Raw genomic sequence first — 113,024 nt, forward strand, 5'->3', positions numbered from 1 at the left:
GCGTTCAAGCGAGGAGCTTGCCGCCGATTACGCCAATACGGCCAAAGAGACTGGCTTGAGTGCCGCCAGCAAGGGCGACGTCGACAGGGCCTTTGCCGGCGAAGGCCTTGAGACGCTGGAAGCGGAGGTCGTCTTCCCGTTCCTTGCCCACGCGCCGATGGAGCCGCTTGACGCGGTGTTCATAAAGGCACCGGACGGCAGCCTCGACGTCTATACCGGGGCGCAATTTCCCGGCATGGACAAGACGGTGGCTGCAAAGGCCGTCGGTCTCGATCCCTCCAAGGTCAGGATCAGTACCCAGATCACGGGGGGCAGTTTCGGGCGCCGTGCCCAGTTCGGCTCGCCCTATATGCAGGAGGCGGCCGCCGTCTTTGCGGCAACCGACCAATCTCGCCCAGTCAAGCATATGTGGACGCGCGAGGACGATATCCACGGCGGTTATTACCGGCCGATGTATCTCCACAGGATGCGCGGTGCGATCGACAAGAACGGCCAGATTGTGGCCTGGGATCAGACGATCGTCGGCCAGTCGATCATGGGCAAGGCCGACCTCGACGAGACTTCCGTCGAGGGTGCGTCCAATCTCCCCTACAACGTGGCAAACCTGCGGGTGATGTCGCACAACATGAAGCTCGCCGTGCCGCCGCTCTGGTGGCGATCGGTCGGCCATACCCATACAGGCTTTGCGGTCGAGACGTTCCTCGATGAGCTTCTCCAGAAGGTCGGCAAGGATCCGGTCGAAGGACGCCTCGCGCTGTTGACGGAAGATCCGCGCTATGCGGGGGTCTTGAGGAGGGCGGCCGAGATCGCCAAATGGGGCGCGAAGCCTGCAGAAGGGCGGCAGCGTGGCGTTGCCGTCGTCAAGAGCTTCGGAACCTATGTCGGCCAGGTCGTCGAGATCTCGGTCGGCAGCGACGGCGCTCCGCGTGTGCACAAGGTCTGGTGTGCGGTCGATTGCGGTGTTGCAATCAATCCCAATGTCGTCAAGGCACAGATGGAGGGCGGCATCGGCTATGGTCTCGGGGCCGTCCTCTTTGACGCTGTGACACTTGGAAAGGGCGGGGCCATCGTGCAGTCGAACTTCCACGACTATCGCTCGATCAGAATCAACGAGATGCCGGATGTGGAGGTTGCGGTGATCACGTCCGCTGCAGCTCCGACGGGCGTCGGAGAGCCGGGGGTTCCGCCTGTCGGTCCGGCCGTGGCCAATGCCTGGCGGCGCCTGACCGGCAACCCGGTGCGGAGCCTGCCGATCGTCAGTGCTGCGACGAGCTGAGGGAGATCACGGTGAAAAGCAGATTGGCTCTTGCCTGCATTGCAGGCGGCATTTCGCTCCTGGCAGCCCTGCCGGCATCCTTCATGGCACTCGCGCAAGCGGCCTCGAGCGCGGACAGGACATCCTTGAAGCCGGCTGCGTCCTTCTTATCGATTGCCGATGCGAAGGCGCGATCGATGGCTTTGTTCGAGGAAGCGGGCAAGGTCATCGAGCATCCGCGCTGTGTCAACTGCCACCCGGCGACGGACCGGCCGCTGCAGAGGATGAGCATGCAGCCGCATGGGCCGCCGGTCACGCGCGGCGAGGGCGGTATGGGTGTTCCCGGCATGATGTGCAACACATGTCACGGCGCCGAAAACGCAACCGTCGTCGGGCAGTCGCCGACGTTGCGGAGCATACCCGGCAATGCGGCCTGGCATCTGGCGCCGATCGAAATGGCCTGGGTCGGCAAATCTCTCGGCGAAATCTGTCAGCAGTTGAAGGACCCGGAGCGCAACGGCGGCAAGGACCTGAATGAGATCGCCGAGCACATGGCCCATGACGGCCTCGTCGGATGGGGCTGGAACCCAGGCGAGGGCCGCGAGCCCGTGCCGGGCACGCAGGCCGAGTTCGGCGAGCTTATCAAAGCCTGGGTGGAAACCGGCGCGGCTTGCCCCGTTGAATAAAGAGGCCCACCGTGGCATCAAATCATCATTTTTCAGCGCGATGTGGCGCTGTTTGCGGCGATTTTGCTCTGGACTATAACCGCCGGATTCGTCAGTTTTTCGGCCAGCAGGTGCCGAAGGACCAGACATTGCCTTCCGGATCGCAGCAGATGAATTCGCGGCTGCCATAGTGGCGATCGGTTGATTCCTCCAGAATCTCGGCGCCGGCTATTTTTGCCCGTGCATAGGCCGCATCGGCATCATCGAACAACCAGTGGCCATGCCTCTATCTCCCGAACTGCTGGGGCGGCGATCATGTCGGAGGCACGTCAACATGGGCCGCACATTCAACGCACAGGCAGGCGCGGTTCCTCGCGGAATGATTGACGCTTCTTTGTGGCACGCGTATCCTTTAGGTCGGCTCTCCATCGGGCACCTTGTGAAAGCCGGCAACCGGACGGTATGCAAAGCATGTCGGTTGGCGTTTTTGCGTGCGCATTCGTGCAGTGAAAGGTGCTCAATTGAACCTCGTCGATCTCGTCCTGACCGATCGCAAAGTGGTCGGGAAGCCATCCGTCACAGAAGTTCATCCGTTGGACATGCGTCTGCCCCAGCAGGAGCCGGGAAATATGACGCCGCTGCAAACATTTGGCCGGGAGGTGGCATCATGAACATATCGAGGCGCGCGCTTTGCGGAACAGCCGTTCTGGCTGCGACAAGTCTCCTGAGCTTCCATGCATTGGCCAAACCGTCCGCGCCGAAGATCCGGGTCGGCATCTTGAAGTTCGGGACAGTGAATTGGGAACTCGACACCATTAAGCACCACAAGTTTGACGCGGCCAACGGGATCGACGTGGAGATCGTCTACTTCGCGGGGGAAGACGCCAGCAATGTCGCCATGTTGGCGGGCGATCTCGACATCATCGTTTCCGATTGGCTGTGGGTGTCGCGCCAGCGTTCGCAGGGTGCGGATCTGACGCTCGCACCTTACTCGACCGCGGTTGGCGCCATCATGGTCAAGGAGGATGCGCCCATTCGTGCCATTCCCGATCTCGCCGGAAAGAAAATCGGCGTGACCGGTGGGTCGCTCGACAAGAGCTGGCTCCTGATCCAGGGCCTGGCCCGGCGTGATCACAAGATGGACCTGACCAGAGAAAGCGAGATCGTTTTCGGCGCACCGCCCCTGCTGTCGGAAAAGGCCGTTTCCGGCGAACTCGATGCTGTGCTGAATTTCTGGCATTTCTGTGCCCGGCTGGAGGCAAATGGTTTCCGCCGTCTCGTGGGTGCCGACGATGCCGCCAAGGCGCTCGGGGCATCGGGGCCGGTTTCGGCGCTCGGCTATGTTTTCCATGACAAATGGGCAAACGAAAACCCGGACGTCGCCATGAGCTTCCTGCGGGCAAGTGGCGGGGCCAAGAAGCTCCTGGCACAGTCCGACGCAGAATGGCAGCGGCTGGCGCCGATCGTGCGAGCCGAAGGCAGGGAACTCGAGGTGCTTCGCGATCGCTTCCGCGAAGGCATTCCGAACAGGCCGCTCGCAGAGGAGGAGAAAGATGCCGCCAAGCTATACGGAATCCTGGCCGAACTGGGTGGGGAGAAGCTTGTCGGTGAGGCGCGCCAGATGGCTCCGGGAACGTTCTGGGCCTTAAAGACATGACAGCAGGACGCGGACGGGAAAAAGCGGCTGTTGAGGGCCGACGAGCGACTGCCATTTCTCGTGGTCTTCTGCCGGCGGCAACGGCTTTGGCATCCCTTCTCGGACTATGCCTGCTCTGGAACCTCGCGGCGGGAATCTGGCCGAGCCGGGCGTTTCCGCCGCCGATCGACGTCTGGCGTGTGCTGGTCAAGGAGGCGGCAAGCGGCGATCTCGCCTATCATCTCGCCATGACGCTGTCGCGGGTCGCCGCCGCCTATGTTGTTGCGATGCTGGTCGGATCGGTCATCGGCGTCTTGCTCGGCGTGCACCGGCGAGCGGATTCTTTCTTCAATCCGTGGCTTGTTCTTTTTCTCAATCTGCCGGCACTGGTCGTCATCGTTCTCGCCTACATCTGGTTCGGCCTGACGGAAGCGGCGGCGATCAGCGCAGTGGCGATCAACAAGATACCCAATGTTGTCGTCACCATGCGCGAGGGCGCGCGGGCGCTCGATCCGCGTTACGCCGAAATGGCAAAAGTCTATCGCCTCAGCCCGCTCGACAGGATCCGCCATATTCTGATGCCGCAGCTGCAGCCTTATTTTGCAGCCGCATCGCGATCCGGTATTGCGCTGATCTGGAAGATCGTGCTCGTTGTCGAGTTGCTAGGCCGTTCAAATGGGGTGGGCTTCCAGATCTATCTTCACTTCCAGATATTCGATGTCGCCGCCATCCTTGCCTATTCGCTGGCTTTCGTTGCCATTATGCTATTGATCGAACTCCTCCTGGTGCAGCCATTTGAACGACATGCAACACGTTGGCGCCGCCGCCCCGCTTAAGGTCGACATTGCAGAGAAGACGTTCCGGTCGGCTGAGGGCGTGACTATTGATGCCCTGCGCGGACTTTCATTCGAGGTGCGGCAGGGGGAATTTGCCTGTTTGTTCGGGCCGTCCGGCTGCGGCAAAACCACGACCTTGCGCATTCTGCTGGGGCTCGATCAGGCGTTTTACGGCAGCTACCAGTTGCCCAAGGGCGGCTCCAATCGCATCGCTGCGGTATTCCAGGAGCCCGTGCTTTTGCCTTGGCGAACGGTGGAGCAGAATGTCCGCCTTGCGTTGTCTCCAGGCACGCGGGACATCGACTTGGACGGGCTGTTCGACATTCTGGGCTTGTCCTCAATGCGGTCGCTCTATCCTTCAGAACTTTCGCTCGGCCTTGCGCGTCGCGCTGCCCTCGCGCGTGCCTTTGCCACAGAACCTGCGATCCTTTTGTTGGACGAGCCTTTCGCCTCGCTCGACGAACGGACGGCTGACAAATTGCGGCGTCTTCTGATGACGGTGTGGTCGGCGAGGCCCACCACTGCCCTGATGGTGACGCATAATCTGCGGGAAGCGCTTCTGTTGGCAGATCGTGTTATCGTGCTGTCACCGCGGCCGGCCCATGTGCGAGGCATCTTCGATGTTGAGATCTCGCGTCAAGCCCGCCACGTCCGGGCGGTGGATGATCTGGTGTCGGATTTCCGGACGAAGTTTCCGGACGCCGGCTGACTTTGCAGCCCCGCCAGTTTAGCTCTTATCAGGCCGATTGCAGTCACGGTGGGGCGGCCCCGTATGCACTGTCAGAACCAGTGGACATCTGCCGCCGCCTGAGCGCGCCTTGGTTCCGTGGTTGCAGACTTCGCCTGCGCATTCTGCGAGAATACCGCGCCCGCTTGCAGGCATAGCCGTGGTTCACGATCGCGTCTACGAGTGCCGTGGATGAATTCCGCGGCTCGTAGGACGGTGCGGCATCGCAATAAATACCTGGTGATGGTTGCACCGTCTGCAATAGAGAATATTGCAGAGCAACATTTCCTCTATCGCTCTGTACTGCCCAATTTATTTATTATTGCCTACGTCATTTGAAAGGCTTATCGTATTTGTTGGTTTCCGGCTTCAAGGCTTTGCCGAATGGGAGCGGCAGAGTCTCGTAGGTACGAGGACGGGCAACAATAGTGCCTACTGCCCGCCTGGCGAACTGTGACACGCTGACGGAAGCGAACGTCCCATCATAGACAACAAGTTGAGCGCTTGGGTCGGCCTTGTGGTCTCCTGAGGTCGGGTAATCGGCGACGTGATGTATGTCCATGCGCCGTTCCCCATAGGGTTTATGCTCTCGACATCAACGGCGGCAAGGAAAACGTCATGCCGGCGTTCGGCGAAAAACAAGAACGTCTACCGCAACCTCGACGACATCTACGTCTATCTGCGCGCGCGGGCCTTCGGCGACGCGCCACGCGGTTGTCCGCCCAAGAAGGCTGACAAGCCTCAAGCGGCGAAAGACCACGAGGCCAACTGTATCGGTGGATGACATGGCGCGCGCGGCAACCAATACGATGAGGAATGAGCGTTAGAAGGGGATAAAAAGATGAAAACCCGCGCCGCCATTGCCGTTCAGGCTGGAAAACCGTTGAAAATCATGGAGGTCGATCTCGAAGGCCCGCGGGCCGGCGAGGTTCTGGTCGAGGTCAAGGCGACCGGCATCTGCCACACGGACGATTTCACGCTGTCTGGCGCCGATCCGGAGGGCCTGTTTCCGGCAATCCTCGGCCATGAGGGTGCCGGCATCGTCGTCGATGTCGGACCGGGCGTCACTTCGGTCAAGAAGGGCGACCACGTCATTCCGCTCTATACGCCGGAATGCCGTGAATGCCCGTCCTGCCTGTCGCGCAAGACCAATCTCTGCACGGCGATCCGCGCCACCCAGGGCCAGGGCCTGATGCCGGACGGCACGTCGCGCTTTTCGATCGGCAAGGACAAGATCCATCACTACATGGGCTGCTCGACCTTTGCCAATTACACGGTGCTGCCCGAGATCGCCGTTGCCAAGGTCAATGCGGACGCCCCCTTCGACAAGATCTGCTACATCGGCTGCGGCGTCACCACCGGCATCGGCGCCGTCATCAACACCGCCAAGGTGGAGATCGGCGCAACGGCGATCGTCTTCGGCCTCGGCGGCATCGGCCTCAACGTCATCCAGGGCCTGAAGCTTGCCGGCGCCGACATGATCATCGGTGTCGACATCAACAATGACCGCAAGGTGTGGGGCGAAAAGTTTGGCATGACGCATTTCGTCAATCCGAAGGAGGTCGGCGACGACATCGTGCCCTATCTCGTCAACATGACGAAGCGCGGCGCCGACCAGATCGGCGGTGCCGACTACACCTTCGACTGCACCGGCAACACCAAGGTGATGCGCCAGGCGCTGGAAGCCAGCCATCGCGGCTGGGGCAAGTCGGTCGTCATCGGGGTGGCCGGTGCCGGCCAGGAAATCTCCACCCGCCCGTTCCAGCTGGTCACCGGCCGTAGCTGGATGGGCACCGCCTTTGGCGGCGCGCGTGGCCGCACCGACGTGCCGAAGATCGTCGACTGGTACATGGAAGGCAAGATTGAGATCGATCCGATGATCACCCATACGATGCCGCTCGAAGACATCAACAAGGGCTTCGAACTCATGCATTCCGGTCAAAGCATCAGGAGCGTTGTCATCTACTAAACGGGTCCGGCGGGCGTTCGGACGAAAGCCGAAGTGGGCCAATATCCGGAGAGCCGGACGGGCTTCGGCGCAACAGGGGAGGAACATGCGATGGAAAGTGCAGTTCATATTCATCCGGCAGTCGACGATGGTTTAAAACCCGCCAACCCCGGCTTTTCCGGTGGCACGCTTGTTTGTGCCTGCACGGACCGGCCGGTCAAGGTAAGGATCGAGGGGCAGGTCGCCCACAACCACGTTTGCGGCTGCACCAAATGCTGGAAGCCCAGAGGTACTTCTTTCTCCATTGTCGCGGTCGTCCCGCATGACAAGGTGACTGTGCTGGAGAACGGCGACAAGTTGCAGGTGGTCGATCCGAGTGCACTGATCCAACGTCACGCCTGCAAGCAATGCGGCGTGCACATGTATGGACCGGTCGAGCGGGAGCATGCGTTCCAGGGGCTGGACTTCGTTCACCCCGAGCGTTTCCAGGAACCAGGCTGGGCTCCACCGGAATTTGCAGCCTTTGTTTCCTCCATTATCGAGTCGGGCGTCGATCCCAGTCGAATGGACGACATACGGGCCCGCTTGCGGGAGCTTGGATTGGAGCCATATGACTGCCTATCGCCAGCACTGATGGACTATGTCGCCACCTGGGTCGCAAAGAAATCCGGTGCTATTGCGGGTTGATGGAGCAGACGGAGTTGATGAAATCTGTCAGCGTTCTGGACAAGGACGCTGACCTTCTCCTTCGGGCCCACTTAAGACGACATCACCATGGGCGTGTTTCATGCGGAGCTGGCCTATTGCGGCATGGTCGTCGCGCCGTCTTTGATCTCGCGCGGCTGGCCAGCGAACAAGATCGATTGGATATCGCAAGGGCGCGTGACGAATGGGTGGCGAAGGCGCAAGTGGGACAGCCCAAAGCTTCTCGCCAACGCCCGGTCACGGATTGGCTGAACACTTTCAGGGGTAATGATCTCGAACGGAACAACACGCTGCAGGTAGGACTGTAGCGGTTCTCCAAGGAGGAGATCATTGTTGTCTCGACCGGCGATGCGGAATTTTTTTCCGCTTCTTCTCCAGGAGCTTCGCGGAGCGCGCGCAGGAGGAATTCCATATTGTGGGGCGGCTCGATCGAAACCGATGAGGCACGGCATAGGGTTCGGGCGGACATACTGTGAACGTCTCATCGGCATCGCGAGGCGAGCATGCTTGTCAGTCTTGGTTTCGTGCCGCTTGCCTCACCGGCGACCGGCTGATTGTCGCGCGCCGCCGATCTGAGTGGGTGCCCGGTTTGGATCAGGCTGCTTTCATGCTAAAATACAAGACGTTGGGGGCGATGTTAAATGGGAGGAAGAAACATGCCCACTCAAGTTCCAAGGGATTTCCGCCGTGTGATCATTGCCGCGTCGGTAGGAAACGTCATCGAATGGTATGACTTCTATATCTTCGGAAGCTTGGCCGCGGTTCTTTCGGTGAAGTTCTTTGAGCAATCCCATCCAGTCGCAGCGCTGCTGAGTACGATTGCGCTGTTCACCGCAGGATTCCTTATCCGTCCACTGGGGGCGTTCCTTTTCGGCTGGATGGGTGACCGGGTCGGCCGCAAATACACGTTTCTCATTACGCTCAGCGGCATGGGGTTAGGCACCGGTGCTATCGGCCTGATGCCGACCTACGCGTCGATCGGGCTGACCGCTGCGTTCCTTCTCTTCGGCCTGCGGATGATCCAAGGCTTGTGCTTGGGCGGTGAGTATGGCGGCGCCATCACCTATGTCGCCGAGCATGTCCCCGACGAACGCCGTGGTTATTACACCGGGTGGCTTCAGACCTCTCCGACGCTCGGAATCGTTGTATCGCTGGCCGTGATCATCGCGACGCGCACCTATTTCGGCAACGAGGTCTTCGACGAATGGGCGTGGCGCATTCCGTTTTTGGTCTCCTTCCTGCTGGTAGCCATTGCAATCTACATCCGGCTTCAGCTTCAGGAGACACCGATCTTCGAGGAGATCAAGGCTAAGGGGCAGATGACCCGAAATCCATGGAAGGAAGCCTTCCTCAGCTCCAACATCCAATATGTCGGGATCGCCACCATCGTGCTGATCGGGCAGGGAGTGGTCTGGTATAGCGGTCAGTTCTGGGCATTGTACTTCCTGCAGCAGGTTTCCAAGGTAGACTCGTTGACCTCGTCCTATATCGTGGGAGCTTCGCTGCTCCTTGCAACGCCGAGTTTGATCTTTTTTGGATGGCTGTCAGACATTATCGGCCGCAAGCCAGTGATCCTGGGAGGCATGTTGCTCGCCGCGATAACGTATTATCCGCTGTACTTGTGGCTGGGATCAGTCACGCAGCCTGGCAACATCAATTATCCAATCGCGATCTTCATCATCTTCATCCTGGTTTGCTACGTCGGGATGGTATATGGCCCGGTTGGTGCGTTCCTTGCTGAATACTTCCCCGGCAGGATCCGGTACACGTCAGTGTCGGTGCCATATCACATTGGCAATGGTTGGGGTGGCGGATTGGTGCCGTTCATCACCTCGGCGGCGTTCGCGGCCACTGGCAGCATTGGTTACGCGCTGATCTACCCGATCGCGGTTCCTGCCGTATGCTTCCTGCTCGCCCTTTTCTTGATGCCTGAGACCCGCAACATAAGCATCTGGAACCCGATTGAGCCTAAAGCCGAACTGTAACAAGGCCACATCGTGCGGGCCGCAAGGCCCGGCACATTGTTGTCGCACTGCAGTCCGCGTCTTTTCGGATGCGGTGGCCTTCGACGAGGGCAGGCACAATGCCCGTCCTCGTCGGCGATCCGGAGCAGGTCAGAAAAGATCAGATGCCTGTGCCGGTCCGCTGGCGCCATATTTTGGAGAGTCTCCTTAAAGAACCGCTTCGTGCGGACGCCATATTCTCCGCGACCTGTTCCTCACCCCTCCTGCACCTGGCAGGTCATGGCTCAGGGCTTCGTGCTCGCTTGTTGGCTCCGGAACGCCGCCTCTCCAGCGTCCGACACCTCGACCCATTTCTTGTCGGGTATTGCGTTTGCAACGTAGCTGTCATGCCAGTTCCACCACTTGTACGTCGGGGTTTGAGGATAGCCTTCGGGCGAGTCCTCCCAGACCTCCTGCCGGCCCAATGGCGTGATGTCTAGGTAGTTCCAAGTGCCTCCCATTTGCTCGTCGCCGCGATTATTGACGAAGTAGGTGCGGAATACGCGGTCGCCGTCACGGTAGAACACGTTCGTGCCATGCCACTCGTCCACGCCGAAGTCGGCGTCGAAGCTGTCGGTGAGAGTGAACCACGGCATCTCCCAGCCCATCCGCGCCTTCAGGCGCGCGATGTCGGACTGAGGCGCACGCGAGGCGAAGACGAGGGTGGTGTCACGCGCGTTCAGGTGCGCGACATGGGCGACTTGGTCGGCCACCATGGAGCAGCCCCGGCACGCGTGGTCGGGCCAGCCGAACACGCCCGGCTCGAAGAAGGCGCGGTAGACGATCAACTGTCGCCGACCATCGAACAGCTCGAGCAGGCTTGCCTTACCCTCAGGTCCCTCGAACGCATACGCTGTCTCCACGGCCATCCGCGGCATTCGCCGGCGCTCGGCGGCCAGAGCGTCACGGGCGCGTGTCAGTGCCTTTTCTTTCACAAGCAGCTGCTGGCGGGCCGCCTCCCAGGCCTGGGGCGACACGACCGGTGGAGTGTGCATGCCAGGCTGTCTGCCTTTCCGACCATTTTCAGTTGATCTCGTCATGGCTTCAAATCTCCTGATTTGGGCGAATTTCCGCGCCTGCATTGCTGACGTTCGGTTCGCTCGTGGTGTCCGTGAGATAGTTTGGCACCGGAAAGCGAACAGGGGGAGTAACAAGTGTGGCGCTATTCCGACGGCATCGCTGACGAAGCCGCAGTGCGCACATTCGAAGCGGAAACCTCCGGGGTCTGAACCGCGCGGGCGTTGTGCAGCGATGCTCCGGCTATCGTGATGGGGTCGAGCGGGCCGCTTTCCCGCAAAGGGATGTGACGGCGATCTTCACTGACATTCTTCGAACGTCGGCGCGTATCAAGCCGCAGAATGAACCCCACCTCTTCTTGGGCAAGGATGTGCGATCCTTACAACGGGCATAGCTTCTTAACGACTGAGGAGCCAGAGCATCACGGACAGCAAAATGCTGAAGAGCAGGCCGGTGGTAATTGGGATATAGATAGAGAAATTCTCGCGCTCGATGAGAAAGTCGCCCGGCAGCCTCCCCAAGCCGATGCGTGCAAGCCACGGCCAGAGAATACCGACCGCGACGACAACAAGCCCAACTATGATGAGGATTCTAGACACGGCACACGATGCTATACGACTTCGGTCGAGTAGATGATAACCGAATTTCGATATAGGTAACACTCTTACGTGGCGGTCACGCCCAGGACGAGCCCCTGAATATGTTCCAGTCGTTCTTCCAACGCAGCCGGCGATAAGAGATAAGCGAAGGGGGCATCAAGCGCGTCGATCTGGAAGGACCGGGAACTGGGACGGCAAAGGAACTCCTGGTGCCGGCTTGCTGCTCGGCGATGCCAAGGATGGCGATCGTCAAGGAGAGCATTCAGCCGTTTGCTGTATTGGGGTAGGTCACCGTTTCTAACGACCAATCAGGTCAGGGCGGCAGCTACGACAGCTGCCGCTTTTCCGCTTTCCCCGCCATCCGCATCAATGTCGCCAAACGTCTTGCCCTTTCCAGGCAGGCCGGCTGCTGGTCACCAAATCGCTCCGCGTTAATTTCCATGATCAGCGACGTATCCGGAAGGAACGTGAGCTCGCTGAAAATACCCTCCCAAGGAATGTCACCCCAGCCGATCGGCAAGTGGAGATCGCCGATGCCGAGGGCCGTTGCCTCGGCCGGATGGTAAAAGCGCGTCATGGAGTAGGGAAGGCCAAAGCTGTCATGGACATGCAGATGACCGGTAACCGGCGCCATTGCGCGCAATTCTTCGAGAAAATCGAGATTGCGGTAGGTCGATTCGATATAGGCATGCGAGAAGTCGATCAGCGCAACAACGTTGTCCGATCCGATAGCCCTGACAGTCGCGGCCACTTCGCTCGGCGTCTGGCGGTATTGGCCGCTTTCTGTGGTGAAGATGTTTTCAAGTGCGATGCGTACGCCGTAGCCCTTCGCGATATCGCCCATCTCGGCCAGTGCCTCGCGCTCCATTCGGTCAAGATCGGCGCCATTTTCGCCATCGGCAAGCTGTCCGGCACCTGAATGATGGACGAGTATGCCTGCACCAAGCCGGTTGCAGAGTTCGAGCATCGACCGCACGACCTTCTTTTGCAGCTGCAAATGCTCGCGGTCCATGAAGTTGGAGAGGATCTGGCCGTGCAGCGACAATTTCTTGAAAGGATGCTGGCGAACGATGTCGGCGACGCGGCGCGTGCGATCCTCGATGATGCGGCCGCCGCTGATGATCTCCTCGGCATAGATGCCGATTTCGCAGGCGTCGGCCCCCGTTTCGGCGATTTCCCGCAGCGAAGTGTCAAGCGCACTGAGGTCGCCCTTGCCGGTCCGGTTGCAAAACCCGACGGCGGAAATGATGTCGTTCATGCGGGTGTTCCTCCTGGGAACTCTCAAAAATCAGTGAACAATCGCCAGCGTCGAGGTGGCGGCCGCCGGATGCGGGGAGCTGGAATTGATCTTCATATCTATCCGGCGACCGCTATCGCGCTCGAAGACATGCAGTTGGGACGAGGGTAACTCCAGGCCTACTCGATCGCCTGGACGCACGCTCACGTGTTCGCTGATGACGGCTGCAAATGGCTCGCCATCGATCTCGGCATGGGCGACCCGACCGGAGCCAAGTTCCTCGACGAAGTCTATTGTCGCTCGCACGCCGCTGCCGTCCAGTGAAACGGCACATTGCTCCGGTCGAATACCGATCGTGACATCTCTTCCGCGCAAGCCGGCCGCAAGCGCAGGGTCGATGGGGACCTGCACGCCGCCGAAACGCACCGACGCAGTCTCGACCTCGACGCGTGTATTGAAGAGGTTCATCGCGGGAGAGCCGATGAAGGATGCGACGAATATGCTTGCCGGCCGATGATAGATGTCGAGCGGCTGACCGACCTGCTCGACATGCCCCTTATTCATTACCACGAGCTTGTCGGCAAGCGTCATCGCCTCGATCTGATCATGGGTGACGAAGACGGATGTTGCTGAAAGACGTTGGTGCAGTTTGCGGATTTCCGCCCGCATGGTCACCCGCAGCTTGGCGTCGAGATTCGACAGTGGCTCGTCGAAGAGAAACACCTGCGGCTCACGAATAATGGCGCGCGCCATCGCTACGCGCTGACGCTGGCCGCCGGACAATGCTGCTGGTTTGCGCGCAAGATACTCGGAAAGCCCGACGATCTTCGCCGTCTCCTCGATACGCGTTTCGCGCTCGGCCTTTGACACACCGGCTACCTTCAGCGCGTAACCGATATTTTGGGCCACGGTCATATGCGGATAAAGCGCATAGTTCTGGAACACCATGGCGCATCCGCGCTCGCGCGGCTCGAGCCTGTTGACGACGCGACCGTTGATTGCGATTTCGCCGGCGGTAATCTCCTCGAGTCCAGCGATCATGCGTAGAAGCGTCGACTTTCCGCAGCCAGAGGGACCGAGAATGACGACAAATTCGCCCGAGGCAAAAGACAGGTCGACGCCGTGCAGCGTCTGGGTCTTTCCATAGGATTTGCGCACGGCGCGGATATCGATGTCAGCCATATTTGAACCTCGTTTCTTAAAATCGCCAGGTCACTTTTCGGTGGCGACCAGGCCACGGACGAACCAGCGTTGCAGCACCGCAACGACGACGAGCGGCGGCGCCATGATGATGAGTGAACCTGCCAGCGTGACATTCCAGTCGGGCAAACTGTTTTCCGAAGGGAGCAGCGCGCTCAGCGACATCATGGTCGTCTTGTAGGCCGGGTCTGTGATCATCAGCAGCGGCCAAAGATATTGGTTCCAGCCGTAGACGAACATGATCGTGGTGAGCGCTAACATGTTGGTGCGCGAAAGAGGTATCAGCATGTCGACGAAAAAGCGCACTGGTCCGGAACCGTCCATGCGGGCGGCTTCGGCGAGCTCATTTGGCAGCGTCATGAAGAATTGCCGGTAGAGGAATGTGCCTGTTGCGGTGGCAATCAGCGGCAGGGTGAGGCCCGCATAGGAATTCAGCAGGTTCCATTCGACCGATACCTCGATGCCGGTCAGTGCCGAAATCAGTAATCGAAATGGCTGGAAAAGATCGGCGGCCACGGCATAGGTCGGCACCACGCGAACTTCGAGCGGTAGCATCAGCGTGATGAACACGATCCAGAAGAAAAAATGCTTGAGTGGCGTGCGGAAGAACACGATGGCGAAGGCCGTGCAGGCCGAAAGGGCCACTTTGCCGACGGTGACGAGACAGGCCATGATGAAGCTGTTGATCATGGCCGAGCCGAGATTGGCGCGCGACCAGGCAGCGGAGGCGTTTTCGAGGAAGCGGTCCTGGGGAAGGAAATGGAACGGCACGCTGTTGATCTGTAGCAGCGTTTGACTGGCACCGGCCAGAATGACGAGAAAGGGGCCAATCAGCAGGATAAAGCCCAAGACCATCAGCAGATAGGTCAGTGCATCGGCGATCGGCGTGCGCTGGATCATGGCGGGCTCACTTATAGTGCACACGCTTCTCGATGAAGCGAAATTGGATGAACGTGAAGAGCATGATCAGGCCGATCAGGACGATGCTCTGCGCGGAAGCGCCAGAGTAGTTGAGCCCCTTGAACGCTTCGTCCACGATGCGAAAAACCATCACCTCGGTGCCGTGATTTGGTCCGCCGCCAGTCGTGCTGTGTACGATACCGAAGGTGTCCGAACCGACAAACCCCTCCGTCATCATGATGACGAGCAGAAAGAACAGCGTCGGCGCCAGCAGCGGAACTTGGATATCGATCGCGCGACGGAGAGGTCCGGCGCCGTCCATCGCGGCGGCTTCCGTCAGAGAGCGCGGCACGGATTGCAGGCCGGCCAACAGGAAGATGAACGTGTAACCGGTCCATTTCCAGGCAAAGATGACGATGACGAGGATGAGAGCGTGGGCACCGTATTTTGCCGGGTTCCAGAAATCAGGGAACGCGGCATTGACCGAGGCCATCAGCCCGCGTTCTGGCGACAGAATGAACCGGAAGGCCATGCCGGCTGCCGGTCCGGCGATTGCATATGGAAGGATATAGAGGAACCGGAATAGCCCAGAACCGGGCAGCCGCCGATCCACTGCAATCGCCAGCACGAGACCGACCAGGATAGTGAAGCAAGTTCCGCAAAGGGCGAAGATGAGGCTGACGGCGACGGAATTCCAATAGAATGGATCGGCGAACACCTCGTCAAAATTCGTCAGTCCGACAAATTCCGCTACCCCGCCAAAGGGAGGCTCAAGTGTGAAAGCCCACTTCATCACCGCGATTGCCGGCCAGTAGAAGAAGAGAAGGATCAGAAGAATCTGCGGCAGGGCGAAAAGAATTGGCAGCCACCAGCTTTTGAAAACGGCCCGCTTTTCCATGGATCAATCAAACCAAAAGTACTTCAGGGACAAGAGCCTGCCATATGCGACCGGCAGGCTCTTGCTGACGAGAAACTCAGTTCAGCTTCTGACCGGCATAGGTTTTTTCAAATCGGCGCAGCACGGCGTTGCTTCGATCGGCGGCCTGGTCGAGTTCAGCCTGCACGTCGGCATTCTGCATGAAAATCGCCTCCAGCGCCGTAGAGACCTCCTTGCGGACCTGGGTGAAACCACCGAGGCGGATACCGCGGGTATTCTGCGAGGTCGGCGTGTAGGTCAGGCTGGCGATCGCGAGCTCGCGGCCCTTGTAAGGAGCCTTGTCGTAGAAGCCATTGGCCTTCATGGCTTCAAAGCCGGTCTTGGTGACCGGAATGTAGCCAGTGACCGTCGACCACCATTGCGCCATTTCCGGCGTGGCGAGGAAGTTCAGGAAAGCGGATGCGCCCTTGTACTCGGCTTCCGGACGGCCGGCCATGACCCATAGCGAGGCGCCGCCGACCAGCGAGTTCTGTCGTTGCGTGCCTTTCCAGACCGGCAGCATCGCAACCTCCCACTTGACGCCTTCCGGCAGCGTCTTGCCAATCGTGCCATGGTCAGCGATCGAGGTCTGAATCATCTGGCATGTCTGCGAGGTGAACGCGGGGACGATGTCCATGCCGAGCTGTTTCGTTTTGACGACGAACAGCTTCTCGTCGACCATTTTCTTGAAGAATTTCACATGGTCGACGAATTTGGTCTTGTTGAAGACCAGTTCGGCGTCCAGCCCCTGGTAGCCGTTGCCCTTTGTTGCGATCGGCTGGTTGTGGATGGCGGAAAATTGCTCCATCATCTGCCATGTATCGAAGTTAAAGCCGAGCGGGCAATCGAAACCCGCCGCCTTCAGCTTGCGAGCGGCTTCCTCGACCTCTTCCCAGGTTTCCGGCTTGAAGTCGATGCCGGCCTTCTGGAAAGCGTCGACATTGTAATAGAACATGGCGGTTGAAGAGTTGAACGGGAAGGAGTTCAACTCCCCACCAGCTGTCGCGTAGTAATTGGCGATGCCGCTGAAATAGTTGGTCCAGTCGATCGTGTAGCCGTTGTCGGCCATCAGTTTCTTGGCCGGTACGAACGCTCCGGAGAGCATCATGTCGAGCGTTCCGGCGTCGTAGATCTGGGTGATCGCCGGCTGCTTCTTGGCACGATAGGCGGCAATCGTGTTCTGAAGCGTCGTGTCATAGCTGTTCTGCGAAGTGCAGACGATTTCATAGTCAGCCTGCATGTCGTTAAACTTTTTGCAGGCGTCTTGCACGCGCTCCCCGAGATCGCCCGACAGGCCGTACCAGAATTCGAATTTGGTCTTCTCTGCATGGGCCGGACCAGCACCAAATGCGGTGGCGGCCAGGAGGGACGCCAGAGCTGATTGAAGAACAGTGAGTCTCATCGTAAATGCTCCTTGCACGGATAAAGATGACCGCTGGCGCCTTAGGTGGCCATGGTTCGTTCGCTGCTTCAGCTAGCAGTCCAATGTGACAGTCAGCGTTAACTTCCGTGAAATTTAAATGACGAAGTCTGCAATTCCGTTCACCGCGCCGAGAGCTGTTTATAAGTGTGCGCGACCGAGGAATTTCAGGCCGAAAGCCGCTTGCGGCTTGCTGGCCCGGACAATCGCACCATGATGAATGGACGTGGTACAGGCGCTCGCAGATGTGATGCAAAATCGTCCTCGTTGGCAAGTGACCACCAGATGTTCCGGCTACCTGCCGCTGGTTGCTGGCCGATGGGTTCGGCACCCTCACGAAACTGCCGTCCTTCCAGGCAGTCTTGGAACGTGCTCGGAAGGACCGTCCGCTCTCGGCGACAGGCAGGATGCGGCCACCCACGTGAAATGCTTGGAGCTCTTAATTGACGGGCACAATGGCGGCCACAGCATAGCGGCAACCGGTTGCGCCGACTTCCTTGGAGGTGGCGTCGCACCGGCTTGTTTGCCCGAGGGCATGGGTGCGCAGAACACAGTCGAAGTCGAGGCAGGCGCTACGGAGCCATATCGGACTAAAGTCTGATATGGCGTTAGCGTCACAGTTTGGCCCGATTCCCCCGAATTTTTAGGAAGCGCTTTGATACTTCGATCCGCCTCATCGGGAACGGAATAATAGCAGCAGGCTGCAGGAGTGCAGCCGGGCGTTGCTTCGGCGACGAGGGGCCTACGAGACTGAGGGGGATCCATGTTTCATGCACGCGATCGGCAACTGGATGGTCTTCGGACTTTTGCCATTTCAATGGTGCTGTACGACCATTTCTTGGCAGCCGAAGGATCAGTTTTGGGCCATCTGGGCGTCCGACTGTTCTTTGTACTTAGCGGCTTCTTGATAACGCGGCTTCTCTTAGAAGCGCGCTCGGCAATCCAATATGAGCCAGGCAATGCGCTGAAATCGTTCTATCTTCGCCGCGCACTTCGGATATTTCCCCCGTACTTCGCAGTCCTAGGCTTCGTCTGGCTTGTCGACCTTGAAGGCGCTCGGGGCAGCCTCAAATGGCACGCGCTCTATCTCTCAAATTTCTGGTATGCCCTTCGTGATGAATGGACGCCGTGGGTGTTGTGCCACACTTGGAGCCTAAGCATCGAGGAGCAGTTTTACATCGCTTGGCCGCTGGTCATCCTGTTCGCGCCGCGCCGGTTGATCGTACCGATTTGCATCGCCGTCATCACATTTTCGCTGGGATATCGTTTCTACTGGCCACTGACAGGCACACCGTCTCTCGCGCGTGACCTTCTTCCTCCAGCGTCGATGGATGCGCTCGTCGCAGGCGCGTTCCTTGCAGTCCATCGAAGCAGAACCGATGTCTGGCCACAATGGATACGGCTTAGCTGGGTTCCCTTAACTGTCGTCGCCGTCATTTTCCTCTGGCTGAAATCAGCCGCCATGCCGCCGGCGCTTGAATGGCTGGCATGGATCGGTCGCGAGCTTACTCCCCTCGTACCATTCGTATTGCTGGTTGGATGTTGTTCGTCAGGCCTGCGAGGCGCCTTCGGCCGCCTGTTGGAGCTCTCGCCGATTGTCGCCATCGGGCGCATAAGCTACGGCGTTTATCTTTTCCATCCAATTGTCCTTTCGCTGATCGTCAAGGCTCAACCCTGGATTCCGGTGAATGTCTCAGAACAGGGTCCTTCACGCTTTGTGATTGGAACAACAGCCACCTTGATGGTCGCTTCAATCTCTTGGCTGGCTTTCGAAAGACCGCTCAACCAGCTCAAACGCTACTTTCCCTACGTCCGCTCCGGAAGCTTCGCCTACCTTCCGTCGTCTATCAAGCAAAGTGAGGCCGGGGGACGGGAATATGATGCTTCAGCCTATCGCCGCAGCTATGCCAATCGCGGCATTTCCGATGAACATGCGAGCTGAACGATGTCTGTTCCATTGATCTCTGTTGTGCTGCCTGTCTATAACGGCGAACCTTACGTTGCTGCAGCGCTGGAGAGCATTCTGCGCCAGGACTATGGGCGCTTTGAAGTGATTGCACTTGACGACGGCTCGACCGATCGGTCGTTGAGTATTCTCCAACGGTATCGAAAAGTCGACGATCGCGTGCGCATCGTTTCGCGGGAGAACCGCGGGCTCGTTGCGACCTTGAATGAGGGCATCGCCTTGGCGAGGGGCGACCTGATCGCCAGGATGGATGCAGACGACATTTCCTATCCGTCCCGCTTTTCACGCCAGGTGGCACTTTTTGCCCAGCAGCCCCAGCTCGCCATGAGTGGAACGGGCATCGATCAGCTTCTCGGTAATCGCGTGGTGCGCGGCAAGCCAAATCCGATCTATCAGTCCGGGGATTGGCACATACTGTCGCTGTTCTTTACGATCTTCTTGCACTCGACCGTGATGTTTAACCGAAGGGTCGTTCCCGAAGACATGCTGGTATATGACGCCGGTTATGTGCATGCGGAGGATTTCGATCTTTTCAGGCGAATCGCACGAGAGTTTCCCGCGGCAATGATCGATGATAGCCTGGTCGCCTATCGTATTCACTCCGACAGTGTCACGAGCAGACATAAGCACCAAATGCGTCGAATCCATCTGAAGATCGTTGCAGAGAACCTCGAGCGGCAATCTCTTAACGATGACCCCGACGCTCTTCATGACATCGGCGCAGACGTCACACTGGACACGGTACGCCGTGTGGCAGATTGCATTCTCACGCTGGAAAGAAAAATTGCCAAGCAAGGTGCGCCGGCGTCCTCCAGCTATGCGGACGGAGCCTTGTGTTTCTTCTATTTCCTCTATCAGCTCATTGCCGATGAGCAGCGTCCCGAACTAACCCACGAGTTTCTCACGCGAACCGGAAAGTGGCAGGTCATTCGACGGCGGGAGCGATATGGACTTCGCTCCGCCGTTCATGCCCCGTGGTTGTGCCGCTTTTCAGATGGGGCCACCCGGCGAGCGGATGCGCTGGCGCGTTACTGCCAGTCGGTGCCGGTCAAAATGGTCCCGCCGCTTCAGGGGCTCGCATAGTGGCGGGGGGTGCTGCCGCGCTTGCACCTCCTGTCACCTTCGTACGACGGGAGCTGTCAGAGGTAAACCCGATCGACCAGATAACTCGCCTGCTGAGGTCACAACCGCCATGCTAGAATTCATTATGTCGAGCTTTCGGCTATTGCGTCAGGCTCTGGGCAAAAAGATCGGCCTCATTGCGGTTGTCGTCGTTCTTGGGCTCAGCAGCGCTGTCCTTGAAGGCACTGGCATTGGCCTTATTATTCCCATGCTCGGCATCATTGCCGGCGAGAAGGATCCCTCAGGAATGGCCGGGTTCTCAGCCGTCTTCCAGCAAGTGGGCGCCGGCCTGGATGACCGCGCAAGGCTGATCGCGATCGCTGCCGCCATCCTTGGATTGATCACCCTGAAGAATGTGCTGGCGTTCGCCAACGCCGTGCTTGCCAATTTCATCTACGGCAAAGCCGGCCATGCGATCCGCAGCTCTCTTGCGGGGCAGCTTTTGACGATCGGGTACCCGTTTTTTCTCCAGCAAAGCCCTGGGCGGCTGCTCAATATCATCTCCAACGAATCCTGGCGGGCTTCGGATGCGATACAAACTATGCTCGCTTCGATCGTGTCCGCCTCGGCCGTCGTCATTTTGCTCGCCTTTCTCCTGCTTCTTTCATGGCAGATGACGCTGTGTGTCGCATTGGGGCTTGTTCTGATCCAGGCCATTCATGCGATCTTGTCGGCCAGTCTGAAAGCCCCGAGCCGCAATGTCACTTCGTTCAACGGTGAGCTCGCCGCCAGGATGCTTCATCTCGTACATGCCGGACGGCTGATTCGTGCATTCGGACAGGAGCAGCGAGAAAAAGCAGTCTTTGGTTTCGCTTCAGATGCCGTACGAAAAGCGGGTTTCGTCCTCCAATCCCGCCAGGCTGCACTGCCGCCGCTGACCGAGACGCTTCATTCGGGTCTGTTTCTAGCAGTCGTCGTCGGCGCCTGGCTTTGGGGAGTGAGTTTTCCGATTATCGTGGCTTTCGTGGTCCTACTCTATCGGCTGCAGCCACACGTCCGTTCACTGCAAATGGCATGGAGCCAAGTGCAGAGCTGGAGCGGCTCTTTGGAAGAGGTCAGATGGCTTCTGGATTCGTCAGACAAGCCGCCGCCGCCTGCAGGCGACGGCCAGCTTCATGCGCCTGTTCAGCGGATCAAGTTTGATCGCGTGACTTTCAAATATCCGGGGTCTGGCTCGCGACCCGTCGTGCTGCGCGCCGCGACTTTCGAAATTCGCCAAGGTCGTTCGACGGCCATTATCGGACGGTCGGGTGCTGGAAAAACGACAATCGTCAATCTTCTGTGTCGATTTGTGGAGCCCGATGAAGGAGACATTCTGGCCGATGGCACCCCTCTTAATCAAATCGATCCCGTCCTGTGGCGAAGGCAAATTGCGCTCGCCAGCCAGGACCTTGAGCTGATCGACGGCACTATTCTCCAGAATATTACCTATGGTCACAACGCCTCGTTGGCCGAGGCGGAGAGCGCAGCCAAGCTTGCCGAGGCGCATGAGTTCATCGAGAAGCTTCCTGACGGATATGAGACGATCGTCGGCTATAGGGGAGCCAGCCTTTCGGCTGGTCAACGGCAGCGGATCGCCCTGGCAAGGGCCCTCGTGCGCGATCCGGAAATCCTCATCCTGGACGAGGCCACGAACGCCATGGACGGATTGTCTGAAGCAGCGATCGTGGAGACCTTGAAATCAAGAGCTGGTCGTCGTGCGACGATCGTCATCAGCCATCACCGCAGCACGATCTCATTTTGCGACGACGTCGTGATCCTTGATGGCGGCCGCGTCAGGAACCAGTCCCCGTTTGCCGAAATCGCGACTTTAAGCATGGACCAACTCTACGAGCACGCAACGCTCTCTTCCTAAGGGCAGGAAGGCTTCGGCCCTTGATTGCGCATGATTGTCAGTCGTTTTCGCTTTGCCTTCGCCGCAGGCATGGTCCTTTCCGATATCGATGCGTCCTGTCCGAGTCGCTTAACGCGTTGAACGATGATCTGCTCCAGCGCCAGTCGAACGCAGCGAGCCACCGCCCGGTCAGCTGTGACGCGCCGCCGCCTGCTCCGCTCATCCGAAGTTGTTATCCCGCTAACATTTTCAGTTGACCCCTTTAGCCTACGCGCTAGCTGACGGTTGAGGGCATCAAAGTGAAGAAGATGGCAATGCCCTTCGAAGGATCATTCTTGACGTGCGAACAATGGCTCGGGCGTCAAGCTCGTCCTCAAGGAGACTGCCGCCCTTCGCGACGATAATGGAAAGAACGCCAACGTGCCGCCGGACGGGCAAGGCTTCAAGAGGAGCAGCTATTAGCGGAGATCAACATGCCACAGCTTGAAAGAATTCCCCATGTCGTGCCCCACGACGAACATGTCGTCACTGCAAGAGAAGCTCTTGAGGGGCTCTATCTGAAGCTTGAGCAGGAAGCTGAAGTGCGTCTGATCGCGGCCGCGCTTCGAGCGGGCTGGTCTGCCGAAGAGGCGTTGGATGCCATCGACCAGTTGCGCCAGGAAGACATGCATTCGATGCATTAACGAGACCTCGCACGTGCACGCACCCGACAAGTCGGTCGCGCAAGGCGCCCGCGCTGTGGTTTGCCGCAGCGGGTCGTCTATCTGGTTTTCGGACTGCTGCTCACATTCACGGTGAACGTGCCTATGAACGAGACGTTAGTCGCGACTGCCGTTCCCCATGACATCGAGACCGCGGGAAATATCTGGCGGACCTATTCGGAGCGATGGCAGTTTTTAAACCAGGTGAGAGAATAGCCTTGGCCCTTGCGGCCCTTGGGGTGGCAAGGTTGTGACCGGAGTACCAGGCCTGAATGACCGCATAGAGTTGACGGCGAACGTCACCGTCGGGAGAGGAGGGCGTGCGCCGCTGCCGTGGTATTGTCTTGTTCAGTCCTCCGTCGGTCCTGCGCGCGTCAGCATTTCTGGGGTGAAACCCGTCAAACCAATAGCCGTTGAAAGTCTGGCTTAACCCTGCATTCCGTCTGCACGGGACGTTTATTGCGGTTCGGTAGACTTATGGGCGGTTGGCGCTGGTTGCCAAAATCTCGAGGGGAGGCGAGATTTGCAAACTCATAACTCGGGAGGCAGCCTGTGCAGGAACATCTGGTCGGACGCAGAGGAAGAAAAGAGCCGCCAGTGAAGCGAGCAATACGGTCCAGCGATTTGCTTTGGCATGCACGCCTCGCTTCGGCCGCAGGCGATGCTGGCGTACGAGGCGCCGTTCGAGCCAAAACGCTTCTTCCTGGGGTGCCCGTCTTCCTTTATCTATAGTACCTTCAGGTTCTCGGCGGACGATTTGCCCGACCGGCGATCCTGGACGATCTCGTAGCTGATCTTCTGGCCTTCGCTCAAGTTGGTAAGACCCGACCGCTGGACGGCGGAAATATGAACGAACGTGTCGGTTGAGCCATCATCGGGCTGGATAAAGCCAAAGCCCTTGGTTTGGTTGAAGAACTTCACTGTCCCCGTCGGCATTTTCCGATCCTCATCTTTGGAAACTCATTCAAATACATTGGAAGAACGCTCATGCGATGACAAGTGGCAACTTCAGTCCTCCGGTTGTCGAAGTCCCTTTCTGCTGAGATCGCCTGCCGGTACCAACGACCTACTCGTATCGCCGGCGGCGGCAGACCTCCACCAAAAACCCCGGCTGCATCAGACATCGTCGGGACTAGGTGCGGCCATCTGCCAACTCGCTGCGGCTAGCCCGGACTACCTCATGTTGGTGAGTCGACACATAGCCGTTATAAAGGATCGTGGCATGGTTGGCTCGATACGAATCGGAGTTCTGCATGAGCATAGAAAGCCGTCGGGTGGCTGTCACAAAAGCATTTGGGCGCGCGCGCAGGCTCGGTCTCGAAATTGATGCCGATCCAGCCTTTCATGCCTTGATCGAATGCTGGGTCACGGGTGAATTGACCATGCCACAAGCTCGCGAGCGGTATCTCGCAGTGCTGAAAGAGCGGGAACAGTCCCGTCGCAAGCGAGGACTATCTGTCCGTCCGGATCCCGCGGTGCCCGAAGAAGAGGCAAAGCCCTCGACGGGAGAAGTGGGAGCTAGGGACGAACCAAGTCTGCAGAGCGTGCGAAAACGACGCCGGACGCGAAAGCCCGAATGACTGCCTTTCGTGAACTCCGGCCGATGACTTTATAAAGGCCGTGGTGGTTGGCGCTGGAGGTGCTTGTTGCGAAGATACGCTGTGGCGGCGCCTTGAAAGGGGCGGCCCGCGTCACCATGTCATTGTTACGCTTTCAGCCTTTCGGCTTCCTGATCTCGCCGGCTCGGCCGGCTGCTTGGCTATCCGAGAACTGCGAACGTCCCGAATTCCGCCCTGGCGGAAGATAATTGCGCTGAACGCTATTGCCTCGCGCATCCACGTTTTAGGATACCTTTATGATAGACACGACCCGCCACACGGCGGAAAGCCTGTTCCGGCGCGCAGCGCCAGAAGGTTCGAATGCTGCCAAGCTAGAGGCCATACGCGCCAGGCAGATCCTCAGAATGAAAGAACGCAGGCCCGTTGAAAGGCAGCAGCGGCTCGAAAATCGCACAAGGAGCGCCAACCTCTTGACGTTATTTGCCCGTAAGGAGCCCACGCATGGCGCCGTTTGACTACAGTGCTGCTGCAGGACTTTATCCCTGCAAGACAGTAAGGAGAACGAGCCACCTTCGATACAAAAGGTTTGATTCAGCCGCTGAAGCACTCCGCTTTGCGATAGAGGACATGCCTGCCTCGATGCTTCGCGGTTCCGTTCTGGAAGTTGAGGAAGCCCGCTTCGATGGTCAGCAGATGCAGACGTTTTACGAAGCCGATGCATATCCTCTGCCCAGGCGAAAGAACTGAAGCGCGTATGATGCCCTCAACCTGGCTGGCGCGACTGGTCTCGTCCTATTCTATCAAAAGTAGTATCACCTTTAGGTGCCAAAACAAGAAGTTGACGTGACGATCAAAGCGTCTATACTCGCACCATCGATACTTTGTTTGCCGATATTTGTTTTTGCTGCGCCTCGCGCTTCGTGACGAACTTCCCTCTCTCAAAAGTCGAAAACTCGCTGTGCATCGCTCAGCGGTGAACAATGTTGCTAAAGAAAGGGTTCGTTATGACGACCGGCACGGTTAAATGGTTCAATTCCACCAAAGGTTTCGGCTTCATCCAGCCTGATGATGGCAGCGCCGATGTGTTCGTTCATATTTCGGCTGTCGAACGTGCAGGGATGAATTCGATCGTCGAGGGCCAGAAGCTCGGTTTCGAGCTCGAGCGCGACAGCAAGTCGGGCAAGATGTCTGCCAGCCAGCTCAGGGCCGCCTGAGCTTTAGCCGCCGATGACCGCGGATGTACCGGTACGGCGGCACGAAGCTTCAAGGGGCCAGGCTCGTGTCTGGCCTCTTTCCGTACTGAGGCTCCTTCAGGAGCGCACGATACCAGCGCGCCACCGGCCTTCATTGGGTGCGCATTCATTCCACCCATGCTACCTTACGAGATCCAAAGGAATATCTGTTGAGACGTCCCACCGACAACGGCTTTGCCGAGCGCCGCGATGCTGCGGCTGAGGCCAAACGAGAGCTTCTGGCAAAGTTTGCCTCCGCCCCGAAATCGGCTGATCCCGCCATGCAGGAGCGACTTGCCGCGCGTGATGCGGTGACCCAGGCCCGTGAGCTCCGTCGTGCCGAACGGGAAGCATTGAAGGCGGCACAGAACCGGCGAATTCTTGCCGACGCGGCGGCCGAGGAAAAGGCAGAAGCCGAATCTCGTCAGGCAGAAATTGCCGATCAGGTTTCACGCGCCGCGGCCGCCGAAGCCGCACGCAAGGCCGAACGCGATCGCCGTTATGCCGCACGCAAGGCTCGTCAAGCCTGACGCGCAAACCACTGCGTTAATGGGCGCAAACGGGTTATGCGCGCACAGATGGTGCAAGATGCGCGAACAGGAACTGCTTTTGATGAATGCAAATGTCTATACACCTGCCTCACTTGCTGAAGACAATGTCGCAGCTTGGTTGAAGACCCTGGCGAAATACCGTCAGCCGCGGGTTCGTCGCAGCGCCTTCGAGCTGATTGTCACCGTCATCCCGTTCGCAGGGTGCTGGGCTGTCGCCTATTTTTCCCTCGCTTACGGATTCTGGTACGGGCTGGCCGCAGTCATTCCGGCTGCAGCCTTCCTGCTGCGCCTGTTTATGATCCAGCACGATTGCGGCCATGGCTCGTTCTTCGCCCGTCGCGGCATCGACGATTGGACAGGGCGTGTCATTGGCGTGCTTACGCTGACCCCTTACGATTATTGGCGCCGTGCGCACGCCGCCCATCATGCATCGGCTGGCAATCTGGACGAGCGGGGTGTTGGCGACATCACGACCCTGACGGTTGCAGAATACCGTGCCCTTTCGCCCATGAGACGGCTCGGCTATCGCCTCTACCGGCACCCACTCGTGATGTTCGGCATCGGCCCGGCCTGGCTCTTCCTCTTCAAGCAGCGCCTGCCAATCGGAATGATGAACTCCGGAGCGCTTCCCTGGGTATCGACAATGGGCACAAACCTTGCCGTCGCCACACTCGGAGGCTTGATGATGTGGATTGTGGGGGTCTGGCCGTTCCTGCTGATCCACCTGCCGATCGTGCTGGTGTCGGGTGCGGCCGGCATATGGCTCTTCTACGTCCAGCATCAGTTCGAGGATACGCACTGGTCAACGGGCGACGACTGGCGGTTTCCGGAAGCTGCCCTTCACGGTGCGTCCCATTACGACTTGCCGCTGGTGCTGCGATGGATGACCGGCAACATCGGCATCCACCACATCCATCACCTGTCGAGCCGCATACCCTATTACCGGCTGCCCGAAGTGCTGCGCGACTATCCGCAACTTGCTGGAATCGGGCGCATTACACTTTGGCAAAGCCTGCAATGCGTCGGGCTTGTGCTATGGGATGATCGACGCCAGAAACTCGTTTCATTTCGTGACGCCGCGACAGCGGCGGCTTAATCCCGACACGCGGGAATCGGGCTCGGTTCCCGGTGGAGCGGCCGCGGCTGTCTTCTAAAACCAGCATGACCGCGAAGACGAGACTATGATTGAGCATACTGACCGAGATTCCACTCCGTATCGGGACAGGCGAGCTTAGATGCTCGATGAAACCGGTCCGTGGAGCACCACGCGATTGCGACCGGCCTGTTTCGCAAGGTAAAGCGCCGCATCGGCCTGACGCTGAAGCTGCTCGGGCGATGCCGCCTCTGCGGCTGGAGCCTGTACCGCCACTCCAATGCTCAGGGTGACGTAACGGGAGACGCGCGATCCAGGATTGGCAAAGGTGCCGGCTTCGACGCTCTTGCGAATTTCTTCAGCCACAGCGATGGCTCCGCGCGCGTCCACCCCTGGAAGCAGAACAAGGAACTCTTCGCCGCCGTAGCGCGCCACATGATCCCGATCGCGCCTCACGCAGTCCTGGATAATATCGGCAACCTCGACGAGACAGCGATCGCCCTCGGCATGGCCGAGACGATCATTCAGGTTCTTGAACTCATCGATATCGCACATCAGCATGGCTGCGCCTGCAGGGCATTTGGTGCCGCCGCCCCAGAGGCGATCGAGTGTTTCCATCATCCAGCGCCGGTTTGCGATCCCGGTTAGGGGATCGGTTCTTGCGAGATGCTCAAGTTTGCCATTTGCGTCGGCCAGTTCGGCGACACGGCTGCGGTCTCGAAGCTCAAGAAGGAAAGTCTTCTGGGCAAGAATCGTCATGGTCCGTCTGGCAACGACCGTTGCAATGATACCACTGGCAAAAAACAGCGTCGCAGCCACGGCGCTCCCGATTTCAAGGCCCGGGTTCAGCAACTGAAAAACGAGATAAAGGCCGAGCGCCAAAACGGCGATCGTCACCGTCCAAGCCAATGGTATGCCAAAGATGATGATGGCTGTAATCGCCACGAACAGCATGATGTTCAAGTGCCGCTCGTAGAACTCGCCACCCGCGCTCACGCCCACCAATGCGATCGACAAGAGAATGAGGAACATGCCGGCAATCAGCGAGAACCCTTGGAGCCAGGGCGCGCGCGGCCTTTGCCAAACAACGGCGATGGCCATAGCGACTGCCGGGAGGATGCTGCTCGGCGGGAGCATCGGCAGGGTGACGGCTCTTGGAAGCATCAACATGTTGAGCGACAGCGTCAGCACATCCAACAAAGCTACCCATATCATCCAGGCGCGAACGATCTTGGCCGTTCGCGACCAGGAGCGCTCCCGAAACAGGCGACGAAGCTCGCCTTTGAGACGGATGTCACGTGTACGGCGTGTGAGAAGCCGTTCAACTTCCGCCATGGCAGCTGGGTCCTGCACGTGAAGCGGCACCTGTTTGGACGTATTCAACGAACCGATGGGAACTGCATTCTCCTGGACATCCATTTGCACCCAACTAGCGGAATATCTGCCGCAGGCAAGCATGGCAGGGCGCCCTGAAAATGGATTGCCATGATCGCAACCATTTTCGTGTTCAGCCGCAAATTCGTGCAATCAATGCCGCTGTACACCCGACAACTTTGCAGTTCGTGTCGACCCCGGTCGTCGAGATCGGGACTGATCACGCGTCGGATGCCGGGCGACAGAGCCAGATTTCCCTCTCTCACTGAAAGTTGAAGGGACGCAGGTAGTCGAGGGTCATTCTCGGACCAAGCTGTGTTACAGTCCTTTGCGTGAATAACGCAGTGATTGGTTGACGATGTTTACGACGCTTGCGGTTCTCATCAGCCTCTCCGGTCTCGCCTCGACAGTGGCGCAAGCTTCGGAAGGCGAGGTCGATGTCGAGCTTGTCCTTGCTGTCGATACCTCACGGTCCATGGATTATGAGGAAGTTCGCATCCAGCGTGAGGGCTATATCGAAGCGCTCAAGCACAAGGAATTCATCGACGCGGTGAAGGGCGGTCTCACCGGCCGCATCGTCATCAGCTATTTTGAATGGGCAGGCTATGTTGTGCCCGATTCCGTGATCGAGTGGCAGGTAATCGAGACGCAGCAGGATGCGATCGATTTCGCCGATAAGCTGGAAGCGCGACCGATCAGCACGCAGCGTCGTACATCGATCTCCGCTGCGATAGCCCAAGGCGCCACAATGATAGTCTCCAGCCCCTATGACGGCATGAGGAAGGTGATCGATGTTTCCGGGGACGGGCCAAACAATTCCGGCGATCCGGTCATGTCCACCCGGGACAAGGCGTTAAGGGCAGGCATCGTCATCAACGGTCTCGCAATTATGCTGAGACCTGCCGAGGCTTCGAGCGGGCTCGACAAATATTATGCGGATTGCGTAGTCGGCGGCCCCGGATCCTTCGTGCTGCCAGTTCGCAAGATCGAGGATTTCGCCGTTGCTGTGCGCCGTAAGCTAGTCATGGAGATCAGTGGCCTTACCCCGTCGGCGGTGATGCAAAAAATTGCCGGCGACATATCGGCTACCGACTGCATGATTGGCGAGAAGCAGTGGCAGGACCTGTTCAACCGCTGAGTTTCACTGTCCTCCCATCCCGTTTCCGTTCGGTACTTGCAATTGCGTCTCTCAGTCCGCTGGCTCTACCGGGCGACCGGTTCTTCGTTCGGCGACAAAGAGCCCGTGACGGCGGTGCTCACCAAAAATGCGCTTTCGGCAACTTGCTGAACGCCGGATATTTATTGAACGAACGCCCGTCGCTGACGCTCCATTATCTATCGCGCAGCCCCCATGCCTTCTATCACCAGCTTCACGCCGAACGCCCCTACGACGGCCCCTGTTGCTCGGTCGATCCATTGCTTGGAATGCAGGTAAACGGAACGCGGCTTTCTGAACGAGAAAGCGAAAGCGACAATCGCGTACCAGACGAATTCGTTGCAGAAGAGCAAAGGCGGCAGGACGATCAGCATCCAAAAGGGTGGGGACGCCGGAAGCATCGCCGCAAACATCCATGCATAAAAGATTGCGGTTTTCGGATTCGCGAGCTGTACCAAAAGCGCTCGGACAAAGGCTCTCCGCGATGAGCCTTGATGTGTCGGCATGTCGTTGGCGATCTGGACAGGGTCAGCGGCGCCGCGCCAGATCTTGATCCCAATCCACAACAGATAGGCGCCGCCTGCGACGTGGAGCGAGAAATCCAACACGTGGAAGTGGCGTTCAGATAGCGTCAGCCACGTTCTTAAGTCCACGCATAAGTGAGCTGTCAGAGGCCACTCCTCAGGGAGTGGACTGGCCAGGGTGTTTCGCTCGCCCCTTATAACGGGCCATCACCAAACGAACCTGATTGAAGTGGAGCTGGTCCACAAGGACCTAACTAGCGATGATCTCGACAGGTTGAGGACCTGGAAAGCCACAGCTGCTGTATATGTCGGACAGGGCCGGATGTCGCAATCCTTACCGAAGCGGTACATCGCAGATCCGCTACTACGAGGTTCTGCCTGACGACACGTTCTACAGCGCAACCGTTGGACTCGACGACGAAGGTTGATGACGTCGCCGCGAAGCTGATCGAAGCTTCGTGGGCCATCTGGACTGCGCGGCCTAAACGCTCCGTCATCAGCAATTCGACTGCGAGGTCCACAGGCTGGTGCGCTTGAACGCAGGACCGGCTGCTCCAGTTAACGTGGAAAGACCACATCACGGAGACCGCCCATGCCGCCTCGCAAACGAACCGACACCGCGCCCTTGGTTGCCAAAGGTGCCAAGATCGGCGAGCCCGTCCCCAAGGCGATTGTCGACACCAACACCGCCGCGCTAGGCATTCCGCCTCAGCCGGACTATGATCCTCGCGAAGAAATCAGCGCCCTGCGCAAGCAGATGGAGGCGTTGCGGCAGCAGATTTCCGACGCCGCGCAATCCGTAAAGGGTGGCGCAAGACAAGCCGCACGTCAGACTGAAGCAACGGTTAAGCTCTATCCTGTTTCATCACTCCTGGCCGCCGCTGCGGTCGCCGGTGCGTTTGCCTTTGCGATCGCCGGTCTTCGATCATCGACGCCTCGTTCACGCTACGACCGGGCTCTCGACGAAGTACGCGATCTTTACGACCGTATCCGCGACCGTCTTTAGTCACATTTAGGGATTGCCTGTTGATCGATTCTTCCTCACGCTGCGTCATGCAAGCGAGAGGACACGCATGCTCGAAGTCATTATACGCCGCAGCCTGGACATCGTTGACCGGACAGAACGCTTGGTCGAAAAGGCGAGAAGGCTGATCGGAAGTGGAAGTCTCGACGACGTCGAGGTATATCGAATTCACACGGAGATCGAGCGCCTTACGGACCTCGTCTTCATCATGGACGACGCAGCGCGGTTGCTCCGCCGGACGTTCGAGCAACGTCCAGAGATGGCTCGTGCGTATCCGGCTCACGTGACCCTGCAGTAGAACCGCCACGCCTCCGATAGGACGCACGCTGCTGTGCTCATTCTGGCGCCTCTGGTGCCGGCAAGCCGCCTCCCGGAAAAGTGGCTCCCCGACAGTGCTTCCGCGGCACCGGAAAAGTCCGGTCCGGTGGGGTCGCTACCTCCTTGATGGCTGCCATTCTTCACTATCTGCCGACACAAAGAGGGTCGCAGGCGCGAGGTTTCACGTACCATACCACCGGAGAGGAACAAACCTTCCAATTGATGGTTCATGAGATGCGGCAGGCCGCCATGCCGCATACTGAAACCGAAACACGAACATCTTGGCGAAGCCGCCGACGCGGAGAAAACACGGTTGCGGCCCAGCTGTATTCGATGATGGATCATGACCGAAGATTGCATCCGACGTCTCTAACAAGGCTGTTTCAGTCGCGTCCGACGTTCATGGTGCTTCCAAGGCCGGGTGGTCGAGGAGGTGGACAAATCTTAGGGTGAGCAAGGGGAACCGCGATCCCAATAAGAAGCGTGGCCAACCGCAATTACCCTGCTGAAATGGAATTACCTATGCTCAGTCGTCCGCACATTAAGCTGTCGAGCGTCGCCACCCTCCTTGTCGTGGTGGGCGGTGTACTCGTCGCACTGAAGGGCACGCATGGAGACACGCCAGACGGATCAGTGGAGACTGAGCTCGAGGCTGGTCGAGGAAGGGACGCAAGCGTCCCCGAGGCGATACCCGTGAAGGGCCTGCGCGATGTCTTTTGGCGGGTGGTTCACGAAGTCATCGATGATCGTGTGACACTCATAGCAGCCGGAGTGACGTTCTACCTCTTGTTGGGTCTGTTCCCCTCGCTGTCGGCACTCGTCGCGCTTTACGGGCTGATTGCAGATCCGGCCACCATGGCTGGCCACCTCCGGGAACTGTCAGGACTGCTTCCGCCGGGCGCGTTCGATCTCATCGCCGATCGCATCAAGAGCCTCGCCGAAAGCCGCGATTCGACGCTTGGCATTACGTTCTTCGTTGGCCTTGCCATCGCCCTGTGGAGCACGCATAGCGGGACGCTGGCGATCTTCGATGCGATGAACGTGGCCTATGAAGAAAAGGAAAAGCGGGGACTGGTCAAGCTTAACCTCGTAGGGCTGTGCTTCACTTTCGGCGCGATGCTCTCTGCCGCCACAATAATAGGACTGGTCGCTGTCATGCCTGTGGTGCTTTCCTATCTTTGGCTCGACCTATTCAAGGAGCACATGGCCCTGCTTCTGAGGTGGCCGTTGTTGCTTTTGATCGCAGCCGCTGCGACCACCGCCGTATACCGCTTCGGTCCGAGCCGCGAGCCCGCCAAGCTCCGATGGATGACGTGGGGTGCCTTTCTCGTGACCTTTTCATGGTTTGCGATGTCGGTCGGATTTTCGTTCTATCTCAACCACTTCGCCAACTACGACGCGACCTACGGCACCCTCGGTGCGCTGATCGGTTTCCTGGTCTGGATTTGGCTGTCGATCGTCATCCTGATCGTGGGAGGCGAGCTGAATGCCGAGCTGGAACACCAGACGGCGAAGGACACTACCACGGGGGCACCATTGCCGATGGGATCACGCGGAGCCTATGTGGCGGACACTCTCGGCGAGACCGCAGACCGGCTGCGCTGACCAGCAGGGACGCCTTCGCAGCCAGTTTGGCACGATCGAAAGCTTCGAGACCCGCTGCCACCTTCCGGTCAGTTTTCCTGCAGACCCGGTCCAGGAGCTGGCGAGATGCGCAGGAGACCAGCGCGCGTCCAAACGATGGTTATGCGAGCCTGCCCAAAATATTGGCAAAGGCAACCCAAGCAGTCCTCCCCAGTCGCGTATCAGCTTCATCTGCCCCCGTGCGCATGCAGTGACGATTTTGGCGTTGTTTCCTCTGGAAGGAGGATACGATGACCAGCCTCTGGATCGCAAATCAGCTCGGCTTCTTTCGCGAACATTTGTCGGCGATGAAGAGCTGATCTCGCAAAGCTCTCCGAGGGCCACAGGGCGTCACTACCGCCAGCGATCAGAACTATATTAGCCCGGCTTTGTTCGACGGGAATGGTGGCAGCCGGAATCGATTTGGCGAAGCGTTGAAGACAGTGCTCGAACAAGCTTCGATAGGAAACCAGCCCGTTCGCGTATTCCTTTGTCCATGAAGGATCGGTGGGTACGAAGGGCAGGGGCTCGCTCTTCCATGTCCACGATGAGCGCTCCGGCCAGGCGATGCCGTCACGGCCCGGTCCGATGTTTCCCCAGACAACGGACGTTGGGCTCATGGCAAAGACTGCGTCGACGCGCTCATCGCGAGTAGCGACAAGCAGAGCAGCTTCCGCACCTTTTGATGTTCCGGCTATGGCGATCAGCTTGCAGCCGCGTTTCTCAAGTTCGTCGATTGCCTGGACGAACGTCTCCAGCGGGACTTCACAGATTCCTGGGGCTTGGCCCTCGCCGCCGAACCAGCGCAGGGCAAGCGACGTGACGCCGATGCTGGCGAAGAGCGAAGCACGTGGAACATCGACACGCCCGCTCGATCCGGCGAGAACAAGGATTCCCCATTCTGTCCGCCGGTCAGGCTCAAGCAATATTCCCTGGACGTTTCCGGATAGATCGATCTGGATACAGCTCGCCATTGAACAGCCTTGATATGTGCATCTTTGTTTTTGGCAGAGGCCAACATGCGTTTCCCAAACGCTACCGGCCATCTGAATGGTTGCTCGAAGCAGTGTAAGAATCGGAAACACTTTGTGACTAAGTTACTCCGAATGCTACGTTTTTCTATCTTGTCGTCCTAACGGTCCTGACGGATATTAGCGAGCGATAAGAGGTAGCCACCATGATCAGAATGATTAATGACCCGGCAGAGCTGGCGGGCGAGGACATCACAGGCAAGTATATACTGCGAAAGTTGAACTACCACTGGTTCGCCTACGGCAAGGCCGCCATCGTCACCGCGTGCAAGGGGACCATTCTGCACCTCGACCGTGAAGAGACTGTTTATTCGGAACGCTGGGGTCGCCGCGCCTATACCGGCACTGGCAAACGTTATCCAGGCGGCGTGTGTCCTATCTCGGCAGTCGCCTGCGTCTGTGACACGCCAGACGATGTCAACGCTGTTATCCAGCTGGACGTTGAAGCGCAGGACGAATTCTACCAGCTGATCGCCAAGACTGAAGCCAGGGTTCATGATCTAGCCGCTTCCTCACAAAATAGCTTCTTTCTAGCGGCTGCCGAATAAGGCGGGGGCGTGCTCCTCGGCAATCGCTGGAGCGCTATCGGCACAGTCGTTGGTGCCAGGTCTCTAGTTCGCCTATTCGTTAAGGGTCTGGTCGTCTGCGCCCAGCGAAGAAGGCTCTGGCTGCCACATTCTACGACGTTGCGTCCGTCTATTGGTATCCCCACGGTGACACGCAGACCGTCCAGGCCTTCGATGGCCTCGACATTTGTACGCGTCCGGTGAAGCGTTATCGCCGTCTTTGACGGTGCCGGGTTCACCACTGTCGGCCAGGACCGCTAGGCCGTTGCGACCGACAGAGCGAACAATCGCCGCTATTTCGTCAGCCTGGTGTCTTGATTGTTGATATGGACGGCCACGTCGGCACCTTCCTGGGCGAGCAAAATCGCTATCGCCCTGCTCAAGCCACGGCTTCCACCTGTCACCAACGCTCGCTTTCCAACGAAGCGACGCGACATCTTTCGCGCCTTGAGTTCTCAAATGTCAAACTGGTAGCTTGCCGGTTCGAACCGATAGCCCTCGGTGCGCTTCTCATGTCGGGCGAAATGAGAAACTGACCCCGCATTGCCTCAAGCAAAATGTTACCGATAGTGTTGATGCTCCCGATGGGATGGTCATGGTTCGCTGTCCCGGCTCGGGGGATGGATGGCACGGCGGATCAGCATGGCGACACGTAGGGAACTGGTTGAGGCGATCATCGAACGATATCGATCGAGCTGTCGGGCGGACAAGCAAAGGATCCTGGATGAGTTCGTCGCAGTTACCGGATATCACCGCAAGCATGCGATCCGAGGCTCCGCCATAGGGAGACCGGACCGCCTTGCGCTCGGCAATATGTTGCCCAGTATGGCCTCGAGGTTCGGGAAGCGCTGGTAGCTCTCTGGGAAGTGTCCGATCGTCTCTGCTCGAAACGCCTGAAGCCGCTGATTCCGATTTTGCTGCCAGCCCTTGAACGTCACGGCCGGCTCGATCTGAGCAGCGAGCTTCGCGATAAACTACTGGCGATCAGTGCGTCGACGATGGACCGGTTGCTGTCAGAGATACGTGTGGTGGCTCGCGGTGGCCGGCGTCGGCGGACTGGAATGAGTTCTGCGGTTCGTCGGTCGGTCCCGGTACGCACCTTCGGGGACTGGAACGATCCGCTGCCCGGTTATGTCGAGGTCGACTTCGTGGCTCATTCGGGGACCTCTTCGTCCGGTAGTTTCGTGCAGACGATGGTGCTGACCGATATCGCTACGGGCTGGACCGAGTGCGTGCCAGTCCGCACGCGCGAAAGCAGTCTCGTTATCGCTGCCCTCAAACAGGCCCGCTCGCTGTTTCCATTTCCGCTGCTGGGCGTGGACTTCGACAGCGACAGCGCCTTCATGAACGAACTTGTGGTCTGCTGGTGCCGACGTCAGGGGTTGGAGGTGACCCGTTCGCGAGCGTATCGTAAGAACGATCAGACTTGGGTCGAGCAGAAGAACGGCGCGATAGTGCGACGGCTAGTTGGTTACGGAAGGCTCGTCGGCGCGGAGGCGACGGTTGCCCTTGGGCGACTCTACGGCGTGGTGCGTCTGTACGGCAATCTATTCCAGCCTTCATTCAAGCTACGGGAGAAGACACGTATCGGCGCTCGCGTCATCAAACGCTAGCATGCGCCCGTGCCGCCCATAGCGCGGGTGCTAGCCCATTCGGGTGTGGCCAAGGGCGACAAGGAGCGGCTGCAGGAGATAGGTGTTGCTGTTTGCCGGGATCCGTGCCGCACAGGAGGAACTCGGAAAGCGGGTCGATCGTCGGGGCTTGAATGCCAGGTCCGAAGAACCAGTCGCCATCGATCTGCAGCGATTCACCGCGAGTCTGAAGACAGCCTGGCAGGCTGGAGAGAAACGGCCGACACATCGGCGGCCATATCGACGGAGCAAGCCCTACCCGAAAAGGCCGAGCATGCTGGAGCCATTCGAGCCCCAGATTCGAGCGTGGCTTGAGGCGGATCCGGCGCTCTCTGCAGCCTCGGTCCTGCAGCGTCTAAAGAGCGCCGATCCGTCACGCTTCACGGAAAAAAGCCTGCGGACGGTGCAAATGGCCGTCAAGGCTTGGCGGATGGAAATAGCCGGGCAGATTTTACTCAATGGCGACTGGACGAAGTGCGCGCCCGTACCTTCTCCCGCCGCGGCGGGAGGAGGTACGGGGCATCTCAGTGCCCCCAGCTTCAGTAACATTCATGGGTGAGGCAATAGGAGGGTCAATTCCTCGCTTCGCTTGACATTGTGCGCCGCCGCCCCCAATGCGACTTCAAGGCCGATATTCGGATATGCACGGAGCTACCGATTTCATGACGGATCAAAGGGCGACGCCGGTCACCGGGTCGACGATAGGTCGCTCGTTCTCGTCCCGCGTACCGGCCGGCGGAACCGCGGGTGCCCTCGACTCCTTGTCAGCGGGATCAGGCTTCTCGGGCACCGGCTTGACGTCTTTTGGACGGCGCTGTTCCCGAGTGGCGTTCGTGTCGTTGGTGCTCATGGCAATCTCCCTTGTACCAAGAACACCGATGGTGGCAATCTAGTTCCAGGAAGCCGCCACGCACGCAAGGATCTGACAAATTTCCTCGCTCACCACGCAACCATCCGTGGATCGCGCCGTTTCGATATTGAACGACGCGAGGCTTCGGATGGGACTTCTGGCACGAATGTTGACAATAGTCATGGCGCTACTGGGTGGCGTCGTTTTCTCGCAAGGACCTGAATTTGCCCAACAGTACCGCCAGCGCATCGGTGGGGCCCTGGACGAATTGAGGAAGATCGTCGATGCATTTGATTCCCAGGCCGTCCAAAACGGCCTCGACCGTCGGGAGGCCCTCAGCGTATATGCAGCCTCTCCTGAAGTCTTCCTCCGTAATCAAGGCGACGCGATGCGCCGGATATTCGAGCGTTACGACAGGCTTTCGGCACAGCAGCGGGAGTTGGCACTGGAGCCTCCAGTCACTAGACCATTGCTGCTGCTGCGCCGCCCCGACCTGACACTTGCCAAGAACACTTGGAATGACTTCGTTCCAGCGGTTCCAGTCGATCTGGCGGGGCTGATCTGGGGGGCAGCGGGATGCGTCTTGGGCTGGGCAACGGCAGCCGGTTGCGGTGCTGCGAGTCGTGGAATGACACGGGCGGCACGCGTCCGCAGGGCGTGATCTGGCAGAGAATTGTGCCGCTTACCATGAATTGCCTCGGCCGGGTCGGGTGCCTGACGCGGGCCATTGGAGCCGGCGAAATCGAAATACGGTTGGCAAATGGAGACGACGCTTTCTTAGAGATCGGCTCGATGGTCTGCTCGACGAAGTTCGCCCTGGTCGGCCCGGACGATTGACACGACGATCAGATTGCTGCTGTGATCGAGCGCACGCTGCGTTCAACGCCAAGCGATGCGACCCATTGGTCGATCCGCTCGATGGCAGGGGCCACAGGCTTTTCGCACACGACGATCCGCTGGAAATGGAACGCCTTCGGCTTGCAGCCTCATCGCACTGAGACGTTCAAGCTTTCCAGCGACCCTTTGTTCATCGATAAGATCCGCGAAATCGTCGGTCTTTATCTGTCACCGGGCTATCGTTACTGGTGCTTTGAGGCCCTTTTGGAGGTGCAAAAGGACATTGTGGGGGAGCGGGTTCATCTACATCAGCTGCCCCACCTTGACGGCACAGGTTCTTTGCGAAATGCTAAGACGTCAGACCAATTTGAAAAGCTGCTACTTTAAGAAGTCAACTGGGGAACCATGAAGGCAAATGTCGGCGATACCCCCCTGATCCGGCCGCTTCCCGCCATGGATCGTGCGCGTCAGGTGACTGAGGCGCTGGCTCATTATGTTGAGGCGGCGAAGCTTAAGGCAGGCGACAGGCTGCCTGCCGAACGTGAACTTATGGCAGCCCTTGCTGTGGGTCGTTCGACTATTCGCGAGGCGATCCGTCACTTTCAGGCGCTTGGAGTGATTGAGACGCGCATGGGAAGCGGCACCTATCTCTTGAAGCCTGTTTCCAAGGCGACCATCCACATGCCGCTGTCACTTGACACGGCGCATCTTCGTGACGTCCTTCTGCAGACGCTGGAGGTTCGCCGCGGCATCGAATGCGAAGCAGGCATGGTGGCTGCGCGGCGCAGAACGGCCAGGGACCTCGCCGTCATCGAAGAGAAGCTCGATGAAATGGAGCGCGTGCACCAAGCGAAGGGCACGTCCGGTCCCGAAGACCTCGCCTTTCACATGGCTGTTTATGACGCAACCCATAACCCGCTGTTCGGCCAGCTTCTTGAGCAGATGCGCGAGACGTTCGAGCGCTTTTGGACTCATCCATTCGACCGGGAAGACTTTGCGCGCCGGTCCTTTCCGTTCCACCGCACGCTTTTCAACGCCATCGTTGCCCAGGACGCCGAGGCTGCCCGCGAAGAAACATTGAAAATCCTCGAGGTTGTCGAGGAAGACATCAAGGAAATGTCCAAATGAGCAACGGCTTGGAACCCTTCGAGCTTGCTTCGCTGATCACCGCCCATGACGAGGGCAACTTCGCTGATGCGGTCGTTCCGCCGATTTTTCAGACGTCGCTTTTCACCTTCTCCGACTACGATGACATGATCGCTTCCTATCGCGGCGAGAAGGTGCGGCCGATCTATACGCGTGGGCTTAATCCGACTGTGCGGATGTTCGAGGAGATGCTTGCCAAGCTCGAGGGCGCGGAAGATGCCCTCGGCTTTGCGAGCGGCATGGCGGCGATCTCATCGGCGGTCCTGAGCTTTGTAGAGCCCGGTGACCGGATCGTAGCGGTCAGGCACGTCTATCCAGATGCTTTCCGCCTGTTTGGCACGATCCTGAAGCGGATGAGGATCGAGGTCACCTATGTCGACGGGCGCGACGAGGAGGCAGTCGCCAAGGCGCTGCCCGGTGCGAGGCTCTTCTACATGGAAAGCCCGACGAGCTGGGTCATGGAGGTCCATGACGTTGGCGCGCTTGCGGCGCTCGCCAAGCGGCATGGCGCCGTTACCATGATCGACAACAGCTGGGCGAGCCCCTTCTTCCAACGGCCGCTGACATTAGGGGTCGATCTCGTTATCCATTCGGCCTCAAAATATCTCGGCGGCCACAGCGACGTCGTCGCCGGCGTCATTGCCGGTTCCAAGGAGATGATCGCGCGCATCAAGGCCGAGACCTATCCCTATCTCGGCGCCAAGCTTTCGCCCTTCGACGCCTGGCTTCTCATCCGCGGCCTGCGGACGCTGCCGCTTCGCATGAAGGCCCACGAGGCTGCGGCGATGGCCATCGCCCAGCGCCTGCAGAAATTCGATGTCGTCGAGCAGGTCTGTCATCCGGGACTTTCCAATCGTCTGCCCACTGGCCTCAACGGCACATCGGGGCTCTTTTCGTTCATTTTCCGCGAAGGTGTCGATATCCGCGCCTTTGCCGACCACCTCAAGCTTTTCAAACTGGGTGTAAGCTGGGGTGGGCATGAAAGCCTGATCGTACCGGGCGAGGTTGTGCTCCAGCAGAAAGCGCAGCCGAATTCCGCGCATGCCTTTGGCATTCATCCGCGGTCCGTACGCCTCCATGTCGGCCTCGAAGGAACCGAGGCACTGTGGGGGGATATCGAAGAGGCGATTGCCGCCGCTTCATAACCGTCAACTGAAAGAACACCGAAAAGGGGGAATGAGCATGAAGAGACTGATAACCGCAACGCTCTTCGCAGCGATGATGGCAGGCACGGCCTTTGCCGATACGACGCTGAAACTCGTCGAAGTCATCACCAGCCCGGAGCGCACCGAGACCCTCAAATCGATCGTCGGTAAGTTCGAGGCCGAAAACCCGGGCACGAAGGTCGAAATCATCTCGCTACCGTGGAACGAAGCCTTCCAGAAGTTCGCGACAATGGTGTCGGCGGGCGATACGCCGGACGTGATTGAAATGCCGGACACCTGGCTTTCGCTCTACGGCAACAACGGCATGCTTGAAAGCCTTGAACCCTATCTGGAAAAGTGGGAGCACACCAAGGAGCTGACGCCGCGCGCGCTTGAACTCGGGCGCGATGTCAAGGATACGGCCTATATGCTGCCTTACGGCTTCTATCTGCGTGCCATGTTCTACAATAAGAAGTTGCTACAGGAAGCAGGCCTTGCCGAACCGCCGAAGACGATGGACGAATTTTCCAAGGCCTCCGAAGCGGTCTCCAAGATCTCCGGAAAATACGGCTACTGCATGCGCGGCGGCCCGGGCGGCTTGAATGGCTGGATGATCTTTGCAGCCTCCATGGCAGGAGACAACAAGTACTTCAACGAAGACGGCACTTCGACCATGAACAGCCCCGGCTGGACAAAGGGCATCGAGTGGATGGTCGACCTCTACAAGAAGGGCTATGCGCCGAAGGACAGTGTGAACTGGGGCTTTAATGAGGTCGTTGCCGGCTTTTATTCCGGCACCTGCGCCTTTCTCGACCAGGATCCGGATGCTCTGATTGCCATTGCCGAGCGCATGAAGAAGGAAGACTTCGGCGTCATCCCGCTGCCGAAGGGGCCGGACGGCAAATCCTTCCCCACGATCGGCTATGCGGGATGGTCGATGTTCACGACGAGCCAGAACAAGGACCTTTCCTGGAAGCTGATTGCAACGCTTGAAGGTCCGGAAGGCAACATCGAGTGGAACAAGAAGATCGGCGCTCTGCCGGCCTATACTGCGGCCGAGAAGGATCCCTTCTATGCCGGCGACCAGTTCAGGGGCTGGTTCGAGGAACTGGCTGACCCGAACACGGTTCCGACCGTCATGCCGACCTACCTCGAAGAATTCGCCTTCTTCAAGGATTCGCTGGCCATCAAGACCTCGCAGCAGGCACTTCTTGGCGACATTACGCCCAAGGAGCTGGCCGATCAGTGGGCCGACTACTTGACCAAGGCGCAGCAGAAGTTCCTGGCCAAAAAGTAGGAGCCAGGGGCGGCGGAGCGATCCGCCGCCGATTCTTCCCGACGAGACAGACGGCGCCATAGCGCCGCGAACCGGAATTTGGCCGATGACTATGATCGCCGACACGTTGAACAGGCGCCACGATCGCAGGCCGTGGCTGAAGCGTCTTGCAGATGCCTCGGAGCCCTATCTCTACAGCGCACCGTCGCTGATCCTCATCATCGCGGTTATGTTGGCGCCGCTGGCGGTGGGCATTTCCTACGCCTTTCGCGATATCCAGCTTCTGAACCCATTTTCCGGCGGTTTCATCGGGCTTGAGCACTTCCGCGCCCTTTCGAAAGATGCGGCCTTTTACGGCGCGCTTCGCAATACGCTATGGTGGACAGGCGCTTCGGTGATCTTGCAGTTCATCTTCGGGCTCATCCTGGCGCTTTTGCTCGATAAGCCGTTCTGGGGCAGGGGCATCGTGCAGGCACTCGTCTTTCTGCCCTGGGCGGTTCCGTCCTTCCTTGCGGGCCTCAATTGGGCCTGGCTTTTCAATCCGGTGATCGGGCCTATTCCGCACTGGCTCTTCGGCCTCGGGCTGACCGGCGCGCCTGGCAACATTCTTTCTGATCCGCAATATGCGATGTGGGGACCGATCATCGCCAATGTCTGGTGGGGCATCCCGTTCTTCGCGATCACGCTGCTCGCAGCGCTTCAGGCAATTCCTCGCGATCTTTACGAAGCCGCATCGATCGATGGCGCCGGCTGGGTCCAGCGCTTCCGTTCGATCACGCTTCCCTTCCTTGCACCGACGATTGCCATCACCGTCTTGCTCCGCACCGTCTGGGTATCGAACTTTGCTGATCTCATTGTCGTCATGACGGGCGGCGGGCCGGCGGACCGGACGCAGATCGTCGCCAGCTATATCTTCACCCAGGCGTTCAGACGGCTCGATTTCGGTTATGCCTCGGCGATCGCACTGGTTCTGCTCGCACTGCTGCTTGCCTATTCCATGCTGATCATCCTGCTGCGGCAGACCCTGCTGAAGGATTGAATAGATGAGACGATCCACCGTTGCGACCACCGCCCATCGGCTGGCAATCCTTTGCTATATCGGTTTCGCGCTCTTTCCGCTTTTCTGGCTGCTGAAGGTCTCAGTCACCCCGAACGACCTGCTTTATAGCGAGGGCGTGCGCATGTGGCCGTCGCGTACGACATGGGAACATTATTCCTTTGTGCTTCAGCACAGTGCCTTTCCAACCTTCTTCAAGAACAGCCTCATCGTGTCGGCCTCGACGGCGGTGGCGGTGACGATCTGCGCGTCGCTTTCCGGTTATGCGCTGTCGCGCTTCAATTTCCGCGCGAAATACTGGATCGTTGCGCTGATGCTTTTAACGCAGATGTTCCCGCTGGTCATGCTCGTCGCACCGATCTTCAAGATACTCTCGCCGCTGCACTTGACGAACAGTCTGACCGGCCTCGTCGTCGTCTATACCGCCTTCAACGTGCCCTTCGCGACGTTCCTGATGCAATCTTTTTTCGACGGCATTCCAAAGGATCTAGAGGAGGCTGCGATGATCGACGGAGCGACGCAGTTCACGGCCTTCCGGCAGATCATCTTGCCGCTGACGCTGCCGGGGATCGCGGCAACCCTCGGCTTCGTATTTACCGCGGCCTGGAGCGAACTGCTTTTCGCGCTGATGCTTATCAACGGCAATGACGCGGCAACCTTTCCGGTCGGCCTTCTTACATTCGTTTCGAAATTCTCCGTGGATTTCGGGCAGATGATGGCGGCGGGTGTCATGGCACTCATTCCAGCCGGCCTCTTCTTCCTGCTCATTCAGCGTTATCTCGTCCAGGGCCTGACGGCCGGCGCGGTCAAGGGTTAGTCACATGGCATCGATCGATATCCAGAACATCAAGAAGGCCTACGGCCACGTCCAGGTGCTGCATGACGTTGATCTCAAGATCAAGGATGGTGAATTCGTCGTCCTCGTGGGCCCGTCGGGCTGCGGCAAGTCGACCCTGCTGCGCATGATCGCGGGGCTCGAAGAGGTCACTGGCGGCGAAATCCGCATTGCCGGGAACCGGGTCAATGAGTTGCATCCGAAAGACCGGGACATCGCCATGGTGTTCCAGTCCTACGCGCTTTATCCCCATATGAACGTCGCCGGCAACATGAGTTACAGCCTAAGGCTCAGGAAGACGGCGAAGGAAAAGATTGCGAGCGCCGTTGCAAATGCCGCCTCCAAGCTCGGCCTCGATCCGCTGCTTGAACGGAGGCCAAAGGCACTTTCGGGCGGGCAGCGGCAGCGTGTCGCCATGGGTCGGGCCATCGTTCGCCAGCCCAAGGCCTTCCTTTTCGACGAACCGCTCTCGAACCTCGACGCACGTCTTCGCGAACAGATGCGTGCTGAGATCAAGAAACTGCATGCCGACCTGAAGGCGACCTCAATCTATGTGACGCACGACCAGATCGAGGCAATGACGCTCGCCGACCGGATCGTCGCCATGCATGGCGGCGTGGTGCAGCAGGTCGGCAGCCCCCTCGAGCTTTACGATCGGCCCGCCAATCTTTTCGTCGCGGGCTTCATCGGTTCTCCCGGCATGAATTTCCTGGATGCGACATGCGAGGCGGGCGGGGTCAGGCTGAAGGACGGGACGCTTGTTCCGCTGTCGGCGCCGCTTGCGCTTTCCAGCGGCGCGAAAGTCACGCTCGGCATCCGCCCGGAGCATGTGGTCATGTCGGATCAAGGCGGAATGCGTGCCGAGGTCGAGCTCGTCGAACCGACCGGCTTCGGCATCATCCTGCATCTGTCGCTGCATGGCCTGCCTTTCAAGGTCTTCACGCTGGATCGCGAAGCGCTGACGGCCGGGCCCGAAGTCAGCGTATCCTTTCCGGCGCAGCATCTGCATCTATTCGACGGCGAGGGAAATAGGGCCGGCTGACGTATCTTTTCCGCCTCGACCGACTGACGACAATCGCCGTGGCGGCCCACGAATGCCTCAGGTAGGTTATCGGATCACCGGCCCGTTCGCCTTCTTCCAGGCATCGATGCCGCCTTCGATGTGGCAGGCGCTGGCCAAGCCGGCATCCTGGGCTGCCTGGACGGCCATTGCCGATCGCTCGCCGAAAGCGCAGTAGAACACGATGCGCTTGCCGGTCGCCTCTGCCAGTTCATGCAACATCCCGCCGGTGCTGATGTTTTCCTGCAAGTCCGGATAGGGCGCATGCAGGGAGCCAGGAATTGTTCCATGTTTTTCCCGTTCTCCCTTCTCACGCAGATCGACGATTGCAATGTCGGGACGCCCGCTCAGCGCCAAGACCTCTGCCGCCGAGACGGCCCAGCCCTTGCGTGAAATCTCGTCCTGATGCAGGCCGATATGGATATTTGCAGGCACGGCCACATCCATCATCTTCGGATTTGGAAGCTTCAGGTTATTCATGAGATCGGCGTACTCGTCGGCTGATCTGACCTTCAGGCGTGGATTGAAGCGCTTCTCCTCGCCGATGGTGGAAACGGTGTCGCCCTTATAATCGTGCGCCGGATAGACCAGGGTCTCGTCAGGAAGTTTGAGGAGCTTGTTGAAGATGGAGTCATATTGCTGGAGCGGATTGCCGTTCTGGAAATCGGTACGCCCGGTGCCGCGAATGAGCAGCGTGTCGCCCGTAAAAACGCGGCCATTCATGAGGAATGAATAGGAATCGTCCGTATGGCCCGGTGTGTAAAGGACGTCGAGGCTCAGTCCCTCAATCGCCACGCGGTCGCCTTCCGTGACGCGCATGGAGACGACATCGGCAAGCGTCTGCTCGCCCATCACTGTCACGCAATGGGTCCGGTCGCGCAGCGCACCCAGCCCGGTAATGTGGTCAGCGTGCAGATGAGTATCCACGGCCTTGACCAGCTTGAGGTCGAGCTCCTCTACCAGCTTGAGATAGCGGTCGACCTTTTCGAGCACTGGATCGATGATGAGCGCCTCGCCTCCCTTTCGGCTGGCGATGAGATAGGTGTAGGTGCCGGAGACACTGTCGAAGAGCTGGCGGAAGATCATCGGCACCTCCCTTTTGCAGATTGCTCCACCGGATGTCGCACCTATGCCTCTGGCTGCGGGACGATCCGGATGTAGGGCTTCGGTGCGGTCCATCCGTTCGGATAGATCGTCCTGGCCTCGTCGTCGCTTACCGAACCGGCGATGATGACATCCTCACCCTGTTTCCAATTCGCCGGTGTGGCGACCCTGTGCTTGGCGGTCAGCTGCAGCGAGTCGATTACACGCAGCACTTCATCGAAATTGCGGCCGGTCGTCATCGGATAGACGAGGATCAGCTTGATCTTTTTGTCGGGGCCAATGACGAAGACGTTGCGCACGGTCTGGTTGTCGGCCGGCGTTCGCTTTGTCGGATCGCCGGAGACTGCTGCGGGGAGCATGCCATAAAGCTTCGATACGTTGTAATCGGTATCGGCAATCATCGGGAAATTCGGTGCAGCGCCCTGCGTTTCCTGGATGTCGCTTGCCCAACCGGCATGGCGATCGACAGGATCGACCGACAGGCCGATGATCTTCACGCCACGCTTGTCGAATTCGGGTTTGATCCTGGCCATGTAGCCCAGTTCAGTGGTGCAAACCGGCGTGAAATCCTTGGGATGCGAAAACAGGACAGCCCAGGAATTGCCGATCCAGTCGTGAAACTCAATCTTGCCTTCGGTCGTTTCTGCCTGGAAATCCGGTGCGGTATCGTTGATCGCGAGAGACATGAACCCCTCCATCTGACACATGGTTGCCGAAACGTTTCGCCGGTACGGTTGTTCTATATTCCGCTAAATTAGAAAATGCGCAATATATAAGTGCGGCGGCTCTCATTGAAGCTGCCGGCAATATATTGGAGAGGGGCATGGCAATACATTTGAACGTTCGGGTTTTGGCCATTCTACCCCTTTTGGAGTGGGCAAGGATCGTTAGGCGTTCCTGAACAGCTTCCAGCGTTTGGGGCGGAAGGCGATGCGGTTGCGGTCAAGGCTGTCAGCTTGCTCGGGCGGCAATTCGAGCTCGATCGACGGGTGATGCTTGCCGATGTTGACCTCGATATGGCGCGTACCGGCAACGCGGCGGCTGGAGACGAGCAGACCGGCGATGCATCCACCGCAGCCGTCGCGCAGTTCGATGTCGTGCGGTCGGAAATAGAGCTGCGCGCTGCCGTCCCTCTCATTGTCCGCCTTCAAGCCAAGGGGACGGTCTTCGAACCAAAGTTCGCCCCCGGCAACGCGCACATCCAGACAATTCGACTGGCCCACGAAACCGAAGACGAAGGGCGAATTCGGATTGTCGTAGACCTGGTCCGGTGTGCCGACCTGCTCGATCGCGCCTTGGCTCATGACGACGACGCGGTCGGCAAGTTCCATCGCTTCGTCCTGGTCATGCGTGACGAAAACCGTGGTGTGACCGGTGCGGTCATGAATCTCACGGAGCCATTTGCGCAGGTCCTTTCGCACTTGGGCGTCGAGCGCACCAAAAGGCTCGTCGAGAAGCAGTACGTTCGGTTCTACCGCAAGAGCGCGCGCGAGCGCGACGCGCTGGCGCTGACCGCCCGAGAGCTGGGCCGGATAGCGCTTTTCCAGACCGGAAAGCTGCACGAGATCCAGCAGTTCCAGCGCGCGGCTGCGGATCTCGGACTTTGTGGGGCGGCGCGCTGCATCGCGCACCTTCAGCCCGAAGGCGATATTGTCGAGCACCGTCATGTAGCGGAAAAGAGCATAGTGCTGAAACACGAAGCCGATATTGCGCTGCTGCACAGTCTTTTTCGAAGCATCTTCGTCGCCGAAGTAGATCAGACCTTCGGTCGGGCTTTCGAGGCCGGCAATCAAGCGCAAGAGCGTCGTCTTGCCGGAGCCGGATGGACCGAGCAGCGCGATCAGCTCTCCTGAACGGATATCGAGCGAGATGTCATGGAGCGCCGGGAAGCGGTCGAATTCCTTGCGCAAGTTTTGAACGCGTACTTCCATTCTATTTCCTTCAGTGCCGCCGGCTGGCAGCGATTTCTTCGCTGTATCGCATTTCGAGCAGCGTCTTCAAAACAAGGGTCACAAGCGCAAGCGAGGCAAGCAATGTTGCAACGGCAAAAGCGCCGGTGAAATTATACTCGTTGTAGAGAATTTCTACCTGCAACGGCATGGTGTTCGTCTGGCCGCGGATGTGACCGGAGACGACTGAGACGGCGCCGAACTCGCCCATGGCGCGGGCGTTACAAAGCAGCACGCCATAGAGCAGGCCCCATTTGATGTTGGGCAGCGTCACATGCCAGAAGGTCTGCCAGCCGCTGGCACCCAGCGACAGGGCCGCTTCTTCATCCGCCGTTCCCTGTTCCTGCATCAACGGGATCAGTTCGCGCGCGACGAAGGGAAAGGTGACGAACATTGTGGCAAGGATCAATCCGGGCGCTGCGAAGAGGATCTTGATGTCGTGCGCGTCGAGCCATTTTCCGAGATAGGTATTGGCACCGAAAAGCAGCACGAAGACGAGGCCGGAAATAACCGGCGAGACGGAGAAAGGCAGGTCAATCAGGGTCGTCAGGATGGCCTTGCCCTTGAATTCGAACTTGGCAATCGCCCATGCGGCCGCGACGCCGAAAAATAGGTTCAACGGCACGCTGATACCGGCGACGATGAGCGTCAGGCTTATCGCCGAGAAGGTCTCGGCGTCCTGCAGCGCCTCGAAGAAAGCACTCCCGCCCTTGCGGAAGGCCTCGACGAAGACAGCCGCAAGCGGCAGCAGCAGAATAAGGAGCAGGAAGACCAGCGACAGGACGATGAGCGTCCAGCGGGCAAACCTCGTTTCGGTGATGACCGAGCGGACCTTGATTGAGCGAGGGATCGTGTCAGATGCCATTCCCGTACCTCCGCCTGCTCCAGCTCTGGATGAGATTGATCACGAGCAGCATGATGAATGAGATGATCAGCATAACTGCCGCAATGCCTGTCGCGGCCGCGTAGTTATATTCTTCCAGCTTGATGACGATCAAAAGCGGCGCGATCTCTGACTTGAACGGCAAGTTGCCGGCGATGAAGATGACCGAACCGTACTCGCCGACCCCGCGTGCAAAGGCCAATGCAAAGCCTGTCAACACGGCAGGCGCGAGGGCTGGAAGAAGGACACGGAAGATCGTCTGGAAGCGATTGGCACCAAGCGTTGCGGCAGCTTCTTCCACCTCCTTGTCGATCTCTTCCATCACCGGCTGCACGGTACGCACGACGAAAGGCAGGCCGACAAAGACGAGGGCGACGACGATGCCGACCGGTGTGAAGGCGATCCTGATGCCAAGCGGCGTCAGGAACTGGCCGATCCAGCCGTTCGGCGCATAGAGCGTCGTCAGGGCGATGCCGGCAACCGCGGTCGGCAGTGCAAAAGGCAGATCGACCATAGCGTCGATCACCCGCTTGCCGGGAAAACGGTACCGCACCAACACCCACGCAAGGACGACGCCGAAAACGGCGTTGACACAGGCCGCGGCAAAAGCCGCGCCGAAGCTGATGCGAAGCGCGCTCAGCGTGCGCGGATCGAATGCAATGGACGAAAACTTGTCCCAGCCAAGCTCGCTCGAACGCCAGGCGAGGCCCGAGAGGGGGATGAGGATCAAAAGGGTGAGCCAGGTCAAGGTAAGGCCGAGCGCCATTCCAAAGCCTGGAATGACGCTCGGCCGTTTGAACCGCCACCGCGTGGGGCTATGTGCTTTCATGCGAGGTATTATTGGGCCGGCTTGTAGATTTGGTCAAATACGCCGCCATCACCGAAGAATTTCGGCTGTGCTTCCTTCCAGCCGCCGAAGTCGTCGATGGTTGCGAGCTTCAGGTTCTGGAAGCGGTCAATGTCCGCCTTGTCGGCGACCTCCGGCTTGCTCGGGCGGTAGAAGTGCTTTGCAGCGATCTTCTGGCCCTCGTCGGAGTAGAGATAGTTGAGATAGGCTTCGGCAACCTTGCGCGTGCCCTTCTTGTCGACATTGCCGTCGACGACCGCAATCGGCGGATCGGCGCGGATGGACAAGGTCGGCGTGACGATCTCGAACTGGTCCGGCCCGAGCTCCTCCAAGGAGAGATAGGCTTCGTTTTCCCAGGCAAGCAGAACATCGCCCAGGCCGCGCTGGACGAAGGTCGTCGTTGCACCGCGAGCCCCGGTATCGAGAACTGGAACGTGCTGCAGGAGCTTCGTTACGAAATCCTGCGCTTTGGTGTCGTCACCGCCGTTTGCCTGCTTGGCCCATGCCCAGGCGGCGAGGAAATTCCAGCGCGCGCCGCCCGAAGTCTTCGGGTTCGGCGTAATGACCTGAACGTCATCCTTGATCAGGTCGCCCCAATCCTTGATACCCTTCGGATTGCCCTTGCGAACCAGGAAAACGATGGTGGAGGTATAGGGCGCCGAATTATTCGGGAATCTGGATTTCCAGTCGGCTGGGATCTTGCCGGTCTTGCTGGCGATCGCATCGATATCGCCTTCGAGTGCGAGGGTCACGACATCGGCCTCAAGACCATCGATGACGGAACGCGCCTGGGCGCCCGAACCGCCGTGCGAGGTCTGGATCGTGACCGTCTCGCCGGTGTCCTTCTCCCACTTTGCGGCAAAGGCGGCGTTGAAATCCTTATACAATTCACGCGTTGGATCGTAAGACACGTTGAGAAGCGTCTGATCGGCGAAAGCCGGGACAGTGGCGCCGATTGCGACGCTGCTTGCAAAGACAGCGGCCGCGAGGAATCGGGTGATCCGTATTGACGGCATGGGGAACCTCCTTCGTTCTACTTAAACTCTATCAACTTGGTCGTATAACGAAACGAAAGTTCTTCCGGTTCCTGATGTGCTTTTAGAAACCCATCCCATTCCGCTGCCAAAATTGAAACGGACGTCCCGACCGTCACCGATCGTGTGTCGTTACAGAAAAAGCACCATTTCGGCCCACTCGCCATGACACGGATGAAAACATCGCGATCCGTGCAATCGATGACAGGCCCGCGCCGCATGCAACACGATTTCTAAGCTCGGATCAACAAACCCAAAGCGCGGCACTCAAGCCGCGCTCCCTCATGGCCGTGAATCTCCAATGAAACTCGAATAGAACTCATCGACGTTTCTCGCCTTATGCATCGACTGAAGGACGCCTTCCGATTGCAGGCGTCGCGCGATGGCGGCAAGCACGTTGAGATATTCGCCACGGTTGCTTTCTCCGAAAAGCAGCAAGAAAGCGATATCCGTCGGCAGATCGTCGATCGCCTCGAAGTCCAGCGGCTGGGCGAAACGCACCAGGAGCCCACGTGGGCTTGTCATGCCGGCGATCGCCGCATGCGGTACGGCAATGCCGTTGCCGATGCCGGTCGAGCCGAGGTTTTCACGGCTTTCCAGCGCCTGGAGGGTCGTCTTTTCCTCGATGTCAAACGCATTGCCGGCCTTTTCGGCGAGATTTTGCAGCGCGCGCCACTTCGTCGTCACGGAAACGCCGATGAAGGTATGCTCCGGCCGGATGATGTCTGCGAGGTTCATGTCTTTCCCGTTGTCGTATTGGCAGGATAAGATGCCGGAACTCAATCCGGCTCTCTGAGCCGGTAGCCGACCCCGGTCTCGGTGGTGATATATTGCGGCTGGTCCGGAATCTGCTCCACCTTTTGCCGCAGTTGACGGACGTAAACGCGCAGATACTGAACGTCGGCAGCCGGCCCCCAGACCTGTTTCAGGAGGAACTGATGCGTCAGCACCTTGCCGGCATGCTGGGCAAGCACGCGCAGGATATCGTATTCCTTCGGCGACAGCTTGATCTCCCTGTCATCCACCTTGACGATCCGCTTGACGAGGTCGATCGAAAGACCGCCTGTCTGGAAGATTGCCTTTTCTCCCTGCTGCTGCAGCCGGTGGCGGAGCGCCACGCGAATGCGGGCCCCGAGCTCGTTGATGCCGAAGGGTTTCGTCACGTAGTCGTCGGCGCCGGTTTCAAGCGCCTTGACGATGCCTGTCTCGTCGGTGCGGCTGGAGAGGATGACGACGGGCATGGAAAGGCCATCCTCGCGCCATTCGCGCAGCAGATCATGGCCAGGCTTGTCGGGAAGGCCCAAGTCCAGAACGATGAGATCCGGCTCACTATCCTTTACCGCCTGGTGGGCGCTGGCGGCATTCGGCGCCTCATGAACCTCGTAGCCCTGCGCGCTGAGCCCGACACGAAGCAGTTTACGGATCGGCGGCTCGTCGTCGACGACGAGGATCTTCACGGCGGGACCGGTCATTTGAGTTCGTCCAGTTTTGGAATGTCATTGGGTTTTGGCATACGGATCGTAAAGATGGCACCGGAGCGGTCCTTGCGGTTTCCGGCGAAGATCGTGCCGCCCATCGCTTCTATGAAGCCGCGGCAGATGGAAAGGCCAAGGCCCGTTCCGGCGCGCACCTGATCGCCCTTGCGGACGCGGTAGAAGGTGTCGAAGATGCGCGTCAGGTCAGCGGGTGGAATGCCTGGGCCTTCGTCGGCGACCTGAATGACGACCTCTCCGGCGTCGGCCCATCCCTCGATGCGGATCGCCGAACCTTCAGGCGCATATTTCGCGGCATTGTCGAGCAGGTTGAAGAGCGCCTGTTCGAAGAGCACCGGATCGACGCGCACCATCGGCAGGTCAGCCGGAATGATCATATCAGGCTTGTGACGGTCAAGGATCTTGGCGGCCCGTCTCAGCGCGCTGCCAGCGATGTCGCCGGGATAGTGCAGACCATAGTTCGGCTCCATGGCTCCGGATTCGATTTTCGTCATGTCGAGCAGATTGGCGATGAACCGGTTCAGCCGCTCGGATTCATCGATGACCGTCGCCAGAAGGTCGTTTCGGTCTTCCATCGGCATGGAACCGAAATAGTCACGCAGCGTGCCGGCGGCGCCGAGAATTGCTGCGAGCGGGGTCTTCAAATCGTGCGAGATCGACGTCAGCAGGGCGGAGCGCAGGCGATCGGCTTCGGCGGCAAGCTTGGCGCGATCGACATCGGCGACAAGCTGTATACGCTCGATGGCAAGTGCTGCCTGATCGGCAAGCGCATCCAGGAGCCGCTGCTGTTCAGGCGTAAAGAGTGGACCGTCGCGGCGGTCGCTGTCGAGGCCAATGACGCCGACGGCGGTACGTCCGGTTCTAAGCGGCACATAAAGGCGCTTCGCGCCGGGAAGCGTGTCTGCGCCGCGCCCGGCGGCATGGTTGTGTTCCCAGGCCCAGCGTGCTGCGGCGATATCGGCATCGTCCAGCGTATCGTCGGGCGGATATCCGGCCTTGACCGCAATCGTTCCGCCTTCGGGCAGGAGCAGGACGACCCGCACCTTAAGCATCGAGGCGATCTGAAAGGCCGTTGCCCAGAGTACATCGTCGAGCGTGCCGGTGCTCGCAAGCTTGCGGGAAAAAAGATAAAGGTCCTCGGTGGTGCGCGCACGCTGTCGAGCGGCCGCCGCCTGGCGCTGAACGGTCGCTGTGAGATTACTCGCAATCACGGCAACGCCGATGAAGAAGAAGAAGGCGACCACGCTTTCAGGATCCCTGATCGTCAGGGTGAAACGCGGCGGCAGGAAGAAGAAGTTGAAGGCAAGTGCGCCCAGAATGCAGCTGTAGAGCGCGGGCCGCAAGCCGTGGAGTACCGCGGAGGTGAGGACGGCCATCAGGAAGACGAGAGCAAGGTTGCGCACGTCCAGAACCTGATCGAGCACCGTGCTGAAGGCGAGTGCTGCCGCAACGTAGATCGTTGCAAGCAGATAGGCCTTGATGTTGAAGGCCGGCAATGCGGGTGCCGCCTTGACGCCGCGGCCTGCATTGCCGTCCTTCTCGTTGCCGGAGATGACGTGAACGCTGATACCACCGGCGCACCGGATCAGCTCGTCGACCGGCGAGTGCTGAAACCATTGGCGCCATGTCGCCTTCACGGGTGATCCAACCACAATATGTGTTACGTTGTTGGCGCTTGCGTGGCGAAGCAATTCCTCGGCAACCCCGGTGCCGGGAAGGGTAACAGCCTCGCCGCCTAACCGCTCGGCGAGCCGCAGCGTGGCAGCGATCGTATCGCGCTGTTCTTCTGTCAGACTGATCGACTGATTGGTTTCGATATAGACCGCTGACCACGGCGCGCGCAGCCGCGAAGCCATGCGCGTAGCATAACGCACCAGCGAGGCTGATCGCGGATGCTGATCGATCGAAACCAGCACACGCTCGCCGGCAGCCCAGGGACCGGAGATGGCATGCGCCTGCATATGGCTGACGAGTTGGTCGTCGACGCGCTGTGCGGTCTTGCGCAATGCGAGTTCACGAAGCGCCGTCAGATTTCCGGGCGTGAAATAGTTGCTCAGCGCGCGTTCGGCCGTTTTCGGCACATAGACCTTGCCGTCGTGCAGGCGTTTGATCAGGTCGTCGGGCGTCAAATCGATGATCTCGATATCGTCAGCCAAGTCGATCACCGAGTCCGGTACGGTCTCGCGAACGCGGATACGGGTGATCTGCGAAACGACGTCGTTTAAGCTCTCGACATGCTGGATATTCAACGTCGTATAGACATCGATGCCGCGGTCCAGCAGCTCCTTGACATCGAGATAACGTTTCGGGTGGCGGCTGCCTTCTGCGTTCGTATGGGCGAGCTCATCGACGAGGACGAGATCCGGCTTGCGGGCGAGGATGGCGTCGAGATCCATCTCCTCCAGGGTGTGGCCCTTATACTGGACCTTCGCCCGCGGAATGATACTGAAGCCGTCGAGCAGCGCCTGCGTTTCCTTGCGGCCATGAGTCTCAACCACCCCGACGACAACGTCAACGCCGTCCGCAAGCTTTGCCCGTCCGGAAACCAGCATTTCATAAGTCTTGCCGACGCCAGGCGCGGCGCCGAGAAATATCTTCAGCCGGCCGCGCGTTTCCGCCCGCGCCTTCTCGAGAAGCGCGTCCGGCGAGGGCCTTGCGGCCTGATCGCTTCTGTCGTCCGGCATGCGTGTCGTCTTTCTTGCAAGCAGGGCCCGGCGCGCTCAAGTGCCGGGGCCCTTAGCCTTTACTCAGTCATAGAAGCATCGAGGGACTGGTTCAATGCCAGCACATTGACCGTGGGTTCGCCAAGGATGCCGAGTTCAGGAGCCTGAATGACGCTGTCCACCAGGGCTTTCACCGTGGCCTGGTCCATGTTGCGAGCCTTGGCGACGCGCGGTACCTGGAAGTAGGCCGCTTCTGGCGAGATATCCGGGTCAAGCCCGCTTCCGGAGGCGGTCACGAGATCGATCGGGACCTCTGCACCCGGGTTGATGGCCTTGGCCGCTTCGTAGTCGGCCTTCACGCGGTCGATCAGCTTCTGGCTGGTCGGGCCGAGGTTCGAACCGCTGGAGCTTGCAGCATTGTAGCCGTCACCTGCCGCCGAAGGACGGCCGTGGAAATACGTGTCGCTGGTAAAGGCCTGGCCGATCAGCGCCGAGCCGATCACCTGGCCGTCTTTCTCGACCAGGCTGCCGTTTGCCTGCGCCGGGAAGAGTGCTTGCGCGGCGCCCGTCATGGCGAGTGGGTAAAGCAGGCCGGTGATGGCCGTGGTGGCAACGATCATGACGATTGCCGGACGAAGTTGTTTCAACATTGCTCGGACTCCTTATGCGAGGCCGACAGCGGTGATCAGCATGTCGATCGCCTTGATGCCGATGAACGGGACGACGATGCCGCCAAGACCATAGATCAAAAGATTGCGGGAAAGCAGGGCGCCGGCACCAATCGGGCGGTAGCGCACGCCTTTGAGCGACAAGGGGATCAGCGCGATGATGATCAGCGCGTTGAAGATGATTGCCGACAGGATAGCGCTTTGCGGCGACGACAGACCCATGACGTTCAGTGCGGAAAGCTGCGGATAGAAGGTGAGGAACATCGCTGGGATGATGGCGAAGTACTTGGCGATATCGTTGGCGATCGAAAAGGTCGTCAGCGCGCCGCGGGTCATCAACAGCTGCTTGCCGATTTCGACGATCTCGATGAGTTTCGTCGGATCGCTGTCGAGGTCGACCATGTTGCCCGCCTCACGGGCGGCGACCGTGCCGGTATTCATCGCGACACCGACGTCGGCCTGGGCAAGGGCTGGTGCGTCGTTGGTGCCATCGCCGCACATGGCGACGAGTTTGCCCTTCGCCTGCTCCTCGCGGATCAGCGTCAGCTTGTTCTCTGGCGTGGCTTGGGCCAGAAAGTCGTCAACGCCGGCTTCTGCGGCGATCGCAGCAGCGGTCATCGGATTGTCGCCGGTGATCATCACGGTGCGGATACCCATGCGACGCAATTCGGCGAAGCGTTCGCGGATGCCGCCCTTGACGATATCCTTGAGTTGGATGACGCCAAGCAGACGGCCGTCACGGGCAACGGCAAGCGGCGTGCCGCCGGCCTTGGCAATCTCGTCGGCAATTGTCTGCAGCTCCCTCACCACATCGCTATTGGTGCGCAGGGCTACGGCAGCGTTGCCCGAGACAGAGGCTGAGCCGGAGCCGACATAGGCAAGCACTGCGTCGACAGCGCCCTTGCGTATTGATGAGCCCTCGATGTCGACCCCGCTCATGCGGGTCTGGGCGGTGAAGGGTACGAAATGTGCCTTCAGGCTTGCCATCTCGCGGCCGCGAATTGCGTATTTCTCCTTGGCAAGCACGACGATCGAGCGGCCTTCGGGCGTTTCGTCGGCAAGAGAAGCGAGCTGGGCTGCGTCGGCAAGCTCCTGCTCGGAGACACCGCGGACCGGATGGAAGGCGGTTGCCTGACGGTTGCCGAGGGTGATCGTGCCGGTCTTGTCGAGCAGCAGCGTATCCACGTCGCCGGCGGCTTCGACGGCGCGGCCGGACATGGCGAGCACGTTGAAGCGGACGAGACGATCCATGCCGGCAATACCGATCGCCGAGAGCAGGGCGCCGATCGTCGTCGGGATCAATGTCACGAAGAGTGCAACGAGGATGATGATCGGGATCGAGCCGCCCGCATAGATCACAAAGCTCGGGATCGTTGCGGTCGCAAGAACGAAGATCAGCGTCATGCCTGCGAGCAGGATATTGAGCGCGATCTCGTTCGGTGTCTTCTGGCGTTGCGCACCTTCGACGAGCGAGATCATGCGATCAAGGAAGGTCGATCCGGCAGCCGCCGTGATCCGAACACGAATCCAGTCGGAAAGCACCTGCGTGCCACCGGTAACAGCGGAGCGGTCGCCGCCCGATTCTCGGATGACCGGAGCGGATTCACCGGTTATTGCGGCTTCATTGACCGAGGCCACACCTTCGACGACTTCTCCGTCCGACGGGATGATATCGCCGGCTTCGACGAGGACGAGATCGCCGACCTTCAGACTCGTGCCGGGTACCATGCGGTAGCCGGTGCCGTTATTGGCCGTGAGCAGCTTGGCCTGTGTTTCGGTGCGTGCCTTGCGCAGTGAGTCCGCCTGCGCCTTGCCGCGGCCCTCGGCGACAGCCTCCGCGAAGTTCGCAAAGAGCACCGTGAACCAGAGCCAGAGATTGATCTGGAATGAGAAGCCCAGGTCTGCGCTGCCGCCTACAAGGTCGCGGATAAAGAGGATGGTCGTGAGGGCGGAAACCGTGGCCACGACGAACATGACGGGGTTCTTGGCAAGCGTGCGCGGGTTAAGCTTCTTGAAAGCGGCGCCCACGGCCGGAATGAGGATGCGAGAATCCATGATGCTCGCGGATTTTGCCTGGCTCATAAGAGACTCCAGCTTGAAACGAGGTGAGGCGACCGGCTTTCTGGTCAGCCATGGAAAATTCTAAGGGCGGCGAGGATGACGAGGAGGCCGGCCATCATGACGAGGATGATGTTGGAGGCACGCGCCATCCGCTCGCACTCACGTCCCGGCAAACCGGGACGTGAGTTGAAGGATTTGCGAAGTCTGTGGCGAAGGATCATGTCTTCACCTCAGAAGGTCTGACCGGTGATCATCATCAGGTGCTCGATGACCGGGCCGAGGGCCAGCGCCGGGAAGAAGGTGAGGCCGCCGACGATCAGGATGGTGCCGCTCAGAAGCCCGACGAAGAGCGGACCATCGGTCGGGAAGGTGCCTGCCGAGGCCGGAACCGTCTTCTTGGTGACCAGCGAGCCAGCAATCGCGAGTGCCGGAATGATGACCAGGAAGCGGCCCATCAGCATGCCGATACCGAGCGTGATGTTGTACCAGGGGGTGTTGCCCGTCAGGCCACCGAGAGCCGAACCGTTGTTTGCCGCAGCCGACGTATAGGCATAGAGGATTTCCGAGAAGCCGTGCGGACCCGCCGTGCCGACTGAGGCGACGGCCGACGGAAGCACGGTGGCAATCGCGGTGAAGACGAGCATGGCCAAGGGCAGGCAGAGAATGGCAAGGACAGCCATCTTCATTTCCTTCGCCTCGATCTTCTTGCCGAGATATTCCGGCGTGCGGCCGACCATGAGGCCTGCCACGAAAACGGCAACGATGATGAAGAGCAGGATGCCGTAGAAGCCTGCGCCGACACCGCCTACGATGATTTCGCCGAGCTGCATGTTGATCAGCGGTATCAGCCCGCCTAGTGCGGTGAAGCTGCCATGCATCGCATTGACCGCGCCGCAGGAGGCAGCGGTCGTGATAACTGCAAAGAGCGAGGACAGGGCGACGCCGAAGCGGACTTCCTTGCCTTCCATGTTGCCGCCGACCAGTCCGAAGGACTGCATCAGCGGGTTACCGGCGGCCTCTGCCCAGTAGGTGACGCCAACGCCGACGACGAACAGGATGCCCATGGTGGCAAGGATCGCCCAGCCCTGACGCTGGTTGCCGACCATGCGACCGAAGACGTTGGTCAGTGCTGCACCAATCGCAAAGATCGAGAGCATCTGGACGAGGTTTGAGATGGCATCGGGATTTTCGAAGGGATGCGCGGAATTGGCATTGAAAAAACCGCCGCCATTGGTGCCGAGCATCTTGATTGCGAGCTGCGAGGCGACGGGACCAACAGCGATCGTCTGTTTAGCGCCCTCAAGCGTCGTCGCTTCGACATAAGGGCCGAGCGTCTGCGGCACGCCGAGATAAACATAGACCAGCGTCAGTACGATGCAGAGCGGCAGGAGCACATAGAGCGTGCTGCGGATCATATCGACCCAGAAATTGCCGATGGCCTTGCCGGAGGCGCGCGCAAAGGCGCGGATCAAACCGACGGCGATGGCGATGCCGGTTGACGCCGACACGAAGTTCTGAACGGTGAACCCTGCCATCTGCGTAAGATAGGACATTGTGCCTTCGCCGCCGTAATTCTGCCAGTTCGTGTTGGTGACGAAGCTGACGGCGGTGTTGAACGACAGGTCCGGCGGCACGGAGGTCATGCCGGCGGGGTTATAGGGCAGACCGGCCTGCAAGCGCATCAACGCATAAAGCACGAGTACGCCCAGGAAATTGAAAAGCAGCATTGAAAAAGCATAGGAGGTCCAATGCTGTTCCTCACGCTCGCTGGTGCCGGCAATGGCATAAAGCCCCCGTTCGATCGGAACGAGGACCGGCGAGAGGAACGTGCGCTCGCCGTTGAAGACACGCGTCATGTAGCCGCCGAGCGGTTTGACGAGCACGAGGACGATCCCGCAGTAAAGCAGGATCTGAAGCCATCCGTTGAGGGTCATGGGAAGTAACTTTCAGTACCCGGCTGCTTCCTAGTCAGAAGCGCTCGGGGCGAATGAGGGCGTAGGTGAGATAGACAGTCAGAAACACCGTCACCGCACCGCCTAGGATATAATCGAGCGTCATGATGTTTCTCCGTTCAGAGCCGGTCGCAGGCGCTGGTATAGGCAAAGCAAAGTGCGAAGAATGCTACCGCGATGCCGAGCAGGATGATGTCCATCATCGATCTTGGCTCCTATTGTTGTTCTTTGGAGTCAGACAAGACGAGAGGCACCGTTTCGAAAAACGACACCTTTCATGCTTTCTGGCGTGCAGATGATCTTGTCGATCTCTCGGGCGTCAATATGCGGCCGAACCGCATAAAGGTTCGAGACGGGGCGAAGAGCGCCAATATAAAAATCTTATAAATGCCCTGGGGTGACCTTTGCCTTCCACGGCATCCCTGACGAAGGGTTCAGCGCGAGTGGAACCAGCATTTTATTGTGATTGTGATGAAAATGATGTCGCAGGCGGCGGCTGACCGCCGGGTGGCGGCGGTCAGCCGGCGGCTGTTGGAACGCGTCTCGCTCTCAAGCAAAGGCATAGGAGCCGTCTGGCCGTTTCGGGACGCGCCGTTGCCAATGAACGTAACCTTCCTCAGTCATTGCCCCTTCGTCCATCTCCACGCCCCAGCCCGGCCGATCGGGCCGCAGTTCCAGATAGCCGTCCTTCGGCAGATAGGGATCGACGACATATCGCGTCTCGCCCTGCCGCCTTTCTATGTCGTTGCCGCCATAGACATAGGCCTGGCCCTTCGGCAATCGGTATTCGAGAATGCGGAAGTTCTGGGCGGCAGCCGAAAAGTGAACGTTGACCGCGGTCGCCAGCGGGCCCATGGGGTTGTGGGGTGCCACGCCGACGAAGAAAGCCTCGGCGAGAAACGCAATCCGCCGCATTTCGCTGATGCCGCCAATCACGCAGATGTCGGGTTGTATCAGATCGGCGCCCTTCACCTGCAGCAGGCGCAGGAATTCATTTCGATTGTAAAGCGATTCCCCGGTTGCGAGCACACAGTTGAGCCCCTGCTTGAGGTCACCCCAGGCTTCGATGTTTTCCGGACGAAGCGGTTCCTCGTAAAACAGCGGATCATAAGGTGCCAGCGCATTGCCGAGCTGGCGGGCTGCAATCGGCTCGAAGATCTTGGCGTGCGCATCAAACGCGATCTCATAGTCGTCGCGCACGGTTTCCCGCAGTGTGCGAAAATAGTCCGCCGAGGCTTTGACGACGTTGCCCCAGCGATGGGCGTGCATGTCGATGCGCCACGGGCTGAGCTTGAAAGCGGTAAAACCCCATTCAGCGTTCAGACGGTCGAACTCGTCGCGGGCCGCCGGCGCATCCGGTGCCGTATAGACGCCCGCATAGACCTTGATGCGATCGCGCACTTCGCCACCCAGAAGCTTGTAGACGGGAACGTTTGCGGCTTTGGCGGCAAGGTCCCACAGGCAGTGATCGAGGGCGGAGATTGCAGCCAGCCCCAGTGCGCCTGGCGGAAATCTGCTTTGCTGGATGAGCAGATTCACGAGATAGTCGACACGTGTCGGATCCTGGCCGGACAGGAAGGCGTAGAGATAATCCAAGAGCGGCGGAAGCGCCTTGTCCGGACCATGGTTATAGCATTCGCCCCATCCTGTCAGGCCGTCATCCGTGTCGAGGGCGACGATGACGCGGGGACGGTCCTTGTCGCGGGTCATGAAAGCCCGCATGCGGTCGATCTTCATCTTGTTGTCCTTCTACCGATTGAAATAGGCGCGGCGCGACAGACGTGTCTGCACATACAGATGCTCGTTGTAGGTTCCGGGATTGTACGAGCCGGCATCCTCCGGCACGGGTATCGAGACGTTGCCGCCACTTGGGAAGCGAGCCACGAACGTCTCATCGATGTCGCAGCCGAGCCCCGGCGCATCAGGAACTGCAATCAATCCGTCGACCTGCTCGGGATGAGGCACGATCGTCTGCCGGCGGCCATCCCAGTCGTCATCGATGCGCTCGAGGATGAGGGCGTTGGGGATCGCAGCAAGCACGTGCAGGGCCGCATATTCGGCGACCGGGCCAAGCGAGCCGGAATGTGGTGCCACCTGGATATGGTGCGCCTCGGCCATTGCCGCAATCTTCTTCATCTGCGTAATGCCGCCAGCCCGGCCGGTATCCGGCTGGATCACGTCGACCAGTTCTTCTTCGATAAGTTCCCGTTCGCCGAAGATGGTCGCCGAACGCTCGCCGGCCGCCAAAGGCACGTGCGCCGCATCGCGAATACGCCGATAGCCATCGGTGTTGTCAGGGGCAATCGGATCTTCGACCCAGAAGAGTTCGTAAGGCTCCAATGCCCGCACCAGCCGGCAGGCATCTGCAGGCGTCAGCCATGGCGGTCCGTGCAGATCGATCGCAATGTCGATATCGTTGCCGACCGCCTCGCGCAAAGCAGCGACCTTGCGGACCGGATCGGCCACCCCGCCACACTTGATCGCCTTGATACCGCGCTCCTTGGCTGCAAGCGCCCGCTCGGGGGTGTTTGCATGGGAGTAGATCGGGATCCGGTCGCGCACCTTGCCGCCGAGCAGCATCCAGACCGGCACGCCGAGGGCTTTTCCCTTAATGTCCCAAAGTGCCATGTCGATGCCGGTCATGGCGCCGCCGCCAACTGTTCCCAGCATGCCGTGGCCCATCATGGCGATATGCATCTTCTGCCAGAGCCGTTCGATATTGGCGGGGTCCTCGCCGATAAGGAGTGGTGCGAGATCGTGTATTGCCGTCTCGATGACCCGCGGCCAGCCCGAGCATTCACCGATGCCGGTGATGCCCTCGTCGGTATCGAGCTTCAAGAACAGCCAGTTTCTGGTGCCCGGAAGCATTTTGGACGCGTCGTCTCGCGAGCGCGTGTCCAAGGCCCGTTTCGAGGGGTCAGGTTGGCCCGCATGCATGAGAAAGGTTCTAATTCCGGTGATCTTCATCGCACAGAACTCCCGTTCTTCAAATTGCCTGGTTCGACGTAGCGGAAACGCCGCGAGTGATCGCGATCGCGCGGGTCGGGGCGCGGAATGGCGGAGATGAGGGCTTGCGTGTAGGCGTGCTCGGGCGTGTTGCAGACCTTGTCCGCATCCCCGACCTCGACAAGCCGGCCCTTGTACATCACGCCGACACGGTCGCACATGTAGCGAATGACGCCGATGTCGTGGCTGATGAAGATGTAGGCAAGGCCGAGTTCATCCTGCAGCCGCATCAAAAGGTCGAGCACCTGGGAGCGGACGGATACGTCGAGCGCCGAGGTCGCTTCGTCTGCAACGATGACGCGCGGGTTGAGCGTGATGGCGCGGGCAATTCCGATGCGCTGACGCTGGCCCCCCGAAAAGGCATGCGGATAGCGTTCGCGGCTCGCAGGATCGAGACCTACCTGTTCCATCAGGTGGCAGACGCGCTCGTCGAGCGCCCGCCCGCTCGCGACGCCGTTGACAAGCAGCGGCTCGCCGATGATTTGAGAGACAGTCATGCGGGGATTGAGAGAGCCGAAAGGATCCTGGAACACCATGCGCAGTTCGCGTCGGGCCATGGCAAGCATCTGTCCTTTCGCCGTCGCCAGATCGATCATGCCACCATCGGCACGGCGATAGACGATCTCGCCCGCCGTCGGATCAATGAGGCGCATGATCGAGCGGCCCATCGTTGTCTTTCCTGAGCCGCTTTCGCCGACAATGCCGAGCGTCTCGCGTGGCAGGAGCGAAATGGAAATGTCGTCGAGCGCTTTGACCTCGCCGAAATCCACTGAGACGTTGCGGAGTTCGAGGATGGGCGCTACCGTCTTGTCGAGCGGCGTCCTCGCCAGCCTGATTTCGGCCTTGGCCTCCAGCTTCAGAACGGAGCCGATCAGCATTCGGGTGTAGCTGTCTTTCGGCGCATGAAAGATCTGCTCGACCGGCGCATATTCCTTCGCAACGCCGTTGTGCATGACAAGCACGTCGTCGGCGATTTGCGCCACGACGCCCATGTCGTGCGTTATGAAGAGCACCGCCATGCCATAGGCCTTCTGCAGCCGGGCGATCAGGTCAAGGATTTCGGCTTGCGTGGTCACGTCCAGAGCCGTGGTCGGCTCGTCGGCGATGAGCAGTTGAGGCTTGCATGCGAGTGCCATTGCGATCATGGCGCGCTGGCGCATGCCACCCGAATATTGGAAGGTATAGCGATCGACCGCTTTTTCCGGGGAGGGAATTTCCACCTGCTGCAGGAGGGAAATCGCTTCGGCGCGTGCTTGCGCCTTGCTCATTCTGGTGTGAAGACGGAGGGCTTCGATGATCTGGTCGCCCACCGTGTGCACCGGCGACAGTGACGACATAGGTTCCTGGAAGATCATCGCGATATCGCGACCACGTATGGCGCGGATTTGGCGCCCGCGCGGGCTGAGACTGACGAGATCAACGGGACGGCCGTCTTTGCCGTTCAGCACGATAGAGCCTGCGGCGATGCGGCCGGGCGCGTCTACAATCTGCAGAATGGAACGCGCCGTCACCGACTTGCCGGAACCGCTCTCGCCGACGACGCAGAGGGTTTTTCCCGGATCGATCGAAAAGGAAAGATCGTCAACTGCGCGAAAGACGCCGTTGCGCAAGGCAAAGTCGACGGTCAGGTTGTTCACCTGCAGGAGCGGTCTGCCGCCGGTGATGGGAACCATGTCAGTCATGCCGGCCTCATTTGTTATAGGGGTCGGCCGCATCACGCAGGCCGTCGCCGAGAAGGTTGAGCGCCATGACGGCGACGACGACGGCCGCCCCCGGCATGAAGAGCCACGGCGCCGTAGCGATTGAACGTATGTTTTGAGCCTCGCGCAAAAGCACACCCCAGGAAATGGTCGGCGGCTGCAGGCCAAGGCCCAGGAAGGAGAGGGAGGTTTCCGCAAGGATCATCGCCGGCACGGCAAGCGTGATCGACGCTATGATGTGGCTTGCGAAACTCGGCAGCATGTGACGAAAGATGATGCGCCTTTCGCGAACACCATCGAGCCTTGCGGCGGCTACAAATTCCTCGGTGCGCAAGGACAAAAAGCGACCGCGCACGACACGGGCAAGCTGCGCCCAGCCGGTCAGCGACAGAATGATGGTAATCATCATGTACTGAAGCGTTGCTGGCCAGCCCTGCGGCAGGGCCGCCGCCATCGCAAGCCAGATCGGGATCGTCGGCAGGGACAGGACGAAATCGATCAGCCGCTGCGTGAAGAAATCGATGCGGCCGCCGTAATATCCGGAAATGCCGCCGAGGACGATGCCGAGCATCAGCGAGAAAAAGACGCCGACAAGGCCGATCGACAGCGAGATCTGAGACCCTTGAACCGTCCGGCTGAAGACGTCGCGCCCGAGCCTGTCCGCTCCGAACAGAAGAAGGGGCGAGGTCTTCTCGGATGAAGCGAGCAGATGGATGTTGGTGCTGAAAAGGCCGAGCACGGAATATTCATAGCCGCGCCCGAACAGCCGGACGTCGACACGCTTCGTCCTATCCTCCTTATAGATCGCGGCAAGCGTTTGCGGATCGCGGGTAAGCTTCAGCGGATAGTAGTGAAGGCCAATGGAAATCCCATCGCCGGTATCGATGAGGTGCAGTCTCTGCGGTGGATGGAAGGTCGCCCGAGCGTTCTGCAGGTTCGGATCGTTGATGGCGAAGAAGCCCGGAATGACGGCAACGATGTACATCAAGAGGGTGACGACGAGGGCTACCATGGCAAGCCGGTGCCGACGAAAAGCCCACCAGATGAGCTGCCATTGCGAGGCGACAGCGGCGCGATCCGGCGCAAGATTTGTGACTGCAATGTCGGCCATGAGGTCTCCCTATTCCAAGCGGATGCGGGGATCGACTAGCGCAAGCAGGATGTCGCTGATCAATGAGCCGATCAGCGTGAGCGCGCAGATCAGCAGCACGAAGGCGCCAGCCAGGTACATGTCCTGTGCCATCAGCGCCTGCAGCAACAAGGGCGCTGCCGTCGGCAGATTGAGGACGATGGCCACGACGACGGAGCCGGAAATCAGGTTTGGAAGGAGCCAGGCAATCGTCGAGATGAACGGGTTGAGCGCGATTCTTAAGGGGTATTTCACGAGCAGTCTGAACTCGGAAAGACCTTTTGCCCGTGCCGTGGTGACATAAGGCTTCGGCAGTTCATCGAGCATGTTCGCGCGCATCACGCGGATCAGGCTCGCGGTAGAAGACACGGCCAGAATTATGACGGGAAGCCATATATGCGAAAGAAGGTCGAGGACCTTGGCGATGCTCCAGGGCGCAGTCTCGAACTCGGATGAAAAGAGGCCTCCGACATCCTGGCCGAACTCGACAGCCGCGATATACATGAGCACCAGCGCCAGCAAGAACGACGGAATAGCCAGTCCGAGGAAGGTGAAGGCGGTGAAGAAATAGTCGCCGATCGAATATTTGCGCACGGCAGAAAAGACGCCGATCGGCAATGCGATCCCCCAGGTGGCGATGAGTGTTGAAAGAGCGAGCACCAGCGTCAGCGCCATGCGCTCCCAAATGAGGCCAGAGACCGGTTGCTGCCATTCAAAGGAGATGCCGAAGTCGCCGCGGGAAAGGATGCCCCATATCCATTTAAAATACTGCACGAGCATCGGGTCATCGAGGCCGAAGCGCTCACGCAGTTGCGCCGCGGTATTCTGATCGATGACTTCGTTCGATGCCGCAAGCGTCGCTATATATGTCGTGACGTAATCTCCCGGCGGCAGCTGGATAAGCGCAAAGGCAAGGAAGCTGACGGCGAAAAGGGATGGGACCATCCATAGAAGGCGTTTAGCGATGAAGACCAGCATGAGACGTCTCTTGCATTAAACACCGCTCCCGAGCTGCGGGCAGCGCGCTTGAAAGGAGAGCCGCCCCGCAAAGGGACGGCGCTGGAGCGGCAAAATCAGCTCGTGAAGCTAAATTGCTGGGGCAGTGCAGGGCCTGGATTTGGCCAGGACCAGCTGTCGGGCTGCTTTTCTGGAACGTTGTGCAGGTTGTTGCGGGTGATGCCGAAACCGCCGACGGCAAGGCAGAGACCCACTGTCTCGAATTCGTCAGCCGCAATGTCGAAGATCTGCGTCATGATTGCGCCGCGCTTGGAGAGATCGGCGGTGGAACGGGCGTCGTCGAAAAGCTTCATGCGTTTCTTCTGACTTTCCGGCGGTTCTTCGCCGCGTGCGCCGTTCGACGTATACCAGAGCGACCACGGAATGGCGTAGCGCGAACCTTGCGGGTGGAAGGCGAAGAAGTCGCGCGGGTCAAGCATCGGATCAAGACCGCCGGGACCCGGCCAGACTGCTGCATCATGCGCGTTGTCGTCGCCGCGTGTGTAGTAGAGGGCGCGCTCGATCGTGTTGACCTTCATCTCGATGCCAATCTGCGCCCAATGCGCCTTGACCAGCTCCAGGGCGTCAACGAGATCGGGATAGAGCGTGGGAATGACGTCGACTGCGAAAAACACCTTTTGGCCGTCGGGCCGGAGGCGCAACCCGCTCCCATCCATCTTGTAACCGGCCTGATCCAGCATCGCGCCGGCCTTATCAGGATCATATTCGCTAAACTGCCGCGCGAGCTTTTCATGGTACCAAGGGTGTTCCGGGCGGGGGCCGGCCTGATAGGCTTCGCTCTGGCCGAAATAGACGATGTCGATCAATTCCTGCCGGTTGATTGCAAGCGAAAGCGCCTGCCTGAACGCCTTGTCGGCAAACATCTTGCGCAGGGCAGGATCCTTGTGAGTCATATTGAAATAGATCTGGCACTGCTGGGAGGCGGAAGGCACCAGCGACAGCAGCCGATAGCCGCCTTTTTCCATGTTCTGGGAGAGTGTCGGCTTGTTTGAAAGAACGCTGATATGGCGCTCCTGGATGTCGATCTTTCCCGAGATGACATTCAGCATCAGCGACTCCACGTCCTGCGAGATGCTGAAATTGATCTCGTCGATATAGGGAAGCTGGTTGCCCTGGGTGTCGACCTGCCAGAAATAGGGGTTCCGGGTCATGACGACGCGCGTCGCGCCACCGCTGTAAGGCTCCTTCACAATCCATGGATCGAGCGTCGGCTTGTCGGGGTTGCCCCACCGCGACGGGATCTCGATATCGCCGCAACGTGCGCGGAAGAGATCGGTCCAGCTTCCCACGCCTGCCTTTTTCACCTCTTCGGCGATATTGGGATTGTACTTCGGCAGGAATTGGCTGCAGTAGTGCTTCGGAAAGAGTGTCGGATGCTGGCCAAGCGGTGTCGCGAGGTTTTCCAGATAGAGCGCGTTTGCCGCTGCAAAGGTGAACTTCACCGTAAAATCATCGATCTTCTCGACCTTGACGGCCTTGCCGGCAACAGACAGCTGCGCAGGTGTCGAGCTGTAGAGCTCGCTGTTCTTGACGCAATCCTCAATGGCGAAGACGATGTCGTCGGCAGTAAAAGGATGACCGTCGGACCAGCGCACCCCTTCGATCAGGTGGAAGGTGAATTGCGAGGCGTCGTCGTTGATCTCCCAACGTTCAGCGAGGTTGGGCATAACTTGCGTAAATTCCAGGTTCCAGCGCACGAGGCTTTGGTTGCCGACCATGCGCAGGATGCCGTTATGGTCGGACGAGCCCCTGAGACCGCGGCGGAGCGTTCCGCCATAGGTGCCGGCCTTTTCGAAAGGTGTCACGACCATCGGCTTCTTTGGTAGCCGTTCGGCAAGCGGCGGCAGCTTTCCGTCCCTGGCAAGCTGTGCCCATGCGGGCGCCTCGCCGCCTGCCGCAATGACGCGTCCAGCAATGGACAGAGCTGCCACACCGGCCATGCCCCCGAGCACGGCGCGCCTGGTCACGCCGCGAGACAATATTTCATCGCGCATCGAAGTTCCTCCCCTTTTTGTGCCGGAACGACGCTGGTGTGAACCGGCGCGACGAGCTCCCAACTCGGCGCAAGACGCCCTTCTCAGCGGCCATGAGCCGACCATAGACAGGTTCTCAAATAATTACAAGAGTTGACAGATAATAACAGATTTAGTAGCCCTTCAACATGGAAAGTGGTTGTAGTCACCGCAAAAGACGGTCGCGGGGGAGTGCGAAGACGTGGATCTGCCGGGTGCTGCGCGCGAAAAACTGAAGCCTGTGCCGGCAGCGGCGCTGACGGTAGTGCTGTTGAAGCGCGGCTTGCTAAACGTCGTCATTCGCGGCGTTGAAAAGATCAATGCGCAGGCGCCGCGCCCGGTCGGTCGTGCTGTGGCCGTCTGCCCGGGTGATGCCATGGTCGGCGACAACGATGTGGTTGCCATTCCCGCGGCAATGTCGCAGGAGGTCGCGAACGTGGCCCTCGTGCAAACGGCCCTCGAAGATTTCGAAGATCGGATGCGGGCCGGGCAGAGCATATCCGGCCCTTACGCTCCCGGTGATGGGGCCTCTGCGGAATTTGCTGCCTGGCGGCAGAAAGAAGGACGATGATGAAACTGTCGCCCGTTGCCGATCCCAACAGGGGCGCAACACGTTTCAGCGACATCATCTACGAGAAGATCGTGGGGATGATCGCGGACGGAAACTTTCCGGTGAATGAACGGCTGCCGCCGGAATCGAAGCTTGCCGTCATGTTTGGCGCATCGAGGCCGGTCGTGCGTGAAGCGCTCGAGCGTTTAAGGGTCGACGGACTGGTCGTCTCGCGCAAGGGGTCGGGCTCCTATGTGCGGCAGCGGCCGGACTCGTCCATGCTGAAAATGGTCCCGGTCGGCTCGCTTGCCGACGTGCAGCGTTTCTTCGAGTTCCGCGCCGGCCTGGAGGCCGAGGCTGCCGAACTTGCCGCACGCAACTGGCAACCAGCCGACAAGGAGCGGATAACGGCTGCCCTTTCTGCGATTGAACAATGTCTGAGGGACGGCAAGCTCGGCGCCGAGGAGGATCAGGCGCTTCACGATGCGATTGCCATGGCGACTGGGAACCAGTTCCACATCACGGTACGCGAATGGTTCAGGCCGCATTTCGCAATCGGACATTCCGTGACGCGAAGCTTGAGCCTCAAACGGACGCCCGAACAGATACGCAGCGTCCAGGATGAACACGCGGTCATCGTGGCGGCGATCTTTGCGCGAAACGAAGCCGAGGCCCACGACGCTATGAAGAGACACATATTGAATGCGCGCGCCCGCATGTTCCAGGGCGTTTGAGCGACAATGGGAGGAAGGGAGATGAAACGGCTGGCCCTCACAGGCGCTGCCGGGCGCGTAGGCACATTGCTGAGGCCGCTTCTTCGGCCGCATGCCGAGCACCTGCGTCTGATCGACATCGACGAGCCTGCAGCGTTGGGCAAGAACGAAAGCTTCGTGAGAGCCGATCTTGCAAAACGCGATGAGGCAAATGCTGCCCTGCAAGAGGTTGACGGCGTAGTTCATCTGGCCGGAATAGCAAGCGGCGTCGACATGCGCGCTATTTTGGATGCGAATGTCCTCGGCACTTACAATCTCTATGAAGCGGCGCGGATCAACAAGGTTGAACGGGTGGTTTACGCCTCAAGCAACCATGTGACCGGTTTTTATCCGCGCGGCCAGCTCGTCTCGCCGCTGGATCCGATGCGTCCGGACAGCCCCTACGGGCTTTCCAAGTGCTGGGGCGAACTGGTGGCAGGGTTATATTACGACACCTGCGGCATTCGCACTCTTTCCATCCGCATCGGCAACGCGGGCACCTATCCGGCTAGCGAGCGGTCCGTGGCAATCTGGATCAGTGCACGTGACCTGGCGCAACTGGTCGGAATCGGCCTTACCCACCCCCTCATCGCCGCAACCGTCGTCTATGGCGTTTCCGACGCCGAGGAGAGTTGGTGGAACAACGAGTTGGCAACCAGACTTGGCTACCAGCCGCAAGACCGGCCTCGTGATCATGCTCGCATCGAAGAGCCGTCCGAAGGGCCGGTCGCCCTTGCGTTCCAGGGCGGAGCGTTCTGCGAGTCCAATCACGACGGCAACATCCGCATGCGCAATGCCGAGGGTTTGGCCAAGAGTCCGGAGACGGTTCCATGACGGCGGCGCGGATCGTCCGTCCGCAAGTCCGTCCGGTGCTGCAGCAGCCGCTGGGAGTGGGTGAATCGCCGGTATGGGACGAAAAGAGCGGTACGCTCTGGCTTGTCGACATACAAGCGCCAGCCGTCATCCGGATCTCGCCGCAAGGAAAGGTCGATCGATTTGACATGCCGTCCGCGATCGGCAGCCTTGGGCTTTGCCGCGACCGGCGTTTAGTGGTCGCACTTCGAACGGGCCTGCATCTTTTCGATCCCGTTTCCGGAGACTTCGAGCTTTTGTGCGATCCGGTGGGGCGCGTCAACTGTCGTCTCAACGATGGGAAGGTCGGCCCCGACGGCCATTTCTGGGTGGGGTCCATGAGCGAGGCCAAGCCGCAGACCAATGACGCTGCGCTCTACCGCCTGGGGCCGGACGGCAGCGCACGGACCGTCGCGACAGGGCTGACCAGCTCCAACGGGCTTGCGTGGTCACCAGACGGCCGGCGCATGTATCACTCCGACAGCCGCCAATGTTTCCTGCAGGCTTTTGATTTCGATCCGGAAAAAGGCGAGCTCGCAAACGCCAGCCGGCTTCGTGTCTTTTCGGAGGAGGAAGGCCGGCCCGATGGCGGTGCAACCGACCGGGACGGCTACTATTGGAGTGCGGGCGTTTCCGCGGGCCGGCTTAACCGGATTTCTCCCGCCGGTGAAATCCTCGAGATCTACATTCTGCCGATCGCCGCGCCGACGATGCCCTGTTTTGGCGGTCCTGACATGCGGACGCTCTTCGTCACGAGCCTGTCGACCAACCGCAGCGGACATTTCGAAGCGGGCACGGTCGTTGCTTTCGACGTGGACGCCGAGGGCTTGCCGCCCTTCCGCTTCGGTAATTGATGGAAAGGGGAAGAAGATGGGCATTGCAACCATGCGTCAGGCGCTGATGGGCGTGTCGGGTGTACCGGTCACGGCCTATGACGAAAATGGCGAAGTCGAACCGCAAATTACCGCAATGGTCTACCGGAGGGTGGCAGCCGCTGGCATCCACAATATTGTTGCTGCGGGAAACACCGGCGAATTCTATGCTCTGACGCCGCAAGAGATCCGCCGCGTCCATGAAGCGGCGGTTTCCGGCGTTGAGAACACGGCGCCGGTGACTGCGGCGATCGGCAGGTCGCTGCGCGAAGCAATCGGGATGGCGAAGGATGCCGCCAAGATCGGCGCATCTGCGGTGATGTCGCACCAGCCCGTCGATCCCTTTGCTGCACCGTCGGCTCAGATCGACTATTTCTGCAATCTTGCGGACGCTTCGCCTTTGCCGCTGGTTGCCTATGTGCGGGCGGATGGCTTCAATGTCGATGACATGGTCCGTCTTGCCGGTCACGGCAACATTTCCGGCATTAAGTTCGCGACGCCGGATCTGATGCTGCTTTCGAGGGCCATTGCGGCGTCGGATCCGGCGGGGGCGCTGTTCGTCTGCGGTCTTGCGGAGAGCTGGGCGCTGTCGTTCACTGCCGCTGGCGCACGTGGCTTCACATCCGGCCTTGTCAATGTTGCCCCGCAATTGTCGCTCGCCGTCCACGATGCGCTCTCCAAGGGCGATTTCGCTGCCGCACGCGCCATCATCAACCGCCTCGAACCGTTCGAACGCATGCGCACGAAATTCCGCAATGGTGCGAATGTGACGGTCGTGAAGGAGGCTGTGACGCATTCCGGCCTCGACGTCGGACCCGTGCGCGTGCCGGGTCTGCCACTCCTCGATCAAACGGATCGCGAAGAATTGTTTCGCTTGCTCCAAGGTTGGGAGGCTGCAGGCGACATCCACGGGCATGGAGATCTGCGGCCTTCTCGCTAAGGCGGCGGGCTGAGTTCGACACTAATTCAGGCAGGCAAGAGGCGCTGAACCACTGCGCCACGAGATTGGGAGGTCTTGAGATGCTGAAGAACTTACTGACGACGATTGCACTGGCCGGTGCTTTGGTCACGGCACAGCCGTCTTTTGCGGCGTCACCGCCGAACATGCTGGTGATCGGTACCAATCTCACCGGTATTCGTACGCTCGATCCGGCGCAGAACAATGCCCGCACGGTCTCCGAGCTGATCTCCAACCTTTATGACAACCTCGTCCAGTTGTCGCCGGATGATCTTAAGACGCTGAAGCCGATGCTTGCGACAAAATGGACTGTCTCGGAAGACGGCAGGCTCATTACGCTAACCTTGCGTGACGACGCGGTCTTCCAAAGCGGCAATGCGGTCACGGCCGAAGACGCCGCATGGTCCATCCAGCGCGTCATCAAGATGGGGCAAGTCGGCTCCACCGATGTCGCGCTTTGGGGTTTCACGCCCGAAAACGTGGACAAGCTCGTCCGGGCCAAAGACGGGCACACGCTGGAGATCGAACTGCCACACGCCGTCAATACCGATCTTGTGCTTTATTCTCTCGCTGGCTCTTCGATCGGCATCATCGACAAGAAGACGGCATTGTCGCATGAGGCGAACGGCGATCTCGCCGGCGCGTGGCTGTCGGCCAACTCGGCAGGAAGTGGACCGTTCACCCTCGCGCAATGGCGGCCAAACGACGTGGCGATCTTTAACGCGCAGAAGAACTATTGGGCTGGCCCGCCGGCCATGGCACGGGTCGTCGCACGCCACATTCCGGAATCCGGCAATCTCCGGCTCCAGCTCGAAGCCGGCGACGTCGATGTGGGGCAATACCTCGCAAGCGGCGACCTTGATGCCCTGGCCAATAACAAAGAGATGGTGATCGATAGCGTTCCGGGCCTCGGCTTCTACTATATCGCTCTCAATCAAAAGGATCCGGACCTGCAGAAGCCCAAGGTCCGCGAAGCGTTTCAGCATGCTTTCGACTGGAAGGCGATTTCCGGCAATATAATGCGTTATACCGGCTTTCCATGGCAGTCGATGATCCCTCGCGGCATGATTGGAGCACCAGAGGACGCGACGTCCCGCCACGATTATGATCCCGCCAGGGCCAAGCAATTGCTGGCCGAGGCCGGATACCCGAATGGCTTGAAGAAAGTGCTCAATCCGTCGGGAGCGGCGACCTTGCCCTTCGCCGAAGCGCTGCAGGCGAGCGCCCGTGCCGCCGGTCTTGATCTTAATCTCGTGCCGGGCGAATTTACGCCCGCATTTCGCGAACGGAAATATGAAATCCTGCTCGGCAATTCGGGTGCCCGGCTGCCGGATCCTTTCGCGGTTGCCACGCAGTACGCCTATAATCCCGACAACAGCGACGAGGCGCGTCTCGGCAGCTATTATCTCTGGCGAGCCGGGATGAAGGTGGACGAGCTCAATACTCTCGTCGATCAGTCGATGAAAGAACCTGATACGGGCAAGCGCACGGAAATCTTCCAGAAGATGGACGGCATCTACAGCGGCATGGACGCCCCGCTCGTCATCTTCTTCCAGCGCACGGACCCCTATGTCATGCGTGCCAATGTCAAAGGCTATCATGGGCATACAACCTGGTCGACGCGCTGGCATGGCGTGACGAAGGAGTAAGGGGCCGTGGCGAGCGCCGATCTGACATCGAAACCGGATGCGGACCGCAATCTGGATGAGGACGGCTTGGCACATGCGCCGTCCCATCCGCTTGTGATGCTCCTGCGACGTTTGGCAGGGCGCGTCGTGGCGGTGGTGACCACACTGCTTGGCCTGCTCTTCCTCACCTTTTCGATGGGACGTCTGCTTCCTGCCGACCCGGTGCTTGCCATCACCGGAGCGGAGGTCAGCAAGGAGGTCTACGATCGCGTCTACAACGAGCTGGGACTGGGACGCCCGATCTGGGTGCAATTCCTAAACTACGTGCAGAAGGTTGCAACGGGCGACCTCGGCACATCGGCAACGACCGGTCAGCCGATCCTCACCGATCTGCTGACCATCTTCCCCGCAACCATTGAGCTTGCCGTCATCGCCATGATTGTCGGCGCTCTTGTCGGCGTTCCGCTCGGTATCACCGCTGCTGTCAGGCGCGGCACGATCATTGATCACATCGCACGCATCATCGCGCTTGCCGGCCACTCCATTCCGATCTTTTGGACCGGGCTGATGGCGCTTTTCATCTTCTATGCGAAGTTGAAGCTCGTCGGCGCATCTGGCCGGGTTGATGTATTTTACGAGGGGCTCGTCACGCCGGTGACCGGCTTTCTCCTGATCGATTCGGCAATCGAGAGACAGTGGGACGTATTTCGAAGCGCGCTCGGACACATCATCCTGCCGGGAACGATCCTTGGCTACTATTCCGTGGCCTATATCAGCCGCATGTCACGCAGCTTCATGCTGGAGCAGCTCAGCCAGGAATACATTATAACGGCGAGAGCGAAGGGGCTTGGACTGCGGAAGGTCGTCTGGCGTCATGCCTTCAGAAATATTCGCGTGCAACTTCTGACCATTATGGCGCTCACCTTCGGGGGCCTCCTTGAAGGGGCAGTGCTCATCGAGACCGTTTTCGGCTGGCCGGGACTCGGCCAGTATCTCACCCGCGGACTTCAGATGAACGACATGAACGTCGTGATGGGCGCTGTGCTGACAATCGGCGCCGTCTTCCTAACCATCAACATCCTTTCGGATGTCCTTTATCGCATTCTTGATCCGAGAACACGGTGACGCCGATGACACTGTCCGCCGAACATGCAGATCACGCAAGCAGCCTTCGCAGATGGCTACTTGCGCCCGAGCCACAGGGCTGGTTTCAGTCCTCAGCGCAGCAATTCCATCAGGGCTGGCTGAAGTTCCGCCTTCATCCCCTCGGTCTGGCGGGGCTCGGAATCATCGGCCTGCTCATCCTGGTCGCGCTCGCTGCGCCATTGCTGACGCGTTACGATCCGATCGTCCAGGATATGGCAGGGCGGCTCGCACCGCCTTCGGCAGAACATTGGCTCGGCACCGACAATTTTGGCCGCGATGTCCTTTCAAGGGTGATCTACGGTGCGCGCACGACGCTTTACATCATCATGCTGGTTTCCGTCATCGTCGCTCCGCTGGGTCTTTTGATCGGCACCTGTTCGGGTTATTTCGGTGGTATCGTCGATGAAGTCCTGATGCGCATCACCGACATCTTCCTTTCCTTTCCAGGCCTGGTGCTTGCGTTGGGATTTGCGGCGGCACTCGGTCCCGGCATCACCAACGCGATCATCGCAATTTCGTTGACGGCATGGCCACCAATCGCCCGGCTTGCGCGCGCCGAGACGCTCAGTCTGCGCAAGGCCGATTTCATCGCCGCCGTGCGTCTGCAAGGGGCGACGCCAATGGCGATCATCACCCGCCACATCCTGCCGATGTGCATTCCCTCGGTGATCGTTCGCGTGACCCTGAATATGGCCGGCATCATCATCACGGCGGCAGGCCTCGGGTTTCTCGGTCTTGGCGCGCAGCCGCCTTGGCCGGAATGGGGAGCAATGGCCGCGACCGGACGTGAATTCATGCTCGACAGTCCATGGGTCATTGCAGCGCCCGGCATTGCCATCGCGCTGGTCAGCCTTGCGTTCAATCTTGTCGGCGATGCCCTTCGCGACGTTCTTGACCCGAGAGGTTCGGAATGACGTCTTCCCTCATCGATATCCGCAATCTCGAGATTGCCTTCGGCGGCGGAACCGTGCGCGCCGTGCGCGGCGTCAGCTTCTCGCTCGGACACGAAAAGCTAGGCATCGTCGGCGAATCCGGGTCGGGCAAGTCGACCGTCGGGCGCGCCGTCATGAAGTTGCTGCCGCCGACGGCAATCGTCCGCGCCGAGCGGATGACGTTTCGCGACGTGGATCTGCTCAAGGCCGACGAGCGTATGATGATGACAATAAGGGGACGGCGCATTGGACTGATCCTGCAGGATCCGAAATATTCGCTGAACCCTGTCATGCGGATCAGCGAGCAGATCGCCGAAACCTTTCGCTTTCACTATCCGAAGTCGACTGCAAAACAGGCTGACCGGAAAATGATCGAGATGCTTGAAGCGGTCCAGATCCGTGATGCCGAAAGGGTGGCCCGGCTCTATCCCCACGAAATTTCAGGCGGCATGGGTCAGAGGGTCATGATAGCGATGATGCTGATTGTAGAACCCGAGGTTCTGATTGCCGACGAGCCGACGTCTGCCCTCGATGTGACGGTGCGGCTCGAAATCCTGGCATTGCTTGATGAACTCGTCGCCCGCCGCAACCTCGGGCTGATCTTCATCAGTCACGACCTGAACCTCGTCCGGAATTTCTGCGACCGCGTGCTCATCATGTATGCCGGGCGGGTCGTCGAGGTTCTCAAGGCTTCTGATCTTGAGAATGCAAGGCATCCCTATACGCAGGGCCTGCTGGCATCCTTGCCGTCGATCGAAAATCCGCCCGCCCGACTGCCGGTATTGAAGCGTGATCCGGCCTGGTTCGATGACATCACTTTGGAGACACCGCATTGATCGAAATTGACAATCTCACGATTCGTTTCGGTTCCGGGAGGCCGGTCGTCAGGAACGTCAGCCTTCGCATCAAGAGGGGCACGGCATTCGGTCTGGTTGGTGAATCCGGCTGCGGAAAGTCCACGGTCCTGCGGGCAATATCCGGTCTCAACCCGAATTACGAAGGCGGGATCAAGCTGGATGGAGACACGTTGGATCGGCAGCGCGACCGGCAGTTCTTCCGCCGCGTGCAGATGGTTTTTCAGGACCCTTACGGCTCACTTCATCCCCGCAAGACAATCCGCTCGCAGCTTAAGGAGCCGCTCCGCAACCAGGGCCTTGCCACCAACTCGGTGGACGTAGATGCCCTGCTGCTGGCGGTTGGCCTCGATCCGTCGCTCACCTACCGCTTCCCGCATCAACTCTCCGGAGGGCAGCGTCAGCGCGTGGCCATCGCCCGAGCCCTCGTGCTTAATCCGACCGTGCTGTTGCTCGACGAGCCGACGTCGGCGCTCGACGTATCGGTTCAAGCGGAAATTCTCAATTTGCTGGAAGATCTGCGCAAGGAGCGCGGTCTGACCTATCTGCTCGTCAGCCACGATCTGGCCGTCGTGTCCCACATGTGCGGTCGCGTCGCCATCATGGAGGCAGGGGAGATCGTCGAAGAGGTGGATATCGAACGGCTGCGAAAAGGAGCCGTCGAACATGGCTATTCTCGGCACCTGCTGGATGCGAGCAGACACTACGGAAGGACGCATTGACTGAGTAGCGAAAAACAGATCGCTCCGGATTAGCTTCTCAGCCATGCGGTCAATGACGCGTATTAACCGCCATTTCCAAGCATTCATTGAAACTTTTGAACGTCATTAACAACTAATCACCCAGTCAGAAACGCGCGATATTTTCAATCATCTGCTGCCCGGCCGCGTATCGGGCGATCCCCAGGCTGAAGGCGGCAAGCGTGCTGTTTTATTCCGGCGAAGACCGGATGGCGGAGGTCGGCGCGCTGATGGCCAGGCTCGGCTTCTTCGGGATTCGAACTCGGCCCGCTTGCCATCGGCGGCAAGCTTGCGCAGTTCGGTTGACTGAGCAATTCATCACATTGCGAGCAAAAGCCTCGCAATTCTGTTGAACTGCGGGCCTGGGGGGTCGTATAGTCGGTTAAACGACGTCCGGGTGAATCGGACGAACTATCAGGGAAGGAAACCGAGATATGGCCAAAGTCCGTGCGCTGGTACTGGAGCGTCAGCATGAGCTTGCCCTTCGCGATATCGATCTATCGCTGGAAACCGGGCCGGGACAGGTGAAGATCAAGATCCACACAGTCGGCGTCTGCGGCTCGGACGTGCATTATTACACGCACGGCAGGATTGGGCCCTTTGTGGTCAGTGAGCCGATGGTGCTTGGGCACGAAGCGGCCGGTACAGTGGTCGAAGTCGGTGAAGGCGTGGCACATCTGAAAGCCGGCGACCGCGTCTGCATGGAACCCGGCATTCCCGATCCGAACTCCAAGGCAAGCCGGCTTGGCATGTACAATGTCGATCCTGCCGTCACCTTCTGGGCGACGCCTCCGGTTCACGGCGTGCTGACACCGGAAGTGGTTCATCCCGCCAACTATACCTATAAGCTGCCGGACAATGTAAGCTTTGCGGAAGGCGCGATGGTTGAACCATTTGCGGTCGGCATGCAGGCCGCGGCCAAAGCAAAAATCGCACCCGGCGACACGGCCGTCGTCCTCGGCGCCGGCCCGATCGGCACGATGGTGGCGATTGCCGCGCTTGCTGGAGGCTGTGCCCGGGCGATTGTTGCCGATCTCGCCCAGCCGAAGCTCGACATCGCCGCGCAGTATCAGGGCGTCATTCCGGTCAACATCCGCGAGAATAATCTCACCGAAGAGGTGAGCCGGCTGACCGCCGGCTGGGGCGCAGACGTGATCTTCGAGTGCTCCGGGTCGCCAAAGGCCTGGGAAACGATCATGGATCTGGCGCGTCCCGGAGGGGTCATCGTTGCCGTCGGCCTGCCGGTGAATCCTGTCGGCTTCGACGTTTCGACGGCTTCGACCAAGGAAATCCGCATCGAAACGGTCTTCCGCTACGCGCACCAGTACGAGCGCTCGATCGCACTCCTCGGCTCCGGCCGCGTCGACCTCAAGCCGCTGATTTCGGGGGTTTTCCAGTTCGAGGATTCGATCAAGGCTTTCGATCGTGCCGTCGAAGCGCGGCCGACGGATGTCAAGCTGCAGATCGTGATGGAATAAGGCAGAGAAGGAAATATTTCAAACCGCCTTCAAATCTCCCAGCACCGTCGGGATCAGTTCCGAGACGGTCGGATGGATCGGCACCGACCATTGCAGGGCAGGGTAGGTCGTTCCGGCATTCATGGCATCGATGATGCCGTGGATTGCCTCGTCGCCTTCGATGCCAAGGATTGCGGCACCGAGAATTCGCTTGGTTTCGGCCTCAGCGACGATCTTCATGAAACCCATGGTCTCACCTCGTTCGCTGGCACGACCGACTCGGCTCATCGGGCGGGACGAGACCATGATCTTTTTGCCGGAAGCGCGCGCTTCCTTCTCCGTCATGCCGACGCGGCCGAGCGGCGGATCGATATAAAGTGCATAGGCGGGAATGCGGCTGCTCACCTTGCGATCGCCACCATCAATCAGGTTAGCCGCCGCGATCTCGAAATCATTATAGGACGTATGCGTAAAGGCTCCGCGGCCGTTGCAGTCGCCGAGCGCGAAGATGCCCTCGACATTGGTCATCAGCCTGTCGTCCACCGTGATGTAGCCGCGCTTGTCCGTCAGAACGCCGGCGGCATCGAGGCCGAGATCGTCGGTGTTCGGCCTGCGGCCGGTTGCAATCAGCACATGGCTTGCCTCGACCGCCGGCTTGCCGGAGCCGGTGCTGACGGCAACAGCATCGCCATTCTTTACGAATGCGATACGATCTGCCTGAGTGTGAACCGCAATACCTTCCGCGCCGAGAATCTCCGCGATTGCGTCGGAGATATCCTCGTCTTCGCGGGAGGCAAGTTTCGGCCCGCGTTCGATGATGGTGACTTCGGCGCCGAAGCGACGGTACATCTGCGCGAATTCGAGACCGATATAGCTGCCGCCGATGACGGCGAGGTGGCGTGGCAGCGTTTCGAGGTGGATGATCGACGTGCTTGTGAGATAGTCGATGTCCTCGATACCGGGAAAATCCGGAATGACCGGGCGGGCACCGACATTCAGAAAGATTTGCGGCGCCGACAGCATCTCGCCGTTGACGATGACTGTCTTCGGACCGGTAAATCTGGCCTGTCCGTAGATCACGTCCATTGTTTCCATGCTGTCAAGCCAGCTGATCAGGCCGTTGCGGGCGTTCATGGTAACGGTTTCGGCGCGCTTGCGCACGATCATCATGTCGATCTCGATGTTACCAGTGATCTTCACGCCGTAGTCGCCGCCGCGGCGCGCGACATGGGCGGCCCGGGCACTGGCGACCAGCGTCTTCGTCGGCATGCAGCCGGCATTGACGCAAGTACCGCCGAGATATTTTCGCTCGATCAGCGCTACGTTCATGCCCTTCTCGGACATGCGGGCGGCGAGGAAGGGGCCGGACTGACCGGCCCCGATAAAGATCGCGTCGTAACTTTTCATGGCACGGCCACCACAATCAACAGCGCGCCGCCGATGGCGACGGCATCTTCGATAAGTGCCGCCGGCAAATCCTTGCCGAAAGCCTTCGCAAGCTTGCCGCGGATAAAGGCGCCGCCGAGCGTTCCGACAACGGCACCGACGATGCCCGCGATAAGCCCGGCTGTCAGGGAACCACCCGAAGCGCCGATCGTGGCGCCTGCCAATGCGCCCATGATGATACGGGCGCCGAACTGCATCGGCACCTTGCGACTTGGCGTTGTCGGCAATTGGTCGGTGATCATTTCGACGGCGGCAAGCACCGAGAAAATCCACGGCGTCCATCGGTAGCCCATAAAGGCGAGAGACGTTTGAGAAACGTTGAACCCGCCAAGTGCGGCGCCCCAGGCAACGGCGGCGGGCGCAGTCATGGCCCTGAGGCCGGCAATAATTCCGATCAAAAATGCAAGGAATAGAAGCATATGAGAAACCCCTTCCCCTATTGGCGCTGTATCGGCGACGGCAGCGTTGCACAATCTCCAAACGGTTGCAATTCACGCCCCATGGCCCATTTGCGAAATGCGGAGAGGAGCTTGGAATGGATAAGGATCTTGCATTTCCGATCGCGATCGGCATCGCCTTAGGGGTAGGGCTCGGTGCCACCTACGGCAACGTTGCGCTCGGCATCGTGGTAGGTGTTCTTGTTTCGGTTGCCTATACGCTCTGGCGCCGCCGGGCGGGACGCTAGTTCGCGAAGGCCTGAATTCCCGTGATGGCGCGGCCGAGGATGAGGGCGTGGATGTCATGCGTACCCTCGTAGGTATTGACGACCTCAAGATTGACGAGGTGGCGGGCGACGCCGAACTCGTCGGAGATGCCATTGCCGCCGAGCATATCGCGGGCAGTGCGCGCAATGTCGAGTGCCTTGCCGCAGGAGTTGCGTTTGAGGATTGAAGTGAGTTCCACCGGCGGATGGCCCTCTTCCTTCATGCGGCCGAGCCTCAGGCAACCCTGCAGGCCGAGCGTGATCTCGGTCGCCATATCGGCAAGCTTTTTCTGGATCAATTGATTGGCGGCAAGCGGCCGGTTGAACTGCTTGCGATCGAGGGTGTATTGTCGGGCCGTCGCATAGCAGGCTTCGGCCGCACCGAGCGCGCCCCAGGCAATGCCGAAACGGGCGGAATTCAGGCAGGTGAACGGACCCTTCAGACCGGTCACATCGGGCAGCATGTTTTCCTCCGGCACGAAAACGCTGTCGATCACGATCTCACCGGTGATCGAGGCGCGCAGACCCACTTTGCCGTGTATGACTGGCGTCGAAAGGCCCTTCCAGCCCTTTTCCAGAATAAACCCGCGGATCACGCCGTCCTCCGTCTTGGCCCAGACAATGAAGACATCGGCGATCGGCGCATTGGTGATCCAGGTCTTGGATCCGGTGAGGCTATAGCCGCCATCGGCTCTTTTGGCGCGCGTCGCCATCGAGCCCGGATCGGAGCCGTGGTTCGGTTCGGTGAGCCCAAAGCAGCCGATCCATTCGCCGGTTGCAAGTTTGGGCAGATATTTCTGTTTCTGCGCATCCGAGCCGAAGGCCTCGATCGGCACCATGACGAGGGACGATTGCACGCTCATCATTGAGCGGTAGCCGCTATCGACGCGCTCGACTTCGCGGGCAATCAGGCCGTAGGCGACATAACCCAAGCCTGCTCCGCCGTATTCCGGCGCGATCGTCGGACCGAGCAGGCCGAGTTCGCCCATTTCGCGGAAGATCGTCGGATCGGTCTTTTCACTGCGGAAGGCATCGAGCACCCGGGGAGCGAGCTTTTCCTGCGCATAGGCTTGTGCCGTGTCCTGCACCATGCGCTCCTCGTCGGTCAGCTGTTCTACCAGCCGGAAGGGATCGGCCCAGTCGAAGGTTTCGCGGGTATGATGCATGACGGCGTCTCCTCACCTTTTTTCAGGCAAGCCTGATCAAGCCCGCCATAAACCCGGGCAGCTTCGGCGTCAATTGGAAGGAATATACGGATGCGCCCTTTTCAAACAGACTTCAATGCTCCAACTTGCCGCCCGATGGGAATCGAAGTGAGGAGGCGAACATGACATCGAGCGCTCTTTTCGTGCATGCCGAAGGCGCTGACTGGATCAGTCCGGAGCCGGGCGTCACGCGCCGGATCATGGTCTACCTGCCCGAGATGATGATGGTTGAAGTCGCCTTCGAAAAAGATGCAATCGGTGCTGCGCATTCGCACCCGCACATCCAGGCGAGCTATATTGCCGAAGGCAGCTTTGCGGTCACCATCGACGGGAAGACCGAAGTGCTGAAAAAAGGCGGCAGCTTCATCGTGCCGCCGGACCTCGTTCACGGCGTCAAGGCATTGGAGAAGGGACGGCTGATCGACACCTTCACACCGCACCGCGCGGAATTCCTGAAATAGTCATCCGGGCTTTTGTCCGGAATGGATTGCGGCTGCAAATGGCGGGATGAAACGTGCGTCTTCGCCTTTCACGGCCTCGCGCAGAAAGTCGATGACGGCGCGCACGCGTGGCGCTTGTCTCATATCCTGATGACAAGTAACCCAGTAGTTGCGGCAGAGGTCCACCTCATCCGGCAGGACGCGCACAAGCTCCGGATAAAGGCTTGCGAAGAAGTAGGGGAGCACGCAAAGCCCCAGGCCGTTTCGCGTCGCCGTCAGTTGCGCAAAGATGCTGGAACTTTGGAACTGCGGCTTGATGCGCGGATGCACGTCGCCGAGATAATCAAGCCCCGGCGCGAAGATCATCTCCTCGATATAGCTGATGAAGGGATGGTTCAGCAGGTCGTCGCGGCAGTTGACCGGCGGGCTCTTGGCAAGATAATCCCGCGAGCCGTAAACCTGCAGATGGTAGTCGGTCAGCTTCTCGGAAAAATACGGTCCGCCCTTCGGTTCGTCCAAGACGACGGTAATGTCCGCCTCCTTGCGCGACAGTGACATAATCTGCTGGATCGTCACAAGCTCAAGCGACAGATGCGGATGGTGTGCTGCGAATTTCGGCAGCACGCTCGCAAAGAAGAAATTCGCAAAACCCTCCGGCGCACTCAACCGCACGACGCCGCGCTGCGTCATCGACCCTGCGGCAAGGTCGGCTCGCAGGCGTTCGGTCTCCTGTTCCATTTTTTCGGCGGTGTCTACGAAACGCGTGCCCATCGCCGTCAGCACATAGCCACGTGCGTTGCGCTCGAAGAGCTTGACCTTCAGGGCAAATTCAAGCCGGTCGATGCGCCGCGAGACAGTGGCATGGCTGCTGCGCAGCTGCCTTGCAGCCGTCGATAGCTGGCCGGTGCGCGCCACGGCTAGAAAAAACTGAAGATCGTCCCAAGTAAATTGCGGAGGATTGCTCATGCAGCGTCGCGCGTCCATCTACGTCTTTGGTCTAATCGCCGATCGCTGCCCAAGAATGGAAAGCGCCCTAAGTGTCGGTTTCAACTTTCTGTTCAAAAACGAACAGATACTGTTTGTAATTAACTTCAAACCACCGGTTGCTTCAAGGCAGATTTTCCTTGATCGTAGGCGAAGCGTCGGCTGGTTTGAGGAGAGCGGCTGGCCAATTTTGAACAGACGCGCGATCTGACCATCTCTGGGAGGAGAGACATATGCGAAAGAATTTCATTGCGTCCGTGGCATTCCTGCTTGCCAGCGGCACCGCCGTACTCGCCGATGGTGCTTCCGACGGCAAGGTGAAGATCGGCATCCTGAACGACCAATCCGGCGTCTATGCCGATTTTGGTGGTAAATCGTCCGTTGAAGCCGCCCAGATGGCGGTCGAAGATTTCGGAGGCAAAGTGCTCGACGCTCCAATCGAGATCGTCGACGCCGACCATCAGAACAAGCCGGACATCGCATCGAACATTGCCCGGCAGTGGTACGACACCGAGCAGGTCGACGCTATCATGGAACTGACGACCTCGTCGGTTGCGCTTGCTGTCCAGGCAATTGGCAAAGAGAAGAAGAAGATCGACATCGTCACGGGTGCGGCAACGACGGATCTGACGGGCAAGGCCTGTTCGCCCTACGGCTTCCACTGGGCCTATGACACGCATGCCCTTGCTGTCGGCACCGGTGGCGCACTTGTGAAGCAGGGTGGCGACAGCTGGTTCTTCCTGACGGCCGACTACGCCTTTGGCTATTCGCTTGAACAGCAGACGAGTGATTTCGTAAAGGCCAATGGGGGCAATGTCATCGGCTCCGTCCGGCATCCGCTCGCCAGCCAGGATTTTTCGTCTTTCCTGCTGCAGGCCCAGTCTTCCGGCGCCAAGGTCGTCGGTCTTGCCAATGCAGGCCTCGACACGGCAAACGCCATCAAGCAGGCGGCCGAGTTTGGCATCACGCAGGGTGGCCAGCGTCTTGCGGCGCTGCTCTTCACGCTCGCTGACGTCCATGGCCTCGGTCTCGAAGCCGCTCAAGGCTTGACGCTCACCGAAGGTTATTACTGGAACCGTGACGACGAGAGCCGCGCTTTCGGAAAGAAATTCTTCGATCGCACCGGCAAGATGCCGAACATGATCCACGCCGGGACCTATTCCGCCGTGCTTCAGTACCTGAAGGCAATCCAGAAGGCCGGAACGGACGAAACGGAAGCCGTTGCGAAGCAACTGCATGAAATGCCGGTGGACGACGTTTTTGGCCGCGGTGGAACCGTCGGCCCGAATGGCCGCATGATCCATGACATGTATCTCTTGCAGGTAAAAAAGCCGGACGAGAGCAAGGAGGCCTGGGACTACTTCAACGTTCTCGCCACCATCCCCGGCAAGGACGCCTATATCGATCCCGCCAAGAGCGGCTGCGATCTGGTGAAATAAGCCCATGGCGGTTCCCGCAACAGAGACGAATGCAACGCCGCGGGTGGTACTCTCCGCCCGCGGCCTTCGCCGGGATTTCGGCGGCTTCACGGCCGTCAAGAATGTCGATCTCGACGTACACGATGCAAGCGTCCATGCCCTCATCGGACCGAATGGCGCGGGCAAGACGACGGTTTTCAACCTGCTGACCAAGTTCCTGCAGCCGACGCACGGCACGATCACGCTGATGGGGACGGATATCACCAGGACACCGCCGGACAAGGTGGCGCGCATGGGGCTGGTGCGTTCCTTCCAGATTTCGGCGGTCTTCCCGCACCTGTCGGTCCTCGACAATGTGCGCGTCGCCCTGCAGCGACCGAACAATCTCTCCACCCAGTTCTGGCGGCCGGTGTCTGCGCTCGATCGCCTGAACGACCGCGCCGAACAATTGCTGGCAAGCGTCGGCCTTTCCAAGGAGCGCGACCATATCGCCGCCGATCTTTCCTACGGCCGCAAGCGCGTACTGGAGATCGCCACGACGCTTGCGCTCGATCCGAAGGTTCTGCTTCTCGACGAGCCGATGGCCGGCATGGGGCAGGAGGACGTCAGCGTCGTTTCCGCCATTATCCGCGAGGTTGCTCGCGTCCGGGCGGTACTGATGGTCGAGCACAATCTCTCCGTGGTTGCCAATATCTGCCAGCAGGTGACTGTACTTCAGCGTGGCGAGATCCTCGCAGAGGGCGATTACGCCACCGTCAGCCAGGATCCGCGCGTCCGTGAGGCCTATATGGGCACGGAGGAAGGTTGATGGTTGCCCTGCTGGAAGTTCGGGGCCTCAATGCCTGGTACGGCGAAAGCCATATCCTGCACGGCGTCGACATGCGCGTTGGCGAAGGTGAAACGATTACTATCCTCGGCCGCAACGGCGTCGGCAAGACAACGACGCTTCGCACGATCACCGGCATAGTCCGGGCCCGCAAGGGCAAGATCAGCTTTGACGGAGCGGATATGATGCAGGTGCCGCTGCACAAGACCGCACACAAGGGCATCGGCTTCGTGCCCGAGGAGCGCGGCATCTTTTCGACACTGAGCGTGTCGGAAAACCTGCTCTTGCCGCCGGTCGTTGCCGAAGGCGGCATGAGCCTCGACGAGATCTACGAACTTTTTCCGAACCTCTACGAGCGCCGCGCGAGCGCCGGGACCAAGCTTTCCGGTGGCGAGCAGCAGATGCTGGCGATCGCTCGTGTCTTGCGCACCGGTGTCAAGATGCTGCTGCTCGACGAACCGACGGAGGGTCTTGCGCCCGTCATCGTCCAACGTATCGGTGAGGTCCTGAGGAAGCTGAAGGAGCGCGGCATGACCATACTCCTCGTCGAACAGAATTTCCGCTTTGCAAGCCGCATTGCAGACCGCTTCTATCTGATGGACCATGGCCAGATGGTGTCCGAGTTCCCGGTCGGCGAATTGCCGCAGCGGATGGATACGCTGCACAGGGTGCTGGGAGTCTGATGCCATGACGATGATATTCGGCATTCCCGTTCAGGCACTACTCGGCCAGTTGCTGATCGGCCTCATCAACGGCTCTTTCTACGCGCTTTTGAGCCTTGGCCTGGCAATCATATTCGGCCTGTTGCGCGTCATCAATTTTGCGCATGGCGCGCAGTACATGCTCGGCGCCTTCGTTGCCTATCTGATGCTCGCCTATGGCGGCATCGGCTACTGGCCCGCGCTTGTTCTTGCCCCGCTTGCAGTCGGCCTTTTCGGCGCCGTCGTGGAACGGCTCTTCTTGCGGCGGCTCTATGATCTCGATCCACTCTACGGATTGCTCTTCACGTTCGGCATGGCGCTCGCGATCGAAGGGACCTTCCGCTATTTGTACGGGTCTTCCGGCCAGCCCTATGCCACGCCGTCAGCCCTTGCCGGTGGTACCAACCTCGGTTTCATGTTCCTGCCGATCTATCGCGGCTGGGTGGTCGTCATGTCGCTGGTGGTCTGCATCGGCACGTGGCTTCTCATCGAGAAGACCAAGCTTGGAGCCTATCTTCGGGCGGCGACGGAAAATGCCGTGCTTGTGCAGGTCTTCGGCGTCAACGTGCCGGTCCTCTTGACGCTGACCTATGCGTTGGGTGCCGGTCTTGCAGCCTTTGCCGGCGTACTGGCTGCACCTATCTACCAGGTCTCGCCGTTGATGGGGTCTAACATCATTATTGTCGTCTTCGCCGTTGTCGTGGTTGGCGGCATGGGTTCGATCATGGGGGCGATCGTCACCGGCTACGTTCTGGGCGTTGCGGAGGGGCTAACCAAGGTTTTCTATCCGGAAGCGTCGAACATCGTGATCTTCGTGATCATGGCGATCGTGCTTCTCGTCAGGCCCGCGGGCCTCTTCGGCCGGGATGCGTAAGATGACGGACATCACCGAAACCATTCGTGCAGAAAAGAGCCGCACCGCACTGTCGGTACAGGCCGGCTTCCTGATTATCGGTCTTTTGCTCCTGCTGCTCGCGCCGTTTTTCTTCTACCCGATCTTCCTGATGAAGCTGCTGTGCTTTGCGCTCTTTGCCTGCGCGTTCAACCTGCTGCTCGGCTATACCGGGCTGCTTTCCTTCGGGCATGCGACCTTCTTTGGCGGGGCGGCCTATTTCACTGCCTACACCGTCAAGGCATGGGGGGTGCCGCCGGAACTCGGCATCCTGATCGGCGTTGCGGGTGCTGCACTCCTCGGCCTCGTCATGGGCTATCTCGCCATTCGCCGTCAGGGCATCTATTTCGCGATGATCACGCTTGCGCTTTCGCAGATGTTTTTCTTCTTCTGCCTGCAGGCGGAATTCACCGAAGGCGAGGACGGCATCCAGTCCGTTCCTAGGGGGTATCTCTTCGGCCTCATCGATTTGAATAGTTCGACCAGCATGTACTACTTCGTCCTGGCGGTCTTCGTCATCGGCATGCTTTTGATCTGGCGTTTCATCCATTCGCCCTTCGGCATGATCCTGAAATCGATCCGGGAAAACGAGAACCGAGCGATCTCGCTCGGCTATTCGGTGGCGCGTTACAAGCTCGGCGCCTTCGTGATGTCGGCAGCCCTCGCCGGGCTGGCGGGAGCCTTGAAGTCGCTGGTCTTCCAGTTCGCAACGCTGACGGACGTCGCCTGGCAGATGTCGGGCGAGGTGATCTTGATGACGCTTCTCGGCGGCATCGGTACGCTGATTGGTCCGATCTTCGGGGCGGGGCTTGTCGTGACACTGCAGAACTATCTCGCGACATCGGAATTTCCCGTTACGATCATCACCGGCGTCGTTTTCATGATCTGCGTGCTGATCTTCCGTCGCGGGATCGTCGGAGAATTCTACGCCTCGTGGATCGGCCGGAAACTGGGCTTCGTGTATCGCCGTTGAGCGGCCGGTGACATCAGATGGATCGCTACGACTATATCATCATCGGCGCTGGCAGTGCGGGCTGTGTGCTGGCGAACCGCCTATCCGAAGACCGCAATAACCGCGTGCTACTGCTGGAAGCCGGCGGCAGCGACAACTACCACTGGATACACATACCGGTCGGCTATCTCTACTGCATCAACAATCCGCGCACCGACTGGTGCTATACCACCGCGCCCGAGGAACGGCTGAACGGTCGGGCTCTGGGCTACCCTCGCGGCAAGGTGCTCGGCGGCTGCTCTTCGATCAACGGCATGATCTACATGCGCGGCCAGGCGCGCGACTACGACCTTTGGCGGCAGATGGGATGCAGCGGCTGGAGCTGGAGCGATATTGTGCCCTTCTTCCGCAGATCGGAGGATCATTACCGCGGCGCGGACGAGATGCATGGTGCCGGTGGCGAATGGCGCGTGGAGAAAGCGCGGGTGCGCTGGGCCGTGCTCGACGCCTTCCAGCAGGCGGCACGGGAAGCCGGCATTCCGATTACGGAGGATTTCAACCGCGGCAGCAACGAAGGCTCCGGCTATTTCGACGTCAACCAGCGCTCCGGTATTCGTTGGAACACTGCAAAGGCCTTCCTCCGGCCGGCTATGAAGCGCCCCAATCTGACTGTTCTGATGAAGGCGCAGGTGCGGCGCCTTCTGGTGGAGGAGGGTGCCATTTCCGGCGTCGAGTTCCAGCACGACGGCGCGGCAAAGCGCGCATATGCGGCCAAAGAGACGGTCCTTTCTGCCGGTTCCATCGGCTCGCCGCATATCCTGGAACTCTCCGGCATCGGTCGCGGCGATGTGCTGAACAATGCCGGCGTCGACGTCGTTACCGAGGTCAAGGGGGTGGGCGAGAACCTGCAGGACCATCTGCAGCTTCGCCTCGCCTATAAGGTCACCGGCGTGCCGACGCTGAACGAGAAGGCGACAAAGTTGATCGGCAAGGCGGCGATCGGGCTCGAATACCTGATCCGCCGTTCCGGGCCGATGGCCATGGCACCGAGCCAGCTTGGCATCTTCACGCGCTCGGGGCCAGACAAGGAAACACCCGACCTGCAGTATCACGTACAGCCGGTCTCGCTCGACAAGTTCGGCGATCCGGTGCACGCCTTTCCGGCAATCACCGCAAGCGTCTGCAATCTCCGGCCGGAAAGCCGCGGCTCCGTGCATCTTGCGAGCCCGGATTTTGCAACGCAGCCGACGATTGCTCCGAAATACCTCTCGACGGAGCGTGATCGCGACATAGCTGTTCGATCGATAAGGCTGACACGGCGGATCGTTTCACAGCCGTCCTTTGCGCGCTTTCAGCCGGAGGAGTTCAAGCCCGGTCCTTCCTATCAGACGGAGGCCGATCTGGAGCGGGCGGCGGGCGACATCGGCACGACGATCTTCCATCCGGTCGGAACCTGCCGGATGGGCGCAGACAAAGACAGCGTCGTTGATCCGCGGCTGAAGCTGCGCGCGCTCGCCAAGCTCAGGATCGCGGATGCCTCCATTATGCCGTCGATCACGTCAGGCAATACGAATTCGCCAACGATCATGATCGCCGAAAAGGCGGCCGCGATGATCCTCGAAGATAACAGATAGGAGGCCATGATGACACGGATCGCATTTATCGGGCTTGGCAACATGGGCGGGCCGATGGCGGCCAATCTCGTCAAGGCCGGGCATGAGGTGACGGGCTTCGATCTCGCCGCGCCGGTTCTCAAGGCGGCAGAGGAAACCGGCGTGAAACCTGCGAGCCACGTGAGCCAGGCGGTGGCCGGTGCCGAGACCGTCGTCACGATGCTGCCGCAAGGTAAACACGTGCTGACGGCCTGGCCGGACATTCTCGCTTCCATTCCCGCCGGAACGCTGGTGATCGACTGCTCGACCATCGACGTCGAAAGCGCGCGCAAGGCCCATGCGATGGCCAAGGCAGCAGGTTGCCTTTCGCTCGACGCCCCCGTCTCCGGCGGAACCGGCGGGGCTGCGGCGGGAACGCTGACTTTCATGGCGGGTGGTTCGCAAGAGAGTTTCGCCAAGGCCAAGCCGATCCTTGAAGCCATGGGCAAGAAGATCGTTCACTGTGGCGAAGCGGGCGCTGGGCAGGCGGCCAAGATCTGCAACAATATGATCCTCGGGATTTCGATGATCGGCGTCTGCGAGGCTTTCGTGCTGGCTGAAAAACTCGGCCTTTCACACCAAGCGCTTTTTGATGTTGCATCCACATCGTCCGGCCAGTGCTGGTCCATCAATACCTATTGCCCGGTGCCGGGACCGGTTCCGACCTCGCCGGCGAACAATGCCTATAAGCCGGGCTTTGCCGCTGCCTTGATGCTGAAGGATCTGCGCCTTTCGCAGGAGGCGGCACTTTTGAGCGGCGCATCGACTCCGCTTGGTGCCGAAGCCGCGCAGCTTTACGCGCTCTTCGAAAAGCAGGGCAATGGCGGAAGGGACTTTTCCGCCATCATCGAGATGTTTCGCAGCAATGTCTGATTATTTCGCGACGAGCGAAAGATGAAGCTTGCTGGTCTCGCCGAGAAGGATGTCGATCTCGCCCGGCGAACTAAGTTCGATCGCGCCACAGAGGGTACCCGTCGTAATCAGCGCGCCTGCTTTCAGCGAGCTTTCCGGCCGCAACCTGTCATTGGCGTAGCCGACAAGCCAGGTGAGCACGTCTCCCTTCGGATGCTGCGCCGGGGCATCGTAGACCGGCTGGCCATTGAAGGTGACTTTCAGCGGCGTTCCGGTCGCTGTGTCGATTAGTGTTTTCGGCACGGGCGGACCAAGCACATAGCCGCTATTGCCGAGGCGATCGGCAAGGAAAAGCAAAAAGGAAGCCCTGCCGCTTTCCTGAATGGCGGAAACCAGGAGTTCTGCGCCGAGATGGACGGTCGCGACTGCATCGGCGACTTCGGCCCGGCTGTAGCCGCTATCGCGGATCGGCAGATCCGTGCCGAGCCGAATGGCAATCTCCGCTTCAAATTTCATGCCCTCCGCCCAGAGAATTTCGGCGCCGGAAAGGGCTTCGATATAGGGATGAAGCGGCGCAGCCACAGCCTGGTCATCCGGCGAGGTCGCCACTTTCCACGCATTGCTGGTAATGCCTTGCTCGGCGGCAAGGAAATTCTGCGCGTCCATGGCGTGGCGGAGGTCGGTCGGAAGTGCGAAATCGGCAGTCGGCAGCTGCTTGCCCGCGTTGTGGAGGCTGCAAAGCCGCGCGGCAAGGGCACGCGGATCGAAGGCCGCGTTTGAATCCGTCATGATATTTCCTCCGCTTGATTTTGAACGACCCGACATTAGCTGCCGGCATAAGATGAGGTAAAGAGCACGGATGGAAAGACCGTTATTCCATCGCTGCGTGCCAGGCGCAGCGATAGTCTTTGAGACCGGTGATCCCGGCCGGCGTGAAACGTCTTTCCGGACCGGGCGCGGGTCTGATACCGGTAAGCAGTGCGGCGCCCTGGCTGGTGCCGGTCGAGCCGGGCAGCGCGATCACGTCCCGTTCCATCAATGCCGCGAGAACCTTGAGATACGTCTCGTTCAGCGCGAACGGCCCTTCGACGATGACAGGCCCATTGGCGCCGATCAGAGCGAGGCAGGCCTCGGTCATCAAAGCGAGGTAGAGGCACATGGCGGCGTAGCGTTGCGCAGGGCTTGCGCCATCGGCATTCAGCCAGTGCCTTTTGCGGTCGGGAAAGGGGCCCGAGCCGGGGGCCACGTTCGGCAGCAGCATTAGGTTTCCTGCAACGACCGGGCCGAGAGCTGCCGCAACGTCTTTAAGCGGAACATTGCCGATTTCTGCGGAAAGAATTTCGAACTCGCGGCCGCCCATGAAGCGGGAGGACGGCACCGCCCGGCCATAGGCATCGACATTGGCGAGCGCATCGCGCTTCGGGTCGAGATGGGTGAGATCGCCGCCGACGCCGAAATTTACAACCCATGTGCCGGTCGAGACAACCGTAAAGGGCGCCCTCTGCGCAACGAGATGCGGTAGCAGCGAGGCGTTGGAATCATGGATGCCGCAATAGACCGGGATCTCTGTGGCCAGGCCGATCTCGGCGGCTATGTCCGGCAGGACGGGGCCGAGTGCGTCGAAAGCCGAGCGGATCGGCGCCATGAGATTGCGAATGCCGAGCCGATCGACAAGCGAGGAATATTCGCCTGTTTTTGGGTTCCAGAGATCTGTGTGGCAGCCGAGCGAGGTCAGTTCGTTAGCTGTAACGCCCGTCAGCCGTGCCGCCCAATATTGCGGATAGGTGACGATCGTTGCCACCTTCGCGAATTCCTCCGTAAAGGCCGTCTTCTGATAATGAAGCTGGGCGCCGACATTCAGCCCCATCGACTGGCGCGGTGAATAAGTCTCCTCGAAGGGAGGGCGCAGCGCCGTATAGGCGTCTCGGATCTCTTGCGGATATTCATGTTCGTAATCGAGAACCGGCATCGCAAGCTTGCCGTCTGCGCTGAGCAGTGCTGCGGACGCGCCATGGGTCGTGATCGAAATCGCATCGAAACCCGGCTTTGCCGCGAAAGACTTCAGCGCATCGACCGCAAAACCCCAAAGGCTCTCGATATCATAGCGCGGATAGATGCCGGACCGGATGACTGTGTTCGCCGTCTTTGCGGCTGCGATTTCCGTGCCGGTTTGGCTGTCGAGCACGACAACTTTTGCATTCGTCTTGCCGATATCGAGAACGGCGATACGGCGGTAGCCGGGCGGTTTGCTCATGGCATGTGGAAGACGGTGACGAGGTCGCTCTGGAGGGGTGAATTGTCCGGATTTGTTTCCATGATGTCGGCCATATGGCTCCACCACCTTTTCATGAGGGGATGCTCCGGCAGGCTCGCCATCGTGTGATCTTTTGGCCGCGTCAGCACGCCGAAGAGCGTGTTCGTCTCGCGGTCGAGATGGATCGAATAGTCGCTCGCGCCGGACTTGTGCAGCAGCTCGACGAGCTCCGGCCAGATCTCGTCGTGCCGCTTCCTGTACTCGGCTTCCATGCCTGGATTGAGCTTCATCTTGAAGGCGTGTTTTTCAACGGTCATTTGGAACTCATGGCTTTGATACGTCGGGCGACAATCGGAATGGCAATGGTGATGATAAGCAGCAGGCCGATGAAGATCGACATGACGATGCCCGGAACGTTGAGCAGGCCGAGGCCGAAGGTAACGAGACCCATGACGAAGGCTGCGATGACGACGCCGCCGATCGTGCCCGAGCCGCCAAGGATCGAGACGCCGCCGAGCACGACCATGGTGACGACTTCGAGCTCCCAGCCCTGCGCAATCGAGGGACGGGTGGAGCCAAGGCGCGAGGTGAGGCACACCGCTGCAATGCCGCTCATGACACCAGTCAGCATGAAAAGGATGAATTTCACGCGTTCGACCGGAATCCCGGAGAAGCGGGCGGCAAAATCGTTATTGCCGATCGTATAGACCTGGCGGCCAAAGTTCGTGGCGTGCAGCAGGATGGCGAAGAGGATCGCCAGCACGAAGAACAGCACGAATTCGAAGGAAAAGATCCAGACGACATAGCCCTGGCCGAAGTAGGCGAAATCGGCGGGATATTTGCCGTAAGCCTGGTCCCCCAGCACGATATAGGAGATGCCGCGGAAGAGGCTCATCGTGCCGATGGTGACGACGATCGACGGCAGTTTCAGCATGGAGACGAGGACGCCGTTGAAAACCCCGCAAACCAACCCCGTGCCGATGCCGATCAGCACGAGGCCCGGTGTCGCGATGCCGGCCTGTGCGGCCGCCCCCATGGCCGTCGATGCAAGCGCGATGATGGCTGCAACCGAAAGATCGATCTCGCCTGCGATCACAAGCAGCGCCATGGCAAAGGCGATCATCGCTTTTTCGGTGAAATTGAAGGTTGCGTCCGAGAGGTTCCATGCATTCAGGAAGTAGGGCGATGCCATGGAATTGAAGACGAAGATCAAGATGGCAACGCCGAAAAGCAGCACTTCCCAGCTGGCCATGATGCGGCGGAACGGTGTGCCGAGACGATCGGGAATGACGCGCTTTTCGGTTGGGGCGGAAAAGGTGCTCATGGGACGACCTCGGCTGGAGTTTCTGCAGCTGCCTTGTCGCGCAGGATGATACGGCCGCGACTGCGCTCGCGCCGGGCATTGAAGACGACGGCAAGGATGATGACGGTGCCTGAGATCGCCATCTGTGTGAAGGGCGAGATGCCGATGACGGGAAGCGCATTCTTGATGACGCCGAGGAAGAGTGCGCCGAGCACCGTGCCGATGACTGACCCGACACCGCCGGCGATCGAGATGCCGCCGATGACGCAGGCGGCGACGCTGTCGAGCTCGAAGCCGCTGGCGATATCGACATAGGCGACCGCGTAACGCGAGACCCACAGGTAGCTTGCAAGGCCGGCGAGCGCACCGGACAGCACGAAGGCCAGGAATTTCGTCCAACCGGTATCGATTCCCGCATAGACGGCCGCCATCGGGTTGCCGCCAGTCGCATAGGCCGATCTGCCGAACTGGGTATATTTCAGCAGAATATACATCAAGAGCACGATTGCGATCCCGACCCAGCTCAGAACCGGCAGGCCGAGGATCGGCGTGCGGGGCACGGAAAGGAAGGTCGGTGTCATCTGATGGGCGTTCACCCAGGCACCGCCGGAGAGCACGAAGGCCATGCCGCGATAGATGGTCAGCGTCCCGAGCGTGACGACGATCGGGGGGATTTCAAGGGCCCAGACAAGAAAGCCGTTGATCGCACCAAGGCAGGCGCCGATCGCAATCGCTGCAATGATCAGGACGACCAGCGGCAGATCGGGAAAGGCGGCATTCATCATCGCGATTGCCATGCCGGTGAAGGCGAGATTGGCGGCGACCGAAAGGTCAATCGACTTCGTTAGGATAACGGTCATCTGCGCGAGCGCCAGGATGATAAGAATCGAGGTATCGTTGAAGATGCCGGCGAGGTTTGAGGGCGTCGCAAAATCTGCAGCGCGCGCCGAAAAGACCGCGATCATCAAGACGATGATGAGGAAAAGCAGGGTTTCGCGCTTTCTGATCAGTCGTTCCATTCCATCACCTCATGCATTTCCGGTCGCTGCGCGCACCAGTGTCTCTGGCGAAAGCTCCGCGCGCTCAAACAGACCGGCCGACAACCCTTCCTTCATCACCAGGACACGGTCCGACATGCCGATGATTTCCGGCAGTTCAGAGGAGATCATGATGATCGAGAGCCCTTCGGCGGCAAGCTCGCTGATGAAGCCGTGGACCGCCGCCTTGGAACCGATATCGATGCCCTTGGTCGGCTCGTCGAGGATGATGACCTTGGGCTGCGTCGCCAGCCATTTTCCGATGACGACTTTCTGCTGGTTGCCGCCAGACAGCGTGCCGACGGGGACGGACAGTGCGGCTGCGCGAAGGTCCAGCCGCTCGGCGTATCTACGGGCGAGCGCAAATTCGTTGGCCGCCTTCAGGAAGCCCTTGCGCGAGGTGCGCGTCAGTGAAGGCAGCGTCATGTTTTGATAGATCGGCATCGGCAGCGCCAGGCCGTGGCGGCCGCGCTCTTCCGGCACATAGACGATGCCGGCACGGATGGCGTCGAGCGGCGATGCCATCGAAATTTTCTTGCCGTCGAGCATCAGCCTGCCGGAGAGCGGCTTGGTGATGCCGAAAAGCGACTGGCAGAGTTCCGAGCGCCCAGCGCCGATCAGGCCATAGACGCCGAGGATTTCACCCTTGCGAAGCGTGAAGGAAATATCGCGGAATTCCGTTCGGTGACAGTAATCCTGGACTTCGAGAACGGGGCCGCCGATCTCTACCAGGGCTTTCGGAAACACGTTCTCGACATCGCGGCCGACCATGAGCTTCACGATCGCGTCCTGCGGCGTTTCCTTCAGCCTGCCGTTTCCGACGGCGCGGCCGTCGCGGAAGACGACGAAGTTGTCGGCGATCTCGTAAAGTTCGTCGAACTTGTGGCTTATGAAAAGGATCGCCTTGCCCTTTTCCTTCAGGCCCTGAACGATGCGGAAGAGATCGTCGATCTCCTTGCGCGAAAGGGCAGCTGTCGGCTCATCCATGATGACGATGCGGGCCTCGATCGAAAGCGCGCGGGCAATTGCCACCAGATGACGCTGTGCGATCGAGAGGTCCTTCAGCCGGATTGTCGGATCGATATTGCTTTCGAGTGAGGTCAACAGCTCTTTCGAGCGGCTGTTCATCGCCTTCCAGTCGATGGTGCGGAATTTTGTGCGCGGCGCATGGCCGAGGAAGATGTTTTCGGCAACTGTCAATTCGTCGAAGAGGACAGTTTCCTGATGGATGGCCGTGACGCCCGCATCGATTGCGGCCTGCGCGCTGGCGAAGGTGACGGGCTGGCCGTCGACGATGATTTCGCCTTCGTTCGGCCTGTAGATGCCGGTCAGGATCTTAACGAGAGTGGATTTGCCTGCGCCGTTTTCGCCGATCAGCGCGGTCACCTTGCCGGGATAGAGTGCGATGCTGACCTTATCGAGCGCCTTTACGCCGGGAAAGATCTGCGAAATGCCCTGCATTTCGAGGATGGCGGGCGCATCTGCGGTCTTGCGGTCCGTGACGGGTTGTTGAAGGGCAGTGTTCATCAGCGCTTTACCGGTGTCGAATGAGAAATCCCGGCGGCCCCAAAGCCGCCGGGCTTTATGCATGACAGTTCAGATCAGAAGACCTTGGAGAACTGGTCAATGTTCGAGGCGTTGTAGACGAACGGATCTGCCATCGCGGCCTCGCCATTTTCGCCAACCTTGATCTTGCCCATGCGGCCGGCTTCGATTTCGCTGCCTGGCTTGCCGTCCGAGTCACCCTTGACGAGGTGATAGGCGATCTGCGTTGCCGAATAGCCGAGGTCGATCGGGTTCCAGATGGCGAATTCTTTCGTCGCGCCTGACTTGATCGCACCGGCCATTTCGGACGGCAGGCCGAGACCCGTGACATAGACCTTGCCGACAAGGCCCTTGTCCTCGACGACCTTGGAGGCAGCCAGGACGCCGACCGTCGTCGGAGCGACGATGACCTTGACGTTCGGGTTGGACTTCAAGAGGCCTTCCGCTTCACGATAGGATTTGTCCGAAAGGTCGTCGCCGTAGACGGTGGTGACGAGGTTGAGGCCCGGGAAGTCCTTGAGCTGCTTCTTCATCTCCCCGATCCAGATGTTCTGGTTCGTCGCGGTCGAAGTAGCGGAGAGGATTGCGAAGTCACCCTTGCCGCCTTCGAGGTGATCCTTGGCGAGCGTCAAGCACATCTTGCCGATCAGCTCGTTGGACGATGGATTGAGTTGCAGGATGCGACCTTCAGGCGCAACACCGGAATCCCAGGAGACGACCTTGATGCCGCGCTGGGCCGCCTTCTTCAGGGCTGGGACGACGGCATCCGGGTCGTTCGCGGAGATCGCGATGGCATCAACACCCTGCGCGATCAGCGAGTTGATGACTTCGATCTGGCCTTCTGCCGTCGGCGCCGTCGGGCCGGTATAGATCACTTCGACGCCACCGAGCTCCTTGGCGGCTTCCTGGGCGCCCTTGTTGGCCGCGTCGAAAAACCCGTTGCCGAGTGACTTGACGACGAGGCCGATCTTCATGTCGGCAGCACTGGCCGTGCCTGCCATCATGGCGACGGCGAGTGCGACGCCCACCGCGAGTTTCTTTGCGAGTTTCATGCTTTCATCCTCCCACGTTGATTGAGACTAACTACACCTGGCCGGCGCTTCTCAGGCGACCGACGAGGAATCCACCTTCACCGATTGCAGGCCAGCGCTCGCGACGACGAGCTTGATTCCTGCATCCTCGATCATCCTGGCGGAATCTTCCTGGATGCCGTCGTCGGTGATGATCGTCGAAACACGGTCGAGCGGGCACAGAATGAGGCTCGACCGACGGCGGAATTTGCTGGAATCGACCATCACGACGAGTTCGTCGGCCTGATGCATCAGCTTCTGTTCGCTTTGAATGATCTGCGCGTCGGCTTCCATGATGCCGAGCGGGCCGACGCCCTGGGCCCCGATGAAAAAGCGGCGTGCATAGAAATTGCGGATGGCGTCATTGTCGAACGGCGACAGAATGAGGCTCTGTTCACGGTAGATCACACCGCCCGGCACCGTCACCGTATTCTTGGAATGTTTTACCAGATGTTCGGCGATCGCGAACGAATTGGTCATGACCTGCATGCGGTGCGCCGACATGAAGTGTACCATCTGAAACGTCGTCGTGCCGCCATTGATGATGATCGCATCGCCCGGGTCGCACAGATCCACGGCGGCGCGCGCAATTGCGCGCTTTTTATCGATATTGACCGATTCTGAAACTCTAAAAGGACGTCCCGCAAGATTGCCGAGCTGCGGCGGATGGACGGCTTCTGCGCCGCCGCGCACGCGCCGGATCTTGCCCTGCACATGGAGAGCCGCGATGTCACGCCGGATCGTGGCCTCTGACGCTTCAGTCAGCTCAGCAATATCCTGGATCGTGACGACCGACTTTTCCTGGACAGCGCTCAGGATGATGCGATGGCGTTCGCGTTCGTGCATTTGGCTCCTCCCCTGTTCGCATTTATTTCGTATCCGTTAAAAGCTGTCAATCAAAAACGATCAAAAAATTTCATACTGCGCTGCACAATAATTGTTTTTGATCGTTTTCGATTGACAATATGCATTTTGATGAGCGATACCGTCACCGGATACAGCGTGGCTTTCGTCTGCGCATAAGGCACACAAGGGAGGATGACATGGCGGCCACCGTCCGGCTTCTTGAGAACCGTTGGGATGATTCTTACGCAGCAGGGCTCGATGAACCCGGCAAGCTGCTTTACCGCTCGAACCTCCTTGGCGCTGACAAGCGCATCACCAATTACGGCGGCGGCAATACTTCGGCAAAGGTGATGGAAACGGATCCACTGACCGGCGAGAAGGTCAAGGTTCTCTGGGTCAAGGGATCTGGCGGCGATGTCGGGACCATTAAGCTCGACGGCTTTGCGACGCTCTATCAGGACAAGCTTGATTCGCTTAAGGGTATCTATAGGGGCGTCGAAGACGAAGATCGCATGGTCGGCTTTTTGCCGCATTGCACCTTCAACCTGAATTCCCGCGCCGCCTCGATCGACACGCCGCTGCATGGATTTGTGCCCCTCACGCATGTCGACCACATGCATCCGGACGCCATCATCGCGATCGCTGCAGCCAAGAATTCCAGGGAACTGACGAAACAGGTCTTTGGCGACGAGATCGGCTGGCTGCCCTGGCGCCGTCCTGGCTTCCAGCTCGGTCTCGATCTTGAAGCGTTCGTCAAGGCGAACCCGGATGCCAAGGGTGTCGTCCTCGAAAGCCACGGCCTTTTCACCTGGGCGAACGACGCTAGGGCCTGCTACGAGCTGACGCTCGCCATTATCAACAAGGCAATCGAATGGTTCGCCCAGCAGACTGAAGGCAAGACGATCTTCGGCGGCCAGGCGACCCAAAGCCTGCCGGTGGCTGAACGCCGGGCCATCGCTGCCCGCCTTATGCCGGAAATCCGCGGGCGGATCGGCAAGCAGGAGCGCAAGCTTGGCCATTTCGATGATCAGGATGGCGTGCTCGAATTCGTCAACGCGAAGAATCTCCGCACCCTCGGCGCGCTCGGTACCAGCTGCCCGGACCACTTCCTGCGTACCAAGATCCGCCCACTGATCCTCGACTTCGACCCGGCAAAACCGGACGTAGGTCCGATCGTTGCCGGTCTCGATAAGGCGCTGGAAGACTATCGTGTCGATTACGCGCGCTATTACAATGACTGCAAACACGGCAATTCACCGGCGATGCGAGATGCCAATCCGGTCATTTTCCTCATTCCCGGCGTCGGCATGCTGTCCTTTGCCCGCGACAAGGCAACGGCCCGCATCGCGAGCGAATTTTACGTCAACGCCATCAACGTGATGCGCGGTGCGTCGACGGTCTCCGAATATCAGGGTCTGCCTGAACAGGAAGCCTTCGATATTGAATACTGGCTCTTGGAAGAGGCAAAGCTGCAGCGCATGCCGAAGCCAAAGAGCCTTGCCGGCAAGGTGGCCTTTGTCACCGGCGGAGCCGGCGGCATCGGCCGTGCGACGGCGGCCCGTCTGGTAGGAGAGGGCGCCTGCGTGGTGCTTGCCGATATCGATCAGTCGGCACTGGCGGCGACGGAAGCCGATTTCGTGAAGAAGTACGGTGCCGATGCGGTGCGTAGCGTGAAGCTCGACGTCACCAAGGAAGATGCCGTGGTCTCGTCCTTTGCCGAATCCTGCGTCGAGTTCGGCGGCATCGACATCCTCGTTTCGAACGCCGGTATTGCGTCTTCAGCACCCATCGAAACCACCGAGCTTTCGATGTGGAATAAGAATATCGATATTCTGACAACCGGCTATTTCCTGGTTTCGCGCGAAGCCTTCCGCCTGTTCCGCCGTCAGAACCTCGGCGGCAACGTGGTCTTCGTCGCCTCCAAGAACGGCCTTGCCTCCTCGCCGAATGCGGCTGCTTATTGCACGGCTAAGGCCGCCGAGATCCATTTGGCCCGTTGCCTGGCGTTGGAGGGGGCAGAAGCAGGCATTCGGGTGAACACCGTGAACCCGGATGCGGTGCTGCGCGGCTCGAAGATCTGGAACGGCGAGTGGCGCGAACAGCGCGCGGCTTCTTCGAAGATTGAAGTAGACGACCTGGAGGAACACTACCGCAAGCGCTCGATGCTGAAGCTCAACGTCCTTCCCGAAGATATCGCCGAGGCGATCTATTTCCTCGCGTCGGATCTTTCGGCGAAATCCACCGGCAACATCATCAACGTGGATGCCGGCAACGCGCAGAGCTTCCCGCGCTAGGGATCTACTTCCGGAGTATCACCCAAATGGCATGGATGATCCCGGGCAGGTAGCCGCAAAGCGTCAGTAGGATATTGAGCCAGAAATGCAGGCCGAGCCCGACCTGCAGGAAGACACCGAGTGGCGGCAGGATGATCGCGAGAAGGATGCGGATGACGTCCACTAGCGCCTCTTTGGTGGGTGAGGAATAAAGCAATAGAACGCAGAACAGGGCCCATGGTTCGTTTTTCAGGGAGGATTTGATGGCCGAGTTGAAGATTGCGCAGCATCTGATTGCCGAGGAAAATGCCAAGCGGGCGGCGGCTCTCAAGGCCGATTACGACGCGCTCGGCGCAAATCTTGGACGCCGCGGCGTTGATATCGACGCCATTACGACAAAGGTCGCAGCATTTTTCGTGGCTGTTCCTTCTTGGGGCGTCGGAACGGGTGGCACGCGCTTTGCCCGCTTTCCCGGCACCGGCGAACCGCGTGGCATCTTTGACAAGCTGGACGACTGCGCCGTCATTCATCAGCTGACGCAAGCAACGCCGACCGTTTCGCTCCACATCCCCTGGGACAAGGCAGATGCCGGCGAATTGAGGGCAAAAGGCGATGCGCTCGGTCTTAGCTTCGATGCAATGAATTCCAACACGTTCTCGGACGCGCCAGGTCAGAAGCGCTCTTATAAATATGGCTCGCTCAGCCATACGGACGCCGCGACGCGACAACAGGCCATCGAGCACAATCTGGAATGCATCGAGATCGGCAAGGCACTCGGCTCAAAGGCGCTGACGGTCTGGATCGGCGACGGCTCGAATTTCCCCGGCCAGAGCAATTTTACCAAGGCCTTCGAGCGCTATCTTGTGGCGATGGCGGAGATCTACAAGGGGCTGCCCGACGACTGGCGGCTGTTTTCCGAGCACAAGATGTACGAGCCGGCCTTCTATTCGACCATCGTGCAGGATTGGGGCACGAACTATCTGATCGCGCACACACTCGGGCCGAAAGCCCAGTGCCTCGTCGATCTCGGTCATCATGCCCCGAACACCAACATCGAGATGATCGTCGCCAGGCTGATTCAGTTTGGCAAGCTTGGTGGTTTCCACTTCAATGATTCGAAATATGGTGACGATGACCTCGATGCCGGTGCAATCGAGCCTTATCGTCTGTTCCTCGTCTTCAATGAGCTGGTCGATGCCGAGTATCGTGGGGTGAAGGGCTTCCATCCGGCTCACATGATCGATCAGTCGCATAATGTCACTGACCCGATCGAAAGCCTGATCAATAGCGCCAACGAAATCCGCCGCGCCTATGCGCAGGCGCTGATCGTCGATCGCGAGGCGCTGTCCGGCCATCAGAATGAAAATGATGCGCTGATGGCGACGGAAACGCTGAAGCGCGCGTATCGCACCGACGTCGAGCCGATCCTCGCCGAAGCGCGTCGGCGCGCCGGCGGCGCCATTGATCCGGTCGCGGCTTATCGCGCCAGCGGCTACAGGAGAAAGGTTTCCGCCGAACGTCCGGCCTCCATGGCTGGCGGCGGCGGTATCGTCTAGGCCTCCCAAGGCGCCCTGGCCGCCGCTTCAACAGCGGCGGCCAGGGGGACCTCAAGGCTTCCATTCGCCGGCGATCTGGCGCGTCGCGACGTTCAGCCGGTTCCAGACATTAATGTTGGCGATGGCGATGACGAGAGCCGCAAGGCTCTTGGTGTCGTAATGGCGTGCCGCCTCGTCCCAGATTTCGTCCGGCACCGGATCGGCGCGGTCGCTGACGCGGCTGACGGCTTCGGTCAGCGCCAGGGCCGCGCGTTCTGCCGGGCTGAAATAAGGCGTCTCACGCCAGGCGGAAACGGCAAAGAGGCGCTCGTCGGTCTCTCCGAGCCTGCGGGCAATGCGGGGATGACCGTCGACGCAGACGCCGCAGCCGTTGATCTGGCTGGCGCGCAGGTTGACGAGCTCGAGCAGCTTTTTCGAAAGGCCGCACTTTTGGGGAATATTCCCGAAAGCGAGCAGCGCCTGCATGGCTTCAGGGATGACGACGGCCGGATTTCCCATTCTCGATTGCATGTTATGTCTCCTTGCTATGTTTCAGCGACTGACGCCACCGGCCGCTTGTCTGTCACATCGGCCGGAATTCGTTCGTCATGGTGGTGACGTAACGCGATGAAGGAATGTGACCGATGGACGAGAAAAAATTTCTGGCGGACGAATTCGAGGCCAACCGCGCGCATCTGAAGACTGTCGCCTACCGCATGCTCGGCTCGCGTGCGGAGGCGGAGGATGCGGTGCAGGAGGCATGGCTCAGGCTCGGCCGCTCGGACACAAGCGAGGTCGGCAATCTCGGCGGTTGGCTGACGACGGTCGTGGCGCGCATCTGCCTCGATATGCTGCGCTCCAGGAAATCCCGGCGCGAAGAACCGCTCGATCCGCCGGTGCATGAAAAGATCGCCGATACCGCGAAGTCCGCCGACCCCGAGCGGGAGATCGTGCTGGCGGATTCCGTCGGCGTCGCGCTGCTGGTCGTGCTGGAACAGCTTGCGCCGGCAGAGCGTGTCGCCTTTGTCCTGCATGACATGTTCGATCTGCCCTTTGACGAGATTGCGCCCGTCATCGGCCGCACACCGGAAGCAACCCGCCAGCTCGCAAGCCGCGCCCGCCGTCGCGTGCAGGGGACGACCGAGGCGCCCGAGGCCGGCATCGAGCATAAGAAAGAGGTCGTCCGGGCATTCCTCGCCGCCTCGCGCGACGGTAACTTCCAGGCGTTGCTTGCTGTTCTTCATCCCGATGTTGTCTTCGCGCCTGATGCGACGGCGGCTCGTTTCGGCCATGCCGGCGCACTGCACGGCGCGCAAGCGGTTGCAACGACATTCAACGGGAGGGCGCGGGGCGCGCTGCCGGCTTTCGTAGACGGCGGCTTCGGTTTCATCGTTCGCATCCAGGATCAACTGCGCATCGTCGTCAAAATCGGTTTCGATGGCGAGAAGATCGCCACGATCGAGGCGATCGCCAATCCCGATCATATTGAGCGGATCGAATACCGCCTGTTCGACCGATAGGTCCAGCCCGGCTTACGAAGGCGCGCGCAGCAGCAGCCCTAGCGCGCCCCTCATTTCTGCGGACAGGTCCACATTCCCGGTTGACAGGACCACTATGGCCGATATTCTATTATAAAGACTTATATAACATAAATATGGAACAACAAACCGGGAGCATGAAATGAAGACTCTAGTCGCATTCCTTCTCGGCACGGCACTCGTCGCCTTGCCGACCACACTGATGGCGCAGGAAAAAGGCGGTATCATCAATGTCGCGACGATCGGCGAGCCGCCGACGCTTGATCCGATGTCCTCGACTGCCGACCTCGTCGGGATCGTCACGCAGCACATCTTCGAGACGCTCTATACCTTCGACAAGAAGTGGAACGTCACACCGCTTCTGGCCGAAAGCCTGCCCAATATCAGCGCGGACGGCAAAAGCTACACGATCAAGCTGCGCACCGGCATCAAGTTCCACGACAACAGCGACATGACGTCGGAAGATGTCGTTGCATCGCTCACCCGCTGGACAAAGATTGCCTCGCGCGGCAAGCAGGCTGCAGGCTTCATCGAAGCGATCGCTGCAGTCGATCAGGCAACCGTCAAGATCACCCTGAGGCAACCCTATGCGCCGCTGACCTCTCTGCTTGCCTTCAACAATTCCGCTGCAATCATCATTCCTTCCGACAAGCAGGACGAGCCGATGAAGGATTTCATCGGAACCGGCCCCTACATGCTGAAGGAGCGCAAGGCCGACCAGTATATTCAGCTCGTTCGCTTTGGCGGCTACAAGTCACGCGATGGCGAGAGCGATGGCTATGGCGGCGCGCGTCACCAGTATCTCGATGAAATCCGCTTCGTTCCGGTGCCGGATCCGAACACCCGCGTCGAGGCTGCCGTCTCCGGCCAGTATGACTATGTCGATTCCATCCCGGTCGAATCCTTCGACAAGCTGAAGGCATCGACGGCCTCACAGCCGATCATCCTCAAGCCCTTCGGCTATCCGGTCTTCGTCTTCAATACCAAGGAAGGCATTGCGAAGAACATCGAGGTCCGCAAGGCGATCCGCCAGGCCCTCAGCATGGAGGACATGCTGGCCGCTGCCTTCGGCAGCACGGATTTCTACACGTTGGACGGCGATATCTATCCGGAAGCCTATTCCTGGCACACGGATGCCGGCGTTGAAGGCAATTACAATGTTGCAAAGCCCGAAGAGGCTGCCGAAGCCTTAAAGAAGACGGGCTACAACGGCGAACCGCTGCGTATCCTCACCAGCCGTCAGTACGAATTCCACTACAAGATGGCGCAGGTTGCAGCGGAGTATCTGAAGCTCGCGGGCTTTACCGTGGACATGCAGGTCGTCGACTGGGCGACGCTGACGCAGCGCCGTGCCGATCCGAAGCTCTGGGACATTTATATCAGCCACAGCCCGTTCCTGCCGGAGCCGGCGCTGATCGGCTCGCTCTCGACCAGCTCGCCGGGGTGGTGGGATACGCCTGCCCGCAAGGCCGCCGTCGATGCCTTCACCTCTGAAGTCGATTCTGCCAAGCGCATCGAACTCTGGGCCAATGTCCAAAAAGCGATCTATGAAGATGCGCCCTTCATGAAGATCGGCGACTTCAACGCCGTTTCGGCGGAATCGAACAAGCTCGAAGGTGTCGATCCCGCTCCGTGGCCGTACTTCTGGAACGCTTCGATCAAGAAGTGACGATTGATCCTCGGGATGCCGGTCCTGCCGGCCGGTATCCCTCTTCGACGGTGCCCGGCTGGGCATAGGGACCGCATTTCAATGATCCGTTACATTCTCCAGCGCCTCTTCGGCATGATGGTTGTGATGTTCCTCGTCGTGACGATTGTCTTTGTCATCGTGCGCGTGACGCCAGGTGATCCGGCAGCCGTCATGCTGGGCCCAGATGCAACGCCTCAGGATATCGCCGAGCTTCGCGGTCGCCTCGGGCTCGATCAGTCGGTCCTGGTGCAATATGTCTATTACATCAGTCAGCTCCTCAGAGGCGACCTCGGGCAATCGATCTTCTTGAACATGCCGGTCACCGCAGCCCTTCTAGACCGCGCCGAGCCGACCTTTTTCCTGACGGTGTTCTCGCTGGCGATCGCCTGCGTCATCGCGCTGCCGATCGGCATTTATGCTGCCTATCGCCGCGGTTCCTTCGTCGATCAGGCGGCCACGACCCTTGCAATGTTTGCGGCAAGCATTCCGAGCTTTTGGCTCGGCCTGATTCTGATGCAGTTCTTCGCCGTGCGCTTCAACTTCTTTCCGGTTTCGGGCTATGGCGGACCGGGCGCGAACTTCTTTGGGCGCATGTATCACCTGACGTTGCCAGCCTTTGCGCTCGGTATTGTTTCCTCGGCGCTGATCTTGCGTTTCACACGTGCCTCGATGCTTGATGTGCTCGGCGACGACTATATCCGCACGGCACGCGCCAAAGGCCTGATCGAACGCCGGGTGATCCTCAAGCACGCGCTCAAGAACGCGTTGATCCCGATCCTAACCGTTATCGGGTTGACTGCGGCGGTGCTGATTTCAGGCGCTGTCGTGACCGAAACGGTCTTCGGTCTTCCAGGTGTCGGCAATCTGGTCGTCTCGGCGGTCCTTCGTCGCGATTACCCGGTCATCCAAGGAGCGCTGCTCATCATTGCAGCCCTCTACGTGCTGATCAATTTTGCGATCGACATGCTCTATCTTTTGGTCGATCCGAGGGTGCGCTACTGATGACGGATATTGCAACACGGCCTGCCTTAAGCGAGGGCAGCAAGTTTCTCCGGCGTTTTCTGAAGCGCAAGACCGTTGCCTTCGGCGTGCTCATCCTCACAGTCTTCGTGCTCTTGGCAATCCTTGCTCCATGGGTCACTCCTTATTCGCCCTCCAAGCTTTCGATCGTCAACCGGCTGAAGCCGCCGAGCGGACTGTTCTTCTTTGGAACGGATGAATTCGGCCGCGACGTCTTCTCGCGAACGATCTTTGCCGGGCGCCTGTCGCTGCTCGTCGGCGCTGCCGTCGTCGTGCTTTCGGCGTTGATCGGGGTGAGCCTCGGTTTGCTTGCCGGCTTCTTCAAGCAATTCGACGCGCCAATCGCCCGGCTGATCGACGCGATGATGGCCTTTCCGGACATTCTGTTGGCGATCGCGCTGGTCGCAGCCCTTGGACCGTCGCTCACCACGGTCATCATCGCGTTGTCGATCGTGTATTCGCCACGTCTTGCGCGTATTGTCCGTGCATCGACGCTGGTCATCCGCGAACTGCCCTATGTCGAGGCCGCGCAAGCACTCGGGATTTCGACCTTCCATATCATGACCCGGCATGTCCTGCGCAATCTGCTTTCGCCGATCCTGGTGCAAGGCACCTTCCTCTTTGCCAGCGCCATGCTGGCTGAAGCCGGCCTTTCCTTCCTCGGCCTGGGCGTCAGCCCCGAAATTCCGACCTGGGGAACGATGATCGCCGCCGGGCGGCAGTATATCGGCCAGGCCGACTGGATGACGCTGTTTCCGGGCGTCGCCATCGTTCTTTCCGTGCTCTCACTGCAGATGGTCGGCGACGGGCTGCGCGACATGCTCGATCCAAAACTTCGAAAGGACCTTTGAATGACCGGGGAACAAGCGCGCAAGCCGCTCCTCCTCTCCAATGTGAAGCCTATGGCCTTTGGTGCTGACACCCCAGGCAGTGCAGTCGATATCCTCATCGACGCCAACGGCCGGATCGCACAGGTCGGTCCGCAGCTTTCAGTCTCTCACGAGATGATCTGCGTCGATGGCAAGGGCGCCTGGATTTCACCGGGCTGGGTCGATCTCCACGTCCACATCTGGCATGGCGGCACCGATATCTCGGTTCGTCCGTCCGAATGCGGTGCCGAGCGCGGCGTAACCACGCTGGTCGATGCGGGTTCTGCCGGTGAAGCCAATTTCCACGGTTTCCGCGAATATATCATCGAGCCATCGCGCGAGCGCATCAAGGCCTTCCTGAACCTCGGTTCGATCGGTCTCGTCGCCTGCAACCGCGTCGCCGAATTGCGGGACATCCGCGACATTGATCTTGACCGCATCCTTGAATGCTATGCTGAAAACAGCGAGCACATCGTCGGCATCAAAGTGCGTGCCAGCCACGTCATCACCGGCTCGTGGGGTGTGACGCCGGTGAAGCTCGGAAAGAAGATCTCCAAGATCCTCAAGGTTCCGATGATGGTGCATGTCGGCGAGCCGCCGGCTCTTTATGATGAAGTCCTGGAGATCCTAGGTCCCGGTGACGTCATCACCCATTGCTTCAACGGCAAGGCCGGTTCGAGCATCATGGAAGACGAGGACCTTTTCGATCTCGCGCAGCGTTGCGCGGGCGAGGGGATCCGCCTCGACATCGGCCATGGCGGCGCCTCCTTCTCCTTCAAGGTCGCGGAAGCCGCAATCAAGCGTGGCCTCTTGCCCTTCTCGATCTCGACGGACCTGCATGGCCATTCGATGAATTTTCCGGTTTGGGATCTGGCGACGACCATGTCGAAGCTGCTTTGCGTCGGCATGCCTTTCGACAAGGTGGTGGCAGCGGTCACGCATGCGCCTGCCTCCGTCATCAAGCTTTCGATGGAAAACAGGCTTGCCGTCGGACAGCGCGCCGATTTCACGGTCTTCGATCTCGTCGATTCCGATGTCGAAGCCACCGATTCCAACGGCGATGTTTCCGTGCTTAAGAAGCTGTTCGAGCCTCGCTATGCGGTGATCGGCAGCGAGGCGATTGCCGCAAGCCGTTACATTCCGCGTGCCCGCAGGCTCGTGCGCCACAGCCACGGTTATTCCTACCGCTAAAAGCCAGAACAGAAATCCGCATGTCAGGAGTTTGCGTGAACATGTCTCCAGCCAACGCCAAGCCGGCAAGCTCGCCCTATGAAAGGCTTGCCGCGCTCGGTATAGAGCTTCCGCCCGCGCCGCCGCCGATCGCCCATTTCGTGACGCACGTGCTGGAGGGTAATATTCTTTACCTCTCCGGTCAGGGGCCGCGCGAGGCCAACGGCTTTCTATATTCTGGCAAGGTCGGCGCTGAAATCGGCGTCGAGGATGCCTATAGACATGCGCGGCTCACCGGCATCAATCTTCTTGCCGTCATGCATGATGCGCTTGGCGATCTTTCCCGGGTAAAGCGCGTCGTGAAGCTGCTCGGCATGGTCAACGCCGTGCCGCAGTTTGCAGACCATCCAAGCGTCATCAACGGATGCTCGGATCTCTTCGTCGACGTTTTTGGAAAAGACACCGGCAGTCATGCCCGTTCGGCGGTTGGCTTCGGCTCGCTGCCGGGTAACATCACTGTCGAAATCGAGGCGATCATCGCCTTGCGTGATTGAAGAGGGGAGAGCCTAATGGTTGCGCCAGCCCATGACCTTTTCGATGCGTTCGGCCGATGTCCGCACGTGCGCGGTATAGTGGTTCTCGTCGGAAAAGGCCTTCTGTTCTGGAAGGACAATGGAAATGGTCGCGACGCATTGGCCATCTCTGTCGCAGATCGGCGAAGCGATGCAGGCGACCGCATAGTCGGACTCGCCGGCCTGGATCGACAGGCGAGACTGAAACGCCGCACCCGCCGAGGCGGAAAGCACGCCGGGGTCCATTTCGGCGCGGCCGGTCGGCGAGGATTTGGCGCAGCGCTTGAAAAGTTCGATGCGCTCCTCTTCCGGCAGGTGGCCGACAAGCAGGCGGCCGGATGCGGTCCAGTTCAGCGGAACGCGTGTGCCGACACGCGAAGCGACCTGGAAATGGCTCGGGCCGTCAGCCATGGCAAGCACGAGCATATAGTCGCCGTCGCGGCCGCAAACCTGAACGGTTTCGCCCGCCTGACGGCAAAGATCGTGCATCTCATGCGTCGCGACGCTCATGAAATCGAGCGAGCGGGCATAGGCAAGGCCGTAATGGTAGAGCCGCGAACCGAGCCAGATCGTGCCGTCGCCATTGCGCGTCAGCATGTTCTTTTCGACCAGATCATCAACGATGACGTAGACGGTGGAGAGCGGCGCCTTCACAGCCTTGGCGATTGCATAGACTCCCGTCGGAGAGCCGGTTTCGTAAAGGTGATCAATGACCTGCAGCGCGCGGTCGATACCGCTCACCCGCGAGCGACGTGCGCCCTTACCGCCGGGTTCTTCAATGGGTGCCTCGTCTTCGGAGTAAACTACTGATGATGTCTTGCCGTCCAATTCCACGCTCCTCGTATGCGGGCATGAGTCTATTACATTACTATGGGATAGCCGTCGAGGATACAAGCTGCAACACTCGCCATCTCGCCATTCAATCTGGAGATACACATGTCTGATGACATTCGCACGTCTATCGGCCTTCGTCCGGTCATCAACGTTTCCGGCACGATGACCAGCCTCGGCGCATCGATCGTCGTCCCCGAGGCAATCGCGGCCATGTCGTCGATCCTGCCGCAATTTGTCGAAATCAACGATCTGCAGCGCAAGGCCAGCGCCGTCATTGCCCGGTTGACGGGTGCGGAAGCCGGTTTCGTGACGGCATCCTGCTCCGCGGGCATTTCCCTGGCCGTCGCAGGTGCCATCACCGGCAACAACCTGCTGGCGATCGAGAAACTGCCGGATGTGACGCCAGAAAGGAACGAGGTTCTGGTGCAGATGGGCCATGTTGTGAGCTATGGCGCACCCGTCGATCAGGCGATCCGCCTTGCTGGCGCCAAGGCGGTGCTGATCGGTCAGGCGACATCGACCCATCGTTTTCACATGGAAAATGCAATCACCGAAAGGACGGCTGCGGCCGTCTACGTCGTGTCGCACCACGTCGTCGACTATGGCCTTCTGAACCTCAAGGAATTCGTCGAGATCGCCCACGCCAAGCGCGTGCCGGTCATCGTCGATGCGGCGTCGGAGTACGACCTGCGTGTTTTCCTGGAGCAAGGCGCGGATATCGCGCTCTATTCCGGTCACAAATTCCTCGGCGGTCCGACCTCCGGCATCGTCGCCGGCAAAAAGGAACTGGTGCGCAACGCCTTCCTGCAGAACATGGGCATCGGCCGGGGCATGAAGGTCGGCAAGGAAAGCATTTTCGGCGCTATGGCCGCCCTGGAGGCTTGGGAAATGCGTGACCACACCGGCATTCGCGAACGCGAAACGGGCTACCTCAATCTCTGGAAGCAGATGTTGGACGACCGCCCCGGCGTAACCGCGCTGATCGAACCCGATCCGACCAAGAATCCGCTTGATCGCCTGCGCGTCATCCTCAAACCGGAGGAAGCCCATATCACCGCCTGGGATCTGGCCGACGCGCTGGCGCGCGGGACGCCGCCGATCATCGTCCGCGACCACGAAGTCGAGCATCAGTATTTCTATCTCGACCCCTGCAACCTGCACCCAGGCCAGGAAAAGATCGTTGCCAGCCGTTTGGCCGAAGAACTGGACAAGGCGCGCGCCTCCAACGAGATCATCGCAACGCCTATCGAAATCCGCGGCAAGCGCCGGTTCGACGCTGTGTTGCGCTGGCCTGATTGATCTTCCCGGCTTTCAGGCATCCAAGAGGAACCGAACATGGCAGGCTTTCAGGCGCAGACGATCCAGCAGGCAGAACCCGTTCTCTCCGTCGAGAATCTCACGACATCGTTTCTCGTCGAGGGCGAGTGGAAGCCTGTCGTCCGCGATGTTTCCTTTCGCGTAGCGCCGGGCGAAACGGTTGCAATCGTCGGCGAGTCGGGTTCTGGCAAGAGCGTCACGTCGCTGTCGATCATGCGGCTACTGCAGCCGGATACGAGCCGGATCGAAGGCAAGATCATGCTTGGCGACCGCAATCTGCTGGCGCTTCCGGAAAGTGGCATGCGGCAGGTGCGCGGCAATGACGTCTCGATGATCTTTCAGGAGCCGATGACGAGCCTCAACCCGCTCTTTACGATCGGCGACCAGATTTCCGAAGCGCTGCTTTGCCATTCGGCCATGTCGAAGACCGAAGCGCGAGCCGAAGTGATCCGGCTTCTGGAAAAGGTCCGCATTTCCTCCGCTGCCTTGCGTTTCGATGAATATCCGCACCGTTTTTCCGGCGGCATGCGCCAGCGTGTGATGATCGCCATGGCGCTTGCCTCCAAACCGAAGCTGCTGATTGCCGACGAACCGACGACGGCGCTCGACGTCACCATCCAGGGGCAAATCCTCGATCTCATCAAGATGCTGCAGGAGGAGGAAGGAACCTCTGTTCTCTTCATCACCCACGACATGGGCGTCGTTGCCGAAATAGCCGACAGAACTGTGGTGATGTATCGCGGCGAGCAGGTTGAAACGGGGGCGACGGCCGACATCTTCCATCGCGGCCGCCACCCCTACACCCGCGCGCTGCTTTCCGCCGTGCCGGTGCTGGGCTCAATGCAGGGGCACGAAAGGCCGCTGCGTTTTCCCGTCGTCAATGCAGCGACAGGCGAATGCGACATTCCGGCGGAAGTCGGCGACACGGTTGCTGCTTCAGCAAGGCCGGTCTTGGAGGTGCGAAACCTCACGAAGCGTTTTGATATCCACTCTGGCCTCTTCGGCCGCTTGACCGGACGCGTGCATGCCGTTGAAAACGTTTCCTTCGATCTCTTTGCCGGTGAGACGCTGTCTTTGGTCGGCGAATCCGGCTGCGGAAAATCGACGACCGGCCGCGCCATAATGCGGCTGATCGAACCGCAGAGCGGGTCAGTGAAGGCCGATGGCAGGGACGTGCTGGCACTCGACAAGAACGGGATGCGCGCGATGCGCAAGACCGTGCAAATGATCTTTCAGGATCCGTTCG

General features: G+C 59.6%; 108 protein-coding genes and 4 pseudogenes (2 of these 112 only partly in view). 64 read left to right on the top strand and 48 right to left on the bottom strand.

Features of this window, described 5'->3' with window-relative positions; translation table 11 throughout:
- Both QA644_RS25570 and QA644_RS25575 read left to right on the top strand, forming a co-directional pair.
- Positions 1–1,276: the 3' portion of a molybdopterin cofactor-binding domain-containing protein gene (locus QA644_RS25570; protein ID WP_283073795.1), read on the top strand. 881 nt of this gene lie to the left of the window's left edge; only the last 1,276 of its 2,157 coding nucleotides appear in the window; the start codon falls outside the window, past its left edge; the stop codon is at positions 1,274–1,276.
- 11 nt (positions 1,277–1,287) lie between these two features.
- The gene (locus tag QA644_RS25575) at positions 1,288–1,941 is read left to right on the top strand and encodes an Isoquinoline 1-oxidoreductase subunit (protein ID WP_283073796.1); all 654 of its coding nucleotides are present in this window, start codon (positions 1,288–1,290) and stop codon (positions 1,939–1,941) included.
- Positions 1,942–2,032: 91 nt separating this feature from the next.
- On the opposite strand, the pseudogene QA644_RS25580 reads toward QA644_RS25575, so the two are convergent.
- Positions 2,033–2,185 (bottom strand): annotated as a pseudogene (locus QA644_RS25580) (VOC family protein); the annotation flags it as partial.
- 226 nt (positions 2,186–2,411) lie between these two features.
- Between QA644_RS25580 and QA644_RS25585 the strand changes: the two are divergent.
- From QA644_RS25585 to QA644_RS25620, 8 genes are all read left to right on the top strand, one after another.
- The gene (locus QA644_RS25585) at positions 2,412–2,591 is read left to right on the top strand and encodes a hypothetical protein (protein ID WP_239600958.1); all 180 of its coding nucleotides are present in this window, start codon (positions 2,412–2,414) and stop codon (positions 2,589–2,591) included.
- Positions 2,588–3,577, top strand: coding sequence for an ABC transporter substrate-binding protein (locus tag QA644_RS25590; RefSeq protein WP_239600957.1), 990 nt, complete (start codon positions 2,588–2,590; stop codon positions 3,575–3,577). Before QA644_RS25585 ends, QA644_RS25590 begins: the two co-directional genes overlap by 4 nt.
- Positions 3,578–3,645: 68 nt before the next feature.
- Complete coding sequence (locus QA644_RS25595; RefSeq protein WP_074073048.1) at positions 3,646–4,392, top strand: ABC transporter permease; 747 nt, start codon at positions 3,646–3,648, stop codon at positions 4,390–4,392.
- 40 nt (positions 4,393–4,432) lie between these two features.
- Positions 4,433–5,101, top strand: coding sequence for an ATP-binding cassette domain-containing protein (locus QA644_RS25600; protein ID WP_283073797.1), 669 nt, complete (start codon positions 4,433–4,435; stop codon positions 5,099–5,101).
- 568 nt (positions 5,102–5,669) lie between these two features.
- Positions 5,670–5,903: a hypothetical protein gene (locus QA644_RS25605; RefSeq protein ID WP_239600951.1), complete on the top strand. Its 234-nt coding sequence runs from the start codon at positions 5,670–5,672 to the stop codon at positions 5,901–5,903.
- 57 nt (positions 5,904–5,960) lie between these two features.
- Positions 5,961–7,088, top strand: coding sequence for an S-(hydroxymethyl)glutathione dehydrogenase/class III alcohol dehydrogenase (locus tag QA644_RS25610; RefSeq protein ID WP_239600949.1), 1,128 nt, complete (start codon positions 5,961–5,963; stop codon positions 7,086–7,088).
- 90 nt (positions 7,089–7,178) lie between these two features.
- Positions 7,179–7,754, top strand: coding sequence for an S-(hydroxymethyl)glutathione synthase (gene gfa / locus QA644_RS25615; protein WP_283073798.1), 576 nt, complete (start codon positions 7,179–7,181; stop codon positions 7,752–7,754).
- A gap of 674 nt (positions 7,755–8,428) precedes the next feature.
- A complete protein-coding gene (locus tag QA644_RS25620) occupies positions 8,429–9,757 on the top strand; it encodes an MFS transporter (RefSeq protein WP_283073799.1) in 1,329 nt (442 codons plus the stop codon).
- A gap of 263 nt (positions 9,758–10,020) precedes the next feature.
- Here the strand turns inward: QA644_RS25620 and QA644_RS25625 are convergent, their stop codons facing one another.
- The 7 genes from QA644_RS25625 to QA644_RS25655 form a co-directional block, all read right to left on the bottom strand.
- Positions 10,021–10,815: a thioredoxin family protein gene (locus QA644_RS25625; RefSeq protein WP_239600943.1), complete on the bottom strand. Its 795-nt coding sequence runs from the start codon at positions 10,813–10,815 to the stop codon at positions 10,021–10,023.
- 375 nt (positions 10,816–11,190) lie between these two features.
- Positions 11,191–11,391, bottom strand: coding sequence for a DUF2905 domain-containing protein (locus QA644_RS25630; RefSeq protein ID WP_074071655.1), 201 nt, complete (start codon positions 11,389–11,391; stop codon positions 11,191–11,193).
- Positions 11,392–11,716: 325 nt separating this feature from the next.
- Positions 11,717–12,649 carry a sugar phosphate isomerase/epimerase gene (locus QA644_RS25635; RefSeq protein WP_283073800.1) on the bottom strand — a complete coding sequence of 311 codons (933 nt, stop codon included), beginning with the start codon at positions 12,647–12,649 and terminating at the stop codon, positions 11,717–11,719.
- 30 nt (positions 12,650–12,679) lie between these two features.
- On the bottom strand, positions 12,680–13,810 hold the full coding sequence (locus QA644_RS25640; RefSeq protein ID WP_283073801.1) for a sn-glycerol-3-phosphate import ATP-binding protein UgpC: 1,131 nt from the start codon (positions 13,808–13,810) through the stop codon (positions 12,680–12,682).
- Between the two features lie 30 nt (positions 13,811–13,840).
- The gene (locus QA644_RS25645; protein ID WP_283073802.1) at positions 13,841–14,728 is read right to left on the bottom strand and encodes an ABC transporter permease subunit; all 888 of its coding nucleotides are present in this window, start codon (positions 14,726–14,728) and stop codon (positions 13,841–13,843) included.
- 7 nt (positions 14,729–14,735) lie between these two features.
- Entirely contained in the window at positions 14,736–15,626 is an 891-nt protein-coding gene (locus QA644_RS25650; protein ID WP_283073803.1) for a sugar ABC transporter permease, read from the bottom strand.
- 76 nt (positions 15,627–15,702) lie between these two features.
- On the bottom strand, positions 15,703–17,046 hold the full coding sequence (locus QA644_RS25655; protein ID WP_283073804.1) for an extracellular solute-binding protein: 1,344 nt from the start codon (positions 17,044–17,046) through the stop codon (positions 15,703–15,705).
- A 781-nt stretch (positions 17,047–17,827) separates the two neighbouring features.
- Here QA644_RS25655 and QA644_RS25660 point away from each other — a divergent pair.
- From QA644_RS25660 to QA644_RS25675, 4 genes are all read left to right on the top strand, one after another.
- Entirely contained in the window at positions 17,828–19,006 is a 1,179-nt protein-coding gene (locus QA644_RS25660; RefSeq protein WP_074071661.1) for an acyltransferase, read from the top strand.
- A 3-nt stretch (positions 19,007–19,009) separates the two neighbouring features.
- Entirely contained in the window at positions 19,010–20,113 is a 1,104-nt protein-coding gene (locus QA644_RS25665; RefSeq protein WP_283073805.1) for a glycosyltransferase family 2 protein, read from the top strand.
- Positions 20,114–20,222: 109 nt separating this feature from the next.
- Positions 20,223–22,007, top strand: a complete 1,785-nt coding sequence (locus tag QA644_RS25670) for an ABC transporter ATP-binding protein (RefSeq protein ID WP_283073806.1) — start codon at positions 20,223–20,225, stop codon at positions 22,005–22,007.
- A gap of 452 nt (positions 22,008–22,459) precedes the next feature.
- Positions 22,460–22,669, top strand: coding sequence for a hypothetical protein (locus QA644_RS25675; RefSeq protein ID WP_040115276.1), 210 nt, complete (start codon positions 22,460–22,462; stop codon positions 22,667–22,669).
- Between the two features lie 744 nt (positions 22,670–23,413).
- Here QA644_RS25675 and QA644_RS25685 read toward each other — a convergent pair.
- Positions 23,414–23,623: a cold-shock protein gene (locus tag QA644_RS25685; RefSeq protein WP_092588292.1), complete on the bottom strand. Its 210-nt coding sequence runs from the start codon at positions 23,621–23,623 to the stop codon at positions 23,414–23,416.
- A gap of 1,124 nt (positions 23,624–24,747) precedes the next feature.
- On the opposite strand from QA644_RS25685, the gene QA644_RS25690 reads away from it, so the two are divergent.
- From QA644_RS25690 to QA644_RS25705, 4 genes are all read left to right on the top strand, one after another.
- Positions 24,748–24,993, top strand: coding sequence for a hypothetical protein (locus tag QA644_RS25690; protein ID WP_283073807.1), 246 nt, complete (start codon positions 24,748–24,750; stop codon positions 24,991–24,993).
- Positions 24,994–25,250: 257 nt separating this feature from the next.
- Positions 25,251–25,460, top strand: coding sequence for a cold-shock protein (locus tag QA644_RS25695; protein WP_074073049.1), 210 nt, complete (start codon positions 25,251–25,253; stop codon positions 25,458–25,460).
- A gap of 188 nt (positions 25,461–25,648) precedes the next feature.
- The gene (locus QA644_RS25700; RefSeq protein WP_283073808.1) at positions 25,649–26,008 is read left to right on the top strand and encodes a DUF6481 family protein; all 360 of its coding nucleotides are present in this window, start codon (positions 25,649–25,651) and stop codon (positions 26,006–26,008) included.
- A gap of 82 nt (positions 26,009–26,090) precedes the next feature.
- Positions 26,091–27,125, top strand: a complete 1,035-nt coding sequence (locus tag QA644_RS25705; protein ID WP_283074026.1) for a fatty acid desaturase — start codon at positions 26,091–26,093, stop codon at positions 27,123–27,125.
- A 135-nt stretch (positions 27,126–27,260) separates the two neighbouring features.
- On the opposite strand, the gene QA644_RS25710 is transcribed toward QA644_RS25705, so the two are convergent.
- On the bottom strand, positions 27,261–28,457 hold the full coding sequence (locus tag QA644_RS25710; RefSeq protein WP_283073809.1) for a GGDEF domain-containing protein: 1,197 nt from the start codon (positions 28,455–28,457) through the stop codon (positions 27,261–27,263).
- A gap of 397 nt (positions 28,458–28,854) precedes the next feature.
- On the opposite strand from QA644_RS25710, the gene QA644_RS25715 reads away from it, so the two are divergent.
- Positions 28,855–29,634 (top strand): DUF1194 domain-containing protein, encoded by a 780-nt coding sequence (locus tag QA644_RS25715; RefSeq protein ID WP_283074027.1) that lies wholly within the window; start codon positions 28,855–28,857, stop codon positions 29,632–29,634.
- A gap of 197 nt (positions 29,635–29,831) precedes the next feature.
- Here the strand turns inward: QA644_RS25715 and QA644_RS25720 are convergent, their stop codons facing one another.
- On the bottom strand, positions 29,832–30,305 hold the full coding sequence (locus tag QA644_RS25720; RefSeq protein WP_283073810.1) for a LysE family transporter: 474 nt from the start codon (positions 30,303–30,305) through the stop codon (positions 29,832–29,834).
- Positions 30,306–30,768: 463 nt separating this feature from the next.
- Here QA644_RS25720 and QA644_RS25725 point away from each other — a divergent pair, with 463 nt between their 5' ends.
- The 3 genes from QA644_RS25725 (at position 30,769) to QA644_RS25735 (ending at position 33,123) form a co-directional block, all read left to right on the top strand.
- Complete coding sequence (locus QA644_RS25725; protein ID WP_239600934.1) at positions 30,769–31,182, top strand: hypothetical protein; 414 nt, start codon at positions 30,769–30,771, stop codon at positions 31,180–31,182.
- Between the two features lie 67 nt (positions 31,183–31,249).
- A complete protein-coding gene (locus QA644_RS25730; protein WP_194731320.1) occupies positions 31,250–31,498 on the top strand; it encodes a hypothetical protein in 249 nt (82 codons plus the stop codon).
- A gap of 542 nt (positions 31,499–32,040) precedes the next feature.
- Complete coding sequence (locus QA644_RS25735) at positions 32,041–33,123, top strand: YihY/virulence factor BrkB family protein (protein WP_283073811.1); 1,083 nt, start codon at positions 32,041–32,043, stop codon at positions 33,121–33,123.
- Between the two features lie 206 nt (positions 33,124–33,329).
- Here QA644_RS25735 and QA644_RS25740 read toward each other — a convergent pair whose 3' ends face one another.
- Positions 33,330–34,115 carry an acyl-CoA thioester hydrolase/BAAT C-terminal domain-containing protein gene (locus QA644_RS25740; RefSeq protein WP_349254139.1) on the bottom strand — a complete coding sequence of 262 codons (786 nt, stop codon included), beginning with the start codon at positions 34,113–34,115 and terminating at the stop codon, positions 33,330–33,332.
- A 203-nt stretch (positions 34,116–34,318) separates the two neighbouring features.
- On the opposite strand from QA644_RS25740, the gene QA644_RS25745 reads away from it, so the two are divergent.
- Together QA644_RS25745 and QA644_RS25755 are read left to right on the top strand one after the other, a co-directional pair.
- Positions 34,319–34,720, top strand: a complete 402-nt coding sequence (locus QA644_RS25745; protein ID WP_074071676.1) for a hypothetical protein — start codon at positions 34,319–34,321, stop codon at positions 34,718–34,720.
- A gap of 642 nt (positions 34,721–35,362) precedes the next feature.
- Positions 35,363–36,928: pseudogene (locus QA644_RS25755) on the top strand (transposase).
- A gap of 111 nt (positions 36,929–37,039) precedes the next feature.
- On the opposite strand, the gene QA644_RS25760 reads toward QA644_RS25755, so the two are convergent.
- Positions 37,040–37,219 carry a hypothetical protein gene (locus tag QA644_RS25760; protein WP_283073813.1) on the bottom strand — a complete coding sequence of 60 codons (180 nt, stop codon included), beginning with the start codon at positions 37,217–37,219 and terminating at the stop codon, positions 37,040–37,042.
- A gap of 166 nt (positions 37,220–37,385) precedes the next feature.
- Between QA644_RS25760 and QA644_RS25765 the strand changes: the two genes are divergently transcribed.
- The 8 genes and pseudogenes from QA644_RS25765 (at position 37,386) to ugpC (ending at position 44,557) form a co-directional block, all read left to right on the top strand.
- On the top strand, positions 37,386–37,880 hold the full coding sequence (locus QA644_RS25765) for a DUF2937 family protein (RefSeq protein WP_283073814.1): 495 nt from the start codon (positions 37,386–37,388) through the stop codon (positions 37,878–37,880).
- 79 nt (positions 37,881–37,959) lie between these two features.
- Positions 37,960–38,290, top strand: a pseudogene (locus QA644_RS25770) (helix-turn-helix domain-containing protein); the annotation flags it as partial.
- A 171-nt stretch (positions 38,291–38,461) separates the two neighbouring features.
- On the top strand, positions 38,462–39,184 hold the full coding sequence (locus tag QA644_RS25775) for a FadR/GntR family transcriptional regulator (protein WP_092588266.1): 723 nt from the start codon (positions 38,462–38,464) through the stop codon (positions 39,182–39,184).
- Positions 39,181–40,347 carry a PLP-dependent transferase gene (locus QA644_RS25780; RefSeq protein WP_283073815.1) on the top strand — a complete coding sequence of 389 codons (1,167 nt, stop codon included), beginning with the start codon at positions 39,181–39,183 and terminating at the stop codon, positions 40,345–40,347. Before QA644_RS25775 ends, QA644_RS25780 begins: the two co-directional genes overlap by 4 nt.
- A 37-nt stretch (positions 40,348–40,384) precedes the next feature.
- A complete protein-coding gene (locus tag QA644_RS25785; RefSeq protein ID WP_283073816.1) occupies positions 40,385–41,644 on the top strand; it encodes a sugar ABC transporter substrate-binding protein in 1,260 nt (419 codons plus the stop codon).
- A gap of 85 nt (positions 41,645–41,729) precedes the next feature.
- Positions 41,730–42,662 (top strand): sugar ABC transporter permease, encoded by a 933-nt coding sequence (locus tag QA644_RS25790; protein WP_194731313.1) that lies wholly within the window; start codon positions 41,730–41,732, stop codon positions 42,660–42,662.
- 4 nt (positions 42,663–42,666) lie between these two features.
- Positions 42,667–43,497, top strand: a complete 831-nt coding sequence (locus tag QA644_RS25795; RefSeq protein WP_283073817.1) for a carbohydrate ABC transporter permease — start codon at positions 42,667–42,669, stop codon at positions 43,495–43,497.
- A gap of 4 nt (positions 43,498–43,501) precedes the next feature.
- Positions 43,502–44,557, top strand: a complete 1,056-nt coding sequence (gene ugpC, locus QA644_RS25800) for a sn-glycerol-3-phosphate ABC transporter ATP-binding protein UgpC (RefSeq protein ID WP_239600917.1) — start codon at positions 43,502–43,504, stop codon at positions 44,555–44,557.
- Positions 44,558–44,623: 66 nt separating this feature from the next.
- On the opposite strand, the gene QA644_RS25805 is transcribed toward ugpC, so the two are convergent.
- From QA644_RS25805 to QA644_RS25900, 20 genes are all read right to left on the bottom strand, one after another.
- A complete protein-coding gene (locus QA644_RS25805) occupies positions 44,624–45,661 on the bottom strand; it encodes an MBL fold metallo-hydrolase (RefSeq protein ID WP_283073818.1) in 1,038 nt (345 codons plus the stop codon).
- A 41-nt stretch (positions 45,662–45,702) separates the two neighbouring features.
- A complete protein-coding gene (locus tag QA644_RS25810) occupies positions 45,703–46,365 on the bottom strand; it encodes a peroxiredoxin (protein WP_283073819.1) in 663 nt (220 codons plus the stop codon).
- 201 nt (positions 46,366–46,566) lie between these two features.
- Positions 46,567–47,610 carry a sulfate/molybdate ABC transporter ATP-binding protein gene (locus QA644_RS25815; protein WP_283073820.1) on the bottom strand — a complete coding sequence of 348 codons (1,044 nt, stop codon included), beginning with the start codon at positions 47,608–47,610 and terminating at the stop codon, positions 46,567–46,569.
- A 10-nt stretch (positions 47,611–47,620) separates the two neighbouring features.
- Complete coding sequence (gene cysW, locus QA644_RS25820) at positions 47,621–48,493, bottom strand: sulfate ABC transporter permease subunit CysW (protein WP_283073821.1); 873 nt, start codon at positions 48,491–48,493, stop codon at positions 47,621–47,623.
- Positions 48,483–49,340 (bottom strand): sulfate ABC transporter permease subunit CysT, encoded by an 858-nt coding sequence (cysT, locus tag QA644_RS25825; RefSeq protein WP_239600912.1) that lies wholly within the window; start codon positions 49,338–49,340, stop codon positions 48,483–48,485. Before cysT ends, cysW begins: the two co-directional genes overlap by 11 nt.
- A gap of 8 nt (positions 49,341–49,348) precedes the next feature.
- On the bottom strand, positions 49,349–50,374 hold the full coding sequence (locus QA644_RS25830) for a sulfate ABC transporter substrate-binding protein (RefSeq protein WP_074071700.1): 1,026 nt from the start codon (positions 50,372–50,374) through the stop codon (positions 49,349–49,351).
- Positions 50,375–50,674: 300 nt separating this feature from the next.
- A complete protein-coding gene (locus tag QA644_RS25835) occupies positions 50,675–51,130 on the bottom strand; it encodes a PTS sugar transporter subunit IIA (RefSeq protein WP_194731306.1) in 456 nt (151 codons plus the stop codon).
- Positions 51,131–51,171: 41 nt separating this feature from the next.
- On the bottom strand, positions 51,172–51,864 hold the full coding sequence (locus QA644_RS25840; RefSeq protein WP_283073822.1) for a response regulator transcription factor: 693 nt from the start codon (positions 51,862–51,864) through the stop codon (positions 51,172–51,174).
- A complete protein-coding gene (locus QA644_RS25845; protein WP_283073823.1) occupies positions 51,861–54,569 on the bottom strand; it encodes a sensor histidine kinase KdpD in 2,709 nt (902 codons plus the stop codon). The genes QA644_RS25840 and QA644_RS25845 overlap by 4 nt, the downstream gene beginning before the upstream one ends.
- Positions 54,570–54,628: 59 nt before the next feature.
- The gene (gene kdpC, locus QA644_RS25850; protein WP_283073824.1) at positions 54,629–55,198 is read right to left on the bottom strand and encodes a potassium-transporting ATPase subunit KdpC; all 570 of its coding nucleotides are present in this window, start codon (positions 55,196–55,198) and stop codon (positions 54,629–54,631) included.
- A gap of 12 nt (positions 55,199–55,210) precedes the next feature.
- Positions 55,211–57,298 carry a potassium-transporting ATPase subunit KdpB gene (gene kdpB, locus QA644_RS25855; protein WP_283073825.1) on the bottom strand — a complete coding sequence of 696 codons (2,088 nt, stop codon included), beginning with the start codon at positions 57,296–57,298 and terminating at the stop codon, positions 55,211–55,213.
- Positions 57,299–57,342: 44 nt separating this feature from the next.
- On the bottom strand, positions 57,343–57,498 hold the full coding sequence (locus QA644_RS25860) for a hypothetical protein (protein ID WP_283073826.1): 156 nt from the start codon (positions 57,496–57,498) through the stop codon (positions 57,343–57,345).
- A gap of 9 nt (positions 57,499–57,507) precedes the next feature.
- Positions 57,508–59,211, bottom strand: coding sequence for a potassium-transporting ATPase subunit KdpA (gene kdpA, locus QA644_RS25865; protein ID WP_283073827.1), 1,704 nt, complete (start codon positions 59,209–59,211; stop codon positions 57,508–57,510).
- A gap of 34 nt (positions 59,212–59,245) precedes the next feature.
- On the bottom strand, positions 59,246–59,335 hold the full coding sequence (locus tag QA644_RS25870; protein WP_022717970.1) for a K(+)-transporting ATPase subunit F: 90 nt from the start codon (positions 59,333–59,335) through the stop codon (positions 59,246–59,248).
- A 443-nt stretch (positions 59,336–59,778) separates the two neighbouring features.
- On the bottom strand, positions 59,779–60,966 hold the full coding sequence (locus QA644_RS25875; RefSeq protein ID WP_283073828.1) for a galactarate dehydratase: 1,188 nt from the start codon (positions 60,964–60,966) through the stop codon (positions 59,779–59,781).
- A gap of 12 nt (positions 60,967–60,978) precedes the next feature.
- The gene (locus tag QA644_RS25880) at positions 60,979–62,196 is read right to left on the bottom strand and encodes a mandelate racemase/muconate lactonizing enzyme family protein (protein ID WP_194731299.1); all 1,218 of its coding nucleotides are present in this window, start codon (positions 62,194–62,196) and stop codon (positions 60,979–60,981) included.
- Complete coding sequence (locus QA644_RS25885; protein WP_283073829.1) at positions 62,193–63,917, bottom strand: ABC transporter ATP-binding protein; 1,725 nt, start codon at positions 63,915–63,917, stop codon at positions 62,193–62,195. Before QA644_RS25885 ends, QA644_RS25880 begins: the two co-directional genes overlap by 4 nt.
- Positions 63,918–63,924: 7 nt before the next feature.
- On the bottom strand, positions 63,925–65,046 hold the full coding sequence (locus QA644_RS25890) for an ABC transporter permease (protein WP_194731297.1): 1,122 nt from the start codon (positions 65,044–65,046) through the stop codon (positions 63,925–63,927).
- Positions 65,047–65,055: 9 nt separating this feature from the next.
- Entirely contained in the window at positions 65,056–66,042 is a 987-nt protein-coding gene (locus QA644_RS25895) for an ABC transporter permease (protein ID WP_074071711.1), read from the bottom strand.
- A gap of 95 nt (positions 66,043–66,137) precedes the next feature.
- A complete protein-coding gene (locus QA644_RS25900; protein ID WP_283073830.1) occupies positions 66,138–68,075 on the bottom strand; it encodes an ABC transporter substrate-binding protein in 1,938 nt (645 codons plus the stop codon).
- 220 nt (positions 68,076–68,295) lie between these two features.
- Between QA644_RS25900 and QA644_RS25905 the strand changes: the two genes are divergently transcribed.
- The 12 genes and pseudogenes from QA644_RS25905 to QA644_RS25960 all read left to right on the top strand — a co-directional run bounded on the left by QA644_RS25905 (position 68,296) and on the right by QA644_RS25960 (position 78,855).
- Positions 68,296–68,664: a hypothetical protein gene (locus QA644_RS25905; RefSeq protein ID WP_283073831.1), complete on the top strand. Its 369-nt coding sequence runs from the start codon at positions 68,296–68,298 to the stop codon at positions 68,662–68,664.
- Positions 68,664–69,377: a FadR/GntR family transcriptional regulator gene (locus QA644_RS25910; RefSeq protein ID WP_074073052.1), complete on the top strand. Its 714-nt coding sequence runs from the start codon at positions 68,664–68,666 to the stop codon at positions 69,375–69,377. Before QA644_RS25905 ends, QA644_RS25910 begins: the two co-directional genes overlap by 1 nt.
- A gap of 21 nt (positions 69,378–69,398) precedes the next feature.
- Positions 69,399–70,229 carry an NAD(P)-dependent oxidoreductase gene (locus QA644_RS25915; RefSeq protein WP_283073832.1) on the top strand — a complete coding sequence of 277 codons (831 nt, stop codon included), beginning with the start codon at positions 69,399–69,401 and terminating at the stop codon, positions 70,227–70,229.
- The gene (locus QA644_RS25920) at positions 70,226–71,101 is read left to right on the top strand and encodes an SMP-30/gluconolactonase/LRE family protein (protein ID WP_283073833.1); all 876 of its coding nucleotides are present in this window, start codon (positions 70,226–70,228) and stop codon (positions 71,099–71,101) included. Before QA644_RS25915 ends, QA644_RS25920 begins: the two co-directional genes overlap by 4 nt.
- A gap of 16 nt (positions 71,102–71,117) precedes the next feature.
- The gene (locus QA644_RS25925; RefSeq protein ID WP_283073834.1) at positions 71,118–72,059 is read left to right on the top strand and encodes a dihydrodipicolinate synthase family protein; all 942 of its coding nucleotides are present in this window, start codon (positions 71,118–71,120) and stop codon (positions 72,057–72,059) included.
- Positions 72,060–72,139: 80 nt separating this feature from the next.
- The gene (locus QA644_RS25930; RefSeq protein WP_283073835.1) at positions 72,140–73,726 is read left to right on the top strand and encodes an ABC transporter substrate-binding protein; all 1,587 of its coding nucleotides are present in this window, start codon (positions 72,140–72,142) and stop codon (positions 73,724–73,726) included.
- A gap of 6 nt (positions 73,727–73,732) precedes the next feature.
- Positions 73,733–74,830: an ABC transporter permease gene (locus tag QA644_RS25935; protein ID WP_283073836.1), complete on the top strand. Its 1,098-nt coding sequence runs from the start codon at positions 73,733–73,735 to the stop codon at positions 74,828–74,830.
- A gap of 5 nt (positions 74,831–74,835) precedes the next feature.
- A complete protein-coding gene (locus QA644_RS25940) occupies positions 74,836–75,765 on the top strand; it encodes an ABC transporter permease (RefSeq protein ID WP_194731289.1) in 930 nt (309 codons plus the stop codon).
- The gene (locus QA644_RS25945) at positions 75,762–76,619 is read left to right on the top strand and encodes an ABC transporter ATP-binding protein (RefSeq protein WP_074071719.1); all 858 of its coding nucleotides are present in this window, start codon (positions 75,762–75,764) and stop codon (positions 76,617–76,619) included. Before QA644_RS25940 ends, QA644_RS25945 begins: the two co-directional genes overlap by 4 nt.
- A complete protein-coding gene (locus tag QA644_RS25950) occupies positions 76,616–77,359 on the top strand; it encodes an ABC transporter ATP-binding protein (RefSeq protein ID WP_239600893.1) in 744 nt (247 codons plus the stop codon). The genes QA644_RS25945 and QA644_RS25950 overlap by 4 nt, the downstream gene beginning before the upstream one ends.
- A 142-nt stretch (positions 77,360–77,501) precedes the next feature.
- Positions 77,502–77,683, top strand: a pseudogene (locus QA644_RS25955) (NADP oxidoreductase); the annotation flags it as partial.
- A gap of 128 nt (positions 77,684–77,811) precedes the next feature.
- The gene (locus QA644_RS25960) at positions 77,812–78,855 is read left to right on the top strand and encodes an NAD(P)-dependent alcohol dehydrogenase (RefSeq protein ID WP_074071721.1); all 1,044 of its coding nucleotides are present in this window, start codon (positions 77,812–77,814) and stop codon (positions 78,853–78,855) included.
- A gap of 18 nt (positions 78,856–78,873) precedes the next feature.
- On the opposite strand, the gene QA644_RS25965 is transcribed toward QA644_RS25960, so the two are convergent.
- Together QA644_RS25965 and QA644_RS25970 are read right to left on the bottom strand one after the other, a co-directional pair.
- Complete coding sequence (locus tag QA644_RS25965; RefSeq protein WP_283073837.1) at positions 78,874–80,241, bottom strand: FAD-containing oxidoreductase; 1,368 nt, start codon at positions 80,239–80,241, stop codon at positions 78,874–78,876.
- Complete coding sequence (locus tag QA644_RS25970; protein ID WP_283073838.1) at positions 80,238–80,699, bottom strand: DUF4126 domain-containing protein; 462 nt, start codon at positions 80,697–80,699, stop codon at positions 80,238–80,240. Before QA644_RS25970 ends, QA644_RS25965 begins: the two co-directional genes overlap by 4 nt.
- 116 nt (positions 80,700–80,815) lie before the next feature.
- On the opposite strand from QA644_RS25970, the gene QA644_RS25975 reads away from it, so the two are divergent.
- Entirely contained in the window at positions 80,816–80,965 is a 150-nt protein-coding gene (locus tag QA644_RS25975) for a hypothetical protein (RefSeq protein WP_194731282.1), read from the top strand.
- On the opposite strand, the gene QA644_RS25980 is transcribed toward QA644_RS25975, so the two are convergent.
- A complete protein-coding gene (locus QA644_RS25980) occupies positions 80,962–82,149 on the bottom strand; it encodes an acyl-CoA dehydrogenase (RefSeq protein ID WP_283073839.1) in 1,188 nt (395 codons plus the stop codon). The genes QA644_RS25975 and QA644_RS25980 overlap by 4 nt on opposite strands.
- 161 nt (positions 82,150–82,310) lie before the next feature.
- On the opposite strand from QA644_RS25980, the gene QA644_RS25985 reads away from it, so the two are divergent.
- Complete coding sequence (locus tag QA644_RS25985) at positions 82,311–82,649, top strand: cupin domain-containing protein (RefSeq protein ID WP_283073840.1); 339 nt, start codon at positions 82,311–82,313, stop codon at positions 82,647–82,649.
- On the opposite strand, the gene QA644_RS25990 is transcribed toward QA644_RS25985, so the two are convergent.
- Positions 82,650–83,594, bottom strand: a complete 945-nt coding sequence (locus tag QA644_RS25990) for a LysR family transcriptional regulator (protein WP_283073841.1) — start codon at positions 83,592–83,594, stop codon at positions 82,650–82,652.
- On the opposite strand from QA644_RS25990, the gene QA644_RS25995 reads away from it, so the two are divergent.
- The 8 genes from QA644_RS25995 to mmsB are packed head-to-tail and all read left to right on the top strand — an operon-like array spanning position 83,593 to position 90,926.
- Positions 83,593–83,823 (top strand): hypothetical protein, encoded by a 231-nt coding sequence (locus QA644_RS25995; RefSeq protein WP_283073842.1) that lies wholly within the window; start codon positions 83,593–83,595, stop codon positions 83,821–83,823. The genes QA644_RS25990 and QA644_RS25995 overlap by 2 nt on opposite strands.
- 22 nt (positions 83,824–83,845) lie before the next feature.
- Complete coding sequence (locus QA644_RS26000) at positions 83,846–85,051, top strand: ABC transporter substrate-binding protein (RefSeq protein WP_283073843.1); 1,206 nt, start codon at positions 83,846–83,848, stop codon at positions 85,049–85,051.
- A 4-nt stretch (positions 85,052–85,055) separates the two neighbouring features.
- A complete protein-coding gene (locus tag QA644_RS26005; protein ID WP_194731279.1) occupies positions 85,056–85,838 on the top strand; it encodes an ABC transporter ATP-binding protein in 783 nt (260 codons plus the stop codon).
- On the top strand, positions 85,838–86,539 hold the full coding sequence (locus tag QA644_RS26010; protein ID WP_194731278.1) for an ABC transporter ATP-binding protein: 702 nt from the start codon (positions 85,838–85,840) through the stop codon (positions 86,537–86,539). The genes QA644_RS26005 and QA644_RS26010 overlap by 1 nt, the downstream gene beginning before the upstream one ends.
- A gap of 4 nt (positions 86,540–86,543) precedes the next feature.
- A complete protein-coding gene (locus tag QA644_RS26015; protein WP_022717889.1) occupies positions 86,544–87,431 on the top strand; it encodes a branched-chain amino acid ABC transporter permease in 888 nt (295 codons plus the stop codon).
- A 1-nt stretch (position 87,432) separates the two neighbouring features.
- Complete coding sequence (locus tag QA644_RS26020) at positions 87,433–88,422, top strand: branched-chain amino acid ABC transporter permease (RefSeq protein WP_283073844.1); 990 nt, start codon at positions 87,433–87,435, stop codon at positions 88,420–88,422.
- 17 nt (positions 88,423–88,439) lie between these two features.
- Entirely contained in the window at positions 88,440–90,035 is a 1,596-nt protein-coding gene (locus QA644_RS26025; protein ID WP_283073845.1) for a GMC family oxidoreductase N-terminal domain-containing protein, read from the top strand.
- 9 nt (positions 90,036–90,044) lie between these two features.
- Positions 90,045–90,926: a 3-hydroxyisobutyrate dehydrogenase gene (gene mmsB / locus QA644_RS26030; RefSeq protein ID WP_194731952.1), complete on the top strand. Its 882-nt coding sequence runs from the start codon at positions 90,045–90,047 to the stop codon at positions 90,924–90,926.
- Here the strand turns inward: mmsB and QA644_RS26035 are convergent, their stop codons facing one another.
- The 8 genes from QA644_RS26035 to QA644_RS26070 form a co-directional block, all read right to left on the bottom strand.
- Positions 90,927–91,694 (bottom strand): fumarylacetoacetate hydrolase family protein, encoded by a 768-nt coding sequence (locus tag QA644_RS26035; RefSeq protein ID WP_283073846.1) that lies wholly within the window; start codon positions 91,692–91,694, stop codon positions 90,927–90,929. It lies immediately after the preceding gene.
- 82 nt (positions 91,695–91,776) lie between these two features.
- A complete protein-coding gene (locus QA644_RS26040; RefSeq protein ID WP_283073847.1) occupies positions 91,777–93,159 on the bottom strand; it encodes an FGGY-family carbohydrate kinase in 1,383 nt (460 codons plus the stop codon).
- Positions 93,156–93,476: an L-rhamnose mutarotase gene (gene rhaM, locus QA644_RS26045; protein WP_074071736.1), complete on the bottom strand. Its 321-nt coding sequence runs from the start codon at positions 93,474–93,476 to the stop codon at positions 93,156–93,158. Before rhaM ends, QA644_RS26040 begins: the two co-directional genes overlap by 4 nt.
- Positions 93,473–94,483, bottom strand: coding sequence for an ABC transporter permease (locus QA644_RS26050; RefSeq protein ID WP_194731273.1), 1,011 nt, complete (start codon positions 94,481–94,483; stop codon positions 93,473–93,475). The genes rhaM and QA644_RS26050 overlap by 4 nt, the downstream gene beginning before the upstream one ends.
- Positions 94,480–95,481, bottom strand: coding sequence for an ABC transporter permease (locus QA644_RS26055; protein ID WP_074071738.1), 1,002 nt, complete (start codon positions 95,479–95,481; stop codon positions 94,480–94,482). Before QA644_RS26055 ends, QA644_RS26050 begins: the two co-directional genes overlap by 4 nt.
- Before the next feature lie 9 nt (positions 95,482–95,490).
- Entirely contained in the window at positions 95,491–97,026 is a 1,536-nt protein-coding gene (locus QA644_RS26060) for a sugar ABC transporter ATP-binding protein (protein WP_283073848.1), read from the bottom strand.
- Between the two features lie 74 nt (positions 97,027–97,100).
- Entirely contained in the window at positions 97,101–98,096 is a 996-nt protein-coding gene (rhaS, locus tag QA644_RS26065; protein ID WP_074071739.1) for a rhamnose ABC transporter substrate-binding protein, read from the bottom strand.
- 51 nt (positions 98,097–98,147) lie between these two features.
- Positions 98,148–98,960 carry a DeoR/GlpR family DNA-binding transcription regulator gene (locus QA644_RS26070; RefSeq protein ID WP_283073849.1) on the bottom strand — a complete coding sequence of 271 codons (813 nt, stop codon included), beginning with the start codon at positions 98,958–98,960 and terminating at the stop codon, positions 98,148–98,150.
- 197 nt (positions 98,961–99,157) lie between these two features.
- Here QA644_RS26070 and QA644_RS26075 point away from each other — a divergent pair, with 197 nt between their 5' ends.
- On the top strand, positions 99,158–101,254 hold the full coding sequence (locus tag QA644_RS26075; protein ID WP_283073850.1) for a bifunctional rhamnulose-1-phosphate aldolase/short-chain dehydrogenase: 2,097 nt from the start codon (positions 99,158–99,160) through the stop codon (positions 101,252–101,254).
- 4 nt (positions 101,255–101,258) lie between these two features.
- Here the strand turns inward: QA644_RS26075 and QA644_RS26080 are convergent, their stop codons facing one another.
- On the bottom strand, positions 101,259–101,417 hold the full coding sequence (locus tag QA644_RS26080) for a YqaE/Pmp3 family membrane protein (protein ID WP_074064766.1): 159 nt from the start codon (positions 101,415–101,417) through the stop codon (positions 101,259–101,261).
- Between the two features lie 79 nt (positions 101,418–101,496).
- On the opposite strand from QA644_RS26080, the gene rhaI reads away from it, so the two are divergent.
- Positions 101,497–102,789 (top strand): L-rhamnose catabolism isomerase, encoded by a 1,293-nt coding sequence (gene rhaI, locus QA644_RS26085; RefSeq protein WP_283073851.1) that lies wholly within the window; start codon positions 101,497–101,499, stop codon positions 102,787–102,789.
- Positions 102,790–102,840: 51 nt separating this feature from the next.
- Here rhaI and QA644_RS26090 read toward each other — a convergent pair whose 3' ends face one another.
- Positions 102,841–103,299 (bottom strand): carboxymuconolactone decarboxylase family protein, encoded by a 459-nt coding sequence (locus QA644_RS26090; RefSeq protein ID WP_239600876.1) that lies wholly within the window; start codon positions 103,297–103,299, stop codon positions 102,841–102,843.
- Between the two features lie 113 nt (positions 103,300–103,412).
- Between QA644_RS26090 and QA644_RS26095 the strand changes: the two genes are divergently transcribed.
- From QA644_RS26095 to QA644_RS26120, 6 genes are all read left to right on the top strand, one after another.
- Complete coding sequence (locus QA644_RS26095; RefSeq protein ID WP_283073852.1) at positions 103,413–104,288, top strand: sigma-70 family RNA polymerase sigma factor; 876 nt, start codon at positions 103,413–103,415, stop codon at positions 104,286–104,288.
- 160 nt (positions 104,289–104,448) lie between these two features.
- The gene (locus tag QA644_RS26100) at positions 104,449–105,975 is read left to right on the top strand and encodes an ABC transporter substrate-binding protein (RefSeq protein WP_283073853.1); all 1,527 of its coding nucleotides are present in this window, start codon (positions 104,449–104,451) and stop codon (positions 105,973–105,975) included.
- A gap of 81 nt (positions 105,976–106,056) precedes the next feature.
- The gene (locus QA644_RS26105; protein WP_074071746.1) at positions 106,057–106,998 is read left to right on the top strand and encodes an ABC transporter permease; all 942 of its coding nucleotides are present in this window, start codon (positions 106,057–106,059) and stop codon (positions 106,996–106,998) included.
- Positions 106,998–107,867: an ABC transporter permease gene (locus QA644_RS26110; protein ID WP_074071747.1), complete on the top strand. Its 870-nt coding sequence runs from the start codon at positions 106,998–107,000 to the stop codon at positions 107,865–107,867. The genes QA644_RS26105 and QA644_RS26110 overlap by 1 nt, the downstream gene beginning before the upstream one ends.
- Positions 107,868–109,076, top strand: coding sequence for an amidohydrolase/deacetylase family metallohydrolase (locus QA644_RS26115; RefSeq protein ID WP_283073854.1), 1,209 nt, complete (start codon positions 107,868–107,870; stop codon positions 109,074–109,076).
- A 20-nt stretch (positions 109,077–109,096) separates the two neighbouring features.
- Positions 109,097–109,609, top strand: coding sequence for a RidA family protein (locus QA644_RS26120; RefSeq protein ID WP_074071749.1), 513 nt, complete (start codon positions 109,097–109,099; stop codon positions 109,607–109,609).
- 12 nt (positions 109,610–109,621) lie between these two features.
- Here QA644_RS26120 and QA644_RS26125 read toward each other — a convergent pair whose 3' ends face one another.
- Complete coding sequence (locus tag QA644_RS26125; protein ID WP_283073855.1) at positions 109,622–110,461, bottom strand: IclR family transcriptional regulator; 840 nt, start codon at positions 110,459–110,461, stop codon at positions 109,622–109,624.
- Positions 110,462–110,563: 102 nt separating this feature from the next.
- Here QA644_RS26125 and QA644_RS26130 point away from each other — a divergent pair, with 102 nt between their 5' ends.
- Together QA644_RS26130 and QA644_RS26135 are read left to right on the top strand one after the other, a co-directional pair.
- Complete coding sequence (locus tag QA644_RS26130; protein ID WP_194731261.1) at positions 110,564–111,760, top strand: aminotransferase class V-fold PLP-dependent enzyme; 1,197 nt, start codon at positions 110,564–110,566, stop codon at positions 111,758–111,760.
- A gap of 36 nt (positions 111,761–111,796) precedes the next feature.
- Positions 111,797–113,024, top strand: the 5' portion of a protein-coding gene (locus QA644_RS26135; RefSeq protein ID WP_283073856.1) for an ABC transporter ATP-binding protein. 611 nt of this gene lie beyond the right edge of the window; only the first 1,228 of its 1,839 coding nucleotides appear in the window; the start codon lies at positions 111,797–111,799; its stop codon lies beyond the right edge, outside the window.

Origin of the sequence: Rhizobium sp. CC1099, assembly GCF_029714385.1 — a bacterium.
GTDB lineage: Bacteria > Pseudomonadota > Alphaproteobacteria > Rhizobiales > Rhizobiaceae > Rhizobium.

What these genes read in the sequence shown, in the direction of transcription:
- QA644_RS25590 (WP_239600957.1), top strand. Translation starts at nt 2,588, where the DNA reads ATGAACATATCGAGGCGCGCGCTTTGCGGAACAGCCGTTCTGGCTGCG.
- QA644_RS25605 (WP_239600951.1), top strand. Translation starts at nt 5,670, where the DNA reads ATGTATGTCCATGCGCCGTTCCCCATAGGGTTTATGCTCTCGACATCA.
- QA644_RS25610 (WP_239600949.1), top strand. Translation starts at nt 5,961, where the DNA reads ATGAAAACCCGCGCCGCCATTGCCGTTCAGGCTGGAAAACCGTTGAAA.
- gfa (WP_283073798.1), top strand. Translation starts at nt 7,179, where the DNA reads ATGGAAAGTGCAGTTCATATTCATCCGGCAGTCGACGATGGTTTAAAA.
- QA644_RS25620 (WP_283073799.1), top strand. Translation starts at nt 8,429, where the DNA reads ATGCCCACTCAAGTTCCAAGGGATTTCCGCCGTGTGATCATTGCCGCG.
- QA644_RS25625 (WP_239600943.1), bottom strand. Translation starts at nt 10,815, where the DNA reads ATGACGAGATCAACTGAAAATGGTCGGAAAGGCAGACAGCCTGGCATG.
- QA644_RS25635 (WP_283073800.1), bottom strand. Translation starts at nt 12,649, where the DNA reads ATGAACGACATCATTTCCGCCGTCGGGTTTTGCAACCGGACCGGCAAG.
- QA644_RS25640 (WP_283073801.1), bottom strand. Translation starts at nt 13,810, where the DNA reads ATGGCTGACATCGATATCCGCGCCGTGCGCAAATCCTATGGAAAGACC.
- QA644_RS25645 (WP_283073802.1), bottom strand. Translation starts at nt 14,728, where the DNA reads ATGATCCAGCGCACGCCGATCGCCGATGCACTGACCTATCTGCTGATG.
- QA644_RS25650 (WP_283073803.1), bottom strand. Translation starts at nt 15,626, where the DNA reads ATGGAAAAGCGGGCCGTTTTCAAAAGCTGGTGGCTGCCAATTCTTTTC.
- QA644_RS25655 (WP_283073804.1), bottom strand. Translation starts at nt 17,046, where the DNA reads ATGAGACTCACTGTTCTTCAATCAGCTCTGGCGTCCCTCCTGGCCGCC.
- QA644_RS25660 (WP_074071661.1), top strand. Translation starts at nt 17,828, where the DNA reads ATGTTTCATGCACGCGATCGGCAACTGGATGGTCTTCGGACTTTTGCC.
- QA644_RS25665 (WP_283073805.1), top strand. Translation starts at nt 19,010, where the DNA reads ATGTCTGTTCCATTGATCTCTGTTGTGCTGCCTGTCTATAACGGCGAA.
- QA644_RS25670 (WP_283073806.1), top strand. Translation starts at nt 20,223, where the DNA reads ATGCTAGAATTCATTATGTCGAGCTTTCGGCTATTGCGTCAGGCTCTG.
- QA644_RS25675 (WP_040115276.1), top strand. Translation starts at nt 22,460, where the DNA reads ATGCCACAGCTTGAAAGAATTCCCCATGTCGTGCCCCACGACGAACAT.
- QA644_RS25685 (WP_092588292.1), bottom strand. Translation starts at nt 23,623, where the DNA reads ATGCCGACGGGGACAGTGAAGTTCTTCAACCAAACCAAGGGCTTTGGC.
- QA644_RS25690 (WP_283073807.1), top strand. Translation starts at nt 24,748, where the DNA reads ATGGCGCCGTTTGACTACAGTGCTGCTGCAGGACTTTATCCCTGCAAG.
- QA644_RS25695 (WP_074073049.1), top strand. Translation starts at nt 25,251, where the DNA reads ATGACGACCGGCACGGTTAAATGGTTCAATTCCACCAAAGGTTTCGGC.
- QA644_RS25705 (WP_283074026.1), top strand. Translation starts at nt 26,091, where the DNA reads ATGAATGCAAATGTCTATACACCTGCCTCACTTGCTGAAGACAATGTC.
- QA644_RS25710 (WP_283073809.1), bottom strand. Translation starts at nt 28,457, where the DNA reads ATGGCGGAAGTTGAACGGCTTCTCACACGCCGTACACGTGACATCCGT.
- QA644_RS25715 (WP_283074027.1), top strand. Translation starts at nt 28,855, where the DNA reads ATGTTTACGACGCTTGCGGTTCTCATCAGCCTCTCCGGTCTCGCCTCG.
- QA644_RS25725 (WP_239600934.1), top strand. Translation starts at nt 30,769, where the DNA reads ATGCCGCCTCGCAAACGAACCGACACCGCGCCCTTGGTTGCCAAAGGT.
- QA644_RS25730 (WP_194731320.1), top strand. Translation starts at nt 31,250, where the DNA reads ATGCTCGAAGTCATTATACGCCGCAGCCTGGACATCGTTGACCGGACA.
- QA644_RS25735 (WP_283073811.1), top strand. Translation starts at nt 32,041, where the DNA reads ATGCTCAGTCGTCCGCACATTAAGCTGTCGAGCGTCGCCACCCTCCTT.
- QA644_RS25740 (WP_349254139.1), bottom strand. Translation starts at nt 34,115, where the DNA reads ATGGCGAGCTGTATCCAGATCGATCTATCCGGAAACGTCCAGGGAATA.
- QA644_RS25745 (WP_074071676.1), top strand. Translation starts at nt 34,319, where the DNA reads ATGATCAGAATGATTAATGACCCGGCAGAGCTGGCGGGCGAGGACATC.
- QA644_RS25760 (WP_283073813.1), bottom strand. Translation starts at nt 37,219, where the DNA reads ATGAGCACCAACGACACGAACGCCACTCGGGAACAGCGCCGTCCAAAA.
- QA644_RS25765 (WP_283073814.1), top strand. Translation starts at nt 37,386, where the DNA reads ATGTTGACAATAGTCATGGCGCTACTGGGTGGCGTCGTTTTCTCGCAA.
- QA644_RS25775 (WP_092588266.1), top strand. Translation starts at nt 38,462, where the DNA reads ATGAAGGCAAATGTCGGCGATACCCCCCTGATCCGGCCGCTTCCCGCC.
- QA644_RS25780 (WP_283073815.1), top strand. Translation starts at nt 39,181, where the DNA reads ATGAGCAACGGCTTGGAACCCTTCGAGCTTGCTTCGCTGATCACCGCC.
- QA644_RS25785 (WP_283073816.1), top strand. Translation starts at nt 40,385, where the DNA reads ATGAAGAGACTGATAACCGCAACGCTCTTCGCAGCGATGATGGCAGGC.
- QA644_RS25790 (WP_194731313.1), top strand. Translation starts at nt 41,730, where the DNA reads ATGACTATGATCGCCGACACGTTGAACAGGCGCCACGATCGCAGGCCG.
- QA644_RS25795 (WP_283073817.1), top strand. Translation starts at nt 42,667, where the DNA reads ATGAGACGATCCACCGTTGCGACCACCGCCCATCGGCTGGCAATCCTT.
- ugpC (WP_239600917.1), top strand. Translation starts at nt 43,502, where the DNA reads ATGGCATCGATCGATATCCAGAACATCAAGAAGGCCTACGGCCACGTC.
- QA644_RS25805 (WP_283073818.1), bottom strand. Translation starts at nt 45,661, where the DNA reads ATGATCTTCCGCCAGCTCTTCGACAGTGTCTCCGGCACCTACACCTAT.
- QA644_RS25810 (WP_283073819.1), bottom strand. Translation starts at nt 46,365, where the DNA reads ATGTCTCTCGCGATCAACGATACCGCACCGGATTTCCAGGCAGAAACG.
- QA644_RS25815 (WP_283073820.1), bottom strand. Translation starts at nt 47,610, where the DNA reads ATGGAAGTACGCGTTCAAAACTTGCGCAAGGAATTCGACCGCTTCCCG.
- cysW (WP_283073821.1), bottom strand. Translation starts at nt 48,493, where the DNA reads ATGGCATCTGACACGATCCCTCGCTCAATCAAGGTCCGCTCGGTCATC.
- cysT (WP_239600912.1), bottom strand. Translation starts at nt 49,340, where the DNA reads ATGAAAGCACATAGCCCCACGCGGTGGCGGTTCAAACGGCCGAGCGTC.
- QA644_RS25830 (WP_074071700.1), bottom strand. Translation starts at nt 50,374, where the DNA reads ATGCCGTCAATACGGATCACCCGATTCCTCGCGGCCGCTGTCTTTGCA.
- QA644_RS25835 (WP_194731306.1), bottom strand. Translation starts at nt 51,130, where the DNA reads ATGAACCTCGCAGACATCATCCGGCCGGAGCATACCTTCATCGGCGTT.
- QA644_RS25840 (WP_283073822.1), bottom strand. Translation starts at nt 51,864, where the DNA reads ATGACCGGTCCCGCCGTGAAGATCCTCGTCGTCGACGACGAGCCGCCG.
- QA644_RS25845 (WP_283073823.1), bottom strand. Translation starts at nt 54,569, where the DNA reads ATGCCGGACGACAGAAGCGATCAGGCCGCAAGGCCCTCGCCGGACGCG.
- kdpC (WP_283073824.1), bottom strand. Translation starts at nt 55,198, where the DNA reads ATGTTGAAACAACTTCGTCCGGCAATCGTCATGATCGTTGCCACCACG.
- kdpB (WP_283073825.1), bottom strand. Translation starts at nt 57,298, where the DNA reads ATGAGCCAGGCAAAATCCGCGAGCATCATGGATTCTCGCATCCTCATT.
- QA644_RS25860 (WP_283073826.1), bottom strand. Translation starts at nt 57,498, where the DNA reads ATGATCCTTCGCCACAGACTTCGCAAATCCTTCAACTCACGTCCCGGT.
- kdpA (WP_283073827.1), bottom strand. Translation starts at nt 59,211, where the DNA reads ATGACCCTCAACGGATGGCTTCAGATCCTGCTTTACTGCGGGATCGTC.
- QA644_RS25870 (WP_022717970.1), bottom strand. Translation starts at nt 59,335, where the DNA reads ATGACGCTCGATTATATCCTAGGCGGTGCGGTGACGGTGTTTCTGACT.
- QA644_RS25875 (WP_283073828.1), bottom strand. Translation starts at nt 60,966, where the DNA reads ATGAAGATCGACCGCATGCGGGCTTTCATGACCCGCGACAAGGACCGT.
- QA644_RS25880 (WP_194731299.1), bottom strand. Translation starts at nt 62,196, where the DNA reads ATGAAGATCACCGGAATTAGAACCTTTCTCATGCATGCGGGCCAACCT.
- QA644_RS25885 (WP_283073829.1), bottom strand. Translation starts at nt 63,917, where the DNA reads ATGACTGACATGGTTCCCATCACCGGCGGCAGACCGCTCCTGCAGGTG.
- QA644_RS25890 (WP_194731297.1), bottom strand. Translation starts at nt 65,046, where the DNA reads ATGGCCGACATTGCAGTCACAAATCTTGCGCCGGATCGCGCCGCTGTC.
- QA644_RS25895 (WP_074071711.1), bottom strand. Translation starts at nt 66,042, where the DNA reads ATGCTGGTCTTCATCGCTAAACGCCTTCTATGGATGGTCCCATCCCTT.
- QA644_RS25900 (WP_283073830.1), bottom strand. Translation starts at nt 68,075, where the DNA reads ATGCGCGATGAAATATTGTCTCGCGGCGTGACCAGGCGCGCCGTGCTC.
- QA644_RS25910 (WP_074073052.1), top strand. Translation starts at nt 68,664, where the DNA reads ATGAAACTGTCGCCCGTTGCCGATCCCAACAGGGGCGCAACACGTTTC.
- QA644_RS25915 (WP_283073832.1), top strand. Translation starts at nt 69,399, where the DNA reads ATGAAACGGCTGGCCCTCACAGGCGCTGCCGGGCGCGTAGGCACATTG.
- QA644_RS25920 (WP_283073833.1), top strand. Translation starts at nt 70,226, where the DNA reads ATGACGGCGGCGCGGATCGTCCGTCCGCAAGTCCGTCCGGTGCTGCAG.
- QA644_RS25925 (WP_283073834.1), top strand. Translation starts at nt 71,118, where the DNA reads ATGGGCATTGCAACCATGCGTCAGGCGCTGATGGGCGTGTCGGGTGTA.
- QA644_RS25930 (WP_283073835.1), top strand. Translation starts at nt 72,140, where the DNA reads ATGCTGAAGAACTTACTGACGACGATTGCACTGGCCGGTGCTTTGGTC.
- QA644_RS25940 (WP_194731289.1), top strand. Translation starts at nt 74,836, where the DNA reads ATGACACTGTCCGCCGAACATGCAGATCACGCAAGCAGCCTTCGCAGA.
- QA644_RS25945 (WP_074071719.1), top strand. Translation starts at nt 75,762, where the DNA reads ATGACGTCTTCCCTCATCGATATCCGCAATCTCGAGATTGCCTTCGGC.
- QA644_RS25960 (WP_074071721.1), top strand. Translation starts at nt 77,812, where the DNA reads ATGGCCAAAGTCCGTGCGCTGGTACTGGAGCGTCAGCATGAGCTTGCC.
- QA644_RS25965 (WP_283073837.1), bottom strand. Translation starts at nt 80,241, where the DNA reads ATGAAAAGTTACGACGCGATCTTTATCGGGGCCGGTCAGTCCGGCCCC.
- QA644_RS25970 (WP_283073838.1), bottom strand. Translation starts at nt 80,699, where the DNA reads ATGCTTCTATTCCTTGCATTTTTGATCGGAATTATTGCCGGCCTCAGG.
- QA644_RS25975 (WP_194731282.1), top strand. Translation starts at nt 80,816, where the DNA reads ATGGATAAGGATCTTGCATTTCCGATCGCGATCGGCATCGCCTTAGGG.
- QA644_RS25980 (WP_283073839.1), bottom strand. Translation starts at nt 82,149, where the DNA reads ATGCATCATACCCGCGAAACCTTCGACTGGGCCGATCCCTTCCGGCTG.
- QA644_RS25985 (WP_283073840.1), top strand. Translation starts at nt 82,311, where the DNA reads ATGACATCGAGCGCTCTTTTCGTGCATGCCGAAGGCGCTGACTGGATC.
- QA644_RS25995 (WP_283073842.1), top strand. Translation starts at nt 83,593, where the DNA reads ATGCAGCGTCGCGCGTCCATCTACGTCTTTGGTCTAATCGCCGATCGC.
- QA644_RS25990 (WP_283073841.1), bottom strand. Translation starts at nt 83,594, where the DNA reads ATGAGCAATCCTCCGCAATTTACTTGGGACGATCTTCAGTTTTTTCTA.
- QA644_RS26000 (WP_283073843.1), top strand. Translation starts at nt 83,846, where the DNA reads ATGCGAAAGAATTTCATTGCGTCCGTGGCATTCCTGCTTGCCAGCGGC.
- QA644_RS26005 (WP_194731279.1), top strand. Translation starts at nt 85,056, where the DNA reads ATGGCGGTTCCCGCAACAGAGACGAATGCAACGCCGCGGGTGGTACTC.
- QA644_RS26010 (WP_194731278.1), top strand. Translation starts at nt 85,838, where the DNA reads ATGGTTGCCCTGCTGGAAGTTCGGGGCCTCAATGCCTGGTACGGCGAA.
- QA644_RS26015 (WP_022717889.1), top strand. Translation starts at nt 86,544, where the DNA reads ATGACGATGATATTCGGCATTCCCGTTCAGGCACTACTCGGCCAGTTG.
- QA644_RS26020 (WP_283073844.1), top strand. Translation starts at nt 87,433, where the DNA reads ATGACGGACATCACCGAAACCATTCGTGCAGAAAAGAGCCGCACCGCA.
- QA644_RS26025 (WP_283073845.1), top strand. Translation starts at nt 88,440, where the DNA reads ATGGATCGCTACGACTATATCATCATCGGCGCTGGCAGTGCGGGCTGT.
- mmsB (WP_194731952.1), top strand. Translation starts at nt 90,045, where the DNA reads ATGACACGGATCGCATTTATCGGGCTTGGCAACATGGGCGGGCCGATG.
- QA644_RS26035 (WP_283073846.1), bottom strand. Translation starts at nt 91,694, where the DNA reads ATGACGGATTCAAACGCGGCCTTCGATCCGCGTGCCCTTGCCGCGCGG.
- QA644_RS26040 (WP_283073847.1), bottom strand. Translation starts at nt 93,159, where the DNA reads ATGAGCAAACCGCCCGGCTACCGCCGTATCGCCGTTCTCGATATCGGC.
- rhaM (WP_074071736.1), bottom strand. Translation starts at nt 93,476, where the DNA reads ATGACCGTTGAAAAACACGCCTTCAAGATGAAGCTCAATCCAGGCATG.
- QA644_RS26050 (WP_194731273.1), bottom strand. Translation starts at nt 94,483, where the DNA reads ATGAGCACCTTTTCCGCCCCAACCGAAAAGCGCGTCATTCCCGATCGT.
- QA644_RS26055 (WP_074071738.1), bottom strand. Translation starts at nt 95,481, where the DNA reads ATGGAACGACTGATCAGAAAGCGCGAAACCCTGCTTTTCCTCATCATC.
- QA644_RS26060 (WP_283073848.1), bottom strand. Translation starts at nt 97,026, where the DNA reads ATGAACACTGCCCTTCAACAACCCGTCACGGACCGCAAGACCGCAGAT.
- rhaS (WP_074071739.1), bottom strand. Translation starts at nt 98,096, where the DNA reads ATGAAACTCGCAAAGAAACTCGCGGTGGGCGTCGCACTCGCCGTCGCC.
- QA644_RS26070 (WP_283073849.1), bottom strand. Translation starts at nt 98,960, where the DNA reads ATGCACGAACGCGAACGCCATCGCATCATCCTGAGCGCTGTCCAGGAA.
- QA644_RS26075 (WP_283073850.1), top strand. Translation starts at nt 99,158, where the DNA reads ATGGCGGCCACCGTCCGGCTTCTTGAGAACCGTTGGGATGATTCTTAC.
- rhaI (WP_283073851.1), top strand. Translation starts at nt 101,497, where the DNA reads ATGGCCGAGTTGAAGATTGCGCAGCATCTGATTGCCGAGGAAAATGCC.
- QA644_RS26090 (WP_239600876.1), bottom strand. Translation starts at nt 103,299, where the DNA reads ATGCAATCGAGAATGGGAAATCCGGCCGTCGTCATCCCTGAAGCCATG.
- QA644_RS26095 (WP_283073852.1), top strand. Translation starts at nt 103,413, where the DNA reads ATGGACGAGAAAAAATTTCTGGCGGACGAATTCGAGGCCAACCGCGCG.
- QA644_RS26100 (WP_283073853.1), top strand. Translation starts at nt 104,449, where the DNA reads ATGAAGACTCTAGTCGCATTCCTTCTCGGCACGGCACTCGTCGCCTTG.
- QA644_RS26105 (WP_074071746.1), top strand. Translation starts at nt 106,057, where the DNA reads ATGATCCGTTACATTCTCCAGCGCCTCTTCGGCATGATGGTTGTGATG.
- QA644_RS26110 (WP_074071747.1), top strand. Translation starts at nt 106,998, where the DNA reads ATGACGGATATTGCAACACGGCCTGCCTTAAGCGAGGGCAGCAAGTTT.
- QA644_RS26115 (WP_283073854.1), top strand. Translation starts at nt 107,868, where the DNA reads ATGACCGGGGAACAAGCGCGCAAGCCGCTCCTCCTCTCCAATGTGAAG.
- QA644_RS26120 (WP_074071749.1), top strand. Translation starts at nt 109,097, where the DNA reads ATGTCAGGAGTTTGCGTGAACATGTCTCCAGCCAACGCCAAGCCGGCA.
- QA644_RS26130 (WP_194731261.1), top strand. Translation starts at nt 110,564, where the DNA reads ATGTCTGATGACATTCGCACGTCTATCGGCCTTCGTCCGGTCATCAAC.